We start from the raw sequence: 111,607 nt of genomic DNA, 5'->3' as shown, positions 1-111,607 counted from the left end.
GAATTGCATGCGCTCGGGCTGCCAGTGCTGGCGGGCACGTCGCGCAAGCGGTTTCTCGGCGAGATTACCGGCCGGGCGGCGGCGGAGCGCGATGTCGCAACGGCGGCAACCAGCGCGATCCTGAGGCTCGCCGGCGCTTCCGTTTTCAGGGTGCATGATGTCGCAAGCAGCAGGGATGCGCTGGCCGTTGCGGATGCTATGATCGCATCAGGGCTTGACGCCTCAAAAGGATGATCCGGTGAAGCAATATACGATCTACATGAAGAACTGTGCGTTCTTCGCCCGCCACGGCTTTTTCGACGAGGAAGCATTTCTCGGCCAGCGCTTCTTTGTCGATGCGCGGCTGGATGTCGAGGCTGAAGCCCCGCTGCAGGATGACAAGCTGGACGGCACGGTGGATTACGGCGTCGCCTTCAAGGTCATCGAATCGGTCGTGCTTGGGCAGCGCCGCTATCTGATCGAGGCACTGGCGGCCGATATCGCCACCGGGCTGACGGACAAGTTTCCGCATATCCGGCGTGCCGAAATCACGGTGCGCAAGCCGAACGCGCCGGTTCCGGGCGTGCTCGACTATGTTGAAGTGACGGTGACGCATGTCCCCTGAGGCGCGCTTGCGGCGGGCCAATCTCGGGCTTGGTGGAAATATCGGCGATCCGGCGGCCTATATGGCGGCGGCGCTGAAGCTGTTTGAAGCGCGCCCGGATTGCCGGGTCGTCACGGCGTCGCGGCTTTACCGGACGCCGCCCTGGGGCAAGACCGATCAGGACTGGTTCTTCAACGCCTGCGCGCTCATCGAGACGTCGCTTCAGCCCGAGGCGCTGCTCGATCTCTGCCTTGCGCTGGAAAAGGAAATGAACCGTGTGCGCATCGAGCGCTGGGGGCCGCGCACGCTCGATATCGACATCCTGACCTATGAAGGGGTCACGAGCGATGCGGAGCGTCTGCTTCTGCCGCATCCGCGGGTGGCCGAGCGCGCCTTTGTTCTGATGCCGCTCTGCGACTATGCGCCGGAGACGATGATCGGAACGGAAAACGCCCGCGACCTTCTGGCAAAGGTTGACGCGGGCGGCATAGAGCCGGTCTCTGAAGACGGCGAATGGTGGAAGGCCTGAAGCTCAGCCGAGGCGGATGCGCACCGGGCGACGGCCGTTCGGGGCAGTCGTGTAGAGGTGGATCTGCGTCTTCGGCTGCGAGCTGCGCCAGGCGCGGGCGCCGTGGCTGAGCAGCATGGCGACCAGATCGCGGGTGCGCGCCTTGCCACCGGCGCTGGCCAGCCGCATCGCCGCTTCGTGCAGCGGGTGCAGCATGTTGCGGAAGGGGCGAAGACCACTGGTCTCGGTACCCTGGAAATTTTCGTTCATCGACATGACAGGCCTCGTACGCAGTAAAAATCGAGGGTAAGCCGCGGGGTTGCGGGCTTCCGGGTCGTTGATGGTCCAGCGGCGCTGCGAGCGTGGGTCGCGACGCGGGATGTCGGCTGTGCGGCAGTAATGTCGTTCTGTACCGGGTTGGTCGGCCGCACGAAGTTCATCGGATCTACTCCAGGCTTGCCCAGCAGCTGATGCCACGGCGCTTCAGCGCCTTGCAGGCATTCACTGCCGAGTCCTGGCCGCGGAAGCCGCTGAAGCGGGCGCGGTAGATCTTGGCGCCGTCGGAGACCGCGGCAACCGTGTAGGGATCGGCGGAACGCAATACCTTGCCGCCTTTGGCCTTTGCCTTGTCGAGGAGGCCTTCGGCCAGTTCCTTGCTCGGCGCTGCGCCAACCTGAATGGTCCAGCCCTTGTCCTTGGAGCGCGAGGTGGAGGCGGTGGTGACATTGTCAACACCGTCTTCGTCATCGCTGTCGTCCCTGGACTTGGCAACTTCCTTCTCTGCCTTCTTCTCGGTCTTGATCACAGCCTTGGCCGGGCTTTCGGCCTGCGGTGCTGCAAATGCGGTCTTGACCGGGGAGGCGTCTTCATCGTCGTCATTCGACGTTTCGGCGACGACCGGCTTCTTCGGTGCGACGCGCGGAGCGTTGCCGAAGGCCTGATCGATGCGGTTGATTTCGGCGGTCTGCTGCTCGGCAGGAATTGCTGCCGGCGGCAGGTCGGCGCTGGCGGAAGCCACTTCGACCGGCTTGGACGCCATGGCTGCAGCGGACTGAACCGGGGCAGGGATGGTGATCGGGTTCGTCGCAGCGGGCGCCGAGCGGGCGATCACGAAGTTGCCACGACCGGTGGAGGACTGCGGCAGATAGCGCTTCACCAGTTCGGTCACGCGGGAATCGCGGGCGCCGGCAGAGCGTTCACCCAGCACGACGACGACGATGGAATGACCGTCGGCCTGTGCGGAAGTGGCAAGGTTTGAGCCGGCAGCGCGGGTATAGCCCGTCTTGATGCCGTCAACGCCGGCAACGCGGCCGAGAAGGTGATTGTGGTTGCCGATGACCTGCTTGCCGAAGCGGAACGAGCGCACTGAGAAATAGCTGTAATATTGCGGGAAATGCTGGCGCAGAGCGACACCGAGGATCGCCTGGTCGCGGGCCGTCGTCAGCTGGCGATCGTCCGGCAGGCCGTTCGGGTTGACATAGATGGTGTTGCGCATGCCGAGCGAACGGGCCTTGCCCGTCATCATCTTGCCGAAGTTCGGAACCGATCCGCCGAGCGTTTCGGCAAAGGCCCAGGCAACGTCATTGGCCGAGCGGGTCACCAGCGCCAGAATGCCCTGTTCGACCGTGAACGTGCCGCCGGCGCGGACGCCAAGCTTGGTCGGGGCCTGTCCTGCAGCCGCAGCCGACATGGTGATGGGGGTCGACTTCGTCAGCTTGCCCGAATTCAGCGCTTCGAAGATGAGATAGAGCGTCATCATCTTCGTCAGCGATGCCGGATAGCGCAGGCCGCCCGAATCCTGATTGTAGAGGACCTTGCCCGTATTGGCATCGATGACGATGCCGGCCTGCTTGGCTGCATAGGCGGTGCTGGCGGCAAAAAACGTGCCTGCAACGATCGTGACTGCGATCTTTCGGAACAATCCGGCGAAAGCGCCGACCGTGGTACGTTTTTTCTGGGAGTTTTTCAGCATTGCCACTTTTTTACTCTTACAAGAATTGCTCACCTGTTTGGCGGCGCCATCCCTCCTCGGCGCCAGTGGGGAGACACTAGACGGATAGCGTTACCAATCGGTTTATGATGAATGGCGCGTTTACGACTTCGCTCAATTTGTTGAGGAAATTCGCGTCCTGAAACGCAGGAATGCCGCGCGGCCTTTTCTCGGCGGCGCGGCGTTTCAAGCCGTTTTCAGGCGGTTCTTCTCAGTTGGCGAGATGGGCAGTGGCGTAGGTGCGAACGGCGGCGTCGAGCGCCTTCCAGTCCTTCAGGAGCCCGGCAGAGAATCGGTACTGCACGCTGAGATCGGAGCCGGCGATCAGGTCACGCTGGCAATCCGCACCGGTCGACTGGGCGGGCGTAGCGGGCAGCACGCAGCGCACCGCATAGGGTTCCGCGCCGCCGTTCGGGTCGGTCAGCAGGACTTCGTCGCCATAGCCGGAGCCCTGGCGGAACCGGTGCAGCGCAAGGCCCGCCGGTCCCTGTTCCGCGGGTCCGTCAAAGAGGCGCGAATAGATCGGCGAGACGCGGCCGGACATGTCGCGCGTCATGATCGACTGCGAAAGCTGCAGGAAAATCAACGAGCCCGCATTGGAAATGTCGAAGAATCGCTGTGCGCTTGCCGGCTCGTAGCCCTTCATCTCGGGCCATTGAAGCGCGAGGTTGACCTGCTCCTGCTTGCCGGAAAAGCGCTGGTCGGGAAAGCGGATGGCATTTTCGGGAAGCTTGAGGCGGTCGGGGCCGATGACGATCTCGAGCGGCGCGGTGCTGGCGGAATATTCGCCGACGGCGATGCGCTTGCCATACCACTTGCCGGCAAAGCTGACGCCGACGGTCAGCGAAGCGAGGATGATGGCGCCGATGACGGATTTGCGGACGAGACCTGCCGAGAGGATTGGAGCAGAATCGATCATGTCCTGTGCCATTTGTGCACGCCCCCTGTCCGATGCGCCGGCTTGCTGTCCGTTTCGCGCCTGATCTGTACCACTTGGGCACAGAAAATCGCGGCACGTTTCTTGCTCGCTCAACCCTGTTGGAATAGGGTTAACAAATGATGAATTTTGCCGATCTAGTCCTGTGTTTGTTGACCGGTTTTGCCATTCCGCTGGCGTTGAGCGGTCTGGTTTCCGAAAGTGTCGGGTCCTATGCCGGCAATGGCCAGAATGGTCGTGTCGGACGACTGGTGATGGTCTGGTCTTCCGCGATGATCTGCGGTCCAGGCCTGTTTGCCACGCGGCTTGTCGATGGCTGGCGCTCGGGCGACGAGACGGTTGCGGAACAGGCGGCCGGATGGATGGCTGCTGCCGGCTGGGCGGCGCTCTACGGCTATGTCGTCCTGAACGCGGTGAAGCTTATCTTCGTCCTGCCGACCTGAAACAAAAAACGCGGCCACGATGGGCCGCGTCTCTGATGTTCGCCGGGAACGGGATCAGCGAAGCGTGCCGACCGAAGTGGAGGTGGCGCGACCGTCGTCGAGCTTGACCCACTTGGCGGAATTGTCGTTGGCCTGACGCTTGAGGAAGCGATACTCGGTTTCAGACCAGAGCAGAACCTTGCTGCGCATGTTGTCGAGCACGAAGTCGCCGCGGTCGGTGCGCACCGTCAGGATCGCGTGGCCTTCGCCATTCGGCTGCAGGACCACGGTCATCAGCAGGTCGGAGAGGGGAACGCCTGCATCATGCAGGAGCTTGCGCTTCAGGAGCGCATAGTCTTCGCAGTCGCCGGCGGTCGTGGGGATCGCCCAGTATTCCTCGACGCCGTAAAGCTCCTGGTCCGTCATCGGCTTGATCGTCGTGTTGACGTTGTAGTTGATCCTGAGGATCGTTTTCCAGTTGGCTTCGTCGAGATGATAGGCCTGTTGGCCATCGGTGTTGGGCTGGCAATCGGACGGATTGCGCTTGCAGTATTCGTAATGGCCGATCGGCGGATTGGTGGCGCCGAGGCTCTGCATGCTGGCGGGCAGGGCGAAGGCGCTGACGGTGCCGGCGGCGACGAAGGCAAGGGCGGCAAGCGCTATTCTTATTGTTCTTTGCATTGCTATTCTCCCGTTATGAGGAGCACAATAGCAAGTAGATTTTTATATCACGCGAAACTTTTCAGTCGAATTCGGATCAATACTTCTGCAAATAAGAATAAAATTCGAATAGAATAAGAATAAAATTTGATTCAAATTTGAATGAAATTTCCGGTCCGCATCTGGTCCGGATCAGGACACAAGGCAGCAAAAAGCCGGCGAGGAGTGACCCTGCCGGCTCGCAGCTGTTCGAAATCGGGATTGGAGTGTCAGAGCAGTCCGGAGAGCGATTCCCGGGTTTGCAGCGCCGAAAACTCTATGGCGACGCCTTCCTGGAAATGGCGGACGATGCGGCCGCGCATGTTGCCGAGCTGGACGGCGGTGCCGAGCGCCGGACGCACGGAGATTTCGATTGCCGCGCCCGAGAGCGACAGGTCGATGATGCGGCAGGGGTAGCTGCGGCCATCGTCGAGCACGATTTCCGCGCGGTTGTTGCGCGGGGCGAGGCGTTCGTGGCGGCGGTCTTCGGGCAGGCCAAGTTCGTGCTTGTTGGCGATCCAGGTCAACTGCGCCGCGAGCTTTTCGCGCTTGCGCTCTGTGGCGTTGATGGAAATGACGAAGGTGCCTTTGGTGCCGAGGCTCAGCACTTCGCCCTCGATGCGCCCGATATGGTCGACATAGGCAATGATGCGGTCGCCGACATTGACATGGGCGCTCGCCTCGATCTGGGCGTCGCCCGGCGACATGTCGACGATCACGCAGTCGACTTCCTCGCGCGATGCAGACAGCATCCGGCCATGCAGGCCGACAGACACGCGCTGGAACATGCGCTGGTCGTTCGCCATGGGCACCCGGCTGCTCGCGATCTGCGTCGTGTCCATATTTCCCCTGCTGACCCAAAATTTCGCTTAGTTTAGCAATAGCCTTGGTTCGGTTAACACTTGGTTCTCTGAGGCCCGGATTCCTCATGGCGAAATTCTCGGTATCGGCTTCTCTTTTGCCGCCATGGCCCGTATGGGATGGGAGATCGAAATCCGGCGGAGTACAGGAACGACATGAATCATGAACGTGATGATGCGGCTTTGAACCTGCCGGTGGAAACGGGAACGGACGAGACCTGGCCGCGCCAGCCCGGACCGCCGGAGCGCGAGCCGCTCTTCAACATTCCGCCCGCGATCGTGTTCATCGTCGCGGTGACGGTGTTGGTCGAGGTTCTGGTCAGCTGGGTCCTCGGTGACAATGCCGTGACCGCACTTTACTATTATGGCGGCTTCATTCCGGCGCGCTATGCCGGCTCGCTCTCGGCCGAGGTGCTGCCGGCGCTGACCTCTCCGGTCACCTACGCCTTCCTGCATGGCGGCTGGGAACATCTGGTCTTCAACGACATCTGGCTTGCCATCTTCGGAACGCCGGTGGTGCTGAGAATCGGCGCCTTCCGGTTCGCGATCTTCTGGGTTCTGACGTCGGTTGCCGCAGCCTTCGCCTTTGATATCGCCAATCTCGGTGTCGAAACGCTTCTGGTCGGTGCCTCGGGTGCAATTTCAGGCCTGACGGGAGCGGCCTGCCGATTCGTCTGGTCGGGCAGCGGCGGCATGCGCGATCCGGCGCTTTCTGCCATCCAGCGCCGGCTTTCCATCGTGGAGACCCTGAAAAGCCGCGAGGTTCTTCTGTTCATCGCCTTCTGGCTGATTGCCAATGTCGTTCTGGCCGGGCTGGGCGTCGGGGTTCCGGGACAGGCGCAGGCGATTGCCTGGCAGGCCCATCTCGGCGGCTTCCTGGCCGGCTTTCTGCTGTTTCCGCTGTTCGATCCGGTCGGCAGGGCTGCCGCGTAAAGGATATGGACCGGAAAAACTTGCAATAAGGTCCGGTCCGTAGCACCATGACCGGGTTGGAAGACTGACAGGAGGAGTGTCAGGCTTCCGATCGCGAGAGCGAATGTGGCATTGGATTTGGGAGAAGCCAATGAACGTCAAGGCAATTCTGAAAGAAAAAGGTAGCGACGTGATCACCGTCAGCCCGCAGGCGACGGTGGCCGAGGTGGCATCCGTGCTGCACCAGCGGCATATCGGTGCCGTCGTCGTGATCGATGACAGCAAGCGCATTGTCGGCATCATCGCCGAGCGTGACATTGTCGGCGCCATTGCCGAGCACGGTGCGGATTGTCTCGGCCGGTCGATCGCGGATGTCATGTGGTCGAATGTCTATCGCTGCACCGAGGACATGACCGTCGACAATCTCATGCAAATGATGAGTTCGAGGCGCGCCCGCCACATCCCGGTTGAACGGGAAGGGCGCCTGATCGGAATTATTTCCATCGGCGATGTCGTGAAGGCTCATATTCGTGCCATCGAAAGTGAGGCCGAGCATATCAAGGCGTATATCGCCGGCTAATTAAGATGCTTCGTGGGCCGAACTAAAAATTGCACTTGGCGATACCGACTAAACGTGAGTATAGTCTGCGCCGACAAGAAGATCGATTACCGACGGTCCGTTGTCCGTGTCGTCGTCCTGTTGACCCCGGACGAAAAGACGCCTTCTGGAGGGGTGGGACAATGCTTGTCGGATAGCCATTCCGTGCTTCGTCACGGAATGGCTTTTTTGTTGACTTCATGATGTGCATCCGGTTTACAAGCCGCATGCATAACTCATGAAGAAGCTGACCTGCCATGCTTGACAAAACCTATGATTCCAAGAGCGTAGAGCCGGAAATCGCCAAGAAGTGGGATGTGGCCAACGCGTTTCGCGCAGGCGCCAACGCCAAGCCGGATGCGGACAGCTTCACCATCGTGATCCCGCCGCCGAACGTGACCGGCTCGCTGCACATGGGCCACGCGCTCAACAATACGCTGCAGGACATCATGGTCCGTTTCGAGCGCATGCGCGGCAAGGACGTGCTGTGGCAGCCGGGCATGGACCATGCCGGCATCGCAACCCAGATGGTTGTCGAACGCAAGCTCGCCGCCGAAAAGCAGCCGAGCCGCCGCGACATGGGCCGCGAAGCCTTCATCGAGAAGGTCTGGGAATGGAAGGCTGAGTCCGGCGGTCTGATCTTCAACCAGCTGAAGCGTCTGGGCGCATCCTGCGACTGGTCGCGTGAGCGCTTCACCATGGACGAGGGGCTTTCTGCCGCCGTTCTTGAAGTTTTCGTTACGCTTTACAAGGAAGGCCTGATCTACAAGGACAAGCGCCTTGTGAACTGGGATCCGAAGCTTCTGACCGCGATCTCCGACCTTGAAGTCGAGCAGGTCGAGGTCAACGGCAATCTCTGGCACCTGCGCTATCCGCTGGAGCCGGGCGTTACCTATGAACATCCCGTCCGTTACGACGAAGACACCGAGACGCTCGTCACCGAGACGCGCGACTATCTGGTCGTTGCAACGACCCGTCCGGAAACCATGCTGGGCGACACTGGCGTTGCCGTTCACCCGGACGACACGCGCTATCAGTCGCTGATCGGCAAGCATGTCGTTCTGCCGCTGACCGGCCGCCTGATCCCGATCGTCGCTGACGAATATCCGGATCCGGAAGCCGGCACCGGCGCGGTCAAGATGACGCCTGCGCACGATTTCAACGACTTCGAGGTCGGCAAGCGCCAGGACCTCAAGATGATCAACGTGCTCTCCATCGACGGCAAGATCGATATCGAGGGCAACGAGGATTTCCTCGAAGGCCTCGCCGACACGGCAGAACTCAAGAACACGATTGCCTCGCTTCAGGGCCTCGACCGCTTTGCCGCGCGCAAGCTGATTGTCGAGATGCTGGAGGCGCAGGAGCTTGTCGACAAGATCGAGCCGCACAAGCACATGGTGCCGCATGGCGACCGTGGCGGCGTTCCGATCGAGCCGCGCCTGACCGAACAGTGGTATGTCGACGCCAAGACGCTGGCCGAACCGGCGATTGCTTCCGTCCGCGAAGGCCGCACCAAGTTCGTGCCGAAGAACTGGGAAAAGACCTATTACGAGTGGATGGAAAACATCCAGCCGTGGTGCATCTCGCGCCAGCTCTGGTGGGGACACCAGATCCCGGCCTGGTACGGTCCGGACGGACAGGTCTTCGTCGAGAAGACCGAGGAAGAGGCGCTGCACGCCGCCATCCAGCATTACATTGCGCATGAAGGCCCGTGGAAGGCCTGGGTCGAGGAGAAGCTTGAGAACTTCCAGCCGGGCGAGATCCTGACCCGCGACGAGGACGTGCTCGACACCTGGTTCTCCTCTGCGCTCTGGCCCTTCTCGACGCTCGGCTGGCCGGAACAGACGCCGGAACTCGACAAGTATTACCAGACCGACGTTCTCGTCACCGGCTTCGACATCATCTTCTTCTGGGTCGCCCGCATGATGATGATGGGCCTGCATTTCATGAAGGACGAGGACGGCAACCCGGTCGAACCCTTCCACACCGTCTATGTTCACGCCCTGGTGCGCGACAAGAACGGGCAGAAGATGTCGAAGTCCAAGGGCAACGTCATCGATCCGCTCGAACTGATCGATGAATATGGTGCGGACGCGCTGCGCTTCACGCTGGCCATCATGGCCGCACAGGGCCGCGACGTGAAGCTCGACCCGGCACGCATTGCCGGCTACCGCAACTTCGGCACCAAGCTCTGGAACGCAACGCGCTTTGCCGAGATGAACGGGGTGGGCGCTGCCGACCCGCATTTCGTGCCGGAAGCGGTTGCCTTGACGGTCAACCGCTGGATCCTCACCGAATTCTCGCGCACCGCGCGCGAGGTGACGGCGGCGATCTCGACCTATCGCTTCAACGATGCGGCGGGCGCGATCTACAAGTTCGTCTGGAACCAGTTCTGCGACTGGTATCTTGAGCTCCTGAAGCCGATCTTCAACGGCGAGGATGTCGGTGCCAAGGCGGAAGCGCAGGCGACGGCCGCCTACGTTCTGGAAGAGACCTACAAGCTCATGCATCCGTTCATGCCGTTCATGACGGAAGAGCTCTGGGCCGTGACCGCGCCGGAAGGCGCACCGCGCAACCAGCTGCTGTGCCATGCCGAATGGCCGACGCCGGACTTCGAGGACGATGCGGCCGCCGACGAGATCAACTGGCTGATCGACCTCGTGTCGGGCATCCGCTCGGCGCGTTCCGAAATGAACGTGCCGCCGGCGGCAACCGCACCGCTCGTCGTCGTCGGCGCGCATTCGCTGACCGAGGGCCGGTTCGACCGTCACGAAGCCGCCGTGCAGCGGCTGGCGCGCGTCGAGGCGATCTCGTTTGCCGATCATGCGCCGAAGGGATCGGCCCAGATCGTCGTCCGCGAGGCGACCGTCTGCCTGCCGCTCGGCAGCCTGATCGATCTCGCCGCTGAGAAGGCGCGGCTTGAAAAGACGCTGGCGAAGGTCGAGGCCGACATTGCCAAGATTTGGTCAAAGCTGTCGAACGAGAAGTTCGTCGAGAACGCCAAGCCGGAGGTCGTCGAGGCCGAACGCGAAAAACTGGCCGAGCTGGAAAGCCAGAAGGCAAGTCTTCTCGTCGCACTTTCGCGCATCGCCGAGGCGGGTTGAGGATTTCTTAAGGTTAATAAAGACTTAACCCGGCGTGACTTTGTCGCGCCGGGTTTGATTTATCCGGCGGATCTGTCGGAAAATGTGACGATTCAGCAACATCTTTTACAAGATCAATCGTCGCCGGGGCTCACACCTTACAATTTGTCCATTTCCCGCCACAAAGCAGGAGCACCCTTAAAACTAGCAAAGGGCGCTCTGGATGTGACAGGCGCATTGGCCTCAATCCCGCAAGGTCAGCGGGAGGGACGATGCGGAAGGTGCGCCTCAAGGACATTATGAACCAGGCCGCAGTTTTGAGTTTGATGCCGATGGGCGCGCGATGGGAGAACCGAAAGGTCTTTTCCGGACGCGTGCCTGGGATGGATTTTCGCGTCCTCTCGAAAGGGGATTTGCGGATTGCCGGCGACAAGCGCATGTGCGGGACGGGAGATGCGTGACATCATGGTGAAGACAGCGTTGAGGTTCGCAACGCCGGCCGCGGCCGGTCTGTTTGCTGCCTTGTCTATCATGCCCCTGAAGCCGTGCTATGCGTTCGATCCGAATTCGGGCGTCAGCAAGGATTCCGGCCCCTTCGATCTCTTCAAGTTCGGCTTCAAGGCCTACAAGGCCGGCCAGAAAACCGAGGCTGTCGAGGCCTATCGCTACGCGGCGCAGAAGGGCCATACTGGTTCGCGCTGGGCGCTGGCCAACATGTATGCCGATGGCGACGGCGTGGCGCGCGACGATTTCGAAGCCTTCAAGATGTATAGCGACATCGCCGGCAAGGGCATCGAGCCCGGCTCCGCCGACACCGGCTATTTCATCAACGCGCTGATGGCGCTTGCCCATTATTACCTGAACGGCATTCCCGGCAGCCCCGTAAAGGCCGATCCTTCGGAAGCGCGCCAGCTTTATTTCCAGGTGGCCTCCACCTTTGGTGTTTCGGAAGCGCAGTTCCAGCTTGCCAAGATGATTCTCTCCGGCCAGGGCGGCAAGCCCGATCCGCTGGAAGCGATGAAGTGGCTGAACCATGCCCGCAAGAAGGGCCATGTCGGCGCGACGGCGCTGTTCGGCAGCCTGCTGTTCCAGCAGGGCCAGACGGTGCGCGGGCTCGCCTATCTGACGGCGGCGCTCGATCATTGTCAGGGCGACGACAAGGTCTGGGTGCAGGACCTGCAGGAGCAGGCCTTCTCGATCGCAACCGAAGACCAGCGCCGCAGCGCCACCGAAATGGCCCAGTCCATCGCCTTTGTTTCGGCGAACTGAACCAACGATCATCGGCATGAATGCAGAAAGGCCCGGCATGACCGGGCCTTTCTGATTCGATCAGGATCGTTGGACGATCGAAGCGTCAGGCAACCGTCAGCGCAACCGCGATTTCTGCAGCCAGACGCGCATTGTTCTCGACAAGCGCAATATTCGTCTTGAGGCTGCGGCCTTCGGTGATGCGGAAGATGGCGTCGAGAAGGTAGGGCGTGACGGCCTTGCCCTGGATGTTGTCCGATTCCGCATCGGCCAGCGCCCGACCGATATAGATTTCCATCTCGTCGCGGGCGATTTCGTCTGCCTCCGGCACCGGATTGGCAATCAGCATGCCGCCATGGATGCCGAATTCCGTGCGCGTCTTCTGGAAGCTGGCGATGGCCGAGGCGCTGTGGAGCGACAGCGGGCTCTTGAGTCCCGAGGAGCGCGACCAGAAGGCCGGGAATTCGTCCTGGCCGTAGGTGACGACCGGAACGCCCTTGGTTTCCAGCACTTCCAGCGTCTTCGGCACGTCGAGGATCGCCTTGGCGCCCGCCGAAACCACGATGACGGAGGTGCGCGACAGTTCCTCAAGGTCGGCGGAAATGTCGAAGCTCTGCTCGGCGCCGCGGTGTACGCCGCCGATGCCGCCGGTGGCGAAAACCGAGATGCCGGCGCGGGCGGCGGCGATCATGGTCGCGGCAACCGTGGTTGCGCCCGTGCGGCGCTCGGCAATCGCGAAGGCGAAGTCGGCGCGCGAGAGCTTCATGGCGCCCTTGGTCTGCGCCAGCGTTTCCAGCTGGTCAGCCTCAAGGCCGATATGCAGCGTGCCGTCGATCACGGCGATGGTCGCCGGAACCGCACCCGCCTCGCGGATGATCGCCTCGACGCTCCGGGCCATCTCCAGATTGCCGGGATAGGGCATGCCGTGGGTGATGATGGTCGATTCCAGCGCCACGATCGCCGCGCCGCGCGCCTTGGCGTCTGCAACTTCCTGGGCAAAAACGACGTTGGCCGCCGGATTACTGTTCGTATTCATGGGTCTATTCCTTGGTTCGTACCGTTTCAATCCAGCATTTCCGGCTGCGGCACAAGAGCCAGCATTTCAGAAAGCGATTGACGGTTTACATTTTCTGCCACGGCGAGCGGTGACAGAACCGTCAGCCGGGCGAGGGCCGTTGCCTGCCGTATCATATCGGAATTCTGGCCTCCGGCCAAAAAGGCGTCGATCGCACCCGCCGCGAAGGCATCGCCCGCGCCGGTGACATCGCCGATCGTCTCCACCGCCGGCGGGGCGAGCTCGACGGCAGCCCCATCGCGCCAGAGGACGGCCGGCTTCATGCCGCGGGTGATCGCGCCACCCTTGAGGCCGCGTTCGGCAAGGCGCTTCGGCCAGTCCTGCGCCTCGCTGTCCGAGCCTGCCAGCACGCGCGCCTCCGCCTCGTTCATGAAGACGAAATCGAGTGCGGAAAGCGAGGGCGCCAGGCGCACGATCTTGGCGGGCGAAATGCCGATCGCGCCTATCGGGATCGCGCGGGCGCTGGCATCCGCCGTCAGCATCGTGATCGTCTCGGCCGGCAGATTGGCGTCGCAGAGAATGAAATCGGCGTTTTCCAGCGTCTCGCGCAGCCAGTTCACCTTCAGCCGCCGCGCGGTCATCAGGTCGTAGAGCGCCATGTCGGCGAGCGCGATCACCAGATTGCCGTCGGCCTCCAGGATGGCCGTGTAGCTTGGCGTCTGGCGGTCGAGAAAGGTGAAGCCGTTGAGCTTCACGCCCGTGCGCGCTGCCGCGGCCTCGACAAGGGATGCGCCCGAATCGCCGCCGGCGACGCTGACCATCGTCACGTCATGGCCAAGCAGCGAAAGCGCGCGTGCCGCATTGAAGCCGCCGCCGCCGGCCTCCTCGAACCATTCGCCGGGATTGGACGCGCCCGGCCTTGTGGTGCCGAAGATGCGGCCGCGGCGATCGACATGGGCGCCGCCGATGACGACGATTCGGGCTCCGCTCATTGCACTGTCCTTTCCGAATCAAAGCTGGAAACCGGGGAGGGCGAGGCCGGCCCGGTCAATCTGAAGTGCTTGAATTCACAGCTGAAACATAATGTGAACACGCGTCAATTTCCTCATTTTTCTCAATTGCTTGAATGGCTCTTGCGAAATGAGAACATATCATGTACAAAATCGGCATCGGCGGCGCTGTTGCCCAGGCTGCTTCAATAACCTAAAGGTGGAGCCATGGCACAGAATTCTTTGCGGCTGGTAGAGGACAAATCGGTGGATAAAAGCAAGGCTCTTGAAGCCGCACTTTCACAGATCGAGCGTTCGTTCGGCAAGGGCTCCATCATGAAGCTCGGCTCGAACGAGAATATCGTTGAGATCGAGACTGTTTCGACAGGGTCTTTGGGGCTCGATATTGCATTGGGCGTCGGCGGTCTGCCGAAGGGCCGCATTATCGAGATCTATGGTCCTGAAAGCTCGGGCAAGACGACCCTGGCTCTGCAGACGATTGCGGAAGCCCAGAAGAAGGGCGGTATCTGCGCCTTCGTCGACGCCGAACATGCGCTCGACCCGGTCTATGCCCGCAAGCTCGGTGTAGACCTGCAGAACCTGCTGATCTCGCAGCCGGACACGGGCGAACAGGCGCTGGAAATCACCGACACGCTTGTGCGTTCCGGGGCCATCGACGTCCTCGTCATCGACTCGGTGGCGGCCCTGACGCCGCGCGCCGAAATCGAAGGCGAAATGGGCGACAGCCTGCCGGGCATGCAGGCCCGCCTGATGAGCCAGGCGCTGCGCAAGCTGACCGCCTCGATCTCGCGGTCGAACTGCATGGTCATCTTCATCAACCAGATCCGCATGAAGATCGGCGTCATGTTCGGCTCGCCGGAAACGACGACGGGCGGTAACGCGCTGAAGTTCTACGCGTCGGTTCGTCTCGACATCCGCCGCATCGGCGCGGTGAAGGATCGCGAAGAGGTTGTCGGCAACCAGACGCGCGTCAAGGTCGTCAAGAACAAGATGGCACCGCCCTTCAAGCAGGTCGAATTCGACATCATGTATGGCGAAGGCGTCTCCAAGACCGGCGAACTGGTCGATCTCGGCGTCAAGGCCGGAATCGTCGAGAAGTCGGGTGCCTGGTTCTCCTATAACAGCCAGCGTCTCGGCCAGGGCCGTGAAAACGCCAAGCAGTGCCTGCGCGACAATCCGGCGCTTGCCAACGAGATCGAGATGGCGCTGCGCCAGAACGCCGGCCTTCTCGCCGACCAGCTGCTCGACAAGGGCGGTCCGGAAGGCGAAGACGGCGACATGGCTGCCGACATGTAATATCCAGTCCTTCGGGACGATGTTTTTGAAGCCGGCCGTGTCGTGATGCGATGCGGCCGGTTTTTATTTGATTATTTCCCGTGATCCTCAAGTCTGGACAGTTGGACGAGCGGGTTATAAAAGCGCTTGTTTCCCCGGCTCTTGCGGGGGTGGACCGCATGCGGTTTGAAGTCGAAAATGTTGAAGGGCTCCCATGAGTGGCGTGAATGAAATCCGGTCGTCGTTTCTGAATTACTTCAAGAAGAACGGACATGAAGTCGTGGCCTCGAGCCCGCTCGTTCCGCGTAACGACCCGACGCTGATGTTCACCAATGCCGGCATGGTGCAGTTCAAGAACGTCTTCACAGGCCTCGAAAGCCGCCCCTATTCGACGGCGGCCACCGCGCAGAAATGCGTGCGCGCCGGCGGCAAGCACAACGATCTCGACAATGTCGGCTATACCGCGCGCCACCACACCTTCTTCGAAATGCTCGGCAACTTCTCCTTCGGCGACTATTTCAAGGAACGGGCCATCGAGCTGGCCTGGAACCTGATCACCAAGGAATTCGGCATCGACAAGAGCCGGCTTCTCGTCACCGTCTATCACACGGACGACGAGGCGCATGGCCTCTGGCAGAAGATTGCCGGTCTCTCCGACCGCCGCATCATCCGCATCCCGACCAGCGACAACTTCTGGGCCATGGGCGATACCGGCCCCTGCGGTCCGTGCTCTGAAATCTTCTACGATCACGGCGAACATATCTGGGGCGGCCCGCCCGGTTCTCCGGAAGAAGACGGCGACCGTTTCATCGAAATCTGGAACCTCGTCTTCATGCAGTATGAGCAGATTTCGAAGGAAGAGCGCGTCGGTCTGCCGCGTCCGTCCATCGATACCGGCATGGGCCTCGAGCGCATCGCGGCCCTTCTGCAGGGCAAGCACGACAACTATGACATCGACCTGTTCCGCAACCTCATTGCGGCCTCCGTGGAGGCGACCGGTGTTGCTGCCGAAGGCGAGCATCGCGCTTCGCATCGCGTCATTGCCGATCACCTGCGCTCCTCCGCCTTCCTGATTGCTGACGGCGTTCTGCCGTCCAACGAAGGTCGCGGCTATGTGCTTCGCCGCATCATGCGCCGTGCCATGCGCCATGCGCAGCTGCTCGGGTCGCGCGATCCACTGATCTACAAGCTGCTGCCGACGCTGGTGCGCGAGATGGGCCAGGCCTATCCGGAACTGGTCCGCGCCGAAGCGCTGATTTCGGAGACGCTGAAGCTCGAGGAAACCCGCTTCCGCAAGACGCTCGAACGCGGCCTTGGCCTGCTTTCGGATGCGACTTCGACGCTGTCGAAGGGCGACATGCTGGATGGCGAGACGGCGTTCAAGCTCTATGACACCTATGGTTTCCCGCTCGACCTGACGCAGGACGCGCTGCGCGCCCGCGAAATCAATGTCGATCTTTCCGGCTTCACCGATGCGATGGAGCGCCAGAAGGCCGAGGCCCGCAAGAGCTGGGCCGGCTCCGGCGAAGCGCAGACCGAGACGATCTGGTTCGAGCTGAAGGAAAAGTTCGGCGCCACCGAGTTCCTGGGTTACGACACGGAAGAGGCAGAGGGCGCGATCCAGGCGATCGTCAAGGATGGCAAGTCCGTGGACAGCGCCTCTGAAGGCGACACGGTGCAGATCCTCGTCAACCAGACGCCGTTCTATGGCGAGTCCGGCGGCCAGATGGGTGACGCCGGCGTGATCGCGGTGGGCTCCACCCGCGTCGAGGTCAGCGATGTGCAGAAGAAGGGCGAGGGCCTGTTCGTCCATTATGGTCGCGTGGTTTCCGGCGCGCTGAAGGTCGGCGATGCGGCATTGCTCACGGTCGATCATGGCCGTCGCGGCCAGTTGCGCGCCAACCACTCGGCGACCCACCTGCTGCACGAGGCGTTGCGCGAAGTTCTCGGCACCCATGTCGCGCAGAAGGGCTCGCTGGTCGCACCCGAGCGCCTGCGTTTCGACGTCTCGCATCCGAAGCCGATGTCGGACGAGGAGCTGAAGATCGTCGAGGAAATGGCAAATGAAATCGTGCTCCAGAATGCGCCGGTGACGACGCGTCTGATGAGCGTGGACGATGCCATTGCCGAAGGCGCGATGGCCCTGTTCGGCGAAAAGTATGGCGATGAAGTGCGCGTGGTCTCCATGGGCACCGGCGTGCGCGGCGGGAAGTCCGGCAAGGCCTATTCCGTCGAACTTTGCGGCGGCACGCATGTGCGCGCCACCGGCGATATCGGCCTTGTCCATGTCATCGGCGAAAGTGCCGTTGGCGCCGGCGTCCGCCGCGTCGAGGCCGTCACGGGCTCTGCGGCGCGCGATTATCTCGCCGCCCAGGACGAGCGCGTGAAGACGCTGGCCGGTCTGCTCAAGGTCGGGCAGGGCGATATCGTCGCCCGCGTGGAGTCGCTGATGGACGAGCGCCGCAAGCTGGAGCGCGAACTGACTGAGGCCCGCCGCCAGCTGGCGCTCGGCGGTTCTGCCGGTGGTTCGGGTCAGGATGTCCGCGAGGTCAATGGTGTCAAGTATCTCGGCAAGGTCGTGACCGGCGTTGAGCCGAAGGACCTGAAGGGTCTGGCAGACGAAGGCAAGAAGAGCGTCGAGAGCGGTGTCGTCTGCTTCATCGGCGTTTCCGCTGACGAAAAGGCCAGCGCCGTCGTCGCCGTGACCGAAGATCTGGTCGGCCGCTTCAGCGCCGTCGATCTCGTCCGCATCGCGTCCGCCGCTCTCGGTGGCAAGGGCGGCGGCGGCCGTCCTGACATGGCCCAGGCCGGCGGTCCCGATGGCGCGAAGGCAGCGGAAGCCATCGAGGCCGTTGCGCAGGCCCTGGCTGGCTGACGTAACGGAATAGAATCAAAAAAGCCCGCGAAACCTGATGGTTTCGCGGGCTTTTTGCATTTCTGTCCATGAAGGCGAAGCTGTATCCCCGCCTTTCGTCGCTCAGGCGTTTTTCAGCATATCCACATGCGGGATGCCGTCTTCAATATATTCGTTTGAGATCACCTTGAAGCCTAGCGATCCGTAGAATTTCTGCAGATGGCTCTGCGCCGAGATCTCGATCGGTTCGCCGGGATGGCGCTTCTTCAGCTCTGAAATCGCCTCGCGCATCAAGGCTTCGCCGAGCCGTCTGCCGCGATGGTGCGGTGAGACCGCCACGCGTCCGATCCGCGTATGATGCTCCGGTGTCGGACGCCAGAGCCTTGCACAGGCCAACAATTCCCCATCCATCAGTAACCGCAGATGCAGGCAGTCCTTGTCGTTGCCGTCGAGTTCCGGATAGGGGCAGTGCTGCTCGACGACGAAGACGTCGACGCGCAGCTTCAGCATTTCATAGAGATCGACGGCGGAAAATTCTTCCATCTTCCGCACATCGAGCTTGTAAGGCGCGGCCATGGTCAATAAAGCACGACGCCGCGAATGCTCTCGCCCTTGTGCATCAGCTCGAAGCCGTGGTTGATGTCTTCCAGAGGCATCGTGTGGGTGATCATCGGGTCGATCTGGATCTTGCCTTCCATGTACCATTCCACGATCTTCGGCACGTCCGTGCGGCCGCGCGCACCGCCAAAGGCCGTGCCCATCCAGTTGCGGCCGGTGACCAGCTGGAAAGGACGTGTCGAAATTTCCTGACCGGCGCCGGCAACACCGATGATGACCGACTTGCCCCAGCCGCGATGGGATGCTTCGAGCGCCTGGCGCATGACCTTGGTGTTGCCCGTGCAGTCAAACGTATAATCCGCACCGCCAATCAGGTCGCCATGGCGCTTGGTCATGTTGACGAGGTAGGGCACGATGTCGTCGCCGACGTCCTTCGGGTTGACGAAATGCGTCATGCCGAACTTTTCGCCCCAGGCCTTGCGATCCGGGTTGATGTCCACGCCGATGATCATGTCTGCGCCGGCAAGCCGCAGACCCTGCAGCACGTTCAACCCGATGCCGCCGAGGCCGAAGACAATCGCGGTCGAGCCGATCTCGACCTTGGCCGTGTTGATGACGGCGCCGATACCCGTCGTGACGCCGCAGCCGATGTAACAGACCTTGTCGAAGGGCGCATCGGGGTTGATCTTGGCCAGTGCAATTTCCGGCAGAACGGTGAAATTCGCGAAGGTCGAGCAGCCCATGTAATGGTGGATCTTGTCCTTGCCGATCGAGAAGCGGCTCGTGCCGTCCGGCATTACGCCTTGACCCTGGGTCGAACGGATCGAGGTGCAGAGGTTGGTCTTGCGCGAGGTGCACGAATAGCACTCGCGGCATTCCGGCGTGTAGAGCGGAATGACGTGGTCGCCCTTCTTCAGCGAGGTCACGCCGGGGCCCACATCCACAACGATGCCGGCGCCCTCATGGCCCAGAATGGCCGGAAACAGACCTTCGGGGTCGGCGCCAGACAGCGTGAAATCATCCGTGTGGCAGATACCCGTCGCCTTGATCTCGACCAGGACTTCACCGGCTTTCGGCCCTTCCAGCTGCACGGTCATGATCTCAAGTGGTTTTCCGGCCTGAACGGCGACGGCTGCGCGGACATCCATGGGGCTTCCTTCCGATTTCGCTTATAAATCAAATGTCGATGCGGACGTTTTGGCATGGCTTGCAGCTCCTGCTCAAGCCCCGCCGCGGCATAAATCATCCCCGGCCCGCCGCCGCGATCTCGACGGCCATGCGTTCGGCAATTGCGATTGTCGGCGCATTGGTGTTGCCGCTGATGAGGTTCGGCATGATCGAGGCGTCGATGACGCGCAGCCCGTCGAGCCCGCGCACCTTCAGGCTGGTATCGACCACGGCCATCGGTCCGTTGCCCATGCGGCAGGTGCCGACGGGGTGATAGATCGTGTCGGCGCGGGCGCGGACATGCTCCATCAGCTCTTCATCGCTGCCTGTCTTCAGCGGGAAGAGTTCGCGCTTGAAGTGGCGGGCAAGCGCGGGGGCTTCCGCAATCGCACGGACGCGCTTGACGCCCTTCAGCATCAGCTCCGCATCGCGCGGGTCGGCGAGGTAGTTCGGGTCAATCAGCGGCGCGGCGGCTGCATCGCGGCTTGCGAGCTTCACCTCGCCACGGCTTTTCGGTCGCAGCACGCAGACATGGATGGAATAGCCGTAGCCGGGATGCAGCTTGCGGGCGTGATCATCGAGGATGCCGAGCACGAAATGCAGCTGCAGGTCGGGGCGGTCGACATCGGGCGAGGACTTGATGAAGGCGCCGCCCTCGGCAAAGGGCGTCGCCAGCATGCCCGTGCCGTCGCGCCGCCAGCGCAGCGCCTCGGCGATGATCTTGGCGGTGCCGGCAAGGCCGATGCCGACCGTGTCCTTGATGGTGGTGAACACCGGCAGCACATAGTCGAGATGGTCCTGCAGGTTCTGGCCGACGCCGGGCAGGTCGTTGATCACCTCGATGCCGAGCGATTGCAGATGCGCGCCCGGTCCGATGCCCGATAGCATGAGGAGCTGCGGCGAGCCGAAGGCGCCGGAGGAGATGATGACTTCGCGGCGTGCCCTGAGATTCCGTTCCGTGCCGTTTTCCTTGTAGCGGACGCCGACGGCGCGCTTGCCTTCGAAGATGACCCGCTGCGCCTCGACGCCGGTCATGACCTTCAGGTTGCGGCGGCCCACCACCGGGTGGAGATAGGCGGCGGCGGCCGAGCAGCGCTCGCCATTCTTCGCGCCACCGTGAAACTGTGTCACCTGGTAGAGACCGACGCCTTCCTGCTCCGGGCCGTTGAAGTCGTCATTGCGGCGGATCTGGCATTCCTCTGCGGCGCGGATGAAATCTTCCGTCAGCCCGCGCGGTGTCTGCTGCTCGGACACCTGCAGCGGCCCGTCTGCGCCATGCAGGGACGAGGCGCCGCGCTGGTTGCCTTCCGATTTCAGGAACCAGGGCAACATGTCGTGCCAGCCCCAGCCGGGGCAGCCGTCCAGCGCCCAGCCGTCATAGTCCTCCGGCTGGCCGCGCACATAGAGCATGGCGTTGATGGCGCTGGAGCCGCCGAGCGCCTTGCCGCGCGGCTGGTAGCCCCGCCGGCCGTTGAGGCCCTTCTGCGGCACCGTCTCGAAGGCCCAGTTGGTGATCTTCGGCTTGCCGGGCAGGGTGGCGATGGTGCCGAAGGGCAGGCGGGTGACAAGCCCGCGCCCTTCGCCGCCCGCCTCCAGCAGGCAGACCGTGAGGCGCGCATCTTCCGAAAGGCGTGCAGCCAGCACTGAGCCGGCGGACCCGCCGCCAACGATCACGTAATCGAATTCCATGAAATATCCCCCCGCTCCCTGTTTCAAGAAAGATGCAAGGAATCCGATGCTTGTCAACGTGCGCACGGCCCGCGTGACGCGGTGCTTGCGGGCTTGCGGCGGGACTGCGCGCTTGTGTCGCTGCGGGAGAGGCGCTGCGGTCAGCCGAAGGTTAGCGTTAACTTTCGTGTGTTAATGTTTTCATTCTCCTCCGCGTTGTATCGAGGTTCTGACGGTGGAAACGATCAATCCCGGGCTGATCCTTTTGGCGATCAACCTGTTCCTGCTTTGGCTGATCATGGCGGCGCCCGTGGGTGTGCGCACACTCAGGATGACCCGCCGATTCGATACCAAGCCCGAGCATCTCTGGTCGGCCATCGATCCGCTCGGCGAACATGCCGACTGGAACCCGTCGCTTCTGTCCTCGCGGGCCGAAGACCCGGCTGGACGCTTTGCCCGACAGTCCTATCAGCACCTCGACCGCAAGGGCGCGCCGATCGAGCGCGTACTTGAAATTTCCCGCGAAGACCGCTTCGCCTTTTCGACGCGGGTCGTCGACGACACGGCGCTTGATCCCACCGTCTGGGCATCCTTCAGCGAGCGGCGGCAGCTGCGGGCCGAAGGCGGGGTGACGGAGCTTACGGTCGAGCAGACGGACCGCTATCGCGGCATCGCTTTCCTCGTTTACCGCTATTTTGCGCTGCGCCGGGAAATGCGCTCGCTGGAAGGCTGGCTGAAGACGGGCGAGGCGAAGAAGGTCGGGATGTTCGAACATCCGCCGATGCAGGTCTTCCTTGCCGTTCTGTCGACGCTGCTGTTCTGGCCGTTCTTCGGTCTGACGGCAAATGGACTCGTGCTGTCGACGATCCTGACGCTCGTCATCGTCATGCACGAACTCGGGCACATGGCGGCCTATCGCGCCTTCGGGCATCGCACGGCGCGGATGATCTTCGTGCCGCTTCTCGGCGGGATCGCGATCGGCGGGCGGCCCTACAATTCCAATTTCGAAGCCGCGACCTGCGCGCTGATGGGCGCCGGCATGTCGGCCTTTGTCGTGCCGATCGCCATTGTCGGCCATGAAGCGGCGGCGAAGAGCGCGGCTGCGGCCACGCTCGACCGGCCGCTCCTGGTGATGATCCTCATCCTCGGCGGCTTCAATCTGCTCAACCTGCTGCCAATGGCGCGGTTCGACGGCGGCCAGGTGCTGCGGCGGATCTTTCCCGGGCTCGGCATGCAGATGGTCGGCAGCTTCGGCATTTCGGCGGTCATTGCCGTCACCGGCTGGGAAGTGGGCGTGCCGCAGGAAATCCTGATCGTGTCGCTCGCCGTCTTCGCGCTGCTGAGCATGATCAGCGCCGGCACGATCAAGATGCGCGACGAACTGGCCCCGATGCGTCCGGCAGAGCGCCTGCTGGTCGGCCTCGGCCTCTACGCCGCCGTGATCATCCACAGTTTCGCGATCGTCTTCTCCGCTGGCCTGCTGTTCGGCTCAGCCTGAGGACGCCACGCTCACCGTTGGCCCGAAGACCTCCTCGAAGGCTTCGCGCAGGCGTATATCGACATCCGCCATCATCACCGGCAGGCCGAGATCGACAAGGCTGGTGACGCCATAGGCGGAAATCCCGCAGGGCACGATGCCGCCGAAATGGTCGAGGTCGGGGTCCACATTCAGTGACAGGCCGTGAAAGCTCACCCATTTGCGCAGGCGAATGCCAAGTGCTGCAATCTTGTCTTCCGACATGGAGCCATCGGGAAGCACCGGCTTTTCCGGTCGGCGCACCCAGACGCCGACGCGATCCTCGCGCCGCTCGCCCCTGACATTCATCGAATCGAGCGTGCGGATGATCACCTCTTCGAGTGCCGCCACATAGGCACGCACATCCTGCCGCCGGCGCTTCAGGTCCAGCATGACATAGGCGACCCTCTGGCCGGGGCCGTGATAGGTATATTCGCCGCCGCGGCCGGTGGCAAAGACCGGGAAGCGATCGGGCTGCACGAGGTCCTTGGCATCCGCGCTGGTGCCGGCCGTGTAGAGCGGCGGATGTTCCAGCAGCCAGACCAGTTCATCGGCCTGACCATCGGCAATCAGGCCCACCTGGCGCTCCATCTCGGCGACGGCCTCCTCATAGGGAATCAATCCGTCCGAAATCCACCACCGAACGGGGGGACTGCCTTCTGCGGCGAGCATGGAAGGGGCGATATCCTGACGAAGCATGAGAGGCATTTCCTTGTTTTGACTGCATTTAGGGCGTCAAACCCCTGTCGCGCAAGGGGTTGGCGCGATGCGCCGGCGAGGGGCCGTTGAAAAAGCTCGCAGACCGACAAAAAAACGTCATCGTCCACTTGTGCACCCCAGATGCTTTTGCTACATGCAGCCCCGCCGGAGCAATTCGGCTCTACCACGATGCGGTCGTGGCGGAATTGGTAGACGCGCAGCGTTGAGGTCGCTGTGTCGCAAGACGTGGAAGTTCGAGTCTTCTCGACCGCACCATTCGGCTCTCAAGCCGAGACAAAAGAACCCGGCCTTGAGCCGGGTTTTTTGTTGTGTTTCAGTTAGAATAGCTGCTCTGGTACTAACTGTTCTTCTCGAAGTTTTTGTATATCTTCAAGTAGTTATATTGCATTTTAAGTGCTTCTTGCTCGCGTTCTTTCTCGCGGGAGGTGCAGTCGAGCTTCAACTCACCTTTTTCATTCTCGGTGTAGTGGCGCAGTCCATTGTCGATATCTGTAAAATGATTGTGAATGCGATCGATCTCTTGAGTGCATTCTGTGATAGCTGCATCGATTCCCAAATAGCTCATGAAGCAGATTCCCTTGCTTGATCGAACAAATAGGGAACATTTATGCGATAAGCTGTCTTCATTTTCAAGGCTATTGTTGACCGCACGGGAGATATCAGTTCCTCGGCAACCTCACCACAAACGCCGCGCCGCCACCTTCCGCCGCCTCGCACACCACGCTCCCCCCATGCAGCTCGGCGATCTGCCGCACCAGCGCGAGCCCGATCCCCCAGCCGCCCGCAGCTTCCGCCCGACCTGCCGGCCGGTAGAACGGCTCGAAAATCCGTTCGCGCTCGCTCTGCGGGATGCCGTCGCCGTGGTCGGTCACCGTTAGGTGAAGGGCGTCGGCGGTTTCCGTTACGGCAAGCTCGATGGGTGGCTTGCCGTGGCGGGTGGCGTTTTGCAGGAGGTTGCGGATCAGGCGGCGGATGAGGCGGCCGTTGGCGCGGATCAGGGTGGAGGGGCCGGTGACGGTGACGGCGTCGGCTGCGTCGAAATGGGCGCTTTCTTCGGCGGCAATGGCGACGAGGTCGACCATGTCCTCGAAGCTTTCCGCGCGGCCGGCCTGCAGGCGGCTGGAGATCAGGATTTCTTCGACCAGTTCGTCGAGTTCGGCCATGTTGCGGACGATCTCGGTCTTCAGGTTTTCGCCCGGGTCGGCCTCGAACATTTCGATGGCCATGCGCAGGCGTGCGAGCGGCGAGCGCAGCTCGTGGCTGGCGTTGGCCAGCAAGTTCTTCTGCGCCGTCACCAGCTCCTCGATGCGGCCGGCGGCCATGTTGAAGGTACGGGCGACGTCGGCGATCTCGTCATTGCCCTCGACGGTGAGGCGCGTCTGCAGCGCGCCGGCGCTCCATGTGTCCATGCCGGTCTTCAGCGTCTCCAACCGGCGCGTCAGGCGGCGGGTGACGGGCAGGGCGGCGAGGCCAAGGGCTGCGGCAATCAGCAGGATGATGAAGGCGACGTTCTGGCGATGCGGGCCGAAGGGCCGGCGGCTGCGGGCGACGACCTTCAGCCCGTCCGGCGTGTCGAAGGCAAAGGTGCGGTTTGGCGGGCGGAAGCCCTTGGGATCATCCGTGGTCACATCCGGCGGCACCGGGCGGCCGGCATTGGCGATCAGCGCGCCCTGCTTGTCATAGACGCTGATATCGGCGTTGACCGTATCGGCCATGCGGTGCACGGCGCGGTCGAGATTGAAATTCTCGCCGGGCGGCGGCAGGACGGAATCGAGGAAGGGGCCCAGGCGTGCGGAGAGCGGATCGCGCTGGTCGAACTTGCCGATGGCGGCAAAGGCGACGAAGACGATGGCAACCAGCGCCAGACCCATCAGGATCGTGGCGTAGAATTGCAGGAAGAGCGAGCGGCGGATGAAATTCATGCGCCACCTGAAGGCGTCTGGTGGCGGGCGAAGAGATAGCCGGCGCCGCGCACGGTGATGATGCGGCGCGGGTGCTTGGGGTCGGTCTCGATCGCGGCGCGGATGCGCGAGATGTGCACGTCGATGGAGCGGTCGAAGGCTTCCAGCTCCTCGCCCTTGACCATGTCCATCAGCTGGTCGCGCGACAGCACCCGGCCGGCATTTTCGGCCAGCGCCAGCAGGAGATCGTATTGATAGCCGGTGATCTGGCGCTCCTCGCCAGCGACGCGGATCTGGCGGGCGCCACGGTCGATTTCGAGGTCGCCGAAGGTGAGGATGTCGGCATCGCGCGCGGAGGTCATGGTGCCCTGGCTGCGGCGCAGGATGGCGCGCAGGCGCGCCAGAAGTTCGCGCGGCGAGAAGGGCTTGGGGAGATAGTCGTCGGCGCCGAGTTCGAGACCGACGATGCGGTCGGTTTCCTCGCCCTTGGCAGTCAGCATGAGGATCGGAAGGTCCGAGGTGGCGCGGACCTTCCGACAGACCTCAAAGCCGTCGAGGTCAGGCAGCATGAGGTCGAGAATGACGACGGCCGGCGGAGTGCGGGCGATTTCCGCCAGGCCGTCTTTGCCGGTCGCGCTGGCGCGCGTGGCAAATCCTTGTTTCTTCAGGTAATCTTCCAGCATGGCGGTGAGCCTCGTATCATCGTCGATGATGAGTATGTCCGCCGTCATGCTGTTGTGTCCCTTCCGTGGCCCGGGGAATCCCCAAGCCTGTTATAGCATCACCAGCGCGGGCGGTGAGCTTCGAATTCCTTGGCGAGCTTGGCGCGCTGGTCGGGGGTGAGCACTTCCGCCGCGTCGATCATGGCGGTGGTCATGATCTTGGAGGCATCGTCCATCTTCTGGACGCGGGCCTTGCGCATGGTTTCCACGGCATCGCGGTCGATCACCGGCTTTTCGAGAAGCGCCTTGACCTGATCGCGCATCTGGCCGCGCTCGCCGCGCATGTCGGCGACACTTTCGCGGGCCTTGTCGAAGATCGCCTTGATCTTCTGCTTCTGCTCGTCGGTGGCGTCAACGCTGTCGAGCGCCTTGGTCAGGCGATGTTCCATGAAGCCGCCCTTGACCTTCTGCATCATGCCGCCGTGATGGCCGCCCATGCCCATGTCGGCCATTTCCATGCCGGGAGGGCCGAAGTTGTCCCGGGCGACGGCAAAGGCGCCAACGCCGGCAATCGTGACGGCGACGATGGCGAGACCTGCAATGGTCGAGCGTCGCTTCCAGGAGAGCCCGGTCTTTGCGGTGTCCTGCCTGTTTTCATTCGGTTCCATGATGGTCTCCATTGCCTGTTCGGCTGGGTTTTCGATGAGGACCATCATGCCCGGGGAACGTTTCGCGCGTATCTGCCGTTTGTAAAGAAAGGTAAAGTAAGCCTTCACCTGTCGGGAGCGTCGATCCTGCCGGAAAAACAGGGCTTTGCCGGAGTTTTCCAAGCCTGCCTGCCGTTACGTCGGTGGACTGATGCGTGGTTTTCCGGTAGCACGGTGAAGCTCGCTCGATGGCGGCGCGAACCCGAAAATCATCTCTTGCACAGGAGACGCCGATGGCTGAAACCGGCGAACTGGAACGCGGACGCCTGTCTCCAGGCAACGAGACGACCGAGCATTTCGACATCTATGACGAAGACGGTCTGATCCGGCAGGATTATCTGGCGATCATCGGCGAGGCGCTGGAGGCGGAGGATGTCGAATTCCTTCGTCACAATGTTGCGCGCCTGCATGAATCCGAGCTTGGCGATCTCATCGAGGCGCTGGAGGCCGATCAGCGGCATGCACTGGTGCGCCTTGCCGGCGATGCCTTCGACTTCACCGCGCTCACCGAGGTGGACGAGGCCATCCGTCTCGAAATCGTCGAGCAGATGCCGAACGATCAGGTGGCGGCCGCCATCGGCGAAATGAATTCCGACGACGCCGTCTACATCCTGGAAGACCTCGACCAGGAAGACCGCGAAGAGATCCTGGCGCAGCTGCCGTTCACCGAGCGGGTGCGCCTGCGCCGCGCGCTCGACTATCCGGAAAGCTCGGCCGGCCGCCGCATGCAGACGGAATTCGTCGCCGTGCCGCCGTTTTGGAATGTCGGCCAGACGATCGACTATCTCCGCGACGAGCGCGACCTGCCGGAGAGTTTCTCGCAGATCTTCGTCATCGATCCCACCTTCAAGCTGCTCGGCGCCGTTGATCTCGACCGCATTCTCCGTTCGACGCGGGACCTGAAGATCGACGAGATCATGCGCGAGACGAACCATCCGGTGCCTGCCGAGATGGACCAGGAAGAGGCCGCCCAGGTCTTCGAGCAATACGACCTTCTCTCCGCCGCCGTGGTGGACGAGAACGGCCGGCTGGTCGGCGTGCTGACCATCGACGACGTGGTCGACGTGATCCAGGAAGAGGCCGAGGAAGACCTGATGCGCCTCGGCGGCGTCGGCGACGAAGAGCTGTCCGATACGGTCATCAGCACCTCGCGCTCGCGCGTGCCATGGCTTCTGGTCAACCTGCTCACCGCCATTCTGGCGGCCTCGGTGATCGCGCTGTTCGACGGCGTGATCGAGAAGGTCGTGGCGCTGGCCGTGCTGATGCCCATCGTTGCCGGCATGGGCGGCAATGCGGCCTCGCAGACCATGACCGTGACGGTGCGGGCGCTCGCCACCAAGGACCTCGACATCTACAATGCCGCGCGCATCATCGGCCGCGAGGCGGGCGTCGGCATTCTCAACGGTCTGATCTTCGGCGTGCTGATCGGGATTGTCGCCGGGCTCTGGTTCCACGATCTCAGCATCGGCGGCATCATTGCCACCGCCATGCTGATCAACATGCTGGCGGCAGCGCTCGGCGGGATCCTCATCCCGCTGCTGCTCGACCGTTTCGGCATTGACCCCGCCGTCGCCTCCGCCGTCTTCGTGACGACGGTGACGGATGTCACCGGCTTCTTCTCGTTCCTGGGCCTGGCATCGTGGTGGTATGGCGTGCTTTGATGCTCTGATTATGCTATGAATGCCTTACCAACGAAATCGAACCGCTGATTGACTTTTACGTTAAGGTCAATAGAATGGGCTCAAAATCGATTGGAAAAACAGACGTGGAAAAGCTCTACACCATCACGGAATTGACGCGGGAGTTCGGCATCTCCACCCGAACACTGCGTTTCTACGAAGACGAAGGGCTGGTTCATCCTGAGCGGCGGGGTCGCACCCGGCTCTTCCGGCATTCGGATCGTCGCATCATCCAGAACATCCTGCGCGGTCGCCGCATCGGTTTCACCATTGCCGAGATCCGCGAGATCATCCTCGCCTACAAGGATCCGCCGGGCGAGTCGGGCCAGCTGACGCTGATGCTCAGGCGCGTGACCGAAAAGCGCGACGAGCTGAAGCAGAAGCGCAAGGATATCGAGGACACGATCACAGAACTCGATCTCATCGAAGAGCAGTGCCTGACACGGCTTGCCGAAATCGGCGTCGGGACCTGATCAGGGTCTTTGACCGAGGGAATGAAAAAAAAGGCCGCTGGACATGTCCGGCGGCCTTTCTGTTTCTGATGTCGCTAGTCTCAAAGCCAGCGGCGGGTGCCGTGGCAATAGCGCTCGAATTCGAAACCGAAGCGCGACAGAAGGTGAAACTCTTCCGGGCGGATGGCGAGATAGGTGGTGAGGCCGGCCGCGATGACGGCGCCGATCATCACCCAGGCGCTGCCTGCAACCAGACCGACACCGATCAGCAGCAGCGTGTAGGCGAGATAGGTCGGATTGCGGGTGAAACGATAGGGGCCGCAGGTGACGAGCCGGCTTGCGCATTTCATCGGCATCACGGCCGTGTCACGGTCAGAGAGCGTCTTCATCGCCCAGATGTCGAGGCTGACGGCCATGGTGATGAAGGCCCAGCCGGTGATCGGCGCCAGCACCGTCAGATGAAAACCGGGCGGCGAGGGCATGCGCGCCTCGATTGCAAAGCCGACCATGCAGGCGGCGATGTAAAACAGTGGAGGCCATGGAAAATTCAAGGGGCGCGACCGAAACTCGTTCATGATCCTGTTGCCTATTCCTGTCCCTGCGCAGTCCTTGTGCACTGGCGGCTGATGCCAAGTACACGCGCGTCGTTGTTGACGTCGAGTTCGCCTCGTTCCAGTACGTCGAACAGGTTCTGGCTTTTCAGCTCAGTCAGAGTGCAGCCGCAGAACGAACTACAGAAGGACTCGGACTGTTGTGCTGCACAGGCCGCCTTACAACTCTGCATATAGGACAAAGCTGGATCGGGGCTGGCTGCCGGGAACACTTGTGCGATGCACCATACTATAGCGATCAGGATCGGTTGGTGCAGCAGGTAGAAGGCAAGACTGTGGCGACCAACTGTGGATAACCCGGAAAAGACGTGGAATTTTTTGGCGTCGTCGCCAGCCAGAATTCTTATGAGTCGAAACTTTATTAGAAGTTGTGCAGCGGAAATCCCGATCAGGAACGGACCGAGCCAGGGCAGCAGCGGCACGTAGTCGTTGGAGCGGCGGACACTTTCCGACAGGCCCACCCAGTAGAGCGCCGGCGTGTTGAAGACGCCATCGCGCAGCCAGATCGGCGCGGCGATGGCGGCGGCGGCCACCAGGATATTGACGAGCGGCGGGGCGCGCAGGAACAGGAGGCCGATCAGGCTGGCGGCCGCGATATTGTGCAGGATCCCGAAATAGATGAACTCGTCGCGCATCGCAAAGAAGGTCGCGGTCGTGACCAGCAGTGCCGCCACCACGATCTTGCCGAAGCGCGTCCAGAAGGACTGCCAGCGGATGCCTTTGCCATGGGCGAGATAGAGGCTGAAACCGGCCAGGAACAGGAAGCTTGAGGCGATCGATCGCGCATAGATCTTCAGCGGCAGGCTGCTTGCCGTTCCGGGCTCCAGATAATGGAAGAATTCCAGATCCCAGGTGAGGTGATAGGTCGCCATGGCGACGAGCGCGATGCCGCGCAGCGCGTCCATCCAGTGAAGCCGACCGATCGGCTGCTCGACCGTAGTGTCCTGGCTCATCACCCTTCGCTTTCATTGCATTGAGAAGACGGTGTCGCATGGCGCGCGGACACGCCTTTTTTGCGGCAGGCTCACAACAATGCGGCGCGCGCCTCGGAGAAAAACTGCCGGCGGATCAGAACGCCGATGACGAAGACGGTGAGTGCGATCAGGAGCAGGGGGCTCAGGAACCAGCCGATATAGCCGATCGACAGGAAGATGCCGCGGAGACCCGCATTGAAATGCTTGCCGGCGAGGATGTTCAGCTCGATCACCCGCTCGACCGCGCGCTCCGTCACCTCCTGATCGTCATGGGTGTGTTTCGGCATCGGCAGCGAGCCGAAGAGGATCGTGCAGTAGTTGAAGAGACGGTAGGCCCAGCCGAACTTGAAGAAGGAATAGGCGAAGATTGCCGCCAGCCCCACGACCTTGAACTCGAAGCCTTCCTGCCCGGTCTGAAAGAAAGCGGGGAGCGTCGCATAGATCGAGCCGACACTGTTGGAGGCACCCAGAAGCGGAAAGCAGCTGCCGAGGGCGAACATCGAGGCGGAGGCGAAGAAGGCTGTGCCGTTCTGCAGGCCTGCCATGATCTGCGTGTCGATCATTTTCAGGTCACGCGTCAGCGAATTGCGCAACCAGGCGCGGCGGTAATTGTTGACGAGATGGGTGAGCGCCGGACGGGCAATCTTCGGCCTTCCGCTGGTGAGCCAGGAGAAGCCCCACCAGAGGATCAGGAAGATGCTGAGCGCGAAATAATCGAGTGAGGTCATGACGTTTTCTGACACGGATTCGGCTTCGGCGGAAGCTTTGCGGCTGTGGACAACGCCCGGTTCTCCGGCTTTCCCGTCGAGGACGGCGCTGCGGCTTGCCGGGTGTCGCGAAATCGTCATCGCATGCCGATGGGTGGCTTACGAACGCCTCTTTGGCGGATAAGATGGGCGGATTGAATCTCAAGCAGCCGGGCGCAATCCATGTTTCTTTCCGTCTTCGACGTTTTCAAGATCGGCATCGGTCCGTCCAGCTCGCACACGATGGGTCCGATGTCGGCTGCCGCGCGGTTTCTGGCACTGATCCTTTCCGACGACTGGCCGCGTCCGCAGGGTGCCCATGTGGCGGCGCTGAAGGTGAGCCTGCATGGATCGCTTGCCCATACCGGCATCGGCCATGGCACGGGCAGGGCGGTGATCCTCGGCCTTGCCGGCGAGTTGCCGGACAAGGTCGATCCCGATCACATGGATGCGATCATCGAGACGGTCGAGAAGACCCGCAGCGTCACGCCGCCCGGCCACCCAGCCTATCATTTCAATCCGGTCGAGGATCTTGTCTTCGACAAGAAGCAGCCGCTTTCGGGTCATGCCAACGGCATGCGCCTTTCGGCCTTCGATCACGACGGTCGCCTTCTGCTGACGCAGGTCTATTACTCGATCGGCGGCGGCTTTGTCGTCACCGATACCGAACTCGAAGCCATGCGCCGCGAGAAGGACAGGAAGCCGCCGGCAAATGTCCCGTTCCCCTTTGCCACGGCCAAGCAAATGCTTGAAATGGCGGCGCGTTCCGGCCTGACGATCGCCCAGATGAAGCGGGCGAATGAAGAGGCCGTGATGAGCCGTTCGGCGCTTGACGAGGGGCTTGATGCCATCTGGCAGGCCATGGATGCTTGCGTTGAGCGCGGTATTCGCGGCGAAGGCATCATGCCCGGGGGGCTGAAGGTGCGCCGGCGGGCCCGCGCGATCCATGAGAAACTGCAGGAAGAGTGGCGCTCCAACCGCCCGAACCCGCTTTTCGCCAATGACTGGCTCAGCGTCTACGCCATGGCGGTCAACGAGGAGAATGCGGCCGGCGGCCGCGTGGTGACGGCGCCGACCAACGGGGCTGCCGGCGTCATCCCGGCCACCATCCGCTACTACAAGCAGTTTCATGCCGATGCCGATCGCGACGGCATTCACGATTTCCTGCTGACGGCAGCGGCCGTGGGCGGCATCATCAAGCACAATGCCTCGATCTCGGGTGCTGAAGTCGGCTGTCAGGGCGAGGTCGGGTCGGCTGCCGCGATGGCCGCCGCTGGCATGGCCGCCGTGATGGGCGGTTCGCCCGAGCAGATCGAGAATGCGGCCGAAATCGCGCTGGAACATCATCTCGGCATGACGTGCGATCCGGTGGCGGGCCTCGTCCAGGTGCCCTGCATCGAGCGCAATGCGCTGGGCGCGGTCAAGGCGGTGACGGCGGCCTCGCTGGCGGTGAAGGGGGACGGCCAGCATTTCGTGCCGCTCGACGCCTGCATCGAGACGATGCGCCAGACCGGCAACGACATGAGCGAGAAGTACAAGGAAACCTCGACCGGCGGGCTTGCCGTCAACGTGGTCGAGTGCTGAAATCCGGCTCCAATTCTCGTCTTGACGCGACAGCCTGAAAGTCGTTCAAAGGCGCCATGACACTTCACATGATCAAGCTTTGCGTCGGTGCGGATTCGATTGACGATCTGCGCGAATGGGTGACCGAACGGTCGCTGCTGGCCATCGCCGCCGGTATGGAGCCGCATTCCAGTCATGTAACCCGCATGTTTCCCAAGCGCCGTGACGAGATTATCGACGGTGGTTCGCTCTATTGGGTGATCAAGGGTCAGGTGAAGGCGCGCCAGCCGATCCTCGATATTCGCGAAACGGTCGGTGGGGACGGGATCACGCGCGCCGAACTGGTTCTCGGTCCGGAAGTCGTCGAAACGGTCATGCAGCCGAAGCGCCCGTTCCAGGGCTGGCGCTATCTGGAGCCCAAGGACGCGCCGAAGGACCTCGGCAATGCCGGGACCGGGCTCGATGAAATGCCCGAACACATGAAGCGTGAGCTTTCGGAACTCGGGCTTCTCTGATTTCAGAGAGTCTGGCGGCGACGTCTTGCGTATGCCTCTTGCCGCACACACATAAGCCTTGCCCTCCCTTTTGATTCCCCTCGTTATTCCGGAGATTTCCGATGGTTTCCACGACGCTGTTTTCGCCGCTCAAGGTCGGTCCGCTTGAGCTGAAGAACCGCATTGTCATCGCGCCAATGTGTCAATATTCGGCTGTAGACGGCCAAATGACCGACTGGCATTTGATCCATCTGGGTCAGCTCGCCCTCTCGGGCGCTGCCATCCTGACCATCGAAGCGACGGCGGTGACACCGGAAGGCCGGATCAGCTACGGCGACGTCGGCCTCTACTCGGATGACTGCGAAAAGGCCATGGAGCGGGTGCTGAATGGCATTCGGCAGCGGTCTTTAATGCCAATTGCCATCCAGCTGGCGCATGCCGGCCGCAAGGCTTCCTCGGACGTTCCGTGGAAGGGCGGTCTTCAGATTGCGCCTGACGCGCCAAACGGATGGAAGACAGTTGCTCCTAGCGCAGTAGCGTTTCGCGAAGCTTACGACGCGCCCGCTGCCCTTGATCAGGCAGGCCTCGTCCGTATTCGCGATGCCTTCGTTGAGGCCGCCAAGCGCGCCGATCGTCTTGGCATCGATGCCGTGCAGATCCATGCGGCTCACGGCTATCTCCTGCATGAGTTCCTGTCGCCGCTGTCGAACCAGCGGACAGACGACTATGGCGGCAGTCTGGAGAACCGCATGCGGTTTCCGCTGGAAGTCTTCGAGGCCGTTCGTGCGGTCTGGCCGGCCGGCAAGCCGCTGACGGTGCGTGTTTCCGGCACGGACTGGAAGGAAGGCGGCTGGGACGAAGCGTCGACCGTTGCCTTTGCCAGGGCGCTTGAGGCGCGCGGCTGCGATGCGATCCATGTTTCGAGCGGCGGCCTTGCCTCCGACGCGAAGATGGAGATCGGGCCGGGCTACCAGCTGCCCTTCGCCCGCGCCGTCAAGCAGGCCGTCAAGATCCCCGTCGTCGGGGTCGGGTTGATCACCGGGTTCGATCAGGCCGAGGAGATCCTGAAGGCCGGCGATGCCGACCTGATCGGCCTTGCCCGCGTCATGCTCTACAATCCGCGCTGGCCCTGGCATGCCGCCGCCCATTTCGGCGAGACTGTGGATGCGCCGGCGCAATATCTGATGAGCAAGCCGCATGGCGTGAAGACGCTGTTTTCGCCACTGGCCAAATAACTTACGGCGTCAGCGGCCGTCGCGCAGGAGAAGCGCGGCGGTCAGCCGCTCCATGACATTGGCGACCGACATGCATTCGTCGAGCGTCGAGGTTTCCATCATCCGGTCGATGACCTTCGTCTGGATGTCCATCGCCTTTTCGGCAAGCGCCCGGCCGTCCTCCGTCAGATAGAGCCGCAGCACCCGCCGGTCGTTCTCGTCGCCCCGCCTCGAAATCAGCCCGCGCTTTTCCATCTGCGGCAGCAGCATAGACATGTTGGACCGACCGACCAGCAGCCTGCGGGCGAGGTCCTGCTGCGTCAGTCCCTCGAAGCGATAGAGGTTGACGAGAATGTCGAGATGCGGCGGCTTGATGTCGAGGCTGGCAATCTCGCGCGCCAGAACCTGGTTCATCACCTGGCAGGCGCGTGCGACCGAAATCCAGCTCTTGAAACGGGGGTGATCCCATGGGAATTGGCGCGTCGCGGTCATGAAAGCCCTTGTCTGTCTTGAGTGGCTTATCATCGCATTCCTTGCCGTTTTCGTCACCCTCCCGGACGCATTTTGTTCAATCTTGTGCAATGCCCGGCGATAATGTACAAGGTTGAACAAAATTGCGATGGAGAGCGAGATGGATGCGGGCAGGCTGAAGATGATGGGGCGGGGGATCAACCTCGTGGGACGGGTGTCGCCGCGGCTGGCCGGTCGGCTTGCCTTCACGCTGTTTACCCGCACCCGCAACCCCGAACCGCAGACGCAGAAGGAGCGGGCGCTCTTTGCCGAGTCGGCCCCTTGGGTGGCGCAGGCGCAGCGGGAGACCGTCGAGATCGAGGGGCGGCCGGTGGCCGTCCATGTGTTTCCGCCGATCGGGCCGGGTAATGACCGGCGCGTCATGTTCACCCATGGCTGGGGCTCGCGGATTGCGCTGACCCAAGGGCTGGTCACGGGCCTTCGGCAGGCCGGCTATTCCGTCTATGCCATCGATCTTCCCGGTCATGGCGACAGCCCCGGGCGTTCGCTGCATGCGGGGCTGGCGATCAGGACGCTGGCGGCCGTCTGGCAGCGTTTCGGGTCATTCGATGCCATGATCGGCCATTCCTTTGGCGGGTTCATGACGGTGCTTGCGGCTCATGGCGCGCTTGACGGCCGGCCGCTTTCGCCGCCGCGCATTGTCCTCATTGCCTCGCCGGCCGATGTGCGGCGCGTGCTGCGCTATTTCTCCAAGGGACTCGGCCTCGACGACCGCGTCGCCGTTGCGCTGACCGCGGAGCTCGAGCGTGCCACGGGACGCCCCGCCGAGGCCTCGTTCGGGCCGAAATATCTCGCCGCCAGCGGCGTGCCGACGCTCGTGCTCCATGCCTCCGAGGACAAGGAGGTGGGCGCGGATGCGGCCCGCGCCTATGCGGAAGCCGGGCCGAATGTGGAGCTTACCTGGCTTGACGGGCTGGGGCATCGCCGCATCGTCAATTCACCGGAAGCGATCGAAGCCATCACGAAATTTCTCGGGTGATCGGGCCGATTGTCATGCATCTTTCATGAAGGGCGGCGGGCCTTGTGCTAGCCTTCGCCTCCGTTCGAGAGGAGATATGACATGCAGGCGGTGACATCGGTCGAGGAACTTCAGGCGCTTTACGGCGAGCCGGGCGAGGCGTCGCTGATCAAGGTGACGCCGTTCCTCACGCCGGAATATCGCCGGATGATCGAGGCATCGCCGTTCATGGCTCTTGCCACCATCGGCCCCGAGGGGCTGGATTGCTCGCCGCGCGGCGATGCCGGCACGGTGATCCATATCGAGGACGAGCGGACGCTGATGCTGCCCGACTGGCGCGGCAACAACCGCATCGATTCGCTCGCCAATATCGTCCGCGATCCGCGCGTCGCGCTGATGTTCCTCATTCCGGGCTCCAACACGGCGATGCGGGTGAATGGCCACGCGATCGTCACGGTCGATCCCGAAGTGACGGCGCGTTTCACCATGGATGGCCGCCATCCGCGCTCGGTTGTCGTGATCGAGATCCGGGAGGTCTATTCGCAATGTGCCCGCGCGCTGCTGCGTGCCGAGCTGTGGAACCCGGAGAAGTTCCGCGATCCGAAGTCGCTGCCCACCGTCGGCGACATGCTGCAGACGATCAAGGCCGGTTTCGATGGCGCGGCCTATGACCGCGAATGGCCGGCGCGGGCCCGTTCGACGATGTGGTAAGTTTGCGTCGGCGCAAGCTTACCAATGCATTAGCGGCCGATGAAAGACAGTTTTAACCCCTTCGTTGTAACGATTTGAACTGAATTTTACCGAATTCTGTCTCAAGTTCATTCGGAGGCTCCATGACACGCCCGAAATTGTCCGTCCACCGTCCCAGTATCCGGACGGGGCTGATAGCTGCGATCGGAAGTCTGGCTGTCGTTTCGGGTGTCATTGCTGCCGGCGCCGTCATGTCCATGAAGAGCATGGACCAGCGCTTCGAGCTGCTTGCCAGCACGGCCATGGCCGGCATTTCCATGTCGAAGGACATTGATCTCGCCGCCGTGAAGCTGCGCGAGGCCTATGGCCAGCATCTGCTGGCCGCCGACAAGCCGGCCAAGGCCGAGGTCGAGAAGACGATCACCGCGATCAACGACAACCTCGCCGTCACGCTGAAGGCCTATGCGGAGGTTCTTGGCGAGAGCGGCGACAAGGCCGCCCTTGCCGAACTCGACAAGCAGCTGACCGCCTACAACAAGATGGGCAAGACGCTGCTCTTCTATTCGACGCAGGGCAAGGACCAGAATGCCCGCATGTATCTCGGCTCGATGAGCAGCATCGGCAACACGCTGTCGAAGATCACCGGCGATATCGTGACCGCCGGGAACAAGAGCGCGCTGAAGAGCGGCGATGAAGCCCGCGCCGCCACCGCACGCATGATCCTGATTGCCGAAATTCTGGCAGGCTTTGCAGCCGCGGTTGCGCTTGTCGCCGGCATCTTTGTCGTGCGCGGCATTGCAATGCCGATTGGCCGCATCACGAAATCGATGCGTGATCTGGCAGCCGGCGACACCGCGTCGACCATTCCCTTTGCCGGCCGCGGCGACGAGATCGGCGCGATGGCCGGTGCCGTCGAAGTCTTCCGCCAGGCGGCGATCACCAACAAGGAGCTCGAACGCGAGGCCGAAGAGGCGCGTCACCGCGCCGATGCCGAGCGTCGTGAGGCCGAGCGCCAGGCCGAAGCCAACGCCGCCGAACGGCTGCGCATTGCGACCTCGGGTCTTGCCAGCGCGCTCGAGCGGCTTGCCCATGGCGACCTCGGCTTCCAGATCGAGGAGGCATTCTCCGCCGATTTCGAGCAGCTTCGTCACGACTTCAACAAGTCCGTGCGGCAGCTCTCCGAGACGCTCTCCGAGATTTCCAACGCGGTCGGCGCCGTCGAGAATGGCAGCCACGAGATTGCGTCCGGTGCCAACGACCTGTCGCGCCGCACCGAGCAGCAGGCCGCCTCGCTGGAGGAGACCGCCGCAGCGCTTGACGAGATCACCGTCAATGTCAGCAATTCCGCCCGCCGCACCGAGGAAGCCCGCACGATTGCCGGCCGCGCCAACCAGTCGGCGCTGACGTCGAGCAAGGTCGTGGCGGATGCCGAGGACGCCATGCGCCGCATCGAGGAATCGTCCAGGCAGATTTCCAACATCATCGGTGTCATCGACGAGATCGCCTTCCAGACGAACCTGCTCGCCCTCAACGCCGGCGTCGAGGCCGCGCGGGCCGGCGATGCCGGCAAGGGCTTCGCGGTGGTTGCGATGGAAGTGCGGGAGCTTGCCGGCCGTTCGGCCAATGCCGCCAAGGAGATCAAGGCGCTGATCAAGAACTCGGCCACGGAAGTCGATGCCGGCGTCAAGCTGGTGCGCAACACCGGTTCGGCGCTCAACGAGATCGGCGGCTTCATCGTCGAGATCAACGGCCATATGGAAGCGATCGCCCAGTCGGCCAAGGAACAGTCGACGGGCTTGGCGGAAGTCAACGGCGCCGTCAACCAGATGGACCAGACGACGCAGCAGAATGCCGCGATGGTGGAGGAATCCACCGCCGCCTCCGCGGCCCTTGCCGGCGAGGCCCAGACGCTGCGCGCCCTCATTTCCAAGTTCTCCTTCGGCGACATGCCGGCGAGTGCGACGCCGTCCGCGATGCTGCGCCAGACGGCTGCCGCGATGGCGGCCCCGGCTCGCTCTACTGCGCCCCGCGCTGCTGCTGCGCCTGTTCGCGTGGCCCGCGCCGGGTCCTCGGCTGCTCCGGCTGCCGCTCAGGGCTGGGAAGAGTTCTGAGGGCGCCACATCGCTCTGCCTGACGGTTGAGATGTCCGGCGCGCGCGCCGCCTCGAACTTCCCCCTTGCGGGGGAGATGCCCGGCAGGGCAGAGGGGGGTATAGTGCGGCATGTTCTGTCCCCATTGACGTTCCTCCGTGTGGCTCACCCCCCTCTGTCAGCTTCGCTGACATCTCCCCCTCAAGGGGGGAGATTGGCCTCGTGCCTCTTGCTCCACCCTCATCCTGAGGTGCCGCCCACCGGGCGGCCTCGAAGGATGCGCTTGTGGCAGGTCCACCTGAGTGTGTGGCAGGGACCCTTCGAGGCCTGCGCCTTGCGCAGGCACCTCAGGGTGAGGTCTCACGGGTGGGCACGCCGAAATCCCCGGAGAAAACCTTCCCCGAGTTTCACTCCGGTTCTGCCGCTCTTGCCCTTGTGTCTGGGCGCAAACTTCCGGAGAGCCACGCTGACGCGCCGCCCTGATGGGTAGTTTAAAAATACGGCGGAGCGCCAGCGCGACCCGTCGAGATCTGCAAGGCAGGACCTCATCCGATCCTGATCCTCAAACGCGGGCCGCCTCGCTAAGCCGTCTGCGGAGGCAGACGGGTTCTTTGGCGCAGCCAAGCCGCCGAGCCATTCGCGGCCCATCGGGGGAGTCGTTTCATTGAGGTTTTTGCCCCAACGCCGCCCGCGTCCCCTGATGACATCTCCCGCACGTTACGAGGGACGCCACCAGGCTCTCCTCCCGCCTGAACCAGTCGTCGCTGGTTCATCCGGTGGCGGAAGAGCTACAGAATAAGCGGAGATGAGATAACGGGGAAATTGTGGGATGAAATTTTCCCGTCGTGATGTCTTGAGGCACCCTTGGTGCAGCCCCCCACTGCCGTCATGCCGGACTTGATCCGGCATCCAGCAGCGCGATGTCCATCGCGCGGGAGACCCATGAATGGCGAGCGAGGAAGTGAAGCGTCCTCTCAGCCCGCGGACGCGGGCTGCTGGATCCCGGATCAAGTCCGGGATGACGGAGGAGAGGGGCGTGCCGGGTAGATTAGGCCGCGCCGTTGGCGAGCGCCTGAGCGGTACGCTCTGGATCGGTGGCGATGACCTTGAGATAGGCGCGGGCGGGCTGGTCGGGTTCTGTGCGGCCCTGTTCCCAATCGCGCAATGTACCGAGCGGAATGCGGTAGCGGGCGGAGAACTCTTCCTGTGTCAGGCCGAGCGCACGGCGGATGACCCGGACCTGCGGCATGCGTCGCGACGGTGTCAATTGCTCGGCTGTGGCCGGCGGATTGTCGTGGTCGGCGAGCGCATTGGCCGTTGCTTCGGCGTCTGTCATGGCGTCGAAGGCGGTCCAGTCGGAATGGGCGGTCTTACCATTGTCCATTTTCATACTCCCGCCGCTCGGTCGGTGTGGCTTTTCGGGCGGAAATCAGACGGATCGTGCTCTCGTCGCGCTCCGTATAGATGATCGTCAGAACGCGTCCGTGGCCAAGTCCGACGATCCTGCGTCGCACTTCCCCGTAGTCCATCGACCGTTCCTCCACGTCAATCGCGAATGGGTCGTTGAAGACGTCGCAAGCGATCACGAAGCTGACGCTGTGCTTCGTCAGGTTGGTTGCGGCTTTGTCTGCATCCCACTCGAAATTTAGCATGGGTTTCTACGGATTACCAGTAGTTTTGCGTTTGGTGTTTCGCCTCCGCCAGTGTGCTGTCGTGGGGGATGGCGCGTTGACCAAAAAGGGCATTTGGAGGATGCGCAGTTGCATTCCTAGTGCTCCTCGTCCGCGCTTTTCATCCCGTCGTGCTACGGAAGCTTGCTAAGACTTGTTGTAATTGAATTTTTGGAAGCGGGTGGAGGAAGTCTTGAGCACAGACCAGTCGAAATCATACTTTTCTTCTTCATCCCAATCATCGGGAAATCCAATACGAAAATAGCCGCCGATTGCTGCTTCAAGATCATAATATTCGTATTCATCGCCGCTAATTCCAAAACTAATGGCGCTAGGCGAGAAATCCTGTGTCCCGAATTGAGAGGATAAAACTACCAGAAGTCCGGAGACAGCGTTTATCAAGGATTCCATATTTGCTTTCTTGAAAGAATCTTGACGGTCATGCTTGCTCTGGTTGTATGCGTTGTACCATTCCGGATTTCCGTTTCCATTCTTCCAAGCTGCAAATGGCTTCCAAATTCTCTCGTCGCCATTCCATGTCGGGAGTACGACCTGATATGAAGACAAGTGGTGCGTCATCTCAATTTTATGATAGATGCTCATGTTCATAATTGGTTGGTCGTTTTTCGAAAGCGTCGGCTGGTAACCGTTTTCGAGCAGGATCGCCTTAAAATTAGCTTCGACTTCGATGCACGTTCTCATGAGTAGTTCGTGAATTCTATAAGAATAGGTTTTTATCGAATCCGTAGATGGTTCGACGTATTCGATAAGCTTTTTAAAATCAGATTGGATTAGTTCGAATGCTCTAATGTAGTGTATCGGTGAATCTGCATACGCCTTATCTATTAGATATGCCGTCCCGCTTTTCCCTTCTTTCATAGGTCGCCAGTTTCGGTGATACGGTCTTGCAATTGCCAATTTAGCCTCCCCCCTAAAGCTGCGCTCAATAGCAGTAAAGGCGGAGGTGTTTGCCTCCGCCTTCGCGTTATTTAGATTGACGGTTCACGTCTACGCCTCAGCTGCACCCGCTCGTCGCGCCACAAGTATCGCACTTCTCGCAGGTCCCATTCCGCACCATCGTGAAGTTCTGGCATTCGGAGCACATGTTGCCGGTATACCCCTGCATCATCGACTTCATGCGGCGGTCGGCTTCGATCTTCTTGGCGTCCGACTTGGCAGCGGCGGCATCGGCTGCGGCCTTGTCGGAGAAGAGGGCGGTGATTTCGACCGTCGGGGCTTCCTCGGCGATTTCCTCGGCCAGTTCGGCGGCGCGTTCCTCGTAGTCGCGCTTGAAGCTGGTCGTCGGCTCTTCCGAGGCGACGGCTTCGATCTTGCGGGCGGCAGAGCCCGAGAACGCCATGATGTTCGAGACGCGGGCCGTGGCGGGGGCCGCGGTTGCCGCACCCTTCGGCTCGGAGAGTGGCGCATGGCCGCCCGAGACGAGCGTCGGCTTGTGGCCGCGGGTCCAGCCGGTCGAGATCAGGTTGGTCTTGCCTTCCTGGATACCCTTGCCGAGCGCGGTATTGCCGAAGTCGGACGTGTCGACATGGGCAAGGTCGTTGCGGCCGAGATAGGAGACGGCCAGTTCGCGGAAGACGTAGTCGAGGATCGAGGTCGCCGACTTGATCGCGTCATTGCCCTGAACCATGCCGGCCGGCTCGAACTTGGTGAAGGTGAAGGCCTCCACATATTCTTCCAGCGGCACGCCATATTGCAGGCCGAGCGAGATGGCGATGGCGAAGTTGTTCATCATCGCGCGGAAGGCAGCGCCTTCCTTGTGCATGTCGATGAAGATTTCGCCGAGTCGGCCGTCACCGAATTCGCCGGTGCGCAGATACACCTTGTGACCGCCGACGACAGCCTTCTGGGTGTAGCCCTGACGGCGGTTCGGCAGCTTTTCGCGGTCGCGGATGACCTTTTCGATGACGCGCTCGACGATCTTTTCGGTGATCGTGACGGCCTGGGCGGCCTGCGGCTGCTGGATCAGGTCGTCCAGTGCATCCTCGTCGTCCTCGTCCTCGATCAGCGAGGCGTTGAGCGGCTGGGAAAGCTTGGAGCCGTCGCGGTAAAGCGCGTTGGCCTTGAGGCCGAGCTTCCAGGACAGCATGTAGGCCGAGCCGCAATCTTCAACGGTTGCCTCGTTCGGCATGTTGATCGTCTTGGAGATCGCACCCGAGATGAAGGGCTGGGCGGCGGCCATCATGCGGATGTGGCTTTCGACCGACAGATAGCGCTTGCCGATCTTGCCGCAGGGGTTGGCGCAATCGAAGACCGGCAGGTGTTCGTTCTTCAGGAACGGTGCGCCTTCCAGCGTCATGGCGCCGCAGACATGGACATTGGCCGCTTCGATTTCCTTCTTGGAGAAACCGATATGCTCCAGGAGGTTGAAGCTCATGTCGGCGAGCTGCTCGTCGGTGACCTTCAGCGTTCCCTTCAGGAAGTCGGCGCCGAGCGTCCACTGGTTGAAGATGAACTTGATGTCGAATGCAGCCTTGGTCGCGGCGTTCAGCGCCTCGATCTTGTCGTCGGTGAAGCCCTTGGCGCGCAGCGTCGAGGGGTTGACGCCCGGCGCCTGGTTCAGGTTGCCATGGCCCACCGCATAGGCGTCGATTTCGGCGATCTGGCTTTCCGAATAGCCGAGCGTGCGCAGCGCTTCCGGAACGGCCGCGTTGATGATCTTGAAATAGCCGCCGCCGGCGAGCTTCTTGAACTTCACCAGCGCGAAGTCGGGCTCGATGCCGGTCGTGTCGCAATCCATGACGAGACCGATCGTGCCGGTCGGCGCAATCACCGAGACCTGCGCATTGCGGTAGCCGTGCTTTTCGCCAAGCTCCAGCGCCTTGTCCCAGGCGGCCGTTGCGTGGGCGACGAGGTCGGCATCCGGGCAATCGCCATGGATGAGGGCGACCGGGTTGACCGACAGCGCTTCATAGCCAGAGCTCTCGCCGTGCGCGGCGCGGCGGTGGTTGCGGATGACGCGCAGCATGTTGTCGCGGTTCGGCGCATAGCCTGGGAAGGGGCCGAGTTCCGAAGCGATTTCGGCGGACGTGGCGTATGAAACGCCGGTCATGATGGCGGTGAGCGATCCGGCAATGGCGCGGCCTTCGGCGCTGTCATACGGGATGCCGGACGACATCAAGAGACCACCGATATTGGCATAGCCGAGGCCGAGCGTGCGGTATTCGTAGGAGAGCGCTGCAATCTGGCGCGACGGGAACTGCGCCATCATGACCGAGATTTCGAGAACCAGCGTCCACAGGCGAACGGCATGCTCATAGGACGCAATGTCGATACGCTTGGTGGCGGCATCCTTGAACTGCATCAGGTTCAGCGAGGCAAGGTTGCAGGCCGTGTCGTCGAGGAACATGTATTCCGAGCACGGGTTGGAGGCGCGGATCGGGCCGGCCGCCGGCGAGGTGTGCCAGTCGTTCATCGTCGAGTTGAAGTGGATGCCCGGATCGGCAGAGGCCCAGGCGGCATAGGAAACCTGTTCCCACAGTTCGCGGGCCTTCAGCGTCTTGACGACCTTGCCGTCCTTGCGGGCGGTCAGGTTCCAGTCGCCATCGGCCTCGACGGCGCGCAGGAAGTCGTCGCGAACCGAGATCGAGTTGTTGGAGTTCTGGCCGGAAACGGTGAGATAGGCTTCCGAATCCCAGTCCGTGTCATAGGTCTTGAATTCGAGATCCTTGTAGCCCTGTTCGGCGAACTGGATGACGCGCTTGACGTAGTTTTCCGGAACCGAGGCCTTCTTGGCGGCGCGGATTTCGCGCTTCAGGGCCGGGTTTTCGTTCGGGTCGAAGCAGGCGCCGTTTTCAGCCTCGCAATTGATGCAGGCCTTCATGATCGCCTTGAGGTGCTTGGCGACGATCTTGGAGCCGGTGACGAGGGCAGCAACCTTCTGCTCTTCCTTGACCTTCCAGTTGATATATTCCTCGATATCCGGGTGATCGATATCGACCACCACCATCTTGGCGGCGCGGCGCGTCGTGCCGCCCGACTTGATCGCGCCGGCAGCGCGGTCGCCGATCTTCAGGAAGGACATGAGGCCGGAGGAGCGGCCGCCGCCGGAGAGCTTTTCGCCCGAACCGCGCAGGTTCGAGAAGTTGGAGCCGGTGCCGGAGCCATACTTGAAGAGACGGGCTTCACGCACCCACAGGTCCATGATGCCGCCCTCGTTGACGAGGTCGTCCTCGACGGACTGGATGAAGCAGGCATGCGGCTGCGGATGTTCGTAAGCGGACTTCGACTGCGTCAGCTTGCCGGTGAAGGGGTCGACATAGAAATGGCCCTGGCCGGGGCCGTCGATGCCATAGGCCCAATGGAGACCCGTGTTGAACCACTGCGGGGAGTTGGGCGCTACGCGCTGGGTGGCCAGCATGTAGGCGAGCTCGTCGCGGAAGGCGCGGGCATCGTCTTCAGAGGTGAAATACTTGCCCTTCCAGCCCCAATAGGTCCAGGTGCCGGCCAGACGATCGAAGACCTGACGCGCATCGGTCTCGGCGCCATAGCGCTCGCCCTCGGGCAGCTTCTTCAGTTCCTTCTCGTCGGCAACGGAGCGCCACAGCCACGAGGGAACATCATTCTCCTCGACCTTCTTCAGACGTGCGGGAACGCCGGCCTTGCGGAAATACTTCTGGGCCAGAACGTCTGTCGCGACCTGGCTGAACTGGGCCGGCACGTCGATATCGGCGGCGCGGAACACGATCGAGCCGTCGGGATTGCGGATTTCGCTTGTCGCCTGGCGGAAGGGGATTTCCGCGTAAGCCGATTGGCCTTCTTTGGTGAAACGACGTTCTATGCGCATCCTGTCCAGTCCTTTTTCTGCCGCTGCCTGGAGTTCTAACTGCAGGCAAAGTTCTCTTGTTCCAGCTCGCGCCGTTGAATGCGCGCAGCCAGTTGCTCAGTCCCTGTCAAACGGGTGAGACTCGTTGGGTCACCCTGTATCTTGTGCTGAGGTTGGCTGCAAACGCTAAATATAGTGTTAACAGCTTTTTAAATCCAGCCCCATTCCATTCGTCGCGGGCTGACGCAAGACATGGCTTTCCCCCCGGGCCAAATGCGGATCATCCGCATTCGGGCCTCTCAGAAAGCCCATCTTTTTGTGATTGAACCGACCTCGTGAACTCTTCGATTCCGCCGCCGCCGCAACGTGAGGATCAATAGACTTTGTTTCGCCCGATTCGGTCAAGGGTTTGTTCATCATAGGGGCGAGGCCCCTAGATGTTGTGGGTATCGCTGTGGAAACTGTGGATGAACGAAACAGATGAGCAAAAACAGGGATTTGCAAGCGGAGGCTTGCAGCGCGTGGAAGCAACCTACGAGATTTCGGGGGTGTAAACTTGTGCTGCGGGGCACAAAAACAGCAAATTTTATCGACTGCGCATATTAAAATGCGGATAACGAAAATAAGGCCTTGCCTGATGCGGATGAGCCGCCGGGCGAGGCGGCGGGTGCTCCAGCAGTGGCACAGGAAACGGGCCGAAGGGGTCGTTTCGGCACGGAAATTTCCATTTCGGCCGGGATGAAGCCGGGCGCCGCGAAGAAAGCCCGGTGTCCGCGTCATGCCCATTTCTGCCATTTCTCAAGGCATATGTCTAAAAAATCGGCATTTTCCCGTTATTTGGTTGCGCGTCCCGGCCAAAATTCCTAGAAATCACCTGTGTCGCCGTCGAGCCAAACATGGCCGGCAGCGGCGCTGATCGCATCCGCATCGATCGTCTTTTGGCGCGGCCTCCTGGTCGTTGAACGATCCTTCGGCGGACGCGGCGCTTCACTGAAGGGTTGAAAACCCGCCAAGGAGAATATGATGACATTGAAGACTTTGACCGCGACGCTCGTCGCCACGCTGGCCTTTGCGCCCTTGGCTCATGCCGACATCACCATCGGCCTCATCGCGCCGCTGACCGGCCCGGTCGCCGCCTATGGCGAACAGGTGAAGAATGGCGCCCAGGTCGCTGTCGACGAGATCAACAAGAAGGGTGGCATCCTCGGCGAGAAAGTCGTCCTGAAGCTCGCCGACGATGGCGGCGAACCGAAGCAGGGCGTTTCGGCTGCCAACCAGCTGGTCGGTGACGGCGTGCATTTCGTTGTCGGTCCGGTGACGTCGGGCGTTGCCATTCCGGTTTCCGACGTTCTGGCCGACAACGGCATCGTCATGGTGACGCCAACGGCCACCGCGCCGGATCTGACCAAGCGCAAGCTCACCAATGTGTTCCGCACCTGCGGCCGCGACGACCAGCAGGCCGAAGTCGCCGCGCAATATGTGCTGACGCATTTCAAGGACAAGCGCATCGCCATCGTCAATGACAAGGGCGCTTATGGCAAGGGTCTGGCGGATGCCTTCAAGGCGACGCTGAACAAGGGCGGCGTCAAGGAAGTGATCGACGAAGCGATCACGCCCGGCGACAAGGACTTCAGCGCGCTGACGACCCGCATCAAGGCGGAGAAGGTCGATCTCATCTATTTCGGCGGTTACCATCCGGAAGGCGGCCTGCTGGTGCGCCAGCTGCATGACCTGTCGATCAATGCCCAGCTGATCGGCGGCGATGGCCTGTCGAATACGGAATTCTGGTCGATCGGCACCAAGTCGGCCGCCGGCACGCTCTTCACCAACGCGTCTGACGCCACCAAGAGCCCGGATGCCAAGGCAGCCCTCGACGCGCTGGCCGCGAAGAACATTCCGGCCGAAGCCTTCACGCTGAACGCCTATGCAGCCGTCGAAGTGCTGAAGGCCGGCATCGAGAAGGCCGGCAAGGCGGATGATGCGGAAGCCGTGTCCGCAGCGCTCCATGGCGGCATGTCCGTCTCGACCGCCATCGGCAAGCTCACCTATGGCGAAGCCGGCGACCTCACCTCCAAGAGCTTCTCGCTCTACAAGTGGGAAGACGGCAAGATCGTCGCCGCCGAATAAAACGAAAGAGCGTCTTCGGCCGGTCGTGGCCGAAGACGCTCTGTTTCTCTTCCAGTTCGCTGACTGACAAAGCACGCGTTGGCGTGCGCGGCTTCCGCCTCAGCCCTTGTGGCCCTTGGCGATCGGCTCCTGATAGGTGAAGCCCATGTCCCAGGGGAAGTAGATCCAGGTGTCCTGGCTGACTTCGGTGACAAACGTGTCGATGGTCGGCACGCCCTTCGGCTTGGCGTAGACGCAGGCGAAATGCGCCTTCGGCAGCATGGCGCGCACTTCCATCGCTGTCTTGCCGGTATCGGTCAGGTCATCGACAACGAGGACGCCGGCGCCGTCTTCGGTCAGAAGGTCGCTGGCAATGCCCTTCAGCAGGTTCATGTCGCCCTGGTTCACGTAGTCGTGGTAGGAGGCGATGCAGACCGTGTCGATGAGGCGGATGTTCAGCTCACGCGAGATGATGGCCGCCGGCACCAGGCCGCCGCGCGTGATGCAGACAATGGCGCGGAACTGCTGGCCGAGGCCTGCCAGACGCCAGGCGAGCGCGCGCGCGTCGCGGTGAAACTGGTCCCAGGTCACGGGAAAGGCTTTTTCGGGCAGGGACATCAGCAATCTCCAAATCAGCTAGGCTGGGGCAAGGGGCAGGGCCAAAAACAAAAACCACGCCCCGAAAACGGGGCGTGGCACTTTCTCTAACCGGAAAATTCCAGAATTTGCAACGGGTGCGTCATAGCACCGTGTGGGCAAATGTCAGCGCGACATCAGTGTCAGCGTCGTCATGGAGCCCAGCAGCGTCTTCGTGGCGCCGCCAAAGATGCGTTCGCGGATGCGCGAATGGGTGTAGGCGCCCATGACCAGCAGGTCGGCGGAGAAGTCGGACGCACGGTTCTCGATCACCGCGCCGACCGGCTTGCCGCCGGACTCGACATTGTTGGCATTGACCTTGATGCCGTGGCGGGCAAGCGTGACGCCGAGTTCGGAGCCTGCGAAATCGGCCGACTGGTTCATGTCGTTGCGGGCATCGATGGACAGGATTTCGACTTCCTTGGCGCCCAGCAGGAAGGGCATGGCGTCGAAGACGGCGCGGGCGGCTTCCCGCGAACCGTTCCAGGCGATTAGCACGCGCTCGATCGGCTTCGGGGTCGTCTGGATATAGGGCACCATGATGACCGGGCGGCCGCATTCGAAGATCAGCACTTCGATGTCTGCGCGCTGGGCGGACGATGTCTTCTCATCGAACTGGGCGCACAGCACGAGATCGGCACTGCGGGCGCTGTCGACCACGCCGGCCGACGAGTAGCCACCGGCGCCACGGAACTTGCGCCATTCATGCGAGACGCCTTCGCGCTCGGTGATCGAGAGGAACTTGGCCTGGATGGTGGCCGCGCGCTGTTCGGCGGCTTCCTGCAGCGCCATGATGGCGGCGGGATCGGGAATTTCCATCGGCGCGTAGATGAACACCTGTTCGGGCGCCTCCGCATAGACCGCGATCAGGTGGGCGTCATTTTTGGTCGCCAGCGCCACGCCCGTCTCGATGACGCTGTCGGCAGCTTCGGGTGAATTGAGAACGGCAAGAATGGTCTTGATCGACATGGGGTGCCTCCTGGGACTCTGACGAATTTCAATCCGGCGATAGATTGTCTCTATAAGCGCGCGAAACGCCTTGCCGGTTCCACAAATCCACCTTCGCGCGTCGCGGGTACGCACGCTTTGACCTTGGTCAATTCGTCTGTCTTGAGGATCAGGCCGTTTCGCGCGTGGCGCTGATGGCATCCAGCATGGCTTCGACCGCCGAAACGGCAGACTGCAGCACGGCCTCGTCGCGGGCCCTGACGACGATTTCCGTATAGAAGCCCTTGCCATCAAATTTCGGGTAGGAGCCGATCGAGGTTTCCGGATGGTTCTTCTGGACCTCCGTCAGCGGCTTGCCGATCTCGCCTTCGCCGAAGGGCGAGACGACCGTGCGGCTCATCACGGTTGCTCCCGTCGGCAGATGCGGCAGAAGCCAGCCGAGCATGGCCTGGAACACGGCAGGGACGCCGGCCATCACATGAACATTCTCGACGATGAAGCCCGGCGCGGTGGAGACGGCGTTTTCGATATGGCGGGCGCCCTGCGGCATGCGCGCCATGCGCTGGCGGGCCTCGTTGAACTCGAGGCCGCGGCGCTCATACATCTCGCCGAGCAGGCGCATCGCATCCGGATCGTGCAGGCAGGGCAGGCCGAAGGCGGCGGACATGGCATCCGCCGTGATATCATCATGCGTCGGGCCGATGCCGCCGGAGGTGAAAACGAGATCGTATTTCGCCCGAAGCGCATTGACGGCCTCGACAATCGCGTCCTGATCGTCGGCGACGATGCGCACTTCCTTCAGGTCAATGCCTGCAACCGTCAGGTTTTCGGCCAGATAACCGATATTCTTGTCCTTGGTGCGGCCGGAGAGCAGTTCGTCGCCAATGGCGAGCATGGCGGCAGTGACGATTTTGTGCTTGTTCAAGGTCGGTCTCCGGGCGTGCGGTGGATGCCGAAAATGGAGTTCCCGGCCTCGCATTGCAAGGACATTTTGCAATGCGGTATGTGACCGGCGGGTGAAATTTCATCGCCTTCTTGTGAACACTGCGTTTCTATCGTGCCGGTATTACTGAACAACGGAACCGTTTATGGTTGCGTCATCGTCTTGAACGGTTGCTCCACGAAAGGACATCACAATGGCTAAAGTTCTCGTTCTCTACTATTCGGCCTATGGCCATATCGAAACCATGGCTTATGCGGTTGCCGAAGGCGCCAAGTCTGCCGGTGCTGAAGTGACCGTGAAGCGCGTTCCGGAACTCGTTTCGGAAGAAGTCGCCAAGGCTTCCTACTACAAGCTCGACCAGGCTGCTCCGATCGCAACGGTTGACGAACTGGCCGAATACGACGCCATCATCGTTGGCGCCGGCACGCGTTATGGCACGGTTGCCTCGCAGATGCGCAATTTCTGGGACCAGACGGGCGGCCTGTGGTTCAACGGCAAGCTCGTCGGCAAGGTCGGCTCGATGTTCACATCGACCGCCACGCAGCACGGCGGCCAGGAAACCACCATCATGGGCTTCATCCCGACCTTCCTGCATCACGGCATGGTCGTTGTCGGCCTTCCTTATGCATTCCAGGGCCAGATGGGCACCGAAGAAGTCAAGGGCGGCTCGCCCTACGGCGCATCCACGATCACCAACGGCGACGGCTCGCGCCAGCCTTCGGAAGTCGAACTGGAAGGCGCACGCTTCCAGGGCGCACACGTAGCCAAGATCGCTGCCAAGCAGATCGCGTGATCTGTTAGCGGTTTGAATTCAAGGGCGCGCGTTCCGAAAGGGGCGCGCGTTTTTTCGTTGGCGCCGGGGCGTCAGCCGCGGCACTTATCAGCGAGTGATTTCGCCTGGACGCGCTCCAGATCGCTCATGGCGGCGGGATCGGCTTTCGCGAGTTCCTCGCACTGCGCCTTCAGACCTTCCGTTCGGCCCTTGGTGTAGAAGGTGTAGCCGACAAAGCCTGCGCCCAGCGTGGCGACGATCACGCAAATGCCGGCAACAACAATCAGAAATTTCATGGCTTACCCTTCATTGTCGACGCAGCCCTGACGACGGAAGCTGCCGTCGCGCCCCTTGTCCGCAAGCATATGGACCCATGGGCCTGCCTGGCCTGAATCTTGAGACGGCGCGTGCATCATTCTGGTGCGGGCGACGGGGATCGAACCCGTACAGCCAAGGCCGAGGGATTTTAAGTCCCTTGCGTCTACCAGTTTCGCCACGCCCGCAACGATCCTTTTCGCCTAGCCGAGCTTGCGGTTGCAATCAAGGTCGCTTGTCGCCTGAAGTGCCAAAGTCCCTTCAGAAATCCAAAATACAGCCGTCTGAACAGTGGATGCGGACTGCCACTGCCGGACCGTGCCGAAGCCGTCTTTCCGAGGTGAAATTGGGGTGGCTTCATGCGCTGCGGTATGCGATAGCGATTTTCATTCTGGCTCAGGGCAACGAGGCCGATTTTGAACAGGCAGACTATCGACGATGCGCTGACCGCGATCCGCGGGCTGTTTCCCGAAACGCCGTTGCAGCTCAACGATCACTTGAGCGCACGCTATGGCGCGGAAATCTGGCTGAAGCGCGAGGACCTGTCGCCGGTGCGCTCCTACAAGATCCGCGGCGCGTTCAATTTCCTGCGCAAGGCGATCGGCGAGGGCGGGACGGACCAGACCTTCGTCTGCGCCTCTGCCGGCAATCACGCGCAGGGCTTTGCCTATGTCTGCCGCCATTTCGGCGTGCGCGGCACCGTCTTCATGCCGGTGACGACGCCGCAGCAGAAGATCGAGAAGACGCGCATGTTTGGCGCCGGCTTCATCGAGATCAAGCTGTTCGGCGACTTTTTCGACCAGTGCTACAAGGCCGCCCGCGACCACGCGGAGGCAACCGGCGCCATGATGGTGCCGCCTTTCGATCATCCGGATATCATCGAGGGGCAGGCGACCGTTGCGGCGGAAATCCTCGCTCAACTGCCAGATGGCAGCGTGCCGGATCTCGTCGTGATCCCGGTTGGCGGCGGCGGATTGTCCTCCGGCGTGACGGGATATCTCGACGGGACGGTCGCGCGCGACGGTTTTCTCTTCTGCGAACCGGAGGGCGCGCCGAGCCTGAAGCGGGCGCTGGAGGCGGGCGAGCCGGTGACGCTGCCGAAGGTCGACAATTTCGTCGACGGGGCTGCCGTGGCGCGGATCGGCGACCTGAACTTTGCGGCCCTTTCCAAGTTTTCGCCCGACCAGGTGATGACGATTGCCGAGAATGCCATCTGCGTGTCGATGATCGAGATGCTGAATATCGAGGGCGTGGTGCTGGAGCCCGCCGGTGCGCTGTCGATTGCGGCGCTGGCGCAATTGCCGGCGGATCGGCTGAAGGGCAAGCGCGTTGTTGCCATTGTCTCGGGCGGCAATTTCGACTTCGAGCGGCTGCCGGATGTGAAGGAGCGGGCCATGCGCCACTCCGGACTGAAGAAATATTTCATCCTCCGGCTGGCCCAGCGACCGGGCGCATTGAAGGATTTCCTCAATCTGCTCGGGCCGGAAGACGATATCGCTCGTTTCGAATATCTAAAGAAATCTGCTCGGAACTTTGGCTCGATCCTGATCGGTATCGAGACCGCAAAGCCGGAGAATTTCGCGCGTCTGACCGGCGCCTTTGATGCTGCAGGGCTTGGATATCAGGACATCACCGAGAACGAAATCCTGTCCAGTTTGATTATATGACTATTCTATAATCAAAATACTTGATTATAGAATTTCACTGACCCGCTCTTTCGGGCGGCCAAGGCGGATGCCTTTTTCCGAGATGACGATCGGCCGTTCGATGAGGATCGGGTTTGCCAGCATGGCGTCCAGCAGATCATTGTCGGTCAGCGACGGGTTGTCGAGGTCGAGCTCCTTGTAGACCGCTTCCTTGCGGCGCATCAGCTGGCGCGGGTTCATCTCCAGGGCCATCAGCATGCGAACGAGCTCGGCGCGCTCCGGCGGATGCTTGATATATTCGACGATCGCCGGGTCGTGACCCTTCTCGCGGATCATTTCCAGCACGGCGCGCGAGGTCGAGCAGCGGGGATTGTGCAGAATGGTGACGTTCAAGATGCGCTCTGACGGTATGTTGCCGGATGCCGGACGTTCCCGTCAGGCATCCGTGTCATAGCCGGTCTGGCCGGCGTCTATGAGCGCTTTCAGCGTTTTCAGGCCGTTTTCAACATCTTTCCGATCCTGCGGCGAGGAATAGCTGATGCGCACGGCATGGTGGACCTTGTCGGAGCGCGCCGGCTTGAACTCGTCCTCGTCGTCGATGAGGATGCCGCGGTCGAAAGCGGCCTGCTTGTAGGTGCCGGCATGCCAGGGCTCGGGCAGGCGCAGCCAGAAGAAGGGCGCGCCGCGCTGGTGGCTGATGTCGAGATCGCCGAAGATCGCCTCCACCAATTCCTCGCGCGCCCGGCATTCGGCCAGAACCTGCCGGCGGATCGTGCTGGCCGTGCCCGACAGCACCAGCGAGGCGCAGAGTTCGAACAGCAGGAACGGAATGCCTCCGGTCGAGAGCTTGTGGGTGATGTTGACGCGGGCCGCGAAATGCGGCGGGCAAGCGACCCAGCCGCCGCGCACGCCGGCCGCGACCGACTTGGAGAGGCCGCCGATATGGAAGGTCTTGTCAGGCGCAAGTTCCGCCAGGAAGGGCAGGCCGTCCTCGGTCATCGCGCCATAGAGATTGTCCTCGATCAGCCACACATTGTAGGTCCGCGCGATCTCGGCAATCGCCTTGCGGCGCTCGACGGAGAGGGTGGTGGCCGTCGGGTTCTGCGCCGAGGGCATCAGGAAGACCGCCTTCGGGTGCTTCTGCGCGCAGACCCGCTCCAGATCGTCCGGCAGGATGCCGCCCTCGTCGGAGGCGACGGTGGCGATGCGGCGGCCGGTCATGGCGGCGGCGCGCGACACCTGCGCATAGGTCAGTTCCTCGAAGGCGATATAGTCGCCCGGCTGCGAGATCGCGTGAATGACCGACATGATGCCGGCATGGGCACCGAGAACCGGCACGATGCAATCGAGCGTCGGCTGCCAGTTGGCATTCGAAAGCCACTTGCGCCCGGCCTCCTTCCAGCGATCGGGAATGATGCGGGTGTAGCTCGAAATCTCGTCGCGATAGTCGCGCACGGTGCGCGTCAGGAATGTCTCGATCGGGCCGGATTGTCCCACATCGGGCGCTGCAGTCGTGTCGAAGCGCAGTTTGCCGGCGGGCGGGACGGGGACGCGGGTGCCGGAAAAGGCGCTGACAATCCGGTCTCGCCCGTCATTGGCGGGTTCTTCCTGCTGCGCCAGCACGTAGGTGCCGCGTCCAACCTCGCCGGAAACGAGGCCGCGTTCGCGCACCAGCGCATAGGCGCGGCCGATTGTACCGATTGTCACCTTGATATCATAGGCGAGGTCGCGCTGCGGCGGAAGCTTCGCGCCGGGCGGCAAAATGCCGGCGGCGATATCCGCCTCGATCTGATCCGCCAGGCGGACATAGAGCGGGCCGGAGCCCTCCTGCAGCGATGGAAGCCAATTTGTCATGGTGACAATTATCCGTATTGAACCACTCGGCGAGTCAATTGATAAGGTCATCATAGTCAAGTTTCAGCGAAAGGCAAGAAAGGTCCATAGCAAGGGTGACAATGATGGAAACGATGGAGACAATGATGGAAAGTGTATCGCTCGAACGGGCGCCGGTCACGACGATGACAATCGGCGCACGCGTCGCGAAAGTCTTTGCCGCACTCCGCTGGGCCATCACGCTCAATCGCTCGCGGGTGGCCCTTTCGGAACTGACCGACGACCAGCTCTCCGATATCGGTATCAGCCGCCACGAGGCGGAGCGCGAATGCCGGAAGGTCGATCTCTTCTGAAGCGTGGGCTGGTTCGACGCCATTCACCGCCGTCAGGGCCTCACGCCCGATGGCGGTGAACGCTTGTCCCCCGCCACACCGGCTTGTCTTCCGCTTGCCGCTGTGCCATTCCGTTCCCGTCAGGTGCCCGCGTCACGCGGGAGAATCGGGAAGCCGGTGAACAATCCGGCGCGTGCCCAACGCTGTGAGAGGGGACGCTGGTCGCCAAACAGACCACTGGAGCAATCCGGGAAGGCGCGGCGGCCAAGCGGATGATCCTCAAGCCAGAAGACCGGCCTGGCAAGATAGCCTCAGCCCGCGCGGACGGCGGGCGGGTTTCGCGTTGCGGGGATGTGCGATGGCGAAGCTTGATATGTCGGCAGAGTGCGAAGCGCTTGCCGAGGCGGGAGCCTTTTCCACCGAAGAACGGGCCGCGGTCTATCGCGCCATCGAGACACGGCGCGATGTGCGCAGCCAGTTCCTGGGAACACCGCTGCCGGATGATCTCGTCAGGCGGTTGCTGGAGGCCGCACACCGCGCGCCGTCCGTGGGCTTCATGCAGCCCTGGAATTTCATCCTGGTGAAGCGTGAGGAGACGAAGGCGCGCGTGGCGCAGGCCTTTGCCCGCGCCAACGAGGAGGCGGCCCTGATGTTCGACGACGAGCGCAAGGCGGCCTATCTGCGGCTGAAGCTCGAGGGCATCCGGCAGGCGCCGCTTTCCATCTGCATCACCTGTGACCCGACGCGCGGCGGCAAGGTCATCCTCGGGCGCACGCACAATCTCCGCATGGACGCCTATTCCACCGTCTGCGCGGTGCAGAACCTCTGGCTTGCCGCCCGCGCCGAGGGCGTCGGCGTCGGCTGGGTCAGCATCTTCCACGAGGACGAGGTGAAGGCAATCCTCGGCATCCCGCCACATGTGCAGATCATCGCCTGGCTCTGCGTCGGCTATGTCGAAAGGCTCTATTGCGAACCGGAACTCGCACTGAAAGGCTGGCGGCAGAGGTTGCCGCTGGAGGAGCTGGTGTTTGAGGAAGGCTGGCAGGGCGGCGGCGACAGCTCAGGCTGAGCCTCAGTTCGCCGTCGGCTCCTTCGGGTGGCGCAGGTCTATGGCCGTGTCCTTGCCGGGCAGGAATTGCGGGCCGACCTTGCGGACATTGGCCTTCGACGGATCGTATGGCACGGCGGGGGCGGGTTCCGGCGGCTTCTCGGCAGTGGCCGGTGGCTTCGGGGTGGGCACGGGTGCCGCCTTGGGCTCGGGCTTCGTATCCAGATTGAGGATCGAGGAATAGGGCTTCTCGGGCGCGGGTTCCGTCGAGGAGTGGTCCTGCGGCGGCGCGATGTCGGTGCCGCCGTTCTTCGCTGCCTCGCGTTTCATCATTTCGCGATAATAGGCGGAGAAGTTGCAGCTGCAGGACTTGTCCTGCTTGCGGGCCGAGGCGCGGAAGCGGAAGGCATAGGGCTCTTCCTTGTAGGGCATGCCGCCGCTGGCCGAGACCATTTCCGACATCTCCTGCGTGCCGACACCGTGATAGAAGAGCTCGGTTTCGACGCCCGGGCACATCATCGAGCAGACCTGTGCGTCGCGTTCGAAGCTTGCCGGGCTGGTATTCGTCGAAACGGGGAAGAAGCCGCCGTCGCAGGTGCGCACGCAGACCGTCTGCAGATTGCCGCCACGGTCACCGCCGCCGAGGTTGCGGATCTCCGGCTGGCGTGGTGCTGGGCGCTGCGGCTCGACCGCGCCCGGATCGTAGCTTGCGGGCTCCGGCGGGGCGGTGTCGCGCGCGGCACGCGGGCTGTCCGGCACGTCGTTGCAGCCGTTCCGCTCCAGTGCGTCGAGAAGCTTGGCGCGGCGCGCCGGGCTCATCGAGCGGGTGACGAGCGGAATGTCGTGGTTCTGCAGTTCCGCCAGATTGTCATACATGCGGTCGAGCGCGTCGCTCAGCCTGTCGCAGGCCTCAGCATTCGCGCCACCGTAGACGAGGAAACTGCCCGACGTGCAGCCCAGCCGGCGCAGGTCGCGCTGCACGGTGTCGATCTCGCGCTGCTGGCGGGAGATGGCCTGCTGGTAGGCGCGGGTCTCGCGCGTATTGCCGATCGTCTCGGTGTCCGTATTGAGCTCCATGCGGATCGAGCCGCAGATGGAGGTCGCGCCCGCAGTTCCGCTGAGCGCCAGACTGGCCAGAACGGCCAGCGTGACGGCACGGATTTTCGGACTAAGTCTCGTGGACCAAACCAAGTTGGCGGCTCCTGTCGGTCAGGCAAGTCGTGTGTTGAGAGTGCCCATTGTGAGCCAATCGGGCGGTGCTCGCAATCGCGACGTGTTTCTTTGCTTAACAACGACGGGAGCCGCCTTTTGTTTCAGGCGGCGGCAGCGATGCGCATCTCGGGCGGGGTTGCCAGAAGCGGGGCGGAAATTCCGGCGATCGCCTTCATGTCGGTCAGCAATTTGTCGTTCACATCCCAGCCGACGGCGACCGCATGGACGCTGCCGATCTTCTGCGGTTCGCCGATGCGCGTGCCGGGACAGCCCATGCGGCGGAACATGCGCTCCAGGAACACATCCGTCACGGTGACGATCTGGCGGATGCCGGAGGCAAGGCCAAGCTCGCCGACCGCACACATGAGTTCGGCGGCGGCGACTGTCACCTGGTTGGAGGCGCGATCCTGCGAGATCTCGGGATCGATGCAGAAGCGGCTGGATTCCCAGATGTCAGGCCGGCGGATCACCGGGCTGTTTCCAAGCAGGATGGGGAATGTGTCATCCAGCATGTTAGGCCCCAGCGTCGGCAGGAGGCGGAGCGCGCCGCGCAGATGGCGCGTGTCCGGCGTGTAGGACAGGACGTAGATGGGGTTGATGTCATCATACTGGTCGATCTCGATGTCGCCGCGGACCGACACGTCCCATCCGAGCAGGTCGTGGAAGACGCGCTTGCGGAGCTGGAACATCGGCGCCAGCGCCTGCGGTCTGAAATGGCGTTCAAGGCCTGAAAAAATCTCGATCAAGGCATTTCTCCGGAAGGTCATTGACCGGAGAAGAAGGCCACTTGCATCTTTGATTGTGTACTGTCGGTATGGACAACTTTAAATGTATAAAATTTGATTGTATGCGGGTGGGTAGTATAGGCCTATTTCCGAGGCGGCGGCGCTGGATAGCCGATCTCGATCAACCCTGTCGCCACGGCCCTCGCCACCGCCTGCTTGTTGGACACGGCATCGAGTTTTTCGCGGCAGGCCGACATGAAATGGCGCACCGTGCGTTCGGAAATGCCGAGGATGCGGGCGATTTCCCAATAGGTCTTTCCACCCGCAACCCATTCAAGAACTTCGCGTTCGCGCGGCGTCAGACGGGGCCGTGCGTCTGCCTGTGCTCCGCCTTGCGAGCGGAGGGGGGCAAGTGCGAGCTGTCGCGCATGGAAAAGGCCGGCAAGGGCGGCGAGGTCGCGCATCAGGATTTCCCGTGCTTCGCGCCGATCTTCCAGCCGGCCGGGGTCGGCAGCCAGAAAGGCGACGCCCGGTCGCGACGGCACCAGCGGAAAGACGAGGAGGGGCCGGCTGTCGCGGCAACGGGGATGCACCCGGATCGTGTCCGTTCCCGTCTTTGCCCGGTTGGAGGGCTCAAGAACGGCCGGCCCGAACCGCCGGGCCGCGGCTTCGAACAGCGGATGAAGCACGGCGAGGCCTTCCTCACGGATCAGGCGCTCGAACTCGGGATCTTGGCCGTGGATCAGCCTGCCGGGGATAAACGCACTGCCGTCGCGCCGCAGGTCGCCGTAAAGCACATGCGCGAGCCCATATTCCGCCTGCAGCCTTGTGAGGAAGGCTTGCGGGTCGAAACTGGCGGGATTTCCAAGTGCTGCGAGGAGCGCGCTATAGCCAGTCGGGCCCGGCATTGCTTATCCCTAAAAATCTACGGGATAACCAATGGTCGGGCCCTTGGCAACTGTGCGCTGTTCTCCGGCCTTAGAGGCCGCCTTCCGGATGTGACGCTTCGACCACGGCGAGCGTCGCCATGTTGACGACGCCGCGCGAGGTGACGGAGGGCGTCAGGATGTGCGCGGGCATGGCGGCACCGAGCAGGATCGGGCCGACATGCAGGCTGTCCGTCATGGTCTTGACGATGCCGAGCGTGATGTTGGCGGCGTCCAGCGTCGGGAAGACGATGAGGTTGGCTTCGCCGGTAAGAGTCGTGTCGGGCATGACGCGCTTGCGCAGGATTTCGGAGATCGCGGAATCGCCGTGCATTTCGCCATCTGCCTCAAGGTCGGGCGCCTGTTCGCGCACGAGCTGCGTGGCGAGGCGCATCTTGCGGGCGGATTCGGAATCGCGCGAACCGAAATTCGAATGCGAGACGAGGGCTGCGCGCGGCTTGATGCCGAAGCGGCGGATTTCGCGCGCCGCCATGATTGTCATTTCGGCGATTTCTTCGGCGCTCGGATTGTAGGTGACATAGGTGTCGGTGAAGAAGGTGGCGCCGCGCTGCGAGATCAGCAGGCTGAGACCCGAGAAATCGATGACGCCGGGCTTCTTGCCGATGATCTGCTTGACGTCGCGGAGGTGCCGGTCATAGCGGCCTTCGAGGCCGCAGATCAGCGCATCCGCATCGCCGCGCTTGACGGCGAGCGCCGCAATCACGGTGGAGTTGGTGCGGACGATCGTGCGGGCGGCTTCCGGCGTGACGCCGCTGCGGCCGACATGGGCGAAATATTCGTCCACATAGTCGCGATAGCGGCGGTCGGATTCCGGGTTCACGACTTCGAAGTCGACATCCGGCCGGATCTTGAGGCCGAAGCGCTCCAGGCGCGACTGCAGGATGGAGGGGCGGCCGATGAGGATCGGCTTGGCAATGCCTTCTTCCAGCAGGACCTGGGCGGCACGCAGAACGCGTTCGTCTTCGCCTTCGGCAAAGATGACGCGCTTCTTGGCGGCCGTCTTCGCGGCGGTGAAGAGCGGCTTCATGATGAAGCCGGAACGGAAGACGAAGCGGTTCAGCTCATCGAGATAGGCGTCGAAATCCTGGATCGGACGGGTGGCAACACCCGTTTCTGCGGCTGCCTTGGCGACGCAAGGGGCAATGCGCAGGATGAGGCGCTGGTCGAAGGGCGAGGGGATGAGATATTCCGGCCCGAAGACCGGTGTTTCGCCGGAATAGGCGCGGGCGGCTACATCCGAAGGCTCCTCGCGGGCAAGCGAGGCGATGGCGCGCACGGCGGCGAGCTTCATTTCCTCGTTGATCGTGCGGGCGCCGCAGTCGAGCGCGCCTCGGAAGATATAGGGGAAGCAGAGAACGTTGTTGACCTGGTTCGGGAAGTCCGACCGGCCGGTGCAGATCATCGCATCCGGGCGCGCCGTACGGGCAAGTTCCGGCATGATTTCCGGCGTCGGGTTGGCCAGTGCCATGATCAGCGGCTTTTCAGCCATCTGCACCAGCAGTTCCGGCTTCAGCACGCCGGCGGCGGAGAGGCCGAGGAAGATATCGGCGCCGCCGATGCTGTCGGCGAGCGTGCGCTTGTCGCTTTCCTGGGCGTAGACCGACTTCCATTCGTCCATGAGGGCTTCGCGGCCCTTGTAGACGAGGCCTTCGATGTCATGCACCCAGATGTTCTCGCGCCGGGCGCCGAGCGCGACCAACAGGTTGAGACAGGCGAGTGCTGCTGCACCGGCGCCCGAGGCGACGATCTTGACCTTGGAGATGTCCTTGCCGGCAAGCTCCAGACCGTTGAGGACGGCGGCGGCGACGATGATGGCGGTGCCGTGCTGGTCATCGTGGAAGACCGGGATGTCCATGATTTCGCGGAGCTGCCGCTCGACCTCGAAACATTCCGGCGCCTTGATGTCCTCAAGGTTGATGCCGCCGAATGTGGGCTCCAGCGCCGAGACGACCTTGACCATGTCCCCGACGGCGGGCGCGTTGATCTCGATGTCGAAGACGTCGATGCCGGCGAATTTCTTGAAGAGGACGGCCTTGCCTTCCATCACGGGCTTGGACGCGAGTGCGCCGATATTGCCGAGACCGAGAACCGCGGTTCCGTTGGACACGACGGCCACAAGGTTGGAACGGGCCGTGTAGAAGGCGGCGGTTGCCGGATCGTCCTTGATGGCGAGGCAGGGGGCGGCGACGCCCGGCGAATAGGCGAGCGCGAGGTCGCGCTGGTTGCCGAGCGGCTTCGTCGCCGTGATTTCCATCTTACCGGGGCGTGGATAGCGATGATAAAATAGCGCCTGCGCGTCGAGGTCTGCTGTTTGAGGCGCGCCCTGCGGCGCCTTGTTGTCATCAAGCGATTCCATGCCTGCCATCTCCGGTGGTCTTTTTTGTTTGCGCGAATCTTCCTTACACCAATTGTCGGTGTCGGGTAGTCCCCTCAATGCCGCCTCGGGCGATTTTGTGACGGCCAGCTGGTAAGGCATCCTTTCTGTCATCATCCTGAAACACGAGTCTGGTTTTGAGAGCCATGACAAGCGCAGCGATGAAAGGCTGGGACGATGAGCGCAGAACCTGAAGCAAGGACATTCCGCACCATCTTCATTTCCGACGTCCATCTGGGCTCGAAGGCGGCCAAGGCCGATTTTCTCATCGACTTCATGCGCTACCACGATGCCGAGACCTATATTCTCGTCGGCGACATCATCGACGGCTGGCGGCTGAAGCGCAGCTGGCACTGGCCGCAGAGCTGCAACGATGTCGTCCAGAAGCTGCTGCGCAAGGCACGCAAGGGCGCCCGCATCATCTATGTGCCGGGCAATCACGACGAATTCCTGCGCGACTTCCCGGGCATGCATTTCGGCGGCATCGAGGTGGCGCTGAACTGGATCCATGAGGCCGCCGACGGCAAGAAATATCTCGTCATCCATGGTGACGAATTCGATATCGTGGTGCGCAACTACCGCCTGCTCGCCTATCTCGGCGACTGGGCCTATGATGCGGCCATCCTCGTCAATCGCGGCCTTGCGGCCGTGCGCCGCCGTCTCGGGTTGCCTTACTGGTCGTTCTCGGCCTGGGCGAAGCTGCAGGTCAAGCACGCCGTCAATTTCATCGGCGAGTTCCAGCATTTCGTCGCCGAAGAAGCCCGCCGCCACAAGGTCGACGGCGTCGTCTGCGGGCATATTCACCATGCGGTGATGGAGGATATCGAGGGTATCCGCTATATCAATACCGGCGACTGGGTGGAAAGCTGCACGGCTGTCGTCGAGCATTTCGACGGCACGATGGAACTGATCCACTGGACCCCGGCCTCCGAGCTGGTGCCGAAGCCGAAGGTCCTGCAGCTTGCCGCGCGCGGCGAGAAGGCACAGGCCGCGGAAGCCGCCTGAGCGCTTCATTGGCTCCTGCCGCACGTTCTGGCGTCATCCCGAGGCGCCGCCCTAAGGGTGGCCTCGACGGATCAGAGTGCGGCGAAGGACTCTTCGAGGGCCGCGCCTTGCGCGGCCACCTCAGGGTGAGGGCGTTCTCACCGCACCTCAGCAGCACTCAGCCGCTCAGGCAAACATCTGACGGTACTGGATAAATCCCGACTTGGATGCGATGCGATCATAGAGCTTCATCGCGTCGGTATTCGTCTCGTGCGTCAGCCAGTGGACGCGGGACGCGCCCTTGGCCTTGGCGTCTTCGTAGACGAATTCTATGAGCTTGCGGCCGATGCCGCCGCCGCGAAGGCCTTCAGCGACATAGAGATCCTGCAGATAGACATAGTCGCCGACCGTCCAGCAGGAGCGGTGGAAGATGTAATGCACCATGCCGACCGCCCTGGCGCCGTCAAAGGCGAGTGCCGCAAACATCGGCTCATCCGGATCGAGGAAGCGGCGCCAGGTGACGGCGCTGGTCTCGTCGGGAATATCGGTCTTGTAAAAGCGCTGATAGCCCTTCCAGAGCGGCATCCAGATGTCGTGGTCTTCGCGGGTAACGGGACGGATGGTGATGTCGGCGGACAAGGCGCGGTCTCCTGAGTTTCGTCAGAAAGGCTATTGTGTCCGGTTTTAGCCGTCCAATTCAATGTTCTGCTAGTTCATGAGCGAAGTTGATTTTGTGACGTTTATGGAAGTGATGCCCTGCTGAGCGCCTCAGCCAAGATCTCCGTCATGCTCTTGTTGCTGAGACGCGAGCATTCGGGGTCTTCAAAGCTCTCACGAAGCCGACGAAGTTGCTCGTCTTGAGGGAGAGCTTCCCAGGCGGCAATCTCTGCCGGGCTGGGTGTTGCCTTTGGTCTGATGTCAGTCAGTGAGTGATCAGAGATGGACATGGGATGATTTTAGCAGCTTTGCGCCGCGTCAGCCATTTCACAAATGCCCAACCGCATGCAGCGTGAACTTTGACACCGTCTCCGGCAGGGCATCGATGTCGAACCAGCCGAATTCGGGGAGCTTGTCCGGTTCCATGACGCGGGGCTCACCGGTGAAATCGTCGGTCACGTAGATCAATGACACCCAGTGATGACCGTCGGAGGCTGAGCGGTATTCGTAGACGCAGAGGAAACGCATCTCGCCAATGGTGAGGCCCGTTTCTTCCAGCGTTTCGCGGCGGCCGGCGTCCTCGGACGATTCCATGTGATCGACCTTGCCGCCTGGAATGTTCCAGTGGCCGGCTTCGGGCATCTTAGTGCGGCGGTAGAGCAAAATGGAACGGCCCCGTTTGATAACGAGGCCGACACCCAATCCCGGAAAATCTGTTCCCGGCTGACCCATGGTCTTACTTGCTATTTGCGACGATCAGCATGAAAGCCGGGATGTCGTCGCCGAAGCCAACCGGCGTCGGACCGTCGTCATCGTTGCGGCGATGGTTGCGCTGACGGCGCTCGCGATGATCGTCGTTTGCCGGGTTGACGCGATAGTCGCGCGGCGGACGATTGCTCTTTTCAGATTCATTGCGTGCGGGTCTTGCCACGGGTGTTTCCTCAATTGTTTCCTGTCGCTTCTCGGCCGCGACTTCGATGTCGCGTTCCGGCTTCTTTGTCTCCGCGCGGGGCTCGCTGCGGCCTTCTGGCCGGCCTTCGGTGCGATCCCTGCGGCCCTTGCCACCACGGCTGCGATCATTGCGATCGCGGCCACCACGGCGTTCATCCTCTTCGCCGGCCACGCTCGGCGGCAGTGCCGAGAGATCGCCGTCAAGCCACTCGAGCTTCTTGTCGATCAGCTTTTCGATCGCATCGAGCGCCTTGCGGTCACGGTTGGCAACGAGGGTGAAGGCGGCGCCCGAACGGCCGGCACGACCAGTGCGGCCAATGCGGTGGACATAGTCTTCCGCATGGATCGGGACGTCGAAGTTGAAGACGTGGCTCACGTCAGGAATGTCGAGGCCACGGGCCGCGACGTCGGAGGCAACCAGAAGCGTGATCTGGTTGTCCTTGAAACCTTGCAGCATGGCCATGCGCGAGCGCTGGTCCATGTCACCGTGCAGGGCGCCGACGGAGAAGCCGTGGCGCTCGAGCGAACGGAACAGATCTGCGACATCCTTCTTGCGGTTGCAGAAGATGATCGCGTTCTTCAGTTCTTCCTGAGCACGGATGAGATCGCGCAGGGCTGCGCGCTTCTCGTAATCCTTCGACTGGACGGCGACGAGACGCTGCGTGACGGTCAGGGCTGTCGAGGAGCGGGTCGAGACTTCGATACGCTCCGGGTTCTGCAGGAACTGGTCGGCCAGAACCTGGATTTCCTTCGGCATGGTCGCCGAGAAGAACAGCGTCTGGCGCGTGAAGGGGATCGTCTTGGCAATGCGCTCGATATCGGGGATGAAGCCCATGTCGAGCATGCGGTCGGCTTCGTCGATGACGAGGATCTCGACGCCGGACATCAGCAGCTTGCCGCGCTCGAAATGGTCGAGCAGGCGGCCGGGGGTTGCGATCAGCACGTCGGCGCCGCGTTCCAGCTTCTTTTCCTGGTCGTCGAAGGAGACGCCGCCGATGAGAAGGGCGACGTTCAGCTTGTGATTCTTGCCGTACTTTTCAAAGTTCTCCGCGACCTGCGCAGCGAGTTCGCGCGTCGGTTCGAGGATGAGCGTGCGCGGCATGCGCGCCCGGGCGCGGCCCTTTTCAAGCAGCGTCAGCATGGGCAGCACGAAGCTTGCCGTCTTGCCGGTGCCGGTCTGCGCAATTCCCAGAATATCGCGCCGTTCCAAGGCCTTGGGGATTGCTCCCGCCTGGATTGGCGTCGGGATTGTGTAACCTGCATCGGTTACAGCGGAAATGACTTTGGCGCTCAGGCCGAGATCAGAAAAGGTGGTCAATGAGGGGTATAATCCATTCGCGTTCAGAAGAACGACAGGTTAATCGGCTGCATCTGCATTCGATGTGCGTCTGCGGATTAGTCCTGTTGCCCCGCAAAGTCAAGTTTTCCGGGACTTCCAAGGTTAATCTGGATGAAATTTCATCTGTTTGACAAGATTGCCACACCGGTGGCCGCCATGATCGTGCCGGCGGCCCGGTTCATGCGGCGCATGACCGTGGCGTTGGCGGCCAGCGCGCGGGCTTTCAGCGCCAGTCCGGCATAGACGCCAATGACCAAAGCCTCGACCGCGAGAATGACGGCTACGAGCTCGACATAGCCGGTGACGCTGACGCCGCTGACCGCGACGTTCGGCAGGATGGCGAGATAGAAAAGCGGCATTTTCGGATTGCCGATATTGAGTGCGACGCCGGTCGCGTAGGTTTTCAGGAGTGAGCTGCGGGATATCCGTGCAGCACCCGGCGCCGGTGTTGCGGCGGGCGATGCAAACCAGAGCGAAACACCCATCCAGATCAGGTAGATGGCCCCGGCAAAACGAATGAAGACCATATAGGGAGCGAGTGATTGCGCGGCATAGCTCAGGCCTGCCAGGCCGAGGGTCAGGAAGATCAGAATGCCGGTCACCGTGCCGAGGCCATAGGCGATGCCGGCCTTCAGGCCGCCGGATATGGTTCGGGTGAAAATCGTGAAATTGTCGGGGCCGGGGCTTGCGGCAAAAACGAGGAAGGTCAGCGCAAAGGCGAAAAGCGTCGAGGCCTGCATTCAGTGTTACTCCGGTTGGGACCGGGATTGCAGACTGCGCCCGAAAGTGCCGCCTGTCAAAGTCGGCCATCTCATTTGTCTCAGAGAAGCGAAGTGATCTTCAGGCCGGCATTCAGGAAGCCCGAGGGGTCGATGGCGACGCCGTTGCGGCGGACTTCGTAGTGCAGGTGAGGGCCGGTGGAGCGACCGGTATTGCCGACGCGGCCGATGGTGTCGCCGGTCTCGACATGCTGTCCGACGCGGACGAGGATCTCCGAAAGATGGCCGTAGCGCGTGGTGATGCCGTTGCCGTGGTCGATCTCGATCATGTTGCCATAGCCGGACGCCTGGCCTGCCGTCATGACGGTGCCGGCGCCGGTTGCACGGGCGGGATCACCGATGCCGCCGCGGAAGTCGATGCCGGGATGCAGGGCGAGCGTGCCGAGAAAGGGATCCTTGCGATAGCCGAAGCCGCTCGTTTCCATGGCGCCCGGGATCGGGTTGCCGAAGGGATAGCGCATGGCCTGGCTGCGGATTTCCTCCAGACGCTGAAGCGCGAGGTCGAGCTGGGTCAGCTTGAGATCGAACTTGTCGCCGGTCGGGTTGTTGACCGGAATATACGGGCCGCCGACGTCTTCGGTGCTGTCCGCATCCTTGGGCTGGATGCCGGTGCGGCGCAGGATGACGGCGATGGCATCGGCCTTTTCAGAGGCGCCGAGACGCAGGTTTTCGATCTTGGCGATCTGCTGCTGCTCGATGGATTTCAGCGACAGCGAGACATTGCTGAAGATGCGGTCGGCGCGGTTGGCCGGCGAGTCGGGTGCCGCCGTGGGCGCAAAGCCAAGCGCCCGCGTGATGATCGGGTCGATGGCTGCGGTCTTCGTATCGGTGCCGAGGATCGCGTCGAAGGGCGAATCGGCGCTGGCGCGGCGGTCGTCGGTCGTCGGCTTGGTGGCCGGGACCGGAATTTCCGGCTGCATGGCACCGACGCTTTCGGCGCGCTCCAGGAGTTCGTTGATCTTGCCGTGGCGGTCGGTGAGCGCCGACTGGCGCTCCATCAACTTCTCGACCTTCTTCTCGACGACCTGCTGGTCGAGCAGCTGGCGCGAGGTGACGCGGTCAACCTGTGCCCGGAGCGCCGAAATACGGTCTTCATATTCATGCTGGATGCGGGCCTGCCGGGCGATCGAGGCGCCCAGAAGGTCGTCGCGAAGGACCAGATAGGTCGTGGCGCCAAAATATCCCATCGTCAGCGTTGCTGCCACCGCAATGCCAAGCGCCGTCATCCACGGCTTGACCGTCAGATGTCGAACCTTGTCGCCCGATGCCAGGATCAGGACTGGTGCTTTGCGACGTTTGGCAAAGACGCTTTTCTCGGCTTCACTGCCCACGAGGCTACCCCCAAACCAAAAAACCACACGTTTTCATGGGGGAATTACACACCGTTAAGGTTAACAAATCGTTCCGACCCGTTAACGTGGACTTTGGATAGCCCTCTCGAAACCCTTGTCAGGCCGAGCTTGTCGAGGTCAGGGCACGGTAAAAGGAGGGCGTCAGGCCGGCTTCGGCGCGGGCGATGTCGTTGAACGGCGCCTTGAGGGGGCCGCGGAAGTTGATGCGGACGAGGGACTGGAAGGTTGCCGCCGGATCCTTCTTCTCGCGGGCGCAGAGAAAGCGGAACCACTTGGCCCCGATCGCCACATGGCCTTTTTCATCATTGTAAATGATATCAATCACTTCCGCGCTTTCACTGTCACCCGTCTCGCGCATCTTTTCCTGTAGCGACGGGGTGACGTCGAGGCCGCGTGCCTCGAGAATCAGGGGTACGACGGCGAGCCTTGCCGTCAGGTCGTTGCGGGTATCGTGGGCCGCCTTCCACAAGCCGTCATGGGCGGGCAGGTCGCCATAATCGGCACCCAGCGCTTTCAGACGTCCGCGCACCAGATTGAAATGCTTGGCTTCCTCGAAGGCGACCTGCATCCAGCCGTCGAAGAAGGAGCGCGGAACCGGTTCGGAGGCGAATCGGGCGACGATGTCGAGCGCCAGATCGACGGCGTTGAGCTCGATATGGGCGAGGGCATGGAGCATGGCGACCCGCCCCTTGACCGAGCCGAGGCTGCGCCGCTTCACCTGTGTGGGTGGCACGAGAAGTGGGCGGTCCGGCCGGCCGGGACGATCCGGCACCGCAGCGTCGCTAGGGTGACGAAGCGAGAGGCTGCGGCCATACCACGTTTCGGCGACCGTCGAGGCGAGCGCCGTCTTGAGGTCGAGATCTGCCGCCCGGATCGCCTGGACGGCGCCGTCGCGCAGAGACTTGAAATGCGGAATGGCCGGCTTCTCGCTCACGTCAGGAGGCTGCCTTTGCGGCTTCGAGCACCTCTTCGGCATGGCCCTTGACCTTCACGCCGGCCCAGGTCTTGAGGATCTTGCCGTCGGGGCCGATGAGATAGGTGGTGCGGGCGACGCCCATGTATTTCTTTCCGTACATGCTCTTTTCCTGCCAGACGCCATAGCGCTGCAGCATTTCGGTCGATTCGTCGGAGCCCAGCGCCACGGACAGATTGTGCTTGGCGGCGAACTTTCCGTGCTTCTTCACCGGATCCGGTGAGACGCCGATGATGACGGCGCCGGCCTTTTCGAACTCTGACTTGAGGGCGCTGAAATCGATCGCTTCCGTCGTGCAGGCGGGTGTATCAGCCTTCGGATAGAAATACAGCACCACTTTCTTGCCAGAATAGTCCTTTAACGACAATGTCGTTCCACCGTCCGCCGGTATTTCAAAGTCGGGTGCACGTTCGCCGGGCTGCAGTTCGGACATTGGATTTCCTTTCCCTACGGGAGACAGTTTTAACGGTTCGGGCTATATATAATCTGGACGTGAATCGCCCACAAACCCTTACGGGAGGAGACCCTGATCGGATGACTGACGTCAACGGCGGAAACGCCGGAGATCAGGGCGAGGCTGCGCCGCATGAACCGGTTCCGGCGCCCGCCGTGCCGGCGGGAAAGCCTGTGCGCCGGCGCAAGGGTTCCGTCCGGCGCGTTTTCGTTGCCGTCATGGAGCTTGCGCTGCTCGTCGCGCTGATCGCCGGCGGGCTCTATTATGCCGTCGAGCGCGGTGTTTTCGATGACATTCTGAAGCGGGAGGCCGTGGCCATCCTGACGCGTGCCGCGGGTGCGGAGAACTATACCGCCGATGTCGGCTCCGCCACTCTGCGCTTCAATTCCCACGGCCAGCTGGTGATCGACGCCCGCGATGTCTCCCTTCGCCCGGCCGAGGCGGAAGGTGCTGCGTTTCGCACCGGCCAGGTCAATATCGCGCTGGAGACGGTTTCGCTTCTGACAGGCCGGCTCAGCGTCGCCTCCGTCGCGGTCGACGGGACCGGCATCAACCTTGAGGCGATGCCGGAGCAGGCGGCGAAGGACGCATTCCGGATCGACAGCATCCCGAAGGCGCTCGACACGGTCTTCAAGGCGCTCGACGCCTTCGATAATGCCAGCGGCAAGACCGATATCCGCCGCCTGAAGCTGACCGGGATCAGCTTCGAGCTGCCCGCACAGCAGAAGCGGCATGCGAAGGTGGCTGTGCGACAGGTCCTGCTGGAACGGCGGGCGGACGGAAACATTACAATCTCCGGGGATTACACGGTCGATGGCGCGAAGGGTGGGCTCAGCGCCGTGACGCAACGCGGCGAACGCGGGATCGAGGGCGCGACCTTCGATCTCGAGCGGTTCAAACTCGGCTCCTTCCTGATGAAGCATAGCCGGAGCGGCGAGCCGGTCATCGGTCTCGATGGCAATCTGGCGCTGAGAATGGACGCGAGGCGGAGGACTGCCGACCAGCCGGCGAGCCTGAAGATCGCCGCGCGTCTCTCTGACGGGGCCTTCTACGGAGAGGCCAAGGCCTCGCCGATCACCAAAGGCGAGCTTCTGGCGCATTACGATTTCGGTGCGGAAAAGATCGAGGTCGAGCCGTCCGTCTTCGAGTTCGGCGATACGCGGCTGCCGTTCACGGGCGGGCTCATCGACATCGACCGGCTGGACCGGCCGGAGAAGAAGGGCATCGCCATCGACCTGATGATTGATCGGGGCCATGCCGCGCCGGCCAATCTGGGCGACCAGCCGGTCGACTTCGTGGGGAAGGCGTTCGGCATCTTCAATCCCGAGACGCGAGAGCTTGTCGCGCCCGATATTGTCATTTCCTCGCAATCCGGTTTCATCGGCGGTTCGGTGACGGTGAAGTTCGGAATACCGCAGACGCCCGAGATGGGAAGCGATTCGCCCGAGATCAGCCTCGGCCTCTTCACGCAGAACGTCGCGGCCAACACGATCCGCGCGCTCTGGCCGTTCTGGATGGCGCCCGACGGGCGCAACTGGGTCTACGGAAATCTCTTTGGCGGCACGATCACCAACGGGTCGCTGGCCGTGTTCCTGCCGGCGGGGCGGCTTCCCTTCTACCCGGAAGACCATGTCACGCTGAATGAAAGCGAACTGAAGATCCGCTTCGACATCGACAATGCGCGGGTCAGCATTGCCGGCGACATCCCCCCGATGCGCGATACCATTGCGCATTTCGAGATGATGGGTGATCGCATCCAGACGCAGATCAAGAAAGGCATCGCCTATTTCCCCTCCGGCCGCACGATCAATGTTGCAGACGCGCTTTTCGCTGTCGATGTCGTCAGCCAGGATCCGGCCGTTGCCCGCGCAGAGTTCAAGCTCTCCGGCGATGCCTCGGCGCTTCTGGAGCTGACGACCTATCGGCCGATCTCATCGCTGCAGGATACCGGGTTCAAGCCGGATGACTTTTCGGGGATGGCGAATGTGGCGCTCAAGGCGCGGTTTGCGCTGAAGGATAGCCCGAAGGCCCGGCCACCCGAATGGACGGCGCTGCTGAAACTCTCCGACGTTGCCGTCACCAAGCCGCTTGGCGGACACAAGGTGAGCAATATCAATGGCGAGATGAAGATCAACCCGCTGTCGGCCAAGCTGGAGGCGGATGCGAAGGTCGAGGGTGTCGGCCTGCATTTCAGTCTCATCGAGCCCCTGAGCAAGGCGAGCCGGCAGAAACGTCAACGGGTGGTGACGGCCAATCTTGAGGCCAAGCTGCTTGACAAGCTGGTTCCGGGCGTCTCGGACGTGGCCACGGGGCCGCTGACGCTTCGCACCGAATTGCGTGACGACGGATCGCAGGCGGTTTCGGCGGGGCTTTCGAAGGCGAAGGTCGTCATTCCGTGGGCCGGCTGGGAGAAGGGCGCCGGGGTGCCGGCAACCGTCGAATTCGTCAGCCGCAAGGAAGGCGACCACTTTGTCATTTCCGACTTCGATTTTTCCGGCGACGGGTTCGGCGCCAAGGGCAGCCTGCAGACCGACGGGCAGGGGGTCGCCATGGCGGAATTTTCCAAGGTCAGGCTTGCCCCCACCGATGACATTGCGGTTAAGATCGTACGGAGCGGCGGGCGCTATGCCATCACCGCGTCCGGCAAATCCGCCGACGCGCGCGGGCTCCTCACGCGCCTGAAATCGCAGGGCGCGACCGAGGGCGGCAATATCGACTTCTCCGTCAACGCCAAGATTTCCTCGATCATCGGCTTCAACAACGAGACGCTGAAGAACGTTGAGGCCGCCTATTCGGTCAAGAACGGCAAGCCGATCGCGGTCAAGCTAACGGCGGTGACGGGCAACGACCAGGCCGTGGTGGCGAAGCTTGCGCAGGATACCGGCATTGCCCGCTCGATCGACATGACGGCGACCGATGCGGGTGCCCTGTCGCGCTTCACCGGCCTCTACAACAACATGCGCGGCGGACTTATGAACGTCGGCATGCGCTATGTCGCCGATGGCGTGTGGCGCGGCGTGATCGACGTGCGGGACTTCCAGCTGGTCAACGAACAGCGCCTGCAGGAGATTGTCTCGACGCGGTCCGGCAAGGACGGCAAGAGCCTGAACGATGCGGTGAAGAAGAATATCGACGTCAGCAGCCAGAAATTCTCGCGAGGATACGGCCGCATTCTGATCGATGGCGACATTGTCCGCATTGAAAACGGCGTCGTGCGCGGAGAGCAGGTGGGCGCGACCTTCCAGGGCGTGCTTCGCGACGGCAACGGCCAGATGAACATGACCGGCACCTTCATGCCGGCCTATGGGCTGAACCGTCTCTTTGCCGAATTGCCGATCATCGGGCTCTTCCTTGGCAACGGCAAGGATCGCGGCCTGATCGGCATCACCTTCCGCCTGTCGGGACCGGCAGAACAGCCGGGGCTGCAGATCAATCCGCTGTCGCTGATCGCGCCGGGCGTGTTCCGGAGCATTTTCCAGTTTCAGTGACGTGATGGAGGGGGCTCCGATCGCGTCGGAGGCATCCCCGCGGCTGCTTGAGGCTGCGGGGGCAGATTGTCGGGACAGGCCCGAGAATGATGAGGAAAGGGAGGCCACCTCTGCTTCCCTTGATGCAATGAAAAAGGCGGGCCGTTGCGGACCCGCCCCTTATTGTTGTCTTTGCCGGCAGCTTAAGCCGGGCGCACCAGAACGTGCTTCTTCTTGCCCATCGAGACCTTGATCACGCCATCGGCGGTGATTTCGCCCGAGCCGATCGACATGCGCTCGTCGGAGACTGCCTTGTCGTTGATGCGGATCGCGCCGCCCTGGACATGGCGGCGTGCCTCGCCGTTGGAGGCGGCAAAGCCGGCCTTGACGAGCAGGGCGAGCAGGCCGATGCCTGCGTCGAGTTCTGCCTTGGCAATCTCGACCGAGGGCAGGTTTTCGGAAAGCGAACCTTCCTCGAAGGTCTTGCGGGCGGTCTCGGCAGCCTCTTCCGCAGCCGCGCGGCCATGGAGCATCGCGGTGACTTCGGTCGCGAGGATCTTCTTGACCTCGTTGATTTCCGAGCCGCTGAGCGCCGAAAGGCGGGCGATCTCTTCCATTGGCAGCGTCGTGTAGAGCTTGAGGAAGCGCGGCACGTCGGCGTCTTCTGTGTTGCGCCAGTACTGCCAGAAGTCATAGGCCGAGAGCATGGCCGGGTTGAGCCAGACGGCACCCGTGGCCGACTTGCCCATCTTGGCACCCGATGCGGTCGTCAGCAGCGGCGAGGTCAGCGCGTAGAGCTGCGGCGTGCCCATGCGATGGCCAAGGTCGATACCGTTGACGATATTGCCCCACTGGTCCGAGCCGCCCATCTGGAGCCGGCAGCCATAGCGCTGCGACAGTTCGACGAAGTCATAGGCCTGAAGGATCATGTAGTTGAATTCGAGGAAGGACAGCGACTGCTCGCGGTCAAGCCGGGTCTTCACGCTGTCGAAGGAGAGCATGCGGTTGACCGAGAAATGCTTGCCGACGTCGCGCAGGAATTCGAGGTAATTCAGCGAGCGAAGCCATTCGGCGTTGTTGATCATCAACGCGTCCTTGGGGCCATCGCCATAGGTCAGGTAATTGGAGAAAACCTGCTTGATCGAGGCGATGTTGCTCTCGATCGTGTCGATCGTCATCAGCTGGCGGGCTTCTTCCTTGAAGGACGGATCGCCGACCATGCCGGTGCCGCCGCCCATCAGCGAGATCGGGCGATGCCCGGTCTTCTGGAACCAGTGCAGCATCATGATCTGGATGAGCGAGCCCGCATGCAGCGACGGGGCTGTCGGGTCATAGCCGATATAGGCCGTCACGGTTTCCTTGGCGAGCAGGTCATCGAGGCCGCTCTCGTCGGAGACCTGATGAATGAAGCCGCGCTCGGAGAGCGTGCGAAGGAAATCGGACTTGAAACCGGACATGGACTTAATCTCTCTGCACTCTTGCCAGTAGACGTGTAACGGGCGGGCCTTTAGCACTGTTTTCAGGCGATTGCACCCGATTCCGCATCGATTGCGATCTTTGGGCTGGGAGTTTTCTGAATGCTTGAGACCATGACCGCAATCGGGCTGATGAGCGGCACGTCGATGGATGGCGTCGATGTGGCGCTGATCGAGACGGATGGGGAAGGTTACGTCAAGCGCGGGGCGGCGATGGAATTTCCCTATATGCCCGATTTCCGCCGGCGGCTGGCGGCGTCCCTGGAAGACGCAAAGGCGATCAAGCAGCGCAGCGAGCGGCCGGGAAGCCTTGGCGACATCGAGCGCGAGATCACCGATCTGCATGCGGATGCGGTGAAGCGGTTTCTCTCCGCGAACTGGCTGAAGGCGGAGGAAATCGGCGTTGTCGGCTTCCATGGGCAGACAGTCATTCACCGCCCGGATCAGGGCTATACGGTGCAGATCGGCGACGGTCTTTCGCTGGCTAAACAAATTGGCATTCCGGTCGTTTTCGACATGCGCGCCAATGACATGGTGCATGGCGGGCAGGGCGCGCCGCTGGTGCCGGCCTATCATGCGGCGCTTGCACGCGGGCTTTACTGGGATCAGTTTCCGGTCGTCTTCGTCAATATCGGCGGGATTTCCAACCTTACCTATATCGGAGCCGATGGCGAGATCGTCGCCTTCGACAGCGGGCCGGGCAATACGTTGATCGACCAGTGGGTGGAGGCGGAGGCCGGCATTCCCTTTGACGCCGGCGGGGCGATTGCCTCGGAAGGCGTGGTGATCTCGTCGCTGGCCGAGCGCTATCTGTCGCATGCCTTCTTCACCGACGAAAAGCGCCGCTCGCTCGACCGGAACGATTTCCGTCCGCCGGAAAGCCATGAGATCGGTCTGCATGACGGTGCGCGGACGCTTGCCCATGTGAGCGCCGCCGCGATCCTGAAATCCGCACGTCACCTGCCGGTGAAGCCCCGCACCTATATCATCTGCGGCGGCGGCCGGCTGAACCGCGCGATCGTCGGCGATCTTGACCGGATGGCGGGAGAAGAGGGCGCGAAAGTGGTGATTGCCGAGGATCTGGGCTTTAACGGCGCGGGCATGGAGGCTGAGGCCTGGGCCTATCTGGCGGTGCGCTCGCTGAAGGATCTGCCGCTGACCTATCCGGGGACGACCGGTGTCAGGGCTTCCGTGTCGGGTGGGGTTCTGGTCCACCCGTGATGGGTGGGAAGGCCGGATGTCCGGCCTTCCGTTTGGTGTTTCGGTGTTATTCGGCCGGTGGCGCGGGCGGTGCGGAAAGCTCCTTGCGTGCCTTGTCAGCCACCAGCATGCTGAGCAGCATTTCGACGAGGCCATTGGCGCTGCCGTTGCCGCCTGATGTGCCGACCTGGATTTGCGGGACCAGCGGCAGCTTGCCGTTTTCGATCGCTTCGGCGAAGCGCATCAGCACCTGCGAGTTCAGCTGGTAGTCCGGGCCACCGAAGGCCGAGACCTTCTTTTCCGTCGCTTCCGCTTCGGCAAGACCGACGGCGCGGACCTTTTCGGCGTCGGCGAGACCCGTCAGCTTGATGCGTTCGGCTTCTGCCTGCGCCACATACTTGATGCGGTCGGCCTCGCCTTGGCCCGACAGCTTCTGCCGTTCGGCTTCGGCCTTGGCCTGGACCTGGATCGTTTCGGCTTCCTGACGGGTCAGCGCCAGCTTTGCCTTGCCCTCGTTTTCACTGACCTCGATGGCGAGCATGGAGGAGGTGATGCGCGCCTGCTGTTCGGCCAGCGCCTGCTTTTCGCGCAGCGTGCGCTCCTGCACGGCGGCGATTTCCTGCAGCTTGTAGGTTTCCACCTTTTCGACGGCCACCTGCCGGTCTCGCAACTGGGCAAGGATCGTCTCGATGGCGCCCTGGCCCTGTTCGGCGCGCGGCGTGCCGATCAGAACTTCCTGGAGTTCCAGCGAATAGGCGGCGAATTTCTCCCGCATTTCCTCGCCGGAGGTCCGCTGGATCTCGTTGCGCTCCTGCAGCAGCTGGATCAGAGTCTTGGTCTGGGCGATGTTCTTGAAATAGGCCGAGACCATTGGATCGAGCGTCTGTTCCACCAGCCGCTTGATGTCGCCGAAACGCTGTACCACCATCGGCGCCTTCATGTAGTCGATATGGACGACCACGGAGAGCGGCAGGACAGGCTCGAAGGCATCGCGGGTGATGAGGCTGACTTCGGAAAGGTTTTCGTCAAGCTTGTGTTCGCCGGATTGTTCCTTGGTCCATTTCAGCACGAAGTTGGTGGTCGGCACGATCACGATGCTGCCGGCATAGGTGTTGAAGGCGTATTTGCCGGGCAGAAGCGGGGTCGACCAGACGCCGCGCGCGCCCTTTTCCACCAGTTCGCCGTGGCGATAGGCCGAGCCGGATATGTCGGCGCTGAGGCGGCCGGTGTAGGAGACGACGACGCCGACCGTGCCGACATCGATGATGGTCTTTTCCACCAGCTCCACCGTCGCGAACAGACGATTGAGATAGTAGGAGCCATCGGCCAGAACCTGGAGCTGACGGCCACGATAGCCGCCGGCCTGGAGAAACTTCTCCGGGTCCTGGAAGTTGTTGTGGAACAACGGGTTCTGCGGGTCGTTGGCAACGGTCGGGGCGATGATCTCGCCATCGGCAAGTGCGGGACCATCATGGATCGTGACGATGCCGATCAGGTCTTCGGAATCCTTGATGACGACAGGCTGGAAACCGCTGCGCTCGGCAATCAGGTGCTTCATCTCGTCAAAAAGCGTGGCTTCCGAGGTCGAGAGGTTGATGGCATAGGTCCGCTGCTCGGTGAGCACGACGAATTGCGCGAGGTTGATGGCATAGGTGCCTTCGCGCAGGATCTTGCGCTGCGGACCCTTCTGGCCACCTTTCATGAGAAAGCCGCGCGTATCCTGGAAATCATCGGCCTCGGTGTTGGAGGCAAGCGTCTGCGTCGGCGGCAAGGCCTTGCCGTCGCGGGCAAAGACATAGCCGATCTGCCCCTGCGGGATCGTCACCAGATTGGCGGTGTGCAGGCTGTACTGGAAGGGTACGAAGAAATGCAGGCCGCCACGAATGATGTCGGGCTGGTAGCCGGCTTCGCCTTTGAGCGCAATGAAGCCGCCCTCGATCGAGCCGCGAAAGCTCCAGAGCTTTTCGGGAATGCCGATGCGGTCGTTGGGCATGTAGCGGACGGCGCCACTGAGTCTGAGAAGCACGAGTGCCGCCACGACGGCAAGGACGATCAGCGCAATATGCCAGTCGGCGGCTGTCCAGTTGAGATTGTAGTCCATCGAGTTCCTCTCGAATGAAGGCGCGCAGGCACGGCTTCGCCGCCGCTTGAAAGCGGGCGGAGAGCGAAGGAAAGGTGCAGGCGGGCGTAAGGTATTGAAATTTCTACATGTGTTTCCGGCCGGGCGGCCGGACTTTGCCTTCGGGCACCTAAAGGGCCAAAGGCGTGCTGCAAACAGCGGTTACATGCGATGTGTCCTTAAAAATTTCGACGAGGAATACTTGGTAGATTCGCCCATAGGTTTAAATGGGGTGCTACATTAATTCGGACATCCACTTGAAAACAAAAAGGGAAATCGGACTCTGCGTAAGCCGTTTGCCTGGTTGTGACAATGCTTTCAGGCCTGCCGCGTCTTTGCGAACCGCTCGCCATCCTTCAAACCGATCTCATAGGCGCGGCGCAGGCCGTTGGGATCGCGGATGGTGAAGTTGTTGACGGTGATCGGCTCGGAGGGGCTGACGACCGTGCGGTTGGGCGTTGCGGGCGGTACGCGGCCGTGTCGGGTGGTGAGCAGCAGGGTGCGGCCGCCTTCGTCTTCGGTCTCTTCCAGCATCAGGAGCGGCGGATTGTCGACCAGTCCGCCATCAAGGCAGGGCCGGCCATGGATTCGGCCGACGCGCATGAAGGGCGGCACGGAGGCGGTGGCCAGAATGCCATCGATCAGGTCGCTTGTGGTCTGCATGTCGTAGGTGGAGATCCAGGCCGGCGATAGGCCGAGATAGCGTCCGGCCTTGGAATAGGCTCCGCCGGTGATGCGCTTTTCGAGCTGGTAGGCGGCAATCGATCCGAGCGCGGCAATCGCCGAGGGCAGGAGCGGCGGCGGGCGCGAGACCTGCATGAAGATCGGCGGCTGGCCGCGCAGCGTCTCCAGATCGCCGTCGTTGAACATTGTACCCAGGAACTCTTCGAACAGTCCGCCGACGACGAAGGGCGACCGACCGAAGACGAGATTCTTCCAGACAACATCCGCACGGCCTTCTTCCGCAAAAGCAATCGCCGCCTCGCGTATCTGTCGGGCCTTGCCGGCAAGGTTCATCGCGCAGTGATAGGCGCCGGCCGAGACTGTCACGTAATAGTCGGGGCGCTGCGGATGGAGGCCTGCAAAGGCTTCCCAGAAGCCGGATTGCCAGTAACAGCGATTGCCACCACCGGCAAATCCGATGGCATCGAAACGGAAGGGTGCGGACATCGCCTGACGCGCCTGATTGACGAAGACGTAAAAGGAAGATCGATCAGAGCAAGAGGGGCGGGGTTTGTCAATGTGGGGTGGTGGTGGAGGTTATTTGCGCAGGAGCGCGAGGGCTTCTTCCTTGAGGCCTCGGCCTTCCTCCTGCATTTCGCGGAACAGCTTATAGGCATCGTAGTCGGCGGCCATTTGACTGGTCGCCTCCTCGATGAGTTCACTCACATCAACGCCTCTCAGGACTGCGAGCGCCTTCAGCTTTTCCTCTACATCCGGCGAGACTTTTACGGTGATTGCATTCATCGCTTAACGAACTCCAGAAAATCTCTCGAGTTGAGGACCCTGATCTGCGGAAATCTGAGATCCTGAAACGCGAAATCCCGCAAGTTTTCGGTCACTATTATAGACGCGTTGGATGAGATTGCCAATTCAACAAGGTGATTGTCGGCTTCATCACGCAAATTGGGCCGCCATCTAAAGTAGACTTGTCGCCATTCGCACGCAACGGAAAAAGCCAGTAACAACTTGCGCCGCTGTTCAAAATCCAGACGCGCATTTTTGAAGATTGCCTCTCTGCCCAAAACGTCTGTGTATTCGAGAAGCAGAGTAGGACTGAGCTGAGGAGTGAATTTCTCCAGCAGGCAGGACTCGATGACCTGCGAGGCAGGACCGCGGCCGATGCAAGCGCCGATAAAGACGTTTGTATCGACCACGATCCGCATTTTACATCACCGGATGCGCTTGGCGGCAGGTTCCGGGACCAGGTCGCCGGCCAGCCGACGGTCGAGGTAGTCCTCGCATTCGGCCATCAGCGGTTCCATCTGGTTGGAGAAGAAGTGGTTGGCGCCGGGGATGGTCTTGTGGGTGATGAGAATGCCCTTCTGGGCCTTCAGCTTGTCGACCAGGCCGGTGACGTCCTTTTCCGGGGCCACGCGGTCGCTGTCGCCGGAGACGATCAGGCCGGAGGACGGGCAGGGCGCGAGGAAGGAGAAGTCATAGATGTTCGGCTGCGGGGAGACCGAGATGAAGCCTTCGATTTCCGGGCGGCGCATCAGAAGCTGCATGCCGATCCAGGCACCGAAGGAATAGCCGGCAACCCAGCAGTTCTTCGAATCGGTGTGCATGGACTGTACCCAGTCGAGCGCGGAGGCCGCGTCGGACAGTTCGCCGGCGCCGTGGTCGAATTCGCCCTGGCTGCGCCCGATGCCGCGGAAGTTGAAGCGGAGCGTCGTGAAACCGCGCTTCTGGAACATGTAGAAGAGCTGGTAGACGATCTGGTTGTTCATCGTGCCGCCGAACTGCGGATGCGGATGCAGGATGATGGCGATCGGCGCGTTCTTTTCCTTGGACGGCTGGTAGCGACCTTCAAGACGGCCGGCCGGGCCATTGAAAATAATTTCGGGCATTTTTTCTCCGGTCTGTTGCCGGTTCTAACCGGGAAAAGGACGTGTTAGTACTTGACGAAACAAGTCAGCTTTTCTAAACCTAGTTTAGAACCATTCGAAAAAGCCGGGCGCGGGCCCGCTTTCCTGATGGGCATGTCTCTTACGGCATGCGATGCTGAAATTTCAAGAAAAATGCGCCATGCATCGAGGCTGGCGAAAGACACGGCAAGTGATGGCTGGAAAGCGCACATATCTGGACTGGAATGCGACCGCGCCGCTTCTTGCCGAAGCGCGTGAGGCCATGCTGTCCGCTCTGTCGCTGCCGGGCAATGCTTCCTCCGTCCATGTCGAGGGGCGCGCGGCGCGCGCGGTGATTGACCGGGCGCGAGACAAGGTGGCAGCCCTTGTCGGCACGAAGCCCGCGCATGTCGTCTTCACGTCGGGTGCGACGGAAGCGGCCAATCTCGTGCTGACGCCGGATTTCCGCATGGGGCGTTCGGCGCTGAAAGTTTCAAAATTGTATGTTTCGGCTATCGAACATCCCGCCCTTCGCGAGGGTGGGCGGTTTGCCAAGGCTGATGTCGTCGAAATTCCGGTGACGGCTGCGGGTGTTGTCGATCTCGATGCGCTGGGCGTGCTGCTTGCCGCGCATGACATGGCGGCTGGGCTGCCCATGGTTGCGGTCATGCTCGCCAATAATGAGACGGGCATTCTTCAGCCGGCGGCGCAAGTTGCGGCGCTGACGCGGAAAGCCGGTGGCATCTTTGTCTGCGATGCCGTTCAGGCGGCGGGGCGTGTGCCATTGTCGATCGACGCGATCGGCGCGGATTTCCTGATCCTCTCCGCCCACAAGATTGGTGGACCGAAAGGTGCGGGCGCGCTGATCTCGCGCGGCGAGGCGATGATGCCGGCGCCACTGCTCCGCGGCGGCGGCCATGAAAAGGGCCATCGGGCGGGGACAGAGAATATTGCGGCCATTGCCGGCTTTGGTTCTGCGGCGGAAATACAGGCGCAAAACCTTGAAGCGCGGGCCGAAAACCTCCAAATCAAGAGAGACCGGCTGGAAAGCGCGATGCGGCGCATCTGCCCGGATATCATCATCCACGGTGCGGACATCCTGAGACTGCCCAATACATCCTTCTTTTCCGTGCCGGGGCTGAAATCCGAGACCGGGCAGATTGCGTTTGATCTTGAAGGGATCGCGCTTTCGGCAGGTTCGGCCTGTTCGTCCGGCAAGGTGGGCGAGAGCCATGTGCTTGCCGCGATGGGTTTTGACCCGAAGCTCGGGGCGCTGCGCGCCTCCATCGGGCCGGAAACGAGCGAAGACGATATCGACCACGCCATTGCCGCCTTTGAACGGCTTCTGGTGCGGCTCAATCGGCAGGGCGCTGCCGCTTGAGATGATGCCAAGATAAGACTTGAGGAAAAGCAATTTTCCTTGCGGAGCCGCTGCAATCGCTGCAAAAGCTCCGGCCAACAGATGAAGATGACAAGCTGCCGGTTCTTGAGCCGGCGAGATTGGAGCACACTATGGTCGCCGTTCAGGAAACCATTGACCAGGTCCGCAAGATCGACGTGGACCAGTATAAATATGGCTTCGAGACAACGATCGAATCCGACCGCGCGCCCAAGGGCCTGTCGGAAGATATCGTGCGTTTCATTTCTGCCAAGAAGCAGGAGCCGGAATGGATGCTGGAATGGCGTCTGGAGGCCTATCGTCGCTGGCTGACGATGGAAGAGCCGACCTGGGCGCGCGTCAACTATCCGAAGATCGACTTCAACGACATCTATTACTATTCCGCGCCGAAATCGGCCTCCGGCCCGAAGTCTCTGGACGAGGTCGATCCGGAACTGCTCAAGACCTATGAAAAGCTCGGCATTCCGCTGAAGGAACAGGAAATCCTGGCCGGCGTGAAGCCGTCGCGCATCGCCGTGGATGCGGTGTTTGATAGCGTTTCGGTTGTCACGACCTTCAAGGAAGAGCTGTCCAAGGCCGGCGTCATCTTCATGTCGATCTCGGAAGCTATCCGCGAGCATCCGGATCTGATCAAGAAGTATCTGGCCTCCGTTGTCCCGGTGACGGACAATTATTATGCGACGCTGAATTGCGCCGTCTTTACGGACGGGTCCTTCGTCTATGTCCCGAAGGGCGTTCGTTGCCCGATGGAACTGTCGACCTATTTCCGTATCAACGAGAAGAATACGGGCCAGTTCGAGCGCACGCTGATCATTGCCGAAGAAGGGGCTTACGTCTCCTATCTCGAAGGCTGCACCGCACCGCAGCGCGACGAAAACCAGCTGCATGCGGCTGTCGTCGAGCTGATCGCGATGGATGACGCCGAGATCAAGTATTCCACCGTCCAGAACTGGTATCCGGGCGACAAGGACGGCAAGGGCGGCATCTACAATTTCGTCACCAAGCGCGGCGATTGCCGGGGCAAGAATTCCAAGATCTCCTGGACGCAGGTCGAGACCGGTTCGGCGATCACCTGGAAATATCCGTCCTGCATCCTGCGTGGCGACGGCTCGCGCGGCGAGTTCTACTCGATTGCCGTGTCGAACGGCCATCAGCAGGTCGATTCAGGCACCAAGATGATCCATCTCGGCAAGAACACGTCGAGCCGCATCATCTCCAAGGGCATCTCGGCCGGCTTCTCGCAGAACACCTATCGCGGCCAGGTGGCGATCAACCGCCGGGCGGACAACGCCCGCAACTTCACCCAATGCGACTCGTTGCTGATCGGCGACAAGTGCGGCGCGCATACCGTGCCCTACATCGAGGCGAAGAACGCGTCGGCGCAGCTGGAACATGAGGCGACCACCTCGAAGATCTCCGAAGACCAGCTCTTCTACTGCCTCGCCCGCGGCATTCCGGAAGAGGCAGCGATTGCGCTGATCGTCAACGGGTTCGTGAAGGACGTCATCCAGGAACTGCCGATGGAATTTGCGGTCGAAGCGCAGAAGCTGATCGGGATTTCGCTTGAGGGTAGCGTGGGGTGAAAATCCTTCTTTTGGCCTGCAGCTTCATGGCGTTTTATTTTGTCGGTAAGTACCTTGGCTACCGCAAAGCAGAAAAAGATATGAAGGACAAAGCTGCGGAATTTGTCGCGATGCATCTGATTGAGGAAAAGAAAAAGTCTCAATCCGATTTAGACGCCTAACGCCGTCGCAAGCAGGCCTGAATGGTGCAGGGCTGTAACTACATCTAACGCTTGAGACCCTCTGGGATAGCCAGAGGATGACGAAATTGAAGAGCGCCGAATGGCGCGCTGATAATGTCCAGGCGGCCTTTGATCCGCCCGATGAACAGGAAGAAATACGATGCTTGAGATCAGAAACCTTCATGCGCGGATCGCCGAGGATGGCACCGAGATCATTCGTGGCTTGAACCTCACCGTGAAGGCCGGCGAAGTGGCCGCCATCATGGGTCCGAACGGGTCGGGCAAGTCGACGCTGTCCTATATCCTGTCGGGTCGCGAGGACTATGAAGTCACCGAGGGCGATATCCTTTATAACGGCGAGAGCATTCTGGAGCTCGATCCGGCCGAGCGCGCCGCCAAGGGCATTTTCCTTGCCTTCCAGTATCCGGTCGAAATTCCGGGTGTGGCCACGATGCAGTTCCTGAAAGTGGCTCTCAACGAGCAGCGCAAGCAGCGCGGCGAAGCCGAATTGACGACACCGGACTTCATGAAGCGGGTCAAGGATGCGGCAGCGCATCTGAAAATCGCGCCGGAAATGCTGCGCCGTCCGCTCAATGTCGGCTTCTCCGGTGGTGAGAAGAAGCGCGCCGAGATCCTGCAGATGGCGCTCCTTGAGCCGAAGCTTTGCATTCTCGACGAGACCGATTCCGGCCTCGACATCGACGCGCTGAAGATCGTGTCCGATGGTGTGAACGCGCTGCGTTCGCCGGACCGCGCCGTCATCGTCATCACGCACTATCAGCGCCTGCTGGAACATATCGTGCCGGATACGGTTCACGTTCTCTACAAGGGCCAGATCATCAAGTCGGGTGACAAGTCGCTTGCGCTTGAACTGGAAGCCAACGGCTATGCCGACGTGATCGAAGCTGCGGCTTGAGGATCAGATCAATGAGTGCTCAACCCCAGATCAAGCTGACGGAAGCGGAAAATGCTCTTCTCGCTGCTTATACCGAACAGGTCGGCGACCTGCCGGGCAATGGCGATGTGCTGATTGCCCGCGACCGCCTGATCACCGATATCAAGACCAGGGGCCTGCCGACGCGCCGCGTCGAGGCCTGGCATTATACGGACCTGCGCAATCTGCTGCGTCAGGTGCCGGCCAATGCCAATGGTGACGTGGAAGCGCTTGCGCCGCTGATCTCCGGCAGCGCGGTCTTCACGCTGGAAAACGGCAAGGTCGCAGCCAAGGCGAAGGCCGAGGGAGTGACAGTCCGCCGCATCGAAACGATGCTGGCAGACGGTTCGGGCGCGTTCCTCATGTCGCCGCGCGGTGACGATGATGCGGTTGGCCGTATCAATGGCGGCTTCCTGCGTGACGGTCTCGAAATTGCAGTCGCCGATGGTGCCGCCTTGGCCGAGCCGATCGAATTGCAGGTCCTGCATTCCGGCGGCCAGTCGCATGCACGTTTCGTCGTGACGGTCGGTGCCGGCGCATCGGCGCAGATCGTTGAGCGCCAGCAGGGCAACGGGGCTTCGGCAGCTCTCGTTTCGAGCGTTTCGGAACTGACGCTGAAGTCGGGTGCGGAGGTCAGCTGGATCATCGTGCAGGAGCAGGGCGTTTCCGACACCCATTTCGGCCAGATCAATTTCCGGCTGGAAAAGGATGCCAAGCTCAAGCTCTTCATCGTGAATGCCGGCGGCAAGCTGGTGCGTCAGGAAGTGCATGGCGTGACGCTGGGCGAGGGTGCTGATTTCACCTTCCGCGTCGTCAATCTGCTGGGCGGCGAAAGCCACACCGATGTCACCATGACGCTCGGCCATGACGTGCCGGAAACGACGTCGACAGAGATCGTCCGCAATGTCGTGTTCGACAAGGCGAGCGGCGTCTTCCAGGGCCAGATCCGGGTTGCCCCGGACGCGCAGAAGACCGACGCGCGCATGGCCTGCAACACGCTGCTGCTTTCCGAAGAGGCCGATTTCTCGACCAAGCCGGAGCTGGAAATCTTTGCCGACGACGTGCAATGCGCCCATGGCGCGACGGTCGCCGATATCGACCGCAACCATCTCTATTACCTGATGGCGCGCGGCATTCCGGAAAGACGCGCGCGCGGACTTCTGGTGCAGGCTTTCGTGGCGGAAGTGATCGAGGAACTCGATGACGCTCCGCTGGTCGAAGCGCTGGAAGCCGTGATCGAAGGCTGGCTCGAAAGGCATGGGAACTGACATGAACGCGACCGCCTATGACGTCGAGGCCATTCGCCGGGACTTCCCGATCCTGTCGCGGGAAGTCTATGGCAAGCCGCTCGTCTATCTCGACAACGGCGCTTCGGCCCAGAAGCCGCAGGCCGTGATCGATGCGGTCTCGCATACGTACAGTCACGAATATGCCAATGTGCATCGCGGCCTGCATTTCCTGTCGAATGCCGCGACGGAAGCTTACGAGGCGTCGCGCGAAAAGGTGCGCCGCTTCCTCAATGCCGGTTCGGTGGACGAGATCGTCTTCACCAAGTCCTCGACCGAGGCGATCAACACGGTCGCCTATGGCTGGGGCATGCCGCATATCGGCGAGGGCGACGAGATCGTGCTGACGATCATGGAGCATCACTCCAATATCGTGCCGTGGCATTTCATCCGCGAGCGGCAGGGTGCGAAACTGGTCTGGGTTCCGGTCGATGATGACGGCGCCTTCCATATCGAGGATTTCGAGAAGTCGCTGACGGAGAAGACGAAGCTCGTCGCGATTACGCATATGTCGAATGCGCTCGGCACGGTCGTTCCGGTCAAGGAGATCTGCCGCATTGCGCATGAGCGCGGCATTCCGGTTCTGGTCGATGGTTCGCAAGGGGCCGTGCATATGCCGGTCGATGTCCGCGATATCGATTGCGACTGGTATGTCATGACCGGCCACAAGCTCTATGGCCCGTCGGGTATCGGCGTGCTCTATGGCAAGATGGACCGGATGAAGGCCATGCGGCCCTTCATGGGCGGCGGCGAGATGATCGTCGATGTCAGCGAAGAGGCCGTGACCTATAACGACCCGCCGCATCGTTTTGAGGCCGGCACGCCGCCGATCGTGCAGGCGATCGGGCTCGGTTATGCGCTGGATTATATGGAGAAGGTCGGCCGTGCGGCGATTGCGGCGCATGAGGCGGATCTGACGGCCTATGCGACGGAGCGGCTGCGGGCGGTCAATTCGCTGAAAGTGTTCGGCAATGCACCCGGCAAGGGCGGTATCTTCTCCTTCGAGCTCGAAGGCATTCATGCCCATGACGTGTCGATGGTCATCGACCGGCAGGGCGTTGCCGTTCGGGCCGGCACCCATTGCGCCCAGCCGCTCTTGAAACGGTTCGGCGTTACGTCCACATGCAGGGCGTCGTTCGCCATGTATAACACGCGCGCCGAGGTCGATAAATTGGCCGAGGCGCTGGAGCAGGCGCGCAAGTTCTTTGCCTGAAAGTGAGATCGCCATGAGCGCAAACGAAGCAACCAGTGCCAACGAAACCGCCAGCGACGAGGCCCAGGCCAATGTCCGCGAGGGCATCGTGCAGTCGTCCATCCCGGCGGATGAACTCGCCCGCCTGTCGGACGATATCATCGCCGCGCTGAAGACGGTGTATGACCCGGAAATTCCGTCGGATATCTTCGAGCTTGGTCTGATCTACAAGATCGATGTCGAGGATGACCGCATGGTCAAGATCGACATGACTCTGACCGCACCCGGTTGCCCGGTTGCCGGCGAAATGCCGGGCTGGGTTGAAAATGCGGTGGGCGCCGTCGAGGGCGTGTCGGGCGTCGAGGTCAAGATGGTGTTCGAGCCGCCGTGGTCGCCCGCCCGCATGTCGGAAGAGGCGCAGGTGGCGCTCGGCTGGTACTGAGGTTTATCTTTCGCGGCCGAACTTGAAGGCTTGGCCGCGTGGGATTACATTTCGATTCATGAAGCGCGGGCCTTGAACCCGTTGCGGAAGGAGAGACAGATGGCTTTTCAGGTCATGACATTGACCGAGGCTGCGGCCGATCGGGTCAAGGAAATCGTTGAAAACAGCAGCTCTAACGCGCAAGGCATTCGCGTGTCGATCCGCAAGGGCGGCTGCGCCGGCATGGAATATGCCGTCGATCTCGTTTCCGAGCCCAATGCCAAGGACGATTTCATCGAGCGCGACGGGGCCAAGGTCTGGGTCGATCCGGCTGCCATTCTCTATCTTCTTGGCACGCAGATGGACTTCGAGACGACCACGCTGCGCTCCGGTTTCGTCTTCAACAATCCGAACCAGACGTCGGCCTGCGGCTGCGGCGAATCGGTTGAGCTGAAGCCGGCGGATCTGGCCAAGCTTGCCGGGATGGAAGCGCGCGTCTGAGGGTTGCCGGTCAAGACTTTGTTCCTGGGAGTTCGTCGGTCCCGTCCATTGACAATCTCGGCTCTTCGACGTCTTTTTCCAATAGAATACCCGTGACACAGAGGGGCCTGTGTTCGCCGTGACTTGTCGACAGGGTCACGCATGCGAGGCAGCCCGAAGTTGGCGGGACTGAAGGGCCATTGAAGCGTGCTATCTCATTCCATCATTGCAAACGCGCTTGCCGCAGCTTTTGCGGAACCTGTCTTCCTTGCGACGCTTGATGGCCGCTATGCCGGGGAAAACGAAGCCTTCCGCGCGCGCTTCGGCCTGGGTGAGGAAGAATTGCGCGGGCGCATCCTGCCGGAGCTCTTCGCCGAAAGCCTGGCCCCCGATGGCATGATCCCTCTCGAGATTTCCTTGCCGCGGATAGCCGGCGCCGTGAAGATGGTGGTCAAGCCACTTCTGTCGCGCAAGGTTGCCATCGGCTACTACGCCCGCCTTGAGGAAGACGCCTTGCGGGAGCCGATGCTGGAAGATGCGGCGGCTGTCGCAGAGCGTGCAATCGAGGCCTTGCCTTTCGGACTCACGCTGTGGGACGCGGGGGACAAGCTTGTTGTAGCCAACCGGCAGGTGATCGACCGCTACGCCACCTATGGCGTGGCGTTGCGGCCGGGCGCCGACCGCGTCGAATTCGTGCTCTCAGCCGTCAGGTCCGGCCTCTTCGGACAGAAATATGTCGGCCTGACAATTCCGGCGCAGGAGTTTTCCAAGCGGCGCTGGTTCAGCCGCCCGTTCATTTCCGGTGCCTCCACTATTGAGCGCATGGCGGATGGCGACTGGATGAAGATCACCTCGCATGTCTGCGAGAGCGGCTTCATCGTGTCCTTCTACGAAGTGGTGGATGAACCGAAGCAGAGCCACATCACGCCGGGTCCGACCGCCGAATATTTCCTGACCCTCCTGCGCTATCTTCCAGACTTCGTCGTTCACATGGATCTCGACGGCAAACCGGAATTCATCAATGCGCCCTTTGCCGAGGCGCTGGGTCTCGAAGGCTGGGATTCGGGGCGATCGCTTTCGGCGGAATTCTTCGCCGATACGTTCGGGACGTCGCTGCGCGATGTCGTCCACAACCTCAAGGTGGACGGTCCCCCGGTCAAGTTTGACCAGCGCCTGCGCAAGGCCGACAACACATTCGTCTGGCTGAGGTGGAGCGCGCATGGGCTGTTTCACGGCGACATGCCGGTCGGCATCATCGCGACCGGCCGCAACATCACGGTGGAATATTCGCAGCAGCAGGAACTGAAACACCAGAGCGAAGAGCTGGCGAAGAAGAACAAGTCGCTGGAACAGTTTGCCGCTGTCGTGTCGCACGATCTCAAGGCGCCGCTGCGGCATATTTCCGTGTTTTCCGACATGATCGTCGAGGAGTCCGCAAGCGGCAATCTCGCCGATGTGCAGGTCTATGCGCAGCAGGTGCGCAACTCTGCCCAGCGCATGGATCGCGTCATCCGCAGGCTGCTCGAATATTCGCAGATCGCCTACAAGATCGCCGCCTTCAGCCGGGTCAATCTGGCCGATATCGCCATCCAGGCGATCCAGAATCTGGAAAGCCAGATCGATGAGGCAAAGGCTGAGCTCTTGCTGTCGAAACTGCCTTCGATCAACGGCGACCCGGATTTGATGCGGCATCTCATGCAGAACCTGATCGCCAATGCGGTCAAGTATCGTCGCAAGGGGGTCACCCCACGGGTGAGAATTTATGCGACCGACAAGGGGGCGATGGTCAATCTGGTGGTGGAGGACAACGGCATCGGTGTCGATCCGAAATTTGCCGACCGCATCTTCACCGCCTTCCAGCGCCTGCATAGCGACGACAAGATCTACGAGGGTTTCGGCATCGGACTGGCACTGTGCCGGCAGATTGCCGAAAGCCATCGTGGCGTCATCGAACTCGACTCGACCTATCGCGGCGGCGCGCGCTTCATCGTTCGCCTTCCGCAGGACCTGAACCATTAGGAGTACTGTCTTGAGCCTGGAGCCCGTGCGTGTCCTTGTGATCGAAGACGACCCGATCGACTTCTCTCTGGTGAAAAAGGGCTTCGAGGGCGTGGATGCGCCCGTCGAGCTGTTTCACTGCCCCTCCGCCGACCGGGTGAAGGAGATGCTGGAAGCGAGGGCCTGCCGGATCGTGCTCCTCGACCTCAGTTTGGGTCGCGACACCGGCATGGACGTCCTGCGTTCGATCCGGGCCGACGCGCGATTCTCGACGCTGCCCGTGATCGTCCTTTCGTCCTCGACCAATCATCGTGACATTTCGGAAGGCTACGCGGCAGGTGCAAATGCCTATGTCGAGAAGCCGCTGACGATGGAACTCTATCGCCGCTTTGCGCGCTCCTTCGTCGCGTTCTGGGTCGACGTTGCCGTGCTGACCTGAGCCGGTCCTCGCGCTCCCCGGCGCCCCGTCCGGCCCAACAGGAACTGCTGCAAGTCTGATTGCTTCATTTCATATGAAATACCCCCGGTTTTATCCGGGGGCGGCTGGCATGTTTGCCGAAGGCGCGAAAGCGTTCGCCTAGAGCGTTTCCGCGTTTCATGGAAACGCGAAGGCGCTCTATCTCTTTGTTTTCACGCAATTCCGGACGCGAAACCGGTTTCCACTTTCGCTGGAATTGTTCTGATGCGCGACCTGAAACTGCTCTCAGGTCGCGCTCCAGGCAGGAGATTACTCCGCAGCTTCCTTGTAGTCCTCGACCGGCGGGCAGATGCAGAAGAGGTTGCGGTCGCCATAGACATTGTCGATGCGGTTGACCGGCGGCCAGTATTTGTCGACGCGGAAGGCGCCGGGCGGGAAGCAGCCCTGTTCGCGGCTATAGGGACGATCCCATTCGCCGACGAGGTCTTCCACCGTGTGCGGCGCGTTCTTCAGCGGGTTGTTCGTCTTGTCCATCGTGCCGTCTTCGATGGCCTGCGCCTCGGCGCGGATCGCCAGCATCGCGTCGCAGAAGCGGTCGATCTCGGCCTTGGTTTCGGATTCCGTCGGCTCGACCATCAGCGTGCCAGCCACCGGCCAGCTCATCGTCGGGGCGTGGAAGCCGCAATCGATGAGGCGCTTTGCAACGTCGTCCACCGTCACGCCAGCGCTTGCGGCGAGCGGACGGGTGTCGAGGATGCATTCATGGGCCACGCGGCCCTTGTCCGACTTGTAGAGCACGTCGTAGGCGCCCTTCAGCCTGGCTGCGATATAGTTGGCGTTGAGGATGGCAACCTTGGTTGCCTGCGTCAGGCCTTCGCCGCCCATCATCAGGCAATAGCTCCAGGAGATCGGCAGGATCGAGCCGGAGGCATAGGGTGCGGCCGAAACGGCACCCGCTTCGCCCGTGCGCGGATCGGTCGGCAGGAACGGGATCAGATGGCTCTTCACGCCGATCGGACCCATCCCCGGACCGCCGCCGCCATGCGGGATGGCGAAGGTCTTGTGCAGGTTGAGATGGCTGACGTCAGAGCCGATATCGCCGGGGCGTGAGAGGCCGACCATGGCATTCATGTTGGCGCCGTCGAGATAGACCTGACCGCCATGCTTGTGGGTGATGTCGCAGATCTCGCGCACCGTTTCCTCGAACACGCCATGCGTGGACGGATAGGTGATCATGGTGCAGGAGAGGTTTTCGGCGTGTTCTTCGGCCTTGGCGCGGAAATCGGCAATGTCGATGTCGCCGTTTTCGAGAACCGCGACCGGGACCACCGTCATACCTGCCATCTGGGCCGAGGCCGGGTTGGTGCCATGGGCCGAGGTCGGGATCAGGCAGATATGGCGATGCGCGCCGCCGCTCGCCTTGTGATAGGCGCGGATGGTCAGCAGGCCGGCATATTCGCCCTGCGCGCCGGAATTCGGCTGCATGGAGAAGGCGTCATAGCCGGTGATCTGGCAAAGCTTGGCTTCAAGATCGGCGATCAGCGCGCGATAGCCTTCCGTCTGGTCATCGGGCGCGAAGGGGTGGATTTCGGCAAATTCCGGCCAGGTGATCGGCAGCATTTCGGCTGTTGCATTGAGCTTCATCGTGCAGGAGCCGAGCGGGATCATGGCGCGGTCAAGTGCCAGGTCGCGGTCGGCGAGACGGCGGATATAGCGCGTCATCTCGCTTTCGGCGCGGTTCATGTGGAAGATCGGATGCGTCAGATATTCGGTTTTGCGCATGTTCTTTTCCGGCAGGCGCCATTCGGGCGTCTTTGCCTCGTCCACGGTCATGTCGCCGCCAAAGGCGCGCCAGACGGCTTCCAGCGCCCAGGGGCGGGTGCGCTCGTCCAGCGTGATGCCGATCTTGGTGTCGCCGATCGCACGCAGGTTCACGCCTTCCGCGACGGCGGCCTTGAGGATGACCTTCTGCAGACCGCCGACATCGACGGTGATCGTGTCGAAGAAGGTTTCCGGCTCGACCTTGAGGCCAAGCTTTTCGAGACCTTCGGCCAGACGCACGGTCTTCTGATGCACCGATTGCGCAATCGCCTTGATGCCCTTCGGGCCATGGAAGACGGCATACATGGAGGCCATGACGGCGAGCAGGACCTGCGCGGTGCAGATGTTCGACGTCGCCTTTTCGCGGCGGATATGCTGTTCGCGTGTCTGGAGCGACAGGCGATAGGCGCGGTTGCCGCGCGCATCGACCGAGACGCCGACAATGCGGCCGGGCATGGCGCGCTTCAGCGCGTCTTTCGCTGCCATATAGGCTGCATGCGGGCCGCCGAAGCCCATCGGGACGCCGAAGCGCTGGGTGGAGCCGATAGCAATGTCAGCGCCCATTTCGCCGGGCGATTTCAGGAGCGCCAGCGCCAGCGGATCGGCCGCGACGACGGCCAGTGCCTGTGCCTGATGCAGTGCCTCGATTTGCGGCGTGAAGTCATGCACATGGCCGTGCGTGCCGGGATATTGGAAGATTGCGCCGAAGATTGCGCCGGGCATCAGATCCTTCAGCGGATCGCCGACCTTGATCGTCCAGCCGAAGGGCTCGGCGCGGGTTTTCAGGAGTGCGATCGTCTGCGGGTGGCAGTTCTGGTCGACGAAGAAGGTCAGGGCCTTGGACTTGGCGGAGCGCTGCGCCATCGCCATGGCTTCGGCGGCGGCGGTTGCTTCGTCCAGCAGCGAGGCGTTGGAAATGTCGAGGCCGGTCAGGTCGCAGACCATGGTCTGGTAGTTGAGCAGCGCTTCGAGGCGGCCCTGGCTGATTTCCGGCTGGTAAGGCGTGTAGGCCGTGTACCAGGCGGGGTTTTCGAGAATGTTGCGCTGGATGACAGGCGGCGTGATCGTGCCGTGATAGCCCTGGCCGATCAGCGAGGTCAGGCGCTTGTTGCGGTTGGCCGTCTCGCGCATCAGGTCGAGCGCTTCGCGTTCGGTGAGCGCCGGTCCCCAGGCGAGCGGGGCCTTGACGCGGATGGAGGCCGGGACCGTGTCGTCGATCATCGCATCGAGCGACGGATAGCCGATGACCTTGAGCATGGCGGCCATTTCGTCCGGCGAGGGGCCGATATGACGCCGGTTGGCGAAGTCATAGGGCTGGTAGTCCGTGAAGGTGAAATCGGCGTAACGGGTCATCGGGGTTGGTTCCGGTTCCTGGAATGGGTTTGTTCGTCTTCTGCGAAGGGCCGTGTTCGGCCTTTCGCTGGGGCCTTGCGGGCCGCCCCCTCATCTGTCCTTCGGACATCTTCTCCCTGATGGGGAGAAGCGGGCAGGAGCCGCAGCGTTCGTGGTCTCCTCTCCCCCTTGTGGGGAGAGGTCCGCCGAGCGGAGCGGAGGCGGGGTGAGGGGTTTTCGCGCCTCAGGCGATCAGCGCCTCATAGGCGGCCTTGTCCAGCAGTGCCGCAGCATCGGCCGGGTTGGCGAGCTTCAGCTTGAAGAACCAGGCAGCACCCTCCGGGTCGGAGCCGACCAGCGACGGGTCGTCGACGATGGCCTGGTTGACCTCGACCACTTCGCCGTCGAGAGGGCAGTAGACTTCCGAGGCGGCCTTGACGGATTCGACGGTGGCAGCGGCTGCACCCTTGGCGAAAGAGGTGCCTTCTTCCGGCAGTTCGACGAAGACGAGGTCGCCGAGTTGTTCGGAGGCGTGGGTGGTGATGCCGACAGTGGCGACATCGCCTTCAACGAGCAGCCATTCGTGTTCTTCGGTGAATTTCAGCATGGATTTCCCCTTTGCTTGGATATTAGCGTTTGTAGCCGGGCGTGATGAAAGGAAGGGCGGAGACGGCGACGGGCAGGTATTTGCCACGCACTTCCGCATAGATGGTGGTGCCGGAGGCGGCATGGCTGGAGGCGACATAGCCCATGGCGACCGGGCCCTCGACCGTCGGGCCGAAGCCGCCGGAGGTGACTTCGCCGATCTTTTGCGTGCCGGCCTCGTCCGCGAAAAGTGCCGTATGGGCGCGGATCGGGGCCTTGCCTTCGGGCTTCAGGCCAACGCGCAGGCGGGAAACGCCCGCGTCCAGACCCTTGAGGACAGCGTCCGCACCCGGAAAGCCGCCGGCGCGCGCGCCGCCGGTGCGGCGGACCTTCTGGATGGCCCAGTTGAGGGCGGCTTCCGCCGGCGTCGTGGTCGTGTCGATGTCGTTGCCATAGAGGCAGAGGCCGGCTTCTAGGCGGAGCGAGTCACGCGCACCAAGGCCGATCGGCATCACGCCGTCGATGGCAAGCAGGGCACGGGCAAGCGCTTCCGCCTTTTCGTTCGGCACGGAGATTTCATAGCCATCCTCGCCGGAATAGCCGGAGCGGGAGACGATACAGTCGGCACCGACCAGCGAGACCGATGCGACATCCATGAACTTCATGGATGCGACCTCCGGGGCGAGGCTGGCAAGGGCTGCTTCCGCCTTCGGGCCTTGCAGGGCGATCAGCGCCCGCTCAGGCAGCGGCGTGACCTCGCAGGTGTCGCCGATATGCCTGGCGAGATGGGCGAAATCGGCTTCCTTGCAGGCAGCGTTGACGACGACGAAGAAATGGTCGCCGCGATTGACGATCATCAGGTCGTCGAGAATGCCGCCGGTCTCGTTGGTGAAGAGCGCATAGCGCTGGCGGCCCGGGGCGATGCCCAGCACGTCGACGGGAACGAGGGTTTCGAGCGCGCGCGCGGCGTCTGCATTGTCGCCGGACTTCGCCTTCACGATGACCTGGCCCATATGGGACACGTCGAAAAGGCCGGCGCTGGCGCGGGTGTGCAGATGCTCCTTCAGCACGCCGGCGGGATATTGCACCGGCATGTCGTAGCCGGCAAAGGGCACCATGCGGGCGCCAAGCTCCAGATGGAGCGCATGAAGCGGGGTCTTTTTCAGATCTGTCTCGGCGCTCAAGAGCGGGTCTCCGGGCAAGGGCGTGATTACGCCGGCTCATTCGATTGGGCGCGGACGCGCCGGTTTCTTCTTGAGCCCCCTCTGTCCCTTTTGCCTGAGATTGTTATCCCTTCGGCAGGCGGTTGACCGCCATTCTCCAGAGTGCAGTTCCGATCCGTTGGTCCTTTGGCCTGAGAGTTTCCGGGGCGGTTGCTCCTTCGGCACCGACCGAGTTCATCGGCCGGATTCTCCCAACGGGGTGCGCCAATTATTTGGTCGGCATGGCATTTGACAAGAGGGAAATGACGTTGTGACACAAAAAAATGTCGCAACGAGATGGCACGCAAAAACCAGCGAGCGCGGCATCGCTGCCACGCTGGACCCAAACGGCTGAATGCAAACGCCGGTCGTTACTTGCCGTGCCCGTTGTCGAGATACGCGGCTGTCGCATGCTGCGGCGTTGTCTGCGGCACCTTGTGATGGGTTGCCGTCAGGAACGTCAGAGCCAGTGATGGCGGATGCACCAATTGCAGAAGCGACCGATCGGCGATGTCTCCATCGGCGATGGCCTTGGCATGCCAGTCCTCGATGGCGGCTGCCATCGGGTTGAAAGCCGCTGTCCGCACCGCTGGCTGCTTGAAACTGTCACTGACAGCTGCAGCGGTGGGGGGCGACACCGTGATTACCTGTGCCATGTCGATTGTCCTGTTTATCAAGGACCCTCTGTTTCATTGACGGGTACAGATTAGCGCATCTTCTATTATGTGCCGTAAAACAACTTGGTAAAAGTTTATAGAATCCTAAATCGTTTCTATTGCCGTTGTTTACGAGTGTGGCGAAAGAAATCTTGGCTGGACTACGGTCTTGAATTCTGCGCGGGAACATTGCACATGAAGCGCAACGAAAGAGAGGTTCCGCCATGTCCGGTTCGAGGGCGATCGATCATCTTGTCTTGGCCGTGACGGATCTGGCGACCGCGCGCGCCCGGCTCGGTTCGCTCGGCTTCACCGTCGCTCCCGACGCCCGCCATCCCTTTGGTACTGAAAATGCTTGTATTTTCCTGAAGGACGGGACCTATCTTGAGCCTCTGGCTATCGGCTCGGATGAGGACAGCCTGGCATCTGCAGAGGCCGGCAATGTCTTCACGGCCCGAGATCGCGCCTTCCGGTTCCGGCATGGACAGGAAGGCCTGGAAGCCGTGGTGTTTCAGACCGACGATGCCCTGGCCGATGACGAAGCCTACCGGCAGGCGGGCTTTTCGGCCGGGCGCATGCTTGATTTTTCGCGGCCTTTCCGCACGCCGGATGGGGCGGAAAGCGTCGCCTCGTTCCGGCTCGCGTTTGCGGCCGATCTGAGGTCGCCGGATTTCTTTGCCTTTACTTGCCAGCGCATCAATACTTTGGCCGCCGATCGTGCCGCGCTTGTCGCGCATGAAAACGGGGTGACGGGACTTGCCGGCATCACGCTCTGCGAGCCGCATCCGCAGGATTTTGCCGATTTCCTGGAAGCCGCCTCTCGTGGCGGACGTCCGGAGCAGGCCGGAGAGAGCCTTCAGATGTGGGCAGGCGGCGCAAGTCTCTCGGTGGTGACGCATGCGGAATTCGAAACCCGCTTCGGCCGGAAATATTGCGGTCATGCGCGCGGCTTAAGAGGTCGGGCGGTTTCGTTCCATGTGGCCTCGCTTGCTGCGACGGCAACACTTTTGCGCCGCAATGGCGTGGTTCACGAGACGATCGGCACAAGGCTGATCGTCCCCGAGGCGTCCGGGCAGGGCGTTCTCTACACATTTGAGGAAAAGGCATGACTGAGGTCAAAACCAATGCGAGCGTGACGATCGGTTCCGGTGCCGGCGCGGTGACATTCTCCAATACCGGCCGCTTCTCGCTGATCGCCGGCCCCTGCCAGATGGAGAGCCGCGATCATGCCTATCAGATCGCCGGCGCGCTGAAGGACATCTGCGCCAAGCTCAACATCGGCCTCGTCTACAAGTCGTCCTTCGACAAGGCGAACCGCACGTCGCTGTCCGCCGGGCGCGGCATCGGGCTTGAAAAGGCGATGGAAGTCTTCGCCGACCTCAAGAAGGATTTCGGCTTCCCGGTCATCACCGACATCCACACGGAAGAGCAATGCGCCATTGTCGCTGAGACGGTCGATGTGTTGCAGATCCCGGCCTTCCTCTGCCGCCAGACCGATCTTCTGGTCGCCGCCGCCAAGACCGGCAAGGCGATCAATGTGAAGAAGGGCCAGTTCCTCGCGCCCTGGGACATGAAGAATGTGCTCCATAAGCTCAACGCCAGCGGCAATCCGAACGTGCTGCTCTGCGAGCGCGGGGCCTCCTTCGGCTACAACACACTCGTCTCCGACATGCGCTCGCTGCCGATCATGGCGGCCATGGGCGCGCCGGTCGTCTTCGATGCCACGCATTCGGTGCAGCAGCCGGGCGGCCAGGGTGGATCGACGGGCGGCCAGCGCGAATTCGTCGAGACGCTGGCGCGTGCCGCGGTGGCCGTTGGTGTCGCCGGTCTCTTCATCGAGACGCATGAGGACCCGGACCACGCACCGTCCGATGGGCCTAACATGGTGCATCTGAAGGACATGCCGCGGCTGCTCGAAAAGCTGCTGGCTTTCGACGCCATCGCCAAGGGCTGACGGCCTTGGGCTGGCGGCGGGTGCTTTCGGTTGCGGCAGGTCTCTTTGCTGCCGCGCCTCTGACTGCGCATGCGACAGCCCATTGCGAATGGACCGGCTATCTCGGCAACGACTACGCCGTCTGCACCTTCGATCCGGCCAAGGACAATATCCGGCTTTTCAATGCCGATGCGACCGGCAAGGCCTATGGCGGGTTCCGGGCGCTCGGGCGCGACATCTGGTTTTCCGGCAAGCATGTCATCCGCTTCGCCATGAATGCCGGCATGTATCACTACGACCTCGGTCCTGTGGGATTGCATGTGGAGGAGGGCGTTGAGAAACACGCGCTGGTGCGCGGCGGCGGCTGGGGCAATTTCTTCCTGCGTCCGAACGGCGTCTTCTATATCGGCAAGGACGGCAAGGCCGGCGTCCTGGAGACGGAAGCCTATGCCGCAAGTGGTATTCAGCCGCGGCTTGCCACGCAATCCGGACCCATGCTCGTCATCGACGGGCAGATCCACCCCGCCTTCCTGCCGCAAAGCGACAGCCTGAAACTGCGCAACGGCGTCGGCGTCGATGACAAGGGCAGGGTGGTCTTCGTCGTCACCAAGGGGCCGGTGCGCTTCTATGATTTTGCGGTGTTCTATCGCGATGTGCTGAACTGCAGGAACGCGCTGTTTCTCGACGGATCGATCTCCAGCATGATGGTGCCGGAATGGGGCCGCCGCGACGAGAGCGAGCCGCTTGGCCCCATTCTCGCCGTCACCGATAGTTTGCCGTGAATCCTACGTAAAATTGGCCGGTTGCAAGCAACCTGATAACCCCTCATCCGACCCTTCGGGCCACCTTCTCACCAGGGGGAGAAGAGGGAGATTGCCGCAGCGTCCAACGCCTCCTCGCCCCTTGGGGAGAGGTCCGCCGAGCGCTAGCGGAGGCGGGGTGAGGGGTATGCCGCACCCGTGGCTTAACCCAAAGCCTTGCCCTGCCGTCCGGCTTCGTCCTGAACGAACTGCCAGGCGACACGGCCGGAGCGCGCGCCGCGCGTGGTCGCCCATTCGAGCGCCCGGCGATGCAAGTCCTCGCGGTCGCCTTCGAGGCTGAAATGGTCGGCATAGCCGTCAATCATGCCGAGATAGACGTCCTGACTGCACTGATGGAAGCCGAGCCACAGGCCGAAGCGGTCCGAGAGCGAGACCTTTTCTTCCACCGCTTCCGACGGATTGATCGCCGTCGACTGCTCGTTCTCGATCATGTTGCGCGGAAGCAGATGACGCCGGTTGGAGGTGGCGTAGAAGATGACATTGTCCGGACGGCCTTCGATGCCGCCGTCAAGCGCCGCCTTGAGCGACTTGTAGGACGTGTCGTCATGGTCGAAGGAGAGGTCGTCGCAATAAAGGATGACGCGGGCAGGCGCGGCGCGCAGGATCTCCATGAGTGCGGGCAGGCTGTTGATGTCCTCGCGGTGGATTTCCACCAGCTTGAGGGCAAGCGCCGGATCTTCGCAGAGCCGCGCATGCACGGCCTTGACCAGCGAGGACTTGCCCATGCCGCGCGCGCCCCAGAGGAGCACGTTGTTGGCGGACAGACCTTCGGCGAAGCGCTTTGTGTTTTCGAACAGGATGTCGCGGACATGATCGACGCCGTGGATCAGCTCCAGCTTCACCCGGTTCGGGCGGGCGACCGGCTGCAGGAAGCTTCGCGCCGGCGACCAGACGAAGCAATCGGCGGATGACCAATCGTTTTCTGCGGGTTTCGGGCCTGCGATTCTTTCCAGCGCCTCGCGCAATTGCCTGATCTCGATGAGAAGTTCGTGCGTCGTTGTGTCCGACATGCCGTTTCCTCCAATGTCATTTCGAATTTTTCCGGGCGTAACATGAGGCAAACCCGGCCGAAAGGTCGATATGTCCGGAAAACGTTCGCATGAAGTAGCTATTTGTTGCATTCGTGAGTGCGAACACTATATTCCGGCGGCTTAAGACCAGGGGCGCAGGCTTGTGCTCCACATGAATTGCAAGGAGTTTTCATGTTCATCACAGACGCATTCGCCCAGAGCGCGGGAACGCCTGCCGCAGGCGGCGGTCCGGTCGAGATCCTGCTCTCGGTTGCGCCCTTCCTCCTGATCTTCGTTGTCATGTATTTCCTCATCATCCGCCCGCAGCGCACGCAGTTGAAGCGCCGCGAGGAGATGTTGAACAATGTGCGCCGCGGCGACCAGGTCGTGACCGGCGGCGGCATCCTCGGTAAGGTGACGAAGGTGTTCGAGGACGAGAAGGAAGTCGAGGTCGAGATTGCAGACGGCGTGAAGATCCGCGTCGTCCGTTCGCTGATCACCGAGGTTCGCGTCAAGGGCGAGCCCGTCGCCAAGCAGTGACATTGCGCCCGCCCGGCTCAAACCGGGCGGGCTTCTTCTTATGAAAGCCCGAGAGTCCCATGCTCTATTATTCCCGTTGGAAGTCCATCTTCATCTGGCTTGTCATCGCGGTCAGCGTCATCATTGCGCTGCCCAACGCGATCAGTGACAAGGCGCTCTCGGAGCTTCCGTCCTGGTTCCCCAGGCACAAGATCACGCTGGGCCTTGACCTGCAGGGCGGCTCGCACGTCATGCTGCAGGTGGACCGCAACGACATCGTCAAGGAACGGCTGCAGTCGACCGTGGACGACGTTCGCACCAAGCTGCGTGAAGCCAATATCGGCTATACGGGCCTTTCCGGTACAGGGCAGGTCGTCCAGGTCCGCATTCGTGACGCCAGCCAGGTCGATGCGGCCAAGACGGCGCTGGCCAGTCTGACGCAGCCGATTTCCGCCGGCACGATCACGGGTGGTTCCGTCGTCGAAGCGACGCTGACGGATGGCGGCGACGGCCTGCTGAAGCTTGCCATTACCGACCAGGGTATCGAATACCGCATGGCCTCGGCCGTCACGCAGTCGACCGAAGTCATCCGCCGCCGCGTGGACGAACTCGGCACGACCGAGCCGACCATCCAGCGCGAGGGTGCCGACCGCATCATCGTTCAGGTTCCGGGCCTGCAGGACCCGCAGCGCCTGAAGAACATCCTGAACCAGACGGCAAAACTTTCCTTCCACATGGTGGACCAGTCGATGTCGGCGCAGGACGCGCTGAACGGCCGCGCGCCCGCCACGTCGGAAGTGCTCTATTCCAAGGACGATCCGCCGGTTCCTTATCTCGTCGAGAAGCGCGCGCTGGTTTCGGGTGAAGACCTGGTCGACGCGCAGGCGAGCTTCAACTCGCAGACCAACGAGCCGGTCGTCACCTTCCGCTTCGATTCCAAGGGCGCGACGCGCTTTGCGCAGGCGACCAGCGAGAATGTCGGCAAGCCCTTCGCCATCGTGCTCGACAACGAGGTTCTGTCCGCTCCGGTCATCCGCGAGCCGATCCTTGGTGGTTCGGGCCAGATCTCCGGCAGCTTCTCGGTTCAGACGGCCAACGACCTTGCCGTCCTGCTGCGCGCCGGTGCGCTGCCTGCGACGCTGACCGTGGTTGAAGAACGCACCGTCGGTCCGGGCCTGGGTGCCGACTCGATCAAGAGCGGCGTCATTGCCGGTCTCATCGGCACCGTGCTCGTCGTCGTCTTCATGATGGTCTTCTACGGCATGCTCGGCTTCATCGCCAACATCGCCGTGACCCTGAACGTCATCATGATCCTCGCGATCCTGACAATGATGGGGGCGACGCTGACACTGCCGGGTATTGCCGGTATCGTGCTGACCATCGGTGTCGCGGTGGACGCCAACGTGCTTGTCTACGAGCGCATCCGCGAAGACTTCAAGAACGGCAAGTCGTTCTTGCCGGCGGTGGAAAGCGGGTTCACGCGTGCCTTCGCGACGATCGTCGACGCGAACGTCACGCACTTCATCGCCGCCGCCGTGCTCTTCTTCCTCGGCTCCGGCCCGATCCGCGGCTTTGCCATCACGCTTATGATCGGTATCGTGACGACGGTCTTCACGGCCTACACGCTGACCCGTTGGCTGGTTGCCATCTGGGTGCGTCGTACGCGTCCGAAGGCCGTTCCGAAGGGTGTTCGCACCGGTTTCTTCGACGGCTCGAACATCCGCTTCATGCGGCTGCGCAACTTCAACTTCGGCCTGTCCGCCATGCTGTCGGTCGCCTCCGTCGTCGGCTTCATGACGCTCGGCATGAATCTCGGCATCGACTTTACCGGCGGCTCGATCTTCCAGGTGAAGGCGATCCAGGGGGAAGCCAATCTGGAGGGCCTCCGAGAACGGCTTTCCGGCCTGAACCTCGGTGAAGTCCAGGTTCAGGGTTTCGGCCCGCCGTCGGAAGCGCTGATCCGCGTTCAGGCGCAGAACCGTGGCGAGAATGCCGAACAGTCGGTGGATTCGCTGGTCCGCGGCGAATTGCAGAAGGATTACACCTTCTCGCGCGTCGAGGTCGTCGGACCGACGGTTTCGGGTGAACTCGCCAAGACCGGCACGATCGGTGTGACGGTCGCGCTCATCGGCATCCTGATCTATGTCTGGCTCCGGTTCGAGTGGCAGTTCGCGGTGGGAGCGATCATCGCGACCGTGCACGACGTTCTGCTGACCATAGGCATGTTCGTCGTCACCGGAACCGAGTTCAACGTCTCAAGTATCGCGGCGGTGCTGACGATTGTCGGCTACTCGTTGAACGACACGGTGGTCATCTACGACCGTGTCCGAGAGACGATGCGACGATACAAGAAAATGCCGATGTCGCTGATCATCGATACGTCGACGAACCAGACGATGTCGCGCACGATCATGACCTCGATCACGACGTCGCTCGCGATCCTGGCGCTCGTTCTCTTCGGTGGCGAAGTGATCCGGTCGTTCACCATCGCCATGCTGTTCGGCGTGATCGTCGGTACCTATTCGTCGATCTACATCGCGGCCCCGGTTCTCATCCTCTTCAAGCTGCGTTCGGATAACGGCGCGGATGCGAAGGATGACGAGGACCAGGCGGCGCAGCCGGCTGGCGCAAAATGAGCAGGACCGAAGGTCCCGGCTTTCTGCCCGAACAGGTGCAGATGGACGTCTATGGCAATGGCGGCTTCCGCTTTGCCGACATGTCGCATCGCGGTTCCATCCTCTGCCTGCCGTCCGGCATTCATGCCTGGACGGCAGTGGAGGGGACGCCGCTGAGGCCCGAGGATTTCGACAAGGTGATCGCGGAAGCGGAACGGATCGAGTTTCTGCTGGTGGGAACCGGCCGGGATATCAGGCCGCTTTCCGCCGAGCTCAAGACGCTGTTCCGCGCGCATGGCATGAATTCCGATCCGATGAGCACCGGCGCTGCGGTACGCACGTATAACATCATGCTCTCGGAGAATCGGCCGGTCGCAGCGGCCTTCATCGCCGTCTGAGGCCTGAGGAAACCGCATGACCATGTCCGATCCCGCCGGCAAGCCTGCACTGGACGACGCCTTCGCCTATTGTCTGTCGACGCTGCGCGATCTCGATCGCGACCGCTATCTTGCCTGTCTGCTGATGTCGGAACCGGTGCAGCGCGACATGGCGGCGCTCTATCTTTTCAATGCGGAAATCGCGCGGGTGCGCGATCTGGTGCGCGAGCTGCTGCCGGGCGAAATCCGCCTGCAATGGTGGCGCGATCTCTTCGAGAAATCGGCGAACGGCGAGGATGCGGGGCCGCTCGCCGCCGCATTGTTCGATGTCATCAGGCGCCACAAGCTGCCGCGCAATGTCCTCTCCAGCATGTGCGAGGCGCGTGTCTTCGATCTCTATGACGATCCGATGCCCGCCAGACATGATTTCGAAGGCTATGCCGGAGAAACCGCCTCCGCGCTGATCCAGCTCGGGCTGATGATTGCCGCGCCCGCGTCTGCGCAGGCCCATGCCGAGGCTGCCGGCCATGCCGGCGTGGCGCAGGCGGTAGCCGGCGCGCTTCTCCTGATGCCACGTCATGCGGCGCGCGGTCAGGTCTATCTGCCGCTCGACATGCTGGCAGCCGCAGGGCTCGACCGGGACGCCTTTCTGGCCCGAACGGACAGGGCCAAGCTCGATCCTGCCATCGAGATCTTCGCAAGTTTCGGCCTGGAACATCTCGACAAGGCGCGTGCGCATCTGCCGACGGCGAGCGAGGCTTTCTCGCCATTCCTGCCGGTTGCGCTGACGCGCGGCGTGCTGGCCCGGGCGCTGAAGGTGAAGTCGGGCGTCTTCTCGGCGAATATCGCTGCCGGTCCGCTGGGTACGCAGTGGCGGCTCTGGCGGGCCTCCCGGACGCGCAGCCTTTGACCGCCTCGGCAAAATTCGGACAAGCTCCGGCTTCTAAAGAGAAAGCTTGTTCTCTCGTTTAAACTGCGGAGATGACCCGTGCCCGCCATCTATGTCTGGCTGCTGGCGATCTTCCTGATCACCATGTTCTCGATCTACTCGATGCAGCTTGCTGCGCGTCATCGGGATGAGGAAGATGATGCGGGACCGGCGCTGATCGAGTTCGGCCGCGCCTTTCCCAAGGAGGCCGTTCGCGATGTGGTGGCGACGGCGGACCGGCAGACGGTTTTCCTTAGGCTTTTCGACAACAAGGTTGGCTGCGTGCATTATCGCGGGCGGACCATGGCGTGCCGGCTGCTGCATCCAGGCACAGTGACGGTTCTGCCGGGCGACAGCGAGAACGCCGTCCGGCTCGATTTCAAGAATTCCGTCTCGGATAGCGGTCAATTCGTGTTCGCAACCGAGCGTCAGGCTGCGGAAGTGTCACTCTGGCTGCTCGGCAGCTTCGCCGCCAGCGGTGGCGGCGATGATTCGACGGTGCTGAGCCCCGCCTGATGCCGGGACGCGACGGCTCCCAAGGAGAAACGGTGCGATCGCGGCAGTGAAGGCGTAGCGACAACTGGCTTTCGTTACGCCGTTTCCAGCCAGGCTTTGCAGGCACTCAGCGCGCGCGCACTCATGGCCTTCTTCTTGGCGATTGCCTTGTCCTTGCCGCGGAAACGCTTGAGGCCTTCGGGCCTGACGATCGAGCCGGGCTCCAGTTCCGGGAACAGGCCGAAATTGACGTTCATCGGCTGGAAGGAGCGCTTGCCCGGTTCTTCGTCGGTGGTGAGATGACCGCCGGTGATGTGGCCGAGCAATGCGCCGAGCGCCGTTTCCGGCGGCGGCGGCACGATGTCGCGGCCAAGCCGTTCCGCTGCAGCGAAGCGGCCGGCGAGCAGGCCGATGCTGGCGCTTTCGACATAGCCTTCGCAGCCGGTGATCTGGCCGGCAAAGCGCAGGCCCGGGCGCGACTTCAGCGTCAGCGAGCGGTCGAGCAGGACGGGCGAATTGATATAGGTGTTGCGGTGCAGGCCGCCGAGGCGGGCGAATTCGGCATTCTGCAGGCCGGGAATCATGCGGAAGATCTCGGCTTGCGCGCCGTATTTCAGCTTCGTCTGGAAGCCGACCATGTTGTAGAGCGTGCCGAGCGCATTGTCCTGGCGCAGCTGCACGACGGCATAGGCCTTGACGGTCGGGTTATGCGCGTTGGTGAGGCCCATCGGCTTCATCGGGCCGTGGCGCAGCGTTTCGCGGCCGCGCTCGGCCATGATCTCGATCGGCAGGCAGCCGTCGAAATAGGGCGTGCCCTCCCATTCGTGAAAGCCGGTCTTGTCACCGGCAACGAGGGCGTCGACGAAGGCGTTGTACTGCTCTTCGTCCATCGGGCAGTTGATGTAGTCCTTGCCGGTGCCGCCGGGGCCGACCTTGTCGTAGCGAGACTGGTACCAGCAGATATCCATGTCGATCGAATCGCGATGCACGATCGGCGCAATGGCGTCGAAGAATGCGAGCTGGTCTTCGCCGGTCGCCTTCTGGATCGCCTTAGCAAGGCCGGTGGATGTCAGCGGGCCGGTGGCGACGATGGCGAGGTCCCAGTCTTCCGGCGGCAGATCGTCGATTTCCTCGCGCACGATGGTGATCAGCGGCTCGGCTTCGAGCGCACGGGTCACGGCTTCGGAAAAGCCGTCGCGGTCGACGGCAAGCGCGCCGCCGGCGGGTACCTGATGCCGGTCGGCGCAGGACATGATCAGCGAGCCGGCCATGCGCATCTCGGCATGGATCACGCCGACCGCATTCGCCTCGGCATCGTCGGAGCGGAAGGAGTTGGAGCAGACGAGCTCGGCAAGACCATCGGTCTTGTGCGCGTCCGTACCTTTGACGCCGCGCATTTCGTGCAGAATGACGGGAACGCCGGCGCGTGCGAGCTGCCAGGCGGCTTCCGAACCGGCAAGACCGCCGCCGACGACATGGACGGGAGAGATGGAGGTGGCGAAGATGTTTGTCATGGGCGGCTCCATATCATGAGCGCGGGCGCAAGCACGACAAAAAATTCATCACAACCCCGCAGCGCATCCCCAGAATCGAAACGGCGCCCTGTTGGCGCCGTTGCGGACATGCGTCTTATGATCGGATGGTTCAGCGTGCCTGGCGGGCAGCAACCATACGGATGTCATAACGCGTCAGGCCGATGTCGCTGAGCGTGTGCGAGGGCAGGTTGCTCAGTTCGGACAGCGTGCGGCGGTAGGACAGCCAGTTCTTGGCAAGACGGATCGGGTTCATGGTCGTTTCCTCAATGGTTTTCGAGATCCACATGCGCCGGTATGCGTCGCATAACCGCCCCGTCATCGCTGTGGTCCTTCGATGAGGTTCATATAGTGCATCGCAGCGGCAATGTGCAGTGCGGAATTTCAGCGTCTGCTATGCATTTGTGCAATTGCTTGCTCAAGTCGCAATCGCTGGTGCGAAAATAGGCAGCGATGCATGTCGCTTCTGAGCCATTGCGCGTCGCTATGAATCTAAAATGCCAATTTTAACAGAATGTTAAAGAGTTGGGCGAGGTCGTGGCAAGACTATGGGCAACAAAAAGCCCCGCGGGCTGAGCCGGCGGGGCTTTTCTAGGGGAAAGTGTTTGTGCCGATTAGCGGACGGCGGCGCGGGCGACGCGCTGGATTTCCGAACGGGCGATGCCGAGGTCGGTCAGTTCGCGGTTCGACATACGGTCGAGTTCGACAACGGTCTGACGATACTTGCGCCAGTTAGCAAAAGAGCGAGCAATGTTCATGGCCTTATCCTTCTTTCAGGTTTGGCAACACGTTTGGCTGCCTCTTCATCTCTGATCACCGTTATATGTTGCGGCGCAGCAATGATAAAGCGCAAATCCGGCAGATCACCCATGCGTCAGATGCATGGCGTCGCGCAAGGATAAGAATTTGTTAAGGAATTTTCGGCGGGTGCAGTTTTCCGCCTGCTCGCCGAATGGCTGTGCGCTGGGCGTCACCTTGCCGATGAAAGCGTCTTCTGCGCGTGCGTGTGCGAACCGGAAGTCGGCCAACGGAATGTACGTTCCGTTCTGGCCAGTGATTGTATGGCCGGCTTTTCGCGTCAACGGGAAGAATTGGGGAAGTGGGGTCCGGAAATTATAACGCCCGCCGCGGGAGGAGGTGCGGCGGGCGTCATATAAGCGACTGACAACTGGGAGGAGGAGTGTTGTCAGTCATAAACGAGACGCCCTGGGAGGAGGAGTAGGCAGTCTCGAATTCCAATTTCGCGTTTCAGATCGTTCTGCAGTTCACTGCGCCGTCCTGATGATCTGAATATAGATCGTTCATTCCGTTTTGTGCAGTGCGAAATAAACATACGTGGCATGCATCATTCGCATGGCTTTTGTCTATCATCTTGGGTGACGATAACGCGCCTCTCTTAAAACTGTCCTAAAGGCCCCGAGGTCCCGACCCCTTAGATATAGGGAGGGGAGGCAGCGATACGCGTGTGAAACGCGCTATTTTTTGTTGCGATCTTCATGACGGGTGATATAGAGGCGGCTTCCGTGCGGGCCGGCACCTTGAGGAGAGGTGCGGGTCAGCTCCGGGGGCGGGTATGGCGGAATTGGTAGACGCAGTGGATTTAGGTTCCACCGCTGAAAGGCGTGGGGGTTCGAGTCCCTCTACCCGCACCATATATATAATGTGGCAGATTGGCAGGCGGCGCTCGTAGATATAATCGGGCTTTTGCGCGCAGTATGCGCCATTTTGCTTGCCAAAGCGCCCGGAATTTGCATAGAAGCCACTCCGGCAAATCGAGGTTCCGGCAGCGCGCCTCGCGACATTTGAGGCTTGATACACGCGCCGCCGCTTGGAAATGAAGGTTTAGACATGCAGGTAATCGAAACGCTCGCTGAAGGGCTGAAGCGCGAAATCAAGGTCGTCATCCCGGCCAAGGACATGGAAGCTCAGATGAACGAGCGCCTTGAGGGTGTGAAGGATCGCGTCCGGATCAACGGTTTCCGTCCGGGCAAGGTGCCGTTCGCACAGCTCAAGAAGCTGTATGGCAAGTCGGTCATGGCCGAACTGGTCAACGAGATCGTCCGCGTTCGTCCGAACGAAATCCTGACCGAGCGCGGCGAAAAGTCCGCGACGCAGCCGGACATCACGATGACCGAGGACGAGTCGGAAGCCGACAAGATCCTGGCCGCTGAAGCCGATTTCGAATTCACGATCGCTTACGAAGTGATCCCGAAGTTCGAAATCAAGGACGTCTCGTCCATCAAGGTCACGCGCGAAGTTGTCGACATTGCCGACGAGGAAGTCGACACGCAGGTCCTGCAGATCGCCGAAAGCGCCAAGACCTACGAGACCAAGAAGGGCAAGGCCGCTCAGGGCGACCGCGTCACCATGGACTACCTCGGCAAGGTTGACGGCGTTGCCTTCGACGGCGGCAAGGACGAAGACGCAGAACTCGTCATCGGCTCCAACCGCTTCATCCCGGGCTTCGAAGACCAGCTCGTCGGCGTCAAGGCTGGCGATGAAAAGGTCATCAACGTAACCTTCCCGGCTGACTATCCGGCTGCCAACCTTGCTGGCAAGGACGCCACCTTCGACATCAAGGTCAAGGACGTGGCTGCCTCCAAGGACGTCGAGATCAACGACGAACTGGCCACCAAGCTCGGCCTCGAATCCGCCGAGAAGCTCCGCGAAATCGTTCGCAGCCAGCTCGAAAGCCAGTATGGCTCGGTCACCCGCCAGAAGCTGAAGCGTCAGATCCTCGACCAGCTCGACGAAATGTACGACTTCGCAACGCCTGAGAAGCTGGTTTCGGCAGAGTTCGACAACATCTGGCGCCAGATCAACACCGATCTCGCACAGTCCGGCAAGACCTTTGCTGACGAAGACACGACCGAAGAAGCCGCGCGCGAAGAGTATAACAAGCTCGCACAGCGTCGCGTTCGTCTCGGCCTCGTTCTTTCCGAAATCGGCGACAAGGCCAAGATCGAAGTCTCCGACGAGGAAATGCAGCAGTCGCTCTTCGCACAGCTGCGCCAGTTCCCCGGCCAGGAGAAGGAAATCCTGGACTACTTCCGCAACACGCCCGGTGCTGCCGCTTCGCTGCGCGCACCGATCTTCGAAGAGAAGGTCATCGACCATCTGCTGAACGAGATCTCTGTCACGGACAAGAAGGTCTCCAAGGAAGAGCTGCTCGCTGACGACGAAGCCGAAGGCAAGTCTGAGGCCAAGAAGTCTGCTCCGAAGAAGAAGGCTGCTGCCAAGAAGGAAGCCGCTGCTGAAGAGGCTTCTGCCGATGAGGCTGCTTCTGAAGACAAGCCGGCTGCCAAGAAGAAGGCTCCGGCCAAGAAGAAGGCTGCTGACGAGTAATCGTCGGCAATCTCTCCGTGAATTTGAAAAGGCGGTCCTTGCGGGCCGCCTTTTTTTGTTTCGGGTGTTTGAAATCCATGTCGGGCTGAAACGGGCCAGCCGTGGCCTGATTGCAGGCCGATGGGTCAGGTCAGTCGGGGGAGGCCATTTCGGCGGCCGTGCTGGCGGCGCCCTGCGGGATCTGGTTCTGGTTGGCGTCGTCACGGCCGAGCAGCAGCTCGACATCGCTGTTGCGTCCCGCCTTCACCTCGAAATCGCGCTGGTAGATCTTGTCCTTGTTGCGGGCGACGGCCGTGTAGTTGCCTTCCGACAGGACCATGGTGGCGAAGGCGCCGACATTTTCGGCGATGATGTCGCCGGAGGCCGTCAGGATCGACCACGCCGTATCCGCAATGGCTTCGCCGCCAACGCTCGAGACAAGCTTGAAGGTGATGCGCGCGGCGCGGTGCTGGATGGTCGCCTGTGTCAGCTTGCCGGCGGCGATCTGGATGTCGGCGCGGATGACGGCATTCAGGCTGCCATAGGTCGAGACCACATGATAGGTGCCGGAATTGAGCCGGACGACGCTGTTGGGCGCCACATCCTGCATGACAAGCCCGCGTTCGCCATCGTCCTGAACGTCATTGGTATAGATGGAGAATTTCAGGTCCTTGTCCGGGATCTTGGTGTCGCTGCCCGAAACCGCGTGCAGCACGATGCCGCCGGCGTCCAGCACCAGTTCCTGGTTGGGGACGTCGCCGCTCGCCGGCACGGTGAAGCGCTTCGTTGCGGTCGCGCGGCCGAAGGCGGCGTTGAGGAAGTAGTCGCCCGGGGCGAGGCGAAAGGTGTGCGAGCCGCCGTCCGAGGCGGCAATGAGCTGCAACTTGCCATCCTGGCCGGGAATGGCGGAAAAGACATGCCAGGATATGCCGTTCTGCATGGCCGGGCCGTTGGCCGTGAGCTTGGCGTCGCAGCGCACCGTGCGCGCATCCTTTGGGACGGCCGGCGGTTCGCCAGCTGGAGAAAAACTGTTGATTCCCGGCAGCTTCAGCTTCGGCTCGCCACTCGGAGACGCGGCAAACGGATCGACGGCAGCCGCCCATGACGGCGTCAGGGCGACCAGCAGGGCCGTGGCGATCGCCAGAGAAGCTGTGGAATTGATGCGCGTCATGTCGTCCTGCTTGAAGCCGCAACCCGGCGTGGCCGAAACCGGTGCTGTCATATCATAGCCAATTCTGCGGATGCGAGCATAAAGCGCCACGGTCTGGCAATTTGATGGCCGCGACGCAGTGTTCAGCCCCGGGTGCCTTGCATGGGCGCGGGCGCTCGGCGATAAGCGTTTCAAAGACACGTGAAAGAGGACATGCCATGGACGCCAATCCCGCACTCATCGACTATCTCAAGGTCCGCCGGTCGATCCCGGCTTTCCAGATGCGTGAGCCGGGGCCGGACAGGGCAGGGATCGAGGATATCCTCAGGCTTGCAGTGCGCGTGCCCGACCATGGCAAGATCGCGCCGTGGCGTTTCATCGTCTACACGGGCGCCATCCGCGCTGAGATCGGCGAAGAACTGCTCAAGATGGCGCTGGAGCGCGATCCGAAGCTTTCCGGTGAAATGATCCAGGTGGAGCGCTGCCGCTTCACCCGTGCCCCCGTCGTGATCGGCGTGATCAGCACCGCCGCGCCGCACGTCAAAGTCCCTGAATGGGAGCAGGTGATGTCGGCCGGCGCACTTTGCCTCAATGTCCTCATGGCGGCCAATGCGCATGGATATGTGGCGAACTGGCTGTCCGAATGGTTCGCCTTCGACGAGCGGGCGTTTCCGCTGCTCGGCGTGCAGCCCGGCGAGAAGGTTGCGGGCTTCATCCATATCGGGTCGACGGATTTTCCGGTGGTCGAGCGGCCGCGCCCGGAACTGTCCGACAAGGTCACCTGGATGGAGGGCTGAGACCCATGTTCTACGAGACCGGGCAGCGTCCGCCGCTTCTGAAACACGATCCCTTCAAGGCGATCGTGTCGCCGCGCCCGATCGGCTGGATCGGCACGAAGTCGAAGGCGGGCGCGCTCAATCTCGCGCCCTATTCCTTCTTCGCTGCGATTGCGGACCGCCCGCCGCTCGTCATGTTTTCGTCCAGCGGGCGCAAGGACAGCCAGAGGAATGCCGAGGAGACCGGCGTATTCACCACGAACCTTGCCGGCCGTGCGCTCCTGGATGCGATGAACCTGAGCTCGGCTTCCGCGCCGCCTGAAATCGACGAATTCGCGCTCGCCGGTCTCACCCCGGTCACCGGGCAGCTTGTCGATGCACCCGTGGTCGCGGAGGCCTATGCGGCGCTGGAATGCCGGGTGGTCGAGGTGAAGCGGCTTGTCGGCCTCGATGGGATCGAATCGGAGAACACGATGATCATCGGCCAGGTCGTCGGCGTCCATATCCGTGATGAGGCGATCAAGAATGGCCGAATCGACATGGGCCTTGTTCGGCCGCTCGGTCGTCTGGGCTACATGGATTATTGCGATGCGGGCGACGTGTTCGAACTTTTCCGCCCGAACTGGCCGATCACGTAAGACGAACTTCGTTTTTATGGGTGGGGAAGGTGGCACGCCACTGGCCATCAAGATACGAACAAATATGTCATTGAATTATCTTTGTAAAGCCATTTTTATCTTTTGGAGTTTTCGGTAGGGATCGTTTAAATTCCAAGGCTTGGATTTGATACAGGTATACAAGCCCCGATCGTGTTTATCTACAAATTGGTTGGCGTGAAAGAGAAAGGGAAAAGCACAAGCTTAATAGTTTTTCAACAAGTCGATCTGACGAAGCTCGGCCCGGTTTTCAGCCATAACCTGAAGTCACTAGCTTTGTATGGTGGTCAGAAAAGAAATCTGATTGAGTTTCCTTTTTAAGCGGAGGAGCGATATTAGGCTTGGGCTGGCTGAACCAGTCATCGCTGCGTAATTTGTACTAGATCGGAATCCGATCATGTTGCATCGTATCCAGCGGCGGCGAAATAGTTCTGGCATTCGTTTGGCGTGAAGAGTTTGAGGACGCGCCCAATTGTGTTCCAGAGGCCACTGATGGAGCGC

104 protein-coding genes, 3 tRNA genes, 1 pseudogene and 2 riboswitches (1 of these 110 cut by a window edge) are annotated in these 111,607 nt (G+C 61.8%); of the genes and pseudogenes, 51 read left to right on the top strand and 57 right to left on the bottom strand.

The genetic code is table 11. From position 1 onward, the window contains the following. The 3 genes in view from folP to folK are tightly spaced (at most 4 nt apart) and all read left to right on the top strand, a layout consistent with a single transcriptional unit that may run on beyond the window. Positions 1 to 234 carry the 3' portion of a dihydropteroate synthase gene (gene folP / locus LQK84_RS20205; protein WP_230830529.1) on the top strand. Its footprint begins 645 nt before the window's first position, so the window shows 234 of its 879 coding nt (coding positions 646–879); its start codon lies off the left edge, out of view; it ends in the stop codon at positions 232 to 234. Between the two features lie 4 nt (positions 235 to 238). Further along, positions 239 to 604 carry a dihydroneopterin aldolase gene (gene folB / locus LQK84_RS20200; RefSeq protein WP_230830528.1) on the top strand — a complete coding sequence of 122 codons (366 nt, stop codon included), beginning with the start codon at positions 239 to 241 and terminating at the stop codon, positions 602 to 604. Further along, complete coding sequence (gene folK / locus LQK84_RS20195; RefSeq protein ID WP_230830527.1) at positions 594 to 1,112, top strand: 2-amino-4-hydroxy-6-hydroxymethyldihydropteridine diphosphokinase; 519 nt, start codon at positions 594 to 596, stop codon at positions 1,110 to 1,112. The genes folB and folK overlap by 11 nt, the downstream gene beginning before the upstream one ends. A gap of 3 nt (positions 1,113 to 1,115) precedes the next feature. Here folK and LQK84_RS20190 read toward each other — a convergent pair whose 3' ends face one another. The 3 genes from LQK84_RS20190 to LQK84_RS20180 all read right to left on the bottom strand — a co-directional run bounded on the left by LQK84_RS20190 (position 1,116) and on the right by LQK84_RS20180 (position 4,012). Beyond that, entirely contained in the window at positions 1,116 to 1,367 is a 252-nt protein-coding gene (locus LQK84_RS20190) for a hypothetical protein (protein ID WP_112629286.1), read from the bottom strand. Between the two features lie 169 nt (positions 1,368 to 1,536). Further along, complete coding sequence (locus LQK84_RS20185; RefSeq protein ID WP_230830562.1) at positions 1,537 to 3,063, bottom strand: D-alanyl-D-alanine carboxypeptidase; 1,527 nt, start codon at positions 3,061 to 3,063, stop codon at positions 1,537 to 1,539. 229 nt (positions 3,064 to 3,292) lie between these two features. Continuing rightward, the gene (locus LQK84_RS20180) at positions 3,293 to 4,012 is read right to left on the bottom strand and encodes a hypothetical protein (RefSeq protein WP_230830526.1); all 720 of its coding nucleotides are present in this window, start codon (positions 4,010 to 4,012) and stop codon (positions 3,293 to 3,295) included. A 125-nt stretch (positions 4,013 to 4,137) separates the two neighbouring features. On the opposite strand from LQK84_RS20180, the gene LQK84_RS20175 reads away from it, so the two are divergent. Continuing rightward, positions 4,138 to 4,461, top strand: coding sequence for a hypothetical protein (locus tag LQK84_RS20175; protein ID WP_230830525.1), 324 nt, complete (start codon positions 4,138 to 4,140; stop codon positions 4,459 to 4,461). Between the two features lie 54 nt (positions 4,462 to 4,515). Here LQK84_RS20175 and LQK84_RS20170 read toward each other — a convergent pair whose 3' ends face one another. Together LQK84_RS20170 and LQK84_RS20165 are read right to left on the bottom strand one after the other, a co-directional pair. After that, the gene (locus LQK84_RS20170) at positions 4,516 to 5,121 is read right to left on the bottom strand and encodes a transglutaminase-like cysteine peptidase (RefSeq protein WP_230830524.1); all 606 of its coding nucleotides are present in this window, start codon (positions 5,119 to 5,121) and stop codon (positions 4,516 to 4,518) included. 248 nt (positions 5,122 to 5,369) lie between these two features. Further along, positions 5,370 to 5,981, bottom strand: a complete 612-nt coding sequence (locus LQK84_RS20165) for a PilZ domain-containing protein (protein WP_230830523.1) — start codon at positions 5,979 to 5,981, stop codon at positions 5,370 to 5,372. A gap of 174 nt (positions 5,982 to 6,155) precedes the next feature. Between LQK84_RS20165 and LQK84_RS20160 the strand changes: the two genes are divergently transcribed. From LQK84_RS20160 to LQK84_RS20140, 5 genes are all read left to right on the top strand, one after another. Further along, positions 6,156 to 6,932 carry a rhomboid family intramembrane serine protease gene (locus tag LQK84_RS20160; RefSeq protein ID WP_230830522.1) on the top strand — a complete coding sequence of 259 codons (777 nt, stop codon included), beginning with the start codon at positions 6,156 to 6,158 and terminating at the stop codon, positions 6,930 to 6,932. 130 nt (positions 6,933 to 7,062) lie between these two features. Continuing rightward, positions 7,063 to 7,491 carry a CBS domain-containing protein gene (locus tag LQK84_RS20155; RefSeq protein WP_230830521.1) on the top strand — a complete coding sequence of 143 codons (429 nt, stop codon included), beginning with the start codon at positions 7,063 to 7,065 and terminating at the stop codon, positions 7,489 to 7,491. A gap of 275 nt (positions 7,492 to 7,766) precedes the next feature. Next, the gene (locus LQK84_RS20150) at positions 7,767 to 10,613 is read left to right on the top strand and encodes a valine--tRNA ligase (protein WP_230830520.1); all 2,847 of its coding nucleotides are present in this window, start codon (positions 7,767 to 7,769) and stop codon (positions 10,611 to 10,613) included. A gap of 251 nt (positions 10,614 to 10,864) precedes the next feature. After that, on the top strand, positions 10,865 to 11,053 hold the full coding sequence (locus LQK84_RS20145) for a hypothetical protein (protein WP_230830519.1): 189 nt from the start codon (positions 10,865 to 10,867) through the stop codon (positions 11,051 to 11,053). A gap of 70 nt (positions 11,054 to 11,123) precedes the next feature. After that, positions 11,124 to 11,861 carry a tetratricopeptide repeat protein gene (locus LQK84_RS20140; RefSeq protein WP_230830561.1) on the top strand — a complete coding sequence of 246 codons (738 nt, stop codon included), beginning with the start codon at positions 11,124 to 11,126 and terminating at the stop codon, positions 11,859 to 11,861. Positions 11,862 to 11,946: 85 nt separating this feature from the next. Here the strand turns inward: LQK84_RS20140 and LQK84_RS20135 are convergent, their stop codons facing one another. Beyond that, positions 11,947 to 12,876: a pseudouridine-5'-phosphate glycosidase gene (locus LQK84_RS20135; protein ID WP_230830518.1), complete on the bottom strand. Its 930-nt coding sequence runs from the start codon at positions 12,874 to 12,876 to the stop codon at positions 11,947 to 11,949. 26 nt (positions 12,877 to 12,902) lie between these two features. Next, positions 12,903 to 13,847: a carbohydrate kinase family protein gene (locus LQK84_RS20130; RefSeq protein WP_230830517.1), complete on the bottom strand. Its 945-nt coding sequence runs from the start codon at positions 13,845 to 13,847 to the stop codon at positions 12,903 to 12,905. Positions 13,848 to 14,072: 225 nt separating this feature from the next. On the opposite strand from LQK84_RS20130, the gene recA reads away from it, so the two are divergent. After that, positions 14,073 to 15,161 (top strand): recombinase RecA, encoded by a 1,089-nt coding sequence (recA, locus tag LQK84_RS20125; protein ID WP_230830516.1) that lies wholly within the window; start codon positions 14,073 to 14,075, stop codon positions 15,159 to 15,161. A gap of 193 nt (positions 15,162 to 15,354) precedes the next feature. Further along, the gene (gene alaS, locus LQK84_RS20120) at positions 15,355 to 18,015 is read left to right on the top strand and encodes an alanine--tRNA ligase (RefSeq protein ID WP_230830515.1); all 2,661 of its coding nucleotides are present in this window, start codon (positions 15,355 to 15,357) and stop codon (positions 18,013 to 18,015) included. 102 nt (positions 18,016 to 18,117) lie between these two features. Here the strand turns inward: alaS and LQK84_RS20115 are convergent, their stop codons facing one another. The 3 genes from LQK84_RS20115 to LQK84_RS20105 form a co-directional block, all read right to left on the bottom strand. Then, positions 18,118 to 18,570: a GNAT family N-acetyltransferase gene (locus LQK84_RS20115; protein ID WP_230830514.1), complete on the bottom strand. Its 453-nt coding sequence runs from the start codon at positions 18,568 to 18,570 to the stop codon at positions 18,118 to 18,120. A gap of 2 nt (positions 18,571 to 18,572) precedes the next feature. After that, a complete protein-coding gene (locus tag LQK84_RS20110; protein WP_230830513.1) occupies positions 18,573 to 19,700 on the bottom strand; it encodes an S-(hydroxymethyl)glutathione dehydrogenase/class III alcohol dehydrogenase in 1,128 nt (375 codons plus the stop codon). A 94-nt stretch (positions 19,701 to 19,794) separates the two neighbouring features. Beyond that, positions 19,795 to 21,408 carry a GMC family oxidoreductase gene (locus LQK84_RS20105; protein WP_230830512.1) on the bottom strand — a complete coding sequence of 538 codons (1,614 nt, stop codon included), beginning with the start codon at positions 21,406 to 21,408 and terminating at the stop codon, positions 19,795 to 19,797. A gap of 214 nt (positions 21,409 to 21,622) precedes the next feature. On the opposite strand from LQK84_RS20105, the gene LQK84_RS20100 reads away from it, so the two are divergent. Continuing rightward, the gene (locus tag LQK84_RS20100) at positions 21,623 to 22,885 is read left to right on the top strand and encodes a hypothetical protein (protein ID WP_230830511.1); all 1,263 of its coding nucleotides are present in this window, start codon (positions 21,623 to 21,625) and stop codon (positions 22,883 to 22,885) included. Here LQK84_RS20100 and lipB read toward each other — a convergent pair. Beyond that, on the bottom strand, positions 22,877 to 23,602 hold the full coding sequence (gene lipB / locus LQK84_RS20095; protein WP_230830510.1) for a lipoyl(octanoyl) transferase LipB: 726 nt from the start codon (positions 23,600 to 23,602) through the stop codon (positions 22,877 to 22,879). The genes LQK84_RS20100 and lipB overlap by 9 nt on opposite strands. A 191-nt stretch (positions 23,603 to 23,793) precedes the next feature. On the opposite strand from lipB, the gene LQK84_RS20090 reads away from it, so the two are divergent. Beyond that, positions 23,794 to 23,878: transfer RNA gene (locus tag LQK84_RS20090), tRNA-Leu, on the top strand. Between the two features lie 82 nt (positions 23,879 to 23,960). Here the strand turns inward: LQK84_RS20090 and LQK84_RS20085 are convergent. The 4 genes from LQK84_RS20085 to LQK84_RS20070 all read right to left on the bottom strand — a co-directional run bounded on the left by LQK84_RS20085 (position 23,961) and on the right by LQK84_RS20070 (position 26,854). Next, positions 23,961 to 24,188: a hypothetical protein gene (locus tag LQK84_RS20085; protein ID WP_230830509.1), complete on the bottom strand. Its 228-nt coding sequence runs from the start codon at positions 24,186 to 24,188 to the stop codon at positions 23,961 to 23,963. A gap of 94 nt (positions 24,189 to 24,282) precedes the next feature. After that, complete coding sequence (locus tag LQK84_RS20080; RefSeq protein WP_230830508.1) at positions 24,283 to 25,545, bottom strand: sensor histidine kinase; 1,263 nt, start codon at positions 25,543 to 25,545, stop codon at positions 24,283 to 24,285. After that, on the bottom strand, positions 25,542 to 26,255 hold the full coding sequence (locus LQK84_RS20075) for a response regulator (protein ID WP_230830507.1): 714 nt from the start codon (positions 26,253 to 26,255) through the stop codon (positions 25,542 to 25,544). Before LQK84_RS20075 ends, LQK84_RS20080 begins: the two co-directional genes overlap by 4 nt. 50 nt (positions 26,256 to 26,305) lie before the next feature. Next, on the bottom strand, positions 26,306 to 26,854 hold the full coding sequence (locus tag LQK84_RS20070; protein WP_230830506.1) for a Spy/CpxP family protein refolding chaperone: 549 nt from the start codon (positions 26,852 to 26,854) through the stop codon (positions 26,306 to 26,308). 272 nt (positions 26,855 to 27,126) lie between these two features. Here LQK84_RS20070 and mgtE point away from each other — a divergent pair, with 272 nt between their 5' ends. Together mgtE and LQK84_RS20060 are read left to right on the top strand one after the other, a co-directional pair. Beyond that, a complete protein-coding gene (mgtE, locus tag LQK84_RS20065; protein WP_230830505.1) occupies positions 27,127 to 28,554 on the top strand; it encodes a magnesium transporter in 1,428 nt (475 codons plus the stop codon). A 104-nt stretch (positions 28,555 to 28,658) separates the two neighbouring features. Continuing rightward, positions 28,659 to 29,045: a MerR family transcriptional regulator gene (locus LQK84_RS20060; protein WP_230830504.1), complete on the top strand. Its 387-nt coding sequence runs from the start codon at positions 28,659 to 28,661 to the stop codon at positions 29,043 to 29,045. 80 nt (positions 29,046 to 29,125) lie between these two features. Here LQK84_RS20060 and LQK84_RS20055 read toward each other — a convergent pair whose 3' ends face one another. The 3 genes from LQK84_RS20055 to LQK84_RS20045 form a co-directional block, all read right to left on the bottom strand. Then, on the bottom strand, positions 29,126 to 29,599 hold the full coding sequence (locus LQK84_RS20055) for a methyltransferase family protein (protein ID WP_230830503.1): 474 nt from the start codon (positions 29,597 to 29,599) through the stop codon (positions 29,126 to 29,128). Between the two features lie 11 nt (positions 29,600 to 29,610). Beyond that, entirely contained in the window at positions 29,611 to 30,588 is a 978-nt protein-coding gene (locus LQK84_RS20050) for a heparan-alpha-glucosaminide N-acetyltransferase (protein WP_230830560.1), read from the bottom strand. Between the two features lie 71 nt (positions 30,589 to 30,659). Then, the gene (locus LQK84_RS20045; protein WP_230830502.1) at positions 30,660 to 31,337 is read right to left on the bottom strand and encodes a DUF599 domain-containing protein; all 678 of its coding nucleotides are present in this window, start codon (positions 31,335 to 31,337) and stop codon (positions 30,660 to 30,662) included. 201 nt (positions 31,338 to 31,538) lie between these two features. Here LQK84_RS20045 and LQK84_RS20040 point away from each other — a divergent pair, with 201 nt between their 5' ends. The 3 genes from LQK84_RS20040 to LQK84_RS20030 all read left to right on the top strand — a co-directional run bounded on the left by LQK84_RS20040 (position 31,539) and on the right by LQK84_RS20030 (position 34,647). Continuing rightward, on the top strand, positions 31,539 to 32,939 hold the full coding sequence (locus tag LQK84_RS20040; RefSeq protein WP_230830501.1) for an L-serine ammonia-lyase: 1,401 nt from the start codon (positions 31,539 to 31,541) through the stop codon (positions 32,937 to 32,939). A gap of 56 nt (positions 32,940 to 32,995) precedes the next feature. Beyond that, positions 32,996 to 33,433: a DUF1489 family protein gene (locus LQK84_RS20035; RefSeq protein ID WP_230830500.1), complete on the top strand. Its 438-nt coding sequence runs from the start codon at positions 32,996 to 32,998 to the stop codon at positions 33,431 to 33,433. Positions 33,434 to 33,534: 101 nt separating this feature from the next. Continuing rightward, positions 33,535 to 34,647, top strand: a complete 1,113-nt coding sequence (locus LQK84_RS20030; RefSeq protein ID WP_230830499.1) for an NADH:flavin oxidoreductase/NADH oxidase — start codon at positions 33,535 to 33,537, stop codon at positions 34,645 to 34,647. Between the two features lie 9 nt (positions 34,648 to 34,656). On the opposite strand, the gene LQK84_RS20025 is transcribed toward LQK84_RS20030, so the two are convergent. Then, positions 34,657 to 35,118, bottom strand: coding sequence for a MarR family winged helix-turn-helix transcriptional regulator (locus tag LQK84_RS20025; RefSeq protein ID WP_230830498.1), 462 nt, complete (start codon positions 35,116 to 35,118; stop codon positions 34,657 to 34,659). Between the two features lie 139 nt (positions 35,119 to 35,257). Here LQK84_RS20025 and LQK84_RS20020 point away from each other — a divergent pair, with 139 nt between their 5' ends. The 3 genes from LQK84_RS20020 (at position 35,258) to LQK84_RS20010 (ending at position 38,916) form a co-directional block, all read left to right on the top strand. Further along, the gene (locus tag LQK84_RS20020) at positions 35,258 to 36,136 is read left to right on the top strand and encodes an alpha/beta hydrolase (RefSeq protein WP_230830497.1); all 879 of its coding nucleotides are present in this window, start codon (positions 35,258 to 35,260) and stop codon (positions 36,134 to 36,136) included. 81 nt (positions 36,137 to 36,217) lie between these two features. Continuing rightward, positions 36,218 to 36,826 (top strand): pyridoxamine 5'-phosphate oxidase family protein, encoded by a 609-nt coding sequence (locus LQK84_RS20015; RefSeq protein ID WP_230830496.1) that lies wholly within the window; start codon positions 36,218 to 36,220, stop codon positions 36,824 to 36,826. A gap of 122 nt (positions 36,827 to 36,948) precedes the next feature. After that, positions 36,949 to 38,916 (top strand): methyl-accepting chemotaxis protein, encoded by a 1,968-nt coding sequence (locus LQK84_RS20010; RefSeq protein WP_230830495.1) that lies wholly within the window; start codon positions 36,949 to 36,951, stop codon positions 38,914 to 38,916. Between the two features lie 1,027 nt (positions 38,917 to 39,943). On the opposite strand, the gene LQK84_RS20005 is transcribed toward LQK84_RS20010, so the two are convergent. The 4 genes from LQK84_RS20005 to LQK84_RS19990 form a co-directional block, all read right to left on the bottom strand. Then, entirely contained in the window at positions 39,944 to 40,285 is a 342-nt protein-coding gene (locus LQK84_RS20005; protein ID WP_230830494.1) for a helix-turn-helix domain-containing protein, read from the bottom strand. Next, the gene (locus tag LQK84_RS20000) at positions 40,266 to 40,547 is read right to left on the bottom strand and encodes a BrnT family toxin (RefSeq protein ID WP_230830493.1); all 282 of its coding nucleotides are present in this window, start codon (positions 40,545 to 40,547) and stop codon (positions 40,266 to 40,268) included. Before LQK84_RS20000 ends, LQK84_RS20005 begins: the two co-directional genes overlap by 20 nt. A gap of 165 nt (positions 40,548 to 40,712) precedes the next feature. Then, positions 40,713 to 41,483, bottom strand: coding sequence for a hypothetical protein (locus tag LQK84_RS19995; protein WP_230830492.1), 771 nt, complete (start codon positions 41,481 to 41,483; stop codon positions 40,713 to 40,715). Positions 41,484 to 41,580: 97 nt separating this feature from the next. Next, positions 41,581 to 45,369: a vitamin B12-dependent ribonucleotide reductase gene (locus tag LQK84_RS19990; protein WP_230830491.1), complete on the bottom strand. Its 3,789-nt coding sequence runs from the start codon at positions 45,367 to 45,369 to the stop codon at positions 41,581 to 41,583. A gap of 1,002 nt (positions 45,370 to 46,371) precedes the next feature. On the opposite strand from LQK84_RS19990, the gene LQK84_RS19985 reads away from it, so the two are divergent. Beyond that, complete coding sequence (locus LQK84_RS19985; RefSeq protein ID WP_230830490.1) at positions 46,372 to 47,475, top strand: branched-chain amino acid ABC transporter substrate-binding protein; 1,104 nt, start codon at positions 46,372 to 46,374, stop codon at positions 47,473 to 47,475. A 99-nt stretch (positions 47,476 to 47,574) separates the two neighbouring features. On the opposite strand, the gene gpt is transcribed toward LQK84_RS19985, so the two are convergent. The 3 genes from gpt to LQK84_RS19970 all read right to left on the bottom strand — a co-directional run bounded on the left by gpt (position 47,575) and on the right by LQK84_RS19970 (position 49,963). Continuing rightward, complete coding sequence (gene gpt / locus LQK84_RS19980) at positions 47,575 to 48,072, bottom strand: xanthine phosphoribosyltransferase (protein WP_230830489.1); 498 nt, start codon at positions 48,070 to 48,072, stop codon at positions 47,575 to 47,577. Positions 48,073 to 48,216: 144 nt separating this feature from the next. Then, entirely contained in the window at positions 48,217 to 49,059 is an 843-nt protein-coding gene (locus LQK84_RS19975; protein WP_230830488.1) for a universal stress protein, read from the bottom strand. 148 nt (positions 49,060 to 49,207) lie between these two features. Next, positions 49,208 to 49,963, bottom strand: coding sequence for a competence/damage-inducible protein A (locus LQK84_RS19970; protein ID WP_442966994.1), 756 nt, complete (start codon positions 49,961 to 49,963; stop codon positions 49,208 to 49,210). 211 nt (positions 49,964 to 50,174) lie between these two features. Here LQK84_RS19970 and wrbA point away from each other — a divergent pair, with 211 nt between their 5' ends. After that, positions 50,175 to 50,774 (top strand): NAD(P)H:quinone oxidoreductase type IV, encoded by a 600-nt coding sequence (wrbA, locus tag LQK84_RS19965; protein ID WP_230830487.1) that lies wholly within the window; start codon positions 50,175 to 50,177, stop codon positions 50,772 to 50,774. A 71-nt stretch (positions 50,775 to 50,845) separates the two neighbouring features. Here wrbA and LQK84_RS19960 read toward each other — a convergent pair whose 3' ends face one another. Then, entirely contained in the window at positions 50,846 to 51,049 is a 204-nt protein-coding gene (locus LQK84_RS19960; protein WP_230830486.1) for a hypothetical protein, read from the bottom strand. Positions 51,050 to 51,171: 122 nt separating this feature from the next. Then, a tRNA-Leu gene (locus LQK84_RS19955) sits at positions 51,172 to 51,256 on the bottom strand. A gap of 228 nt (positions 51,257 to 51,484) precedes the next feature. Between LQK84_RS19955 and ilvA the strand changes: the two genes are divergently transcribed. Beyond that, the gene (ilvA, locus tag LQK84_RS19950; protein WP_230830485.1) at positions 51,485 to 52,735 is read left to right on the top strand and encodes a threonine ammonia-lyase; all 1,251 of its coding nucleotides are present in this window, start codon (positions 51,485 to 51,487) and stop codon (positions 52,733 to 52,735) included. 24 nt (positions 52,736 to 52,759) lie between these two features. Here ilvA and arsC read toward each other — a convergent pair whose 3' ends face one another. Next, positions 52,760 to 53,107, bottom strand: coding sequence for an arsenate reductase (glutaredoxin) (arsC, locus tag LQK84_RS19945; protein WP_230830484.1), 348 nt, complete (start codon positions 53,105 to 53,107; stop codon positions 52,760 to 52,762). Positions 53,108 to 53,149: 42 nt separating this feature from the next. Then, the gene (locus LQK84_RS19940; protein WP_230830483.1) at positions 53,150 to 54,568 is read right to left on the bottom strand and encodes an aminotransferase-like domain-containing protein; all 1,419 of its coding nucleotides are present in this window, start codon (positions 54,566 to 54,568) and stop codon (positions 53,150 to 53,152) included. Between the two features lie 113 nt (positions 54,569 to 54,681). On the opposite strand from LQK84_RS19940, the gene LQK84_RS19935 reads away from it, so the two are divergent. After that, positions 54,682 to 54,900: a DUF1127 domain-containing protein gene (locus LQK84_RS19935; protein WP_230830482.1), complete on the top strand. Its 219-nt coding sequence runs from the start codon at positions 54,682 to 54,684 to the stop codon at positions 54,898 to 54,900. A gap of 104 nt (positions 54,901 to 55,004) precedes the next feature. After that, positions 55,005 to 55,194: riboswitch (cobalamin riboswitch) on the top strand. A 43-nt stretch (positions 55,195 to 55,237) separates the two neighbouring features. After that, a complete protein-coding gene (gene bluB, locus LQK84_RS19930; RefSeq protein WP_230830481.1) occupies positions 55,238 to 55,948 on the top strand; it encodes a 5,6-dimethylbenzimidazole synthase in 711 nt (236 codons plus the stop codon). Between the two features lie 3 nt (positions 55,949 to 55,951). Here bluB and LQK84_RS19925 read toward each other — a convergent pair whose 3' ends face one another. The 4 genes from LQK84_RS19925 to LQK84_RS19910 all read right to left on the bottom strand — a co-directional run bounded on the left by LQK84_RS19925 (position 55,952) and on the right by LQK84_RS19910 (position 61,167). Next, positions 55,952 to 57,118 carry a DUF2865 domain-containing protein gene (locus LQK84_RS19925; RefSeq protein WP_230830480.1) on the bottom strand — a complete coding sequence of 389 codons (1,167 nt, stop codon included), beginning with the start codon at positions 57,116 to 57,118 and terminating at the stop codon, positions 55,952 to 55,954. 122 nt (positions 57,119 to 57,240) lie between these two features. Then, positions 57,241 to 57,885 (bottom strand): acyl-homoserine-lactone synthase, encoded by a 645-nt coding sequence (locus LQK84_RS19920; protein ID WP_230830479.1) that lies wholly within the window; start codon positions 57,883 to 57,885, stop codon positions 57,241 to 57,243. Between the two features lie 122 nt (positions 57,886 to 58,007). Continuing rightward, positions 58,008 to 58,772 carry a helix-turn-helix transcriptional regulator gene (locus tag LQK84_RS19915; RefSeq protein WP_230830478.1) on the bottom strand — a complete coding sequence of 255 codons (765 nt, stop codon included), beginning with the start codon at positions 58,770 to 58,772 and terminating at the stop codon, positions 58,008 to 58,010. A 70-nt stretch (positions 58,773 to 58,842) separates the two neighbouring features. Then, positions 58,843 to 61,167 (bottom strand): NADP-dependent malic enzyme, encoded by a 2,325-nt coding sequence (locus tag LQK84_RS19910; RefSeq protein WP_330166427.1) that lies wholly within the window; start codon positions 61,165 to 61,167, stop codon positions 58,843 to 58,845. A 195-nt stretch (positions 61,168 to 61,362) separates the two neighbouring features. Here LQK84_RS19910 and LQK84_RS19905 point away from each other — a divergent pair, with 195 nt between their 5' ends. Continuing rightward, positions 61,363 to 62,190 carry a UDP-2,3-diacylglucosamine diphosphatase gene (locus LQK84_RS19905; protein WP_230830477.1) on the top strand — a complete coding sequence of 276 codons (828 nt, stop codon included), beginning with the start codon at positions 61,363 to 61,365 and terminating at the stop codon, positions 62,188 to 62,190. 165 nt (positions 62,191 to 62,355) lie between these two features. On the opposite strand, the gene LQK84_RS19900 is transcribed toward LQK84_RS19905, so the two are convergent. The 7 genes from LQK84_RS19900 to bcp form a co-directional block, all read right to left on the bottom strand. Continuing rightward, a complete protein-coding gene (locus LQK84_RS19900; protein ID WP_230830476.1) occupies positions 62,356 to 62,808 on the bottom strand; it encodes a GNAT family N-acetyltransferase in 453 nt (150 codons plus the stop codon). 345 nt (positions 62,809 to 63,153) lie between these two features. Next, the gene (locus tag LQK84_RS19895; RefSeq protein WP_230830475.1) at positions 63,154 to 63,558 is read right to left on the bottom strand and encodes an NUDIX domain-containing protein; all 405 of its coding nucleotides are present in this window, start codon (positions 63,556 to 63,558) and stop codon (positions 63,154 to 63,156) included. A gap of 4 nt (positions 63,559 to 63,562) precedes the next feature. Further along, positions 63,563 to 65,095 carry a DEAD/DEAH box helicase gene (locus tag LQK84_RS19890; protein WP_230830474.1) on the bottom strand — a complete coding sequence of 511 codons (1,533 nt, stop codon included), beginning with the start codon at positions 65,093 to 65,095 and terminating at the stop codon, positions 63,563 to 63,565. Between the two features lie 140 nt (positions 65,096 to 65,235). Then, positions 65,236 to 65,856: a LysE family translocator gene (locus tag LQK84_RS19885; RefSeq protein ID WP_230830473.1), complete on the bottom strand. Its 621-nt coding sequence runs from the start codon at positions 65,854 to 65,856 to the stop codon at positions 65,236 to 65,238. 80 nt (positions 65,857 to 65,936) lie between these two features. Continuing rightward, positions 65,937 to 67,226, bottom strand: a complete 1,290-nt coding sequence (locus LQK84_RS19880) for a M23 family metallopeptidase (RefSeq protein ID WP_230830472.1) — start codon at positions 67,224 to 67,226, stop codon at positions 65,937 to 65,939. Positions 67,227 to 67,344: 118 nt separating this feature from the next. Then, positions 67,345 to 68,223 carry a ferritin-like domain-containing protein gene (locus LQK84_RS19875; protein WP_442966993.1) on the bottom strand — a complete coding sequence of 293 codons (879 nt, stop codon included), beginning with the start codon at positions 68,221 to 68,223 and terminating at the stop codon, positions 67,345 to 67,347. Further along, positions 68,183 to 68,653 carry a thioredoxin-dependent thiol peroxidase gene (gene bcp / locus LQK84_RS19870; protein WP_230830470.1) on the bottom strand — a complete coding sequence of 157 codons (471 nt, stop codon included), beginning with the start codon at positions 68,651 to 68,653 and terminating at the stop codon, positions 68,183 to 68,185. The genes LQK84_RS19875 and bcp overlap by 41 nt, the downstream gene beginning before the upstream one ends. Before the next feature lie 101 nt (positions 68,654 to 68,754). On the opposite strand from bcp, the gene LQK84_RS19865 reads away from it, so the two are divergent. Next, positions 68,755 to 72,162: a YhdP family protein gene (locus LQK84_RS19865; protein WP_230830469.1), complete on the top strand. Its 3,408-nt coding sequence runs from the start codon at positions 68,755 to 68,757 to the stop codon at positions 72,160 to 72,162. A gap of 182 nt (positions 72,163 to 72,344) precedes the next feature. On the opposite strand, the gene tyrS is transcribed toward LQK84_RS19865, so the two are convergent. Continuing rightward, positions 72,345 to 73,598, bottom strand: a complete 1,254-nt coding sequence (gene tyrS, locus LQK84_RS19860; RefSeq protein WP_230830468.1) for a tyrosine--tRNA ligase — start codon at positions 73,596 to 73,598, stop codon at positions 72,345 to 72,347. A 120-nt stretch (positions 73,599 to 73,718) separates the two neighbouring features. On the opposite strand from tyrS, the gene LQK84_RS19855 reads away from it, so the two are divergent. Continuing rightward, positions 73,719 to 74,837 (top strand): anhydro-N-acetylmuramic acid kinase, encoded by a 1,119-nt coding sequence (locus LQK84_RS19855; RefSeq protein ID WP_230830467.1) that lies wholly within the window; start codon positions 73,719 to 73,721, stop codon positions 74,835 to 74,837. 46 nt (positions 74,838 to 74,883) lie between these two features. Here LQK84_RS19855 and LQK84_RS19850 read toward each other — a convergent pair whose 3' ends face one another. The 5 genes from LQK84_RS19850 to LQK84_RS19830 form a co-directional block, all read right to left on the bottom strand. After that, positions 74,884 to 76,917: an SPFH domain-containing protein gene (locus LQK84_RS19850; RefSeq protein WP_230830466.1), complete on the bottom strand. Its 2,034-nt coding sequence runs from the start codon at positions 76,915 to 76,917 to the stop codon at positions 74,884 to 74,886. 336 nt (positions 76,918 to 77,253) lie between these two features. Beyond that, on the bottom strand, positions 77,254 to 78,105 hold the full coding sequence (locus LQK84_RS19845) for a patatin-like phospholipase family protein (protein WP_230830465.1): 852 nt from the start codon (positions 78,103 to 78,105) through the stop codon (positions 77,254 to 77,256). Between the two features lie 90 nt (positions 78,106 to 78,195). Beyond that, on the bottom strand, positions 78,196 to 78,402 hold the full coding sequence (locus LQK84_RS19840; protein ID WP_230830464.1) for a ribbon-helix-helix protein, CopG family: 207 nt from the start codon (positions 78,400 to 78,402) through the stop codon (positions 78,196 to 78,198). Then, a complete protein-coding gene (locus LQK84_RS19835) occupies positions 78,399 to 78,821 on the bottom strand; it encodes a putative toxin-antitoxin system toxin component, PIN family (protein WP_230830463.1) in 423 nt (140 codons plus the stop codon). The genes LQK84_RS19840 and LQK84_RS19835 overlap by 4 nt, the downstream gene beginning before the upstream one ends. Before the next feature lie 6 nt (positions 78,822 to 78,827). After that, positions 78,828 to 79,505 carry an alpha/beta hydrolase gene (locus LQK84_RS19830; RefSeq protein WP_230830462.1) on the bottom strand — a complete coding sequence of 226 codons (678 nt, stop codon included), beginning with the start codon at positions 79,503 to 79,505 and terminating at the stop codon, positions 78,828 to 78,830. Between the two features lie 211 nt (positions 79,506 to 79,716). Here LQK84_RS19830 and LQK84_RS19825 point away from each other — a divergent pair, with 211 nt between their 5' ends. From LQK84_RS19825 to LQK84_RS19780, 10 genes are all read left to right on the top strand, one after another. After that, entirely contained in the window at positions 79,717 to 80,883 is a 1,167-nt protein-coding gene (locus tag LQK84_RS19825; protein ID WP_230830461.1) for a cysteine desulfurase family protein, read from the top strand. A 131-nt stretch (positions 80,884 to 81,014) separates the two neighbouring features. After that, positions 81,015 to 82,484, top strand: coding sequence for a Fe-S cluster assembly protein SufB (sufB, locus tag LQK84_RS19820; RefSeq protein WP_230830460.1), 1,470 nt, complete (start codon positions 81,015 to 81,017; stop codon positions 82,482 to 82,484). Continuing rightward, positions 82,481 to 82,645, top strand: coding sequence for a hypothetical protein (locus tag LQK84_RS19815; RefSeq protein WP_230830459.1), 165 nt, complete (start codon positions 82,481 to 82,483; stop codon positions 82,643 to 82,645). The genes sufB and LQK84_RS19815 overlap by 4 nt, the downstream gene beginning before the upstream one ends. 160 nt (positions 82,646 to 82,805) lie before the next feature. Next, positions 82,806 to 83,561 (top strand): Fe-S cluster assembly ATPase SufC, encoded by a 756-nt coding sequence (gene sufC, locus LQK84_RS19810; protein ID WP_230830458.1) that lies wholly within the window; start codon positions 82,806 to 82,808, stop codon positions 83,559 to 83,561. A gap of 11 nt (positions 83,562 to 83,572) precedes the next feature. Continuing rightward, positions 83,573 to 84,847 carry a Fe-S cluster assembly protein SufD gene (gene sufD / locus LQK84_RS19805; protein WP_230830457.1) on the top strand — a complete coding sequence of 425 codons (1,275 nt, stop codon included), beginning with the start codon at positions 83,573 to 83,575 and terminating at the stop codon, positions 84,845 to 84,847. 1 nt (position 84,848) lies between these two features. Next, complete coding sequence (locus tag LQK84_RS19800; protein ID WP_230830456.1) at positions 84,849 to 86,078, top strand: cysteine desulfurase; 1,230 nt, start codon at positions 84,849 to 84,851, stop codon at positions 86,076 to 86,078. A gap of 13 nt (positions 86,079 to 86,091) precedes the next feature. Next, positions 86,092 to 86,499, top strand: a complete 408-nt coding sequence (locus tag LQK84_RS19795; RefSeq protein ID WP_230830455.1) for an SUF system Fe-S cluster assembly protein — start codon at positions 86,092 to 86,094, stop codon at positions 86,497 to 86,499. 99 nt (positions 86,500 to 86,598) lie between these two features. Then, complete coding sequence (gene sufA, locus LQK84_RS19790) at positions 86,599 to 86,979, top strand: Fe-S cluster assembly scaffold SufA (protein WP_230830454.1); 381 nt, start codon at positions 86,599 to 86,601, stop codon at positions 86,977 to 86,979. A gap of 186 nt (positions 86,980 to 87,165) precedes the next feature. Then, entirely contained in the window at positions 87,166 to 88,977 is a 1,812-nt protein-coding gene (locus tag LQK84_RS25270) for a PAS domain-containing sensor histidine kinase (protein ID WP_230830453.1), read from the top strand. 10 nt (positions 88,978 to 88,987) lie between these two features. Further along, on the top strand, positions 88,988 to 89,395 hold the full coding sequence (locus LQK84_RS19780) for a response regulator (protein ID WP_230830452.1): 408 nt from the start codon (positions 88,988 to 88,990) through the stop codon (positions 89,393 to 89,395). A gap of 288 nt (positions 89,396 to 89,683) precedes the next feature. Here the strand turns inward: LQK84_RS19780 and gcvP are convergent, their stop codons facing one another. The 4 genes from gcvP to LQK84_RS19760 all read right to left on the bottom strand — a co-directional run bounded on the left by gcvP (position 89,684) and on the right by LQK84_RS19760 (position 94,970). Continuing rightward, positions 89,684 to 92,548, bottom strand: a complete 2,865-nt coding sequence (gcvP, locus tag LQK84_RS19775; protein ID WP_230830451.1) for an aminomethyl-transferring glycine dehydrogenase — start codon at positions 92,546 to 92,548, stop codon at positions 89,684 to 89,686. A gap of 223 nt (positions 92,549 to 92,771) precedes the next feature. Next, positions 92,772 to 93,134, bottom strand: a complete 363-nt coding sequence (gcvH, locus tag LQK84_RS19770) for a glycine cleavage system protein GcvH (RefSeq protein ID WP_230830450.1) — start codon at positions 93,132 to 93,134, stop codon at positions 92,772 to 92,774. Between the two features lie 22 nt (positions 93,135 to 93,156). After that, positions 93,157 to 94,296, bottom strand: coding sequence for a glycine cleavage system aminomethyltransferase GcvT (gcvT, locus tag LQK84_RS19765; protein ID WP_230830449.1), 1,140 nt, complete (start codon positions 94,294 to 94,296; stop codon positions 93,157 to 93,159). A gap of 148 nt (positions 94,297 to 94,444) precedes the next feature. Further along, positions 94,445 to 94,539, bottom strand: a riboswitch (glycine riboswitch). A gap of 146 nt (positions 94,540 to 94,685) precedes the next feature. Beyond that, a complete protein-coding gene (locus tag LQK84_RS19760) occupies positions 94,686 to 94,970 on the bottom strand; it encodes a hypothetical protein (RefSeq protein WP_230830448.1) in 285 nt (94 codons plus the stop codon). A gap of 224 nt (positions 94,971 to 95,194) precedes the next feature. Here LQK84_RS19760 and LQK84_RS19755 point away from each other — a divergent pair, with 224 nt between their 5' ends. Genes LQK84_RS19755 through LQK84_RS19745 form a run of 3 tightly spaced genes read left to right on the top strand, consistent with a single transcriptional unit; the run spans position 95,195 to position 97,685 of the window. Next, positions 95,195 to 96,079, top strand: coding sequence for a VOC family protein (locus LQK84_RS19755; protein ID WP_230830447.1), 885 nt, complete (start codon positions 95,195 to 95,197; stop codon positions 96,077 to 96,079). Then, complete coding sequence (kdsA, locus tag LQK84_RS19750; RefSeq protein ID WP_230830446.1) at positions 96,076 to 96,924, top strand: 3-deoxy-8-phosphooctulonate synthase; 849 nt, start codon at positions 96,076 to 96,078, stop codon at positions 96,922 to 96,924. Before LQK84_RS19755 ends, kdsA begins: the two co-directional genes overlap by 4 nt. Positions 96,925 to 96,929: 5 nt before the next feature. Continuing rightward, complete coding sequence (locus LQK84_RS19745) at positions 96,930 to 97,685, top strand: phosphodiester glycosidase family protein (RefSeq protein WP_230830445.1); 756 nt, start codon at positions 96,930 to 96,932, stop codon at positions 97,683 to 97,685. A 182-nt stretch (positions 97,686 to 97,867) separates the two neighbouring features. On the opposite strand, the gene LQK84_RS19740 is transcribed toward LQK84_RS19745, so the two are convergent. Continuing rightward, entirely contained in the window at positions 97,868 to 98,734 is an 867-nt protein-coding gene (locus LQK84_RS19740; RefSeq protein ID WP_230830444.1) for an ATP-binding protein, read from the bottom strand. A gap of 192 nt (positions 98,735 to 98,926) precedes the next feature. On the opposite strand from LQK84_RS19740, the gene yajC reads away from it, so the two are divergent. The 5 genes from yajC to LQK84_RS19715 all read left to right on the top strand — a co-directional run bounded on the left by yajC (position 98,927) and on the right by LQK84_RS19715 (position 103,689). Next, complete coding sequence (gene yajC, locus LQK84_RS19735; RefSeq protein ID WP_230830443.1) at positions 98,927 to 99,274, top strand: preprotein translocase subunit YajC; 348 nt, start codon at positions 98,927 to 98,929, stop codon at positions 99,272 to 99,274. 59 nt (positions 99,275 to 99,333) lie between these two features. Then, entirely contained in the window at positions 99,334 to 101,889 is a 2,556-nt protein-coding gene (gene secDF / locus LQK84_RS19730) for a protein translocase subunit SecDF (RefSeq protein ID WP_230830442.1), read from the top strand. After that, positions 101,886 to 102,266 carry an Mth938-like domain-containing protein gene (locus LQK84_RS19725; protein WP_230830441.1) on the top strand — a complete coding sequence of 127 codons (381 nt, stop codon included), beginning with the start codon at positions 101,886 to 101,888 and terminating at the stop codon, positions 102,264 to 102,266. The genes secDF and LQK84_RS19725 overlap by 4 nt, the downstream gene beginning before the upstream one ends. 16 nt (positions 102,267 to 102,282) lie before the next feature. Further along, positions 102,283 to 103,155 (top strand): phytoene/squalene synthase family protein, encoded by an 873-nt coding sequence (locus tag LQK84_RS19720; protein WP_442966992.1) that lies wholly within the window; start codon positions 102,283 to 102,285, stop codon positions 103,153 to 103,155. Between the two features lie 78 nt (positions 103,156 to 103,233). Then, positions 103,234 to 103,689, top strand: coding sequence for a hypothetical protein (locus LQK84_RS19715; RefSeq protein ID WP_230830440.1), 456 nt, complete (start codon positions 103,234 to 103,236; stop codon positions 103,687 to 103,689). A 74-nt stretch (positions 103,690 to 103,763) separates the two neighbouring features. Here the strand turns inward: LQK84_RS19715 and trmFO are convergent, their stop codons facing one another. The 3 genes from trmFO to LQK84_RS19700 form a co-directional block, all read right to left on the bottom strand. Continuing rightward, positions 103,764 to 105,182 (bottom strand): methylenetetrahydrofolate--tRNA-(uracil(54)-C(5))-methyltransferase (FADH(2)-oxidizing) TrmFO, encoded by a 1,419-nt coding sequence (gene trmFO, locus LQK84_RS19710; RefSeq protein ID WP_230830439.1) that lies wholly within the window; start codon positions 105,180 to 105,182, stop codon positions 103,764 to 103,766. Between the two features lie 130 nt (positions 105,183 to 105,312). Then, positions 105,313 to 105,456 carry a DUF1127 domain-containing protein gene (locus LQK84_RS19705; RefSeq protein WP_109858523.1) on the bottom strand — a complete coding sequence of 48 codons (144 nt, stop codon included), beginning with the start codon at positions 105,454 to 105,456 and terminating at the stop codon, positions 105,313 to 105,315. Positions 105,457 to 105,814: 358 nt separating this feature from the next. After that, on the bottom strand, positions 105,815 to 105,958 hold the full coding sequence (locus LQK84_RS19700) for a DUF1127 domain-containing protein (RefSeq protein WP_230830438.1): 144 nt from the start codon (positions 105,956 to 105,958) through the stop codon (positions 105,815 to 105,817). 809 nt (positions 105,959 to 106,767) lie between these two features. On the opposite strand from LQK84_RS19700, the gene LQK84_RS19695 reads away from it, so the two are divergent. Next, positions 106,768 to 106,852 (top strand) — tRNA-Leu (locus LQK84_RS19695). Between the two features lie 196 nt (positions 106,853 to 107,048). Continuing rightward, a complete protein-coding gene (tig, locus tag LQK84_RS19690; RefSeq protein WP_230830437.1) occupies positions 107,049 to 108,545 on the top strand; it encodes a trigger factor in 1,497 nt (498 codons plus the stop codon). A 130-nt stretch (positions 108,546 to 108,675) separates the two neighbouring features. Here the strand turns inward: tig and LQK84_RS19685 are convergent, their stop codons facing one another. Further along, positions 108,676 to 109,695: a hypothetical protein gene (locus LQK84_RS19685; RefSeq protein ID WP_230830556.1), complete on the bottom strand. Its 1,020-nt coding sequence runs from the start codon at positions 109,693 to 109,695 to the stop codon at positions 108,676 to 108,678. A 197-nt stretch (positions 109,696 to 109,892) separates the two neighbouring features. On the opposite strand from LQK84_RS19685, the gene LQK84_RS19680 reads away from it, so the two are divergent. Both LQK84_RS19680 and LQK84_RS19675 read left to right on the top strand, forming a co-directional pair. Continuing rightward, positions 109,893 to 110,471, top strand: coding sequence for a nitroreductase family protein (locus tag LQK84_RS19680; protein WP_230830436.1), 579 nt, complete (start codon positions 109,893 to 109,895; stop codon positions 110,469 to 110,471). 5 nt (positions 110,472 to 110,476) lie between these two features. Further along, complete coding sequence (locus LQK84_RS19675) at positions 110,477 to 111,088, top strand: flavin reductase family protein (RefSeq protein WP_230830435.1); 612 nt, start codon at positions 110,477 to 110,479, stop codon at positions 111,086 to 111,088. A gap of 413 nt (positions 111,089 to 111,501) precedes the next feature. Here the strand turns inward: LQK84_RS19675 and LQK84_RS19670 are convergent. Continuing rightward, positions 111,502 to 111,607: pseudogene (locus tag LQK84_RS19670) on the bottom strand (IS630 family transposase); the annotation flags it as partial.

It is taken from the genome of Rhizobium sp. C4 (assembly GCF_021026315.1).
Classification (GTDB): Bacteria; Pseudomonadota; Alphaproteobacteria; order Rhizobiales; family Rhizobiaceae; genus Ensifer_A.
The sequence above is the reverse complement of the archived record's forward strand: the minus strand, read 5'-3'. Positions and strand labels throughout refer to the sequence as shown.

What these genes read in the sequence shown, in the direction of transcription:
- LQK84_RS20180 (WP_230830526.1), bottom strand. Translation starts at nt 4,012, where the DNA reads ATGGCACAGGACATGATCGATTCTGCTCCAATCCTCTCGGCAGGTCTC.
- LQK84_RS20170 (WP_230830524.1), bottom strand. Translation starts at nt 5,121, where the DNA reads ATGCAAAGAACAATAAGAATAGCGCTTGCCGCCCTTGCCTTCGTCGCC.
- LQK84_RS20000 (WP_230830493.1), bottom strand. Translation starts at nt 40,547, where the DNA reads ATGCTAAATTTCGAGTGGGATGCAGACAAAGCCGCAACCAACCTGACG.
- LQK84_RS20165 (WP_230830523.1), bottom strand. Translation starts at nt 5,981, where the DNA reads ATGGACACGACGCAGATCGCGAGCAGCCGGGTGCCCATGGCGAACGAC.
- LQK84_RS19935 (WP_230830482.1), top strand. Translation starts at nt 54,682, where the DNA reads ATGGAGACAATGATGGAAAGTGTATCGCTCGAACGGGCGCCGGTCACG.
- LQK84_RS20115 (WP_230830514.1), bottom strand. Translation starts at nt 18,570, where the DNA reads ATGGCCGCGCCTTACAAGCTCGATGTGCGGAAGATGGAAGAATTTTCC.
- LQK84_RS19985 (WP_230830490.1), top strand. Translation starts at nt 46,372, where the DNA reads ATGACATTGAAGACTTTGACCGCGACGCTCGTCGCCACGCTGGCCTTT.
- LQK84_RS20030 (WP_230830499.1), top strand. Translation starts at nt 33,535, where the DNA reads ATGGTTTCCACGACGCTGTTTTCGCCGCTCAAGGTCGGTCCGCTTGAG.
- LQK84_RS20075 (WP_230830507.1), bottom strand. Translation starts at nt 26,255, where the DNA reads ATGACGGCGGACATACTCATCATCGACGATGATACGAGGCTCACCGCC.
- LQK84_RS19700 (WP_230830438.1), bottom strand. Translation starts at nt 105,958, where the DNA reads ATGAACATTGCTCGCTCTTTTGCTAACTGGCGCAAGTATCGTCAGACC.
- mgtE (WP_230830505.1), top strand. Translation starts at nt 27,127, where the DNA reads ATGGCTGAAACCGGCGAACTGGAACGCGGACGCCTGTCTCCAGGCAAC.
- gpt (WP_230830489.1), bottom strand. Translation starts at nt 48,072, where the DNA reads ATGTCCCTGCCCGAAAAAGCCTTTCCCGTGACCTGGGACCAGTTTCAC.
- LQK84_RS20010 (WP_230830495.1), top strand. Translation starts at nt 36,949, where the DNA reads ATGACACGCCCGAAATTGTCCGTCCACCGTCCCAGTATCCGGACGGGG.
- LQK84_RS20160 (WP_230830522.1), top strand. Translation starts at nt 6,156, where the DNA reads ATGAATCATGAACGTGATGATGCGGCTTTGAACCTGCCGGTGGAAACG.
- LQK84_RS20045 (WP_230830502.1), bottom strand. Translation starts at nt 31,337, where the DNA reads ATGACCTCACTCGATTATTTCGCGCTCAGCATCTTCCTGATCCTCTGG.
- LQK84_RS20150 (WP_230830520.1), top strand. Translation starts at nt 7,767, where the DNA reads ATGCTTGACAAAACCTATGATTCCAAGAGCGTAGAGCCGGAAATCGCC.
- yajC (WP_230830443.1), top strand. Translation starts at nt 98,927, where the DNA reads ATGTTCATCACAGACGCATTCGCCCAGAGCGCGGGAACGCCTGCCGCA.
- LQK84_RS19755 (WP_230830447.1), top strand. Translation starts at nt 95,195, where the DNA reads ATGTCCGGTTCGAGGGCGATCGATCATCTTGTCTTGGCCGTGACGGAT.
- LQK84_RS20035 (WP_230830500.1), top strand. Translation starts at nt 32,996, where the DNA reads ATGACACTTCACATGATCAAGCTTTGCGTCGGTGCGGATTCGATTGAC.
- LQK84_RS19915 (WP_230830478.1), bottom strand. Translation starts at nt 58,772, where the DNA reads ATGCCGGGCCCGACTGGCTATAGCGCGCTCCTCGCAGCACTTGGAAAT.
- LQK84_RS19760 (WP_230830448.1), bottom strand. Translation starts at nt 94,970, where the DNA reads ATGGCACAGGTAATCACGGTGTCGCCCCCCACCGCTGCAGCTGTCAGT.
- LQK84_RS19840 (WP_230830464.1), bottom strand. Translation starts at nt 78,402, where the DNA reads ATGAATGCAATCACCGTAAAAGTCTCGCCGGATGTAGAGGAAAAGCTG.
- tyrS (WP_230830468.1), bottom strand. Translation starts at nt 73,598, where the DNA reads ATGTCCGGTTTCAAGTCCGATTTCCTTCGCACGCTCTCCGAGCGCGGC.
- LQK84_RS19855 (WP_230830467.1), top strand. Translation starts at nt 73,719, where the DNA reads ATGCTTGAGACCATGACCGCAATCGGGCTGATGAGCGGCACGTCGATG.
- LQK84_RS19905 (WP_230830477.1), top strand. Translation starts at nt 61,363, where the DNA reads ATGAGCGCAGAACCTGAAGCAAGGACATTCCGCACCATCTTCATTTCC.
- gcvP (WP_230830451.1), bottom strand. Translation starts at nt 92,548, where the DNA reads ATGACCCGTTACGCCGATTTCACCTTCACGGACTACCAGCCCTATGAC.
- LQK84_RS20175 (WP_230830525.1), top strand. Translation starts at nt 4,138, where the DNA reads ATGATGAATTTTGCCGATCTAGTCCTGTGTTTGTTGACCGGTTTTGCC.
- LQK84_RS20130 (WP_230830517.1), bottom strand. Translation starts at nt 13,847, where the DNA reads ATGAGCGGAGCCCGAATCGTCGTCATCGGCGGCGCCCATGTCGATCGC.
- LQK84_RS19835 (WP_230830463.1), bottom strand. Translation starts at nt 78,821, where the DNA reads ATGCGGATCGTGGTCGATACAAACGTCTTTATCGGCGCTTGCATCGGC.
- LQK84_RS19680 (WP_230830436.1), top strand. Translation starts at nt 109,893, where the DNA reads ATGGACGCCAATCCCGCACTCATCGACTATCTCAAGGTCCGCCGGTCG.
- LQK84_RS19830 (WP_230830462.1), bottom strand. Translation starts at nt 79,505, where the DNA reads ATGCCCGAAATTATTTTCAATGGCCCGGCCGGCCGTCTTGAAGGTCGC.
- bcp (WP_230830470.1), bottom strand. Translation starts at nt 68,653, where the DNA reads ATGTCCGAACTGCAGCCCGGCGAACGTGCACCCGACTTTGAAATACCG.
- LQK84_RS19675 (WP_230830435.1), top strand. Translation starts at nt 110,477, where the DNA reads ATGTTCTACGAGACCGGGCAGCGTCCGCCGCTTCTGAAACACGATCCC.
- LQK84_RS19845 (WP_230830465.1), bottom strand. Translation starts at nt 78,105, where the DNA reads ATGTCCGCACCCTTCCGTTTCGATGCCATCGGATTTGCCGGTGGTGGC.
- LQK84_RS20185 (WP_230830562.1), bottom strand. Translation starts at nt 3,063, where the DNA reads ATGCTGAAAAACTCCCAGAAAAAACGTACCACGGTCGGCGCTTTCGCC.
- kdsA (WP_230830446.1), top strand. Translation starts at nt 96,076, where the DNA reads ATGACTGAGGTCAAAACCAATGCGAGCGTGACGATCGGTTCCGGTGCC.
- sufA (WP_230830454.1), top strand. Translation starts at nt 86,599, where the DNA reads ATGGCTTTTCAGGTCATGACATTGACCGAGGCTGCGGCCGATCGGGTC.
- lipB (WP_230830510.1), bottom strand. Translation starts at nt 23,602, where the DNA reads ATGCTTCGTCAGGATATCGCCCCTTCCATGCTCGCCGCAGAAGGCAGT.
- sufD (WP_230830457.1), top strand. Translation starts at nt 83,573, where the DNA reads ATGAGTGCTCAACCCCAGATCAAGCTGACGGAAGCGGAAAATGCTCTT.
- wrbA (WP_230830487.1), top strand. Translation starts at nt 50,175, where the DNA reads ATGGCTAAAGTTCTCGTTCTCTACTATTCGGCCTATGGCCATATCGAA.
- gcvH (WP_230830450.1), bottom strand. Translation starts at nt 93,134, where the DNA reads ATGCTGAAATTCACCGAAGAACACGAATGGCTGCTCGTTGAAGGCGAT.
- LQK84_RS19850 (WP_230830466.1), bottom strand. Translation starts at nt 76,917, where the DNA reads ATGGACTACAATCTCAACTGGACAGCCGCCGACTGGCATATTGCGCTG.
- bluB (WP_230830481.1), top strand. Translation starts at nt 55,238, where the DNA reads ATGGCGAAGCTTGATATGTCGGCAGAGTGCGAAGCGCTTGCCGAGGCG.
- LQK84_RS20070 (WP_230830506.1), bottom strand. Translation starts at nt 26,854, where the DNA reads ATGGAACCGAATGAAAACAGGCAGGACACCGCAAAGACCGGGCTCTCC.
- LQK84_RS20145 (WP_230830519.1), top strand. Translation starts at nt 10,865, where the DNA reads ATGCGGAAGGTGCGCCTCAAGGACATTATGAACCAGGCCGCAGTTTTG.
- LQK84_RS19910 (WP_330166427.1), bottom strand. Translation starts at nt 61,167, where the DNA reads ATGGAATCGCTTGATGACAACAAGGCGCCGCAGGGCGCGCCTCAAACA.
- LQK84_RS19875 (WP_442966993.1), bottom strand. Translation starts at nt 68,223, where the DNA reads ATGCCGAAGAGGTGCTCGAAGCCGCAAAGGCAGCCTCCTGACGTGAGC.
- LQK84_RS20020 (WP_230830497.1), top strand. Translation starts at nt 35,258, where the DNA reads ATGGATGCGGGCAGGCTGAAGATGATGGGGCGGGGGATCAACCTCGTG.
- alaS (WP_230830515.1), top strand. Translation starts at nt 15,355, where the DNA reads ATGAGTGGCGTGAATGAAATCCGGTCGTCGTTTCTGAATTACTTCAAG.
- LQK84_RS20015 (WP_230830496.1), top strand. Translation starts at nt 36,218, where the DNA reads ATGCAGGCGGTGACATCGGTCGAGGAACTTCAGGCGCTTTACGGCGAG.
- LQK84_RS19685 (WP_230830556.1), bottom strand. Translation starts at nt 109,695, where the DNA reads ATGACGCGCATCAATTCCACAGCTTCTCTGGCGATCGCCACGGCCCTG.
- LQK84_RS20080 (WP_230830508.1), bottom strand. Translation starts at nt 25,545, where the DNA reads ATGAATTTCATCCGCCGCTCGCTCTTCCTGCAATTCTACGCCACGATC.
- recA (WP_230830516.1), top strand. Translation starts at nt 14,073, where the DNA reads ATGGCACAGAATTCTTTGCGGCTGGTAGAGGACAAATCGGTGGATAAA.
- LQK84_RS19825 (WP_230830461.1), top strand. Translation starts at nt 79,717, where the DNA reads ATGGCTGGAAAGCGCACATATCTGGACTGGAATGCGACCGCGCCGCTT.
- LQK84_RS19990 (WP_230830491.1), bottom strand. Translation starts at nt 45,369, where the DNA reads ATGCGCATAGAACGTCGTTTCACCAAAGAAGGCCAATCGGCTTACGCG.
- LQK84_RS20055 (WP_230830503.1), bottom strand. Translation starts at nt 29,599, where the DNA reads ATGAACGAGTTTCGGTCGCGCCCCTTGAATTTTCCATGGCCTCCACTG.
- LQK84_RS20155 (WP_230830521.1), top strand. Translation starts at nt 7,063, where the DNA reads ATGAACGTCAAGGCAATTCTGAAAGAAAAAGGTAGCGACGTGATCACC.
- LQK84_RS19975 (WP_230830488.1), bottom strand. Translation starts at nt 49,059, where the DNA reads ATGTCGATCAAGACCATTCTTGCCGTTCTCAATTCACCCGAAGCTGCC.
- LQK84_RS20025 (WP_230830498.1), bottom strand. Translation starts at nt 35,118, where the DNA reads ATGACCGCGACGCGCCAATTCCCATGGGATCACCCCCGTTTCAAGAGC.
- LQK84_RS19865 (WP_230830469.1), top strand. Translation starts at nt 68,755, where the DNA reads ATGACTGACGTCAACGGCGGAAACGCCGGAGATCAGGGCGAGGCTGCG.
- LQK84_RS20105 (WP_230830512.1), bottom strand. Translation starts at nt 21,408, where the DNA reads ATGGAATTCGATTACGTGATCGTTGGCGGCGGGTCCGCCGGCTCAGTG.
- trmFO (WP_230830439.1), bottom strand. Translation starts at nt 105,182, where the DNA reads ATGACAAACATCTTCGCCACCTCCATCTCTCCCGTCCATGTCGTCGGC.
- LQK84_RS19800 (WP_230830456.1), top strand. Translation starts at nt 84,849, where the DNA reads ATGAACGCGACCGCCTATGACGTCGAGGCCATTCGCCGGGACTTCCCG.
- LQK84_RS19725 (WP_230830441.1), top strand. Translation starts at nt 101,886, where the DNA reads ATGAGCAGGACCGAAGGTCCCGGCTTTCTGCCCGAACAGGTGCAGATG.
- sufC (WP_230830458.1), top strand. Translation starts at nt 82,806, where the DNA reads ATGCTTGAGATCAGAAACCTTCATGCGCGGATCGCCGAGGATGGCACC.
- LQK84_RS19720 (WP_442966992.1), top strand. Translation starts at nt 102,283, where the DNA reads ATGACCATGTCCGATCCCGCCGGCAAGCCTGCACTGGACGACGCCTTC.
- LQK84_RS19940 (WP_230830483.1), bottom strand. Translation starts at nt 54,568, where the DNA reads ATGACAAATTGGCTTCCATCGCTGCAGGAGGGCTCCGGCCCGCTCTAT.
- LQK84_RS20140 (WP_230830561.1), top strand. Translation starts at nt 11,124, where the DNA reads ATGCCCCTGAAGCCGTGCTATGCGTTCGATCCGAATTCGGGCGTCAGC.
- LQK84_RS19740 (WP_230830444.1), bottom strand. Translation starts at nt 98,734, where the DNA reads ATGTCGGACACAACGACGCACGAACTTCTCATCGAGATCAGGCAATTG.
- LQK84_RS19795 (WP_230830455.1), top strand. Translation starts at nt 86,092, where the DNA reads ATGAGCGCAAACGAAGCAACCAGTGCCAACGAAACCGCCAGCGACGAG.
- folK (WP_230830527.1), top strand. Translation starts at nt 594, where the DNA reads ATGTCCCCTGAGGCGCGCTTGCGGCGGGCCAATCTCGGGCTTGGTGGA.
- LQK84_RS20050 (WP_230830560.1), bottom strand. Translation starts at nt 30,588, where the DNA reads ATGAGCCAGGACACTACGGTCGAGCAGCCGATCGGTCGGCTTCACTGG.
- LQK84_RS20085 (WP_230830509.1), bottom strand. Translation starts at nt 24,188, where the DNA reads ATGAGCTATTTGGGAATCGATGCAGCTATCACAGAATGCACTCAAGAG.
- LQK84_RS19885 (WP_230830473.1), bottom strand. Translation starts at nt 65,856, where the DNA reads ATGCAGGCCTCGACGCTTTTCGCCTTTGCGCTGACCTTCCTCGTTTTT.
- LQK84_RS20005 (WP_230830494.1), bottom strand. Translation starts at nt 40,285, where the DNA reads ATGAAAATGGACAATGGTAAGACCGCCCATTCCGACTGGACCGCCTTC.
- LQK84_RS19895 (WP_230830475.1), bottom strand. Translation starts at nt 63,558, where the DNA reads ATGGGTCAGCCGGGAACAGATTTTCCGGGATTGGGTGTCGGCCTCGTT.
- LQK84_RS20190 (WP_112629286.1), bottom strand. Translation starts at nt 1,367, where the DNA reads ATGTCGATGAACGAAAATTTCCAGGGTACCGAGACCAGTGGTCTTCGC.
- tig (WP_230830437.1), top strand. Translation starts at nt 107,049, where the DNA reads ATGCAGGTAATCGAAACGCTCGCTGAAGGGCTGAAGCGCGAAATCAAG.
- LQK84_RS19705 (WP_109858523.1), bottom strand. Translation starts at nt 105,456, where the DNA reads ATGAACCCGATCCGTCTTGCCAAGAACTGGCTGTCCTACCGCCGCACG.
- LQK84_RS19960 (WP_230830486.1), bottom strand. Translation starts at nt 51,049, where the DNA reads ATGAAATTTCTGATTGTTGTTGCCGGCATTTGCGTGATCGTCGCCACG.
- LQK84_RS20135 (WP_230830518.1), bottom strand. Translation starts at nt 12,876, where the DNA reads ATGAATACGAACAGTAATCCGGCGGCCAACGTCGTTTTTGCCCAGGAA.
- secDF (WP_230830442.1), top strand. Translation starts at nt 99,334, where the DNA reads ATGCTCTATTATTCCCGTTGGAAGTCCATCTTCATCTGGCTTGTCATC.
- sufB (WP_230830460.1), top strand. Translation starts at nt 81,015, where the DNA reads ATGGTCGCCGTTCAGGAAACCATTGACCAGGTCCGCAAGATCGACGTG.
- LQK84_RS20040 (WP_230830501.1), top strand. Translation starts at nt 31,539, where the DNA reads ATGTTTCTTTCCGTCTTCGACGTTTTCAAGATCGGCATCGGTCCGTCC.
- LQK84_RS20110 (WP_230830513.1), bottom strand. Translation starts at nt 19,700, where the DNA reads ATGGATGTCCGCGCAGCCGTCGCCGTTCAGGCCGGAAAACCACTTGAG.